Genomic DNA, 112,928 nt, shown 5'->3' with positions numbered 1-112,928 from the left:
GTACGCCTGGACCCAGACGCTGCGCGCCTGCGGGGCGCACCACGCGTTCGTGCGCACCTACCGCGGGGCCGCGACCGACGCCCAGGCGGCCGAGTTCCTGCTGCTGGACGGGTTGTTCCCGCGCTCGGTGCTGGTCTCGCTGAAGGCGGCCGAAGATGCGCTGATGGCGCTGGAGCTGGAGACCGGACCGCGCCGCAACGGCGTGACCGGAGACACCCTGAAGACCCTGGGACGGGCCCGGGCCGAGCTCGAGTTCGGATCGCTGGAGGAGACGATGGCCAACCTGCCCGAACGGATGAGCCGGCTGCAGCGCACCTGCAGCGCGGTCAACGACGCCGTGTCCGACCACTACTTCGACGGCGCCGGGCAGGCCGTCTGGCGGGCGGGGGTGCGCTGATGCTGCTGAGGATCGTCCACCGGACCGGCTACGAGTACGCCGGCATGGCGTCGCACTCCTTCAACGAGGCGCGGATGTCACCGCGTTCCACGTTGCACCAGGCGGTGCTGCACACCAAGGTCGACATCGCCCCGACCGCCTGGACCAACACCTACACCGACTACTGGGGCACCACCGTGACCCAGTTCGAGGTGCACGAGCCGCACCCCCGGATGGCGGTGACCGCGTCCGCCACCGTCGACGTCCAGCGGCCGGAGGTCCCCGGCGAGAAGCTCTCCTGGTCCGAGGTGCGCTCCGCCGAGGTCTTCGACGACCTCAGCGAGTACCTGCTGCAGTCGCCGATGGTCGAGCCCCCCGAGGAGCTCAAGGCCCGGGTGCAGGAGATCGCGGGCAGGAGCAGGAACCCGGACACGTGCGCCCGCGAGATCGTGGACCTGATCCACGAGGAGATGGAGTACGTCTCCGGCTCGACCGGCGTGCATACCCGGGCGTCCCAGGCCTGGTCCCGACGTTCAGGCGTGTGCCAGGACATGTCCAACCTGACGATCGGCTGCCTGCGTGCGGTCGGCATCCCGGCCTGCTACGTCAGCGGCTACCTGCTGCCCGCCCGGGAGCCGGAGGTCGGGACCCCCTACACCGGTGAGTCGCACGCCTGGGTGCGCTGGTGGGACGGCGAGTGGGTGGGCATGGACCCGACCAACGCCATCCAGCCCGGCGGCCGGCACGTGGAGGTGGCGCAGGGACGCGAGTACGGCGACGTGCCGCCGCTGCGGGGCATCTACACCGGCACCAAGAGCAGCTCGATGTTCGTCGAGGTGGAGCTCACCGCGCTGCGTCCTTGAGCGGGACGGACCGGGTATGCCGTGCGCGCCCTGTCAGCCGATGACGACCGTTCCCCGGTGGTCGTCGGTCGGCAGGGCGCCGTCGGTGGTGGCGACCACGTCCAGCGTGCCGAAGGTGAGGCCGCCGGAGTGCACGGTGAGGAAGGACGTCTCGCTGGCGTCCGCACCGGCGCCGATCCGCACCAACGACGGGCGCGGGGCGAGCCAGGTCGGGTCCAGCACGACCCACCGGTCGTCGATGGCCGCCTCGACCACCGCGTGGAAGTCCATCGGGCTGAGCCCCGGGGCGTAGCAGGCGACCATCCGCGCCGGCACCCCGCGGGCCCGCAGCAGCGCCAGGGTGAGATGGGCGAAGTCACGGCACACGCCCTTCCGGGCGAGGTAGGTGTCGCTGGCGCCGTCGGTGACCGAGGAGGAGCCGATCACGTAGCGGATGTGCTCGTGCACCCAGGTAGCCACGTCCAGGGCGCCCTGCTCACCGCTGACGTCCCCGACCTCGGCCCGGGCCACCGCCTCCAGCCGGTCCAGGTCGACGTAGCGGCTGGGGCGGACGTAGTGGATGCGGTCCAGCGGGGTCACGGGCGTGCCCGCACCGCCGTCGGTGACGGTGGCCCGGTAGCTGATGGCCAGCTTCCCCGGCGGCAGGTCGCGCAGCACGTGCCACCGCGTCCCGGAGGCCTCGTCGAGCACGTGGGCGACCTCGACCTGGTCGCCGTCCAGGGTGACCGTGAGCTCCTCGGATTCCCGGGCCACCTGTTCGGCCACGGAGACGCCGAAGGTGGCCTCGACGGTGCTGGTGACGGTGGCGGTGAGGTCCGCGGAGACATGACGACGCATGCGCCCATCGTCTCAGGGATCGAGGGCCGGGGGCGCATCCTGGTGCCGCAGCGCCCAGTGGTACATCACGATCGCCGCCGCCGCTCCCGCGTTGATCGAGCGGGTGGAGCCGTACTGGGTGATCGCCAGGACCTGGCTGCAGGCGGCGAGGGCTTCCGCACTCAGCCCGGGACCCTCCTGGCCGAGCACCAGGACGCAGTCGCGGGGGAGCTCGACGGGCTCCAGCGGCACCGCCCCCGGGACGTTGTCCACCCCCAGGAGCGGGAGCCCGCGCTCGCGGGCCCAGGCGGCCAGGTGCGCGACGTCCGGATGGTGGTGCTCGTGCTGGTAGCGGTCGGTGACCATGGCGCCGCGCCGGTTCCACCGCCGCCTACCCACGATGTGGAAGGCGGCCGCGTTGAAGGCGTTGGCGGTGCGGATGACCGACCCGATGTTGAAGTCGTGCCCCCAGTTCTCCACCGCGACGTGGAAGCCGTGCCTGCGGGTGTCCAGGTCGGCCACGATGGCCTCGTGCGTCCAGTACCGGTAGCGGTCCAGGACGTTGCGGGTGTCCCCCTCGCTCAGCAGAGCGGGGTCCAGGTGCCCGGGCAGACGCCCGTCGTCCTCCGGCCACGGCCCTGGCCAGGGCCCGACCCCGACCTGCTGCTCAGCCACACCGGCTCCGCAGCCGCCGGACCCGCGACACCACGAACCAGGCCAGCGCCAGGAGGACCGCCGCGATCACGATCACCTGGAAGGTGCCGGCATACCGCTCGACGAGGTGCCAGTTCTCGCCCAGGTGGTACCCGGCCAGCACGAAGATCATGTTCCAGACCAGGCTGCCGGCGAGGGTGAGACCGAGGAAGACGGCTACCGGCATCCGTTCCACCCCGGCCGGGACGGAGATCAGGCTGCGGAAGATCGGCACCATCCTGCCGAACAGCACGGCCTTCGTCCCGTGCCGCGAGAACCACGCCTCGGTGCGGTCGAGGTCGTGCAGGTCGACCAGCGGCAGACGCGCCCACACGGCCCGCAGCCGATCACGACCGAAGACCGCGCCGAGGACGTAGAGCACCAGGGCCCCGACCACCGACCCGCTGGTGGTCCAGACGATCGCCTCCAGCACCGTGAAAGACCCTTGGCTGGCGGTGAACCCGGCCAGCGGCAGGATGACCTCGCTCGGCAGCGGGGGAAAGAGGTTCTCTGCGGCGATCAGCAGCCCGGCGCCGGGAGGCCCGAGCCGCTCCATGACGTCGACGGCCCAGGCGGCGACGCCGGTCAGCTCGGTCTGGGTGCTCACTCTTCTCCTGCTGGGTGGAGGACGGTCCGGGAATCGGCTACCACCGCCTCGGAGCGGCGCTCAACCGTGCCGACGGGTGGGATTCGCACTACGGTGGGACGGCCGGGCACGAGCCCTGGCTGAACACGACGTGGCCGAGGGCTGGCCCCGGATGGAGGAACCACGATGGACGACACGACCAAGTGGATCATGGTCGCACTCCTGCTGCTGCTCATCGGCGTGGCGGTCTTCCTGCTGCTGCGCCGGCCCGGCGCGGACGACGAGACCTCGTCGATCGCCCAGGACGACGGGGCGCTGCCCCAGGCCACCTCGGCAGGGTCGCAGGGCGCCATGACCGAGCCGACGTCCGCCACCGATCCCTACGACCAGGACCGCGACGCCGGCCCGGGACACCCCGCACCGGCCGCCGGCAGCACGGAGGAGGCTCGGTACGAGGAGCAGGAGCGCCCGGTCGAGGACGGGCCGGTCGCGCACGACCCGGTCGCGCACGACCCGAACGCTCACGACCCGGTCGTGGAGCCCGTCTCCGAGGAACGCTCCTACGACCCCGTCGTCGAAGAGCCCGCCTTCCAGGAGCCGGTCACCGAAGAGCGGTCCTACGACCCGGTCGTCGAGGAGCCCGTCACTCAAGAGCCGGCCTACGACCCGGTCGTGGACGAGCCCGCTTTCCAGGAGCCGGTGACCGAGGAGCGGTCCTACGACCCGGTCGTCGAAGAGCCCGCCGTCCAGGAGCCCGTCTCCGAGGAGCGGTCCTACGACCCGGTCGTGGACGAGCCCGTCACCCAGCAGCCCGGGTACGACGAGCCGCTGACGGCGGACGAGATCGGGGAGGCCGACGAGGCTGCGCGCCGCGAGGAGGAGTACCCGGTCGGGGACGCCGGCGTGTATCGCGCCGGCGAGGGCTCCGAGCCCGAGCCTCTCCTCACCCCCACCCCCGGGGACGCCCCGACCGAGGAGAGCTTCGCAGCCGACGCCCCCGCACCCGAGCCCGACCCGGAGCCCGAGCCTTTCGCCCCCGCGCAGGAGCCGACCTTCGCGGAGTCCGTCTACGGGGCGGGCTCGGCCGAGCCCCTCGATGACGGCACCGGCCCCTCAGGCTGGGAGGTCAAGGGCAACTCGGGCTCGATGCTCTTCCACACTCCCGAGTCCCCGAGCTGGGACGGGGTCCGGGCCGAGGTGTGGTTCGAGAGCGAGGACGCCGCGCGCGCCGCAGGTTTCGCGCACTGGGACCGACGCCGCCGTTGACCGGCATTGAGTAAGGAATTCGTCAAGGAATAGTCAAGAATTCGTCAAGAATGGGTCCGACGCCGAGTGGCATCGGGCCCATTCTTGACGTCCGGGAAGGCGGGAGCGGGACGTCAGACACTCACGAGCAACGCGCGTCACATCGTTCACGCAATAACAGTGACAGCCGGTAATGGTGTGAAAATCGGGAAAAGTGCAGGTCAGCGAACTACACCGATGTGATATTCCGCCTGACCTGCAATGATCTGCGGGCGTTGTGACGAACATCACTAATTACATGCTTGTGGTACCCGCGGAAATCACACTCCCGCAGGTCAACGGGGGTTGCGCACACGCGAAGCGCTCTGTTTGATAGCACCTGGCTCGGCGTCCCGGGCTGGCATGAAGAGGTTGTCCCACCTCGCCCCACATTCCTTTGTCCGCCCACGCCACACGATGGATCACCGATGACCCTGAGCACGCGCCGCTTCTCCCGCACCTTGATCGCCGTCACCGCGGCCGCCGCACCCGTAGTCGCCCTCGTCCCCTCCGCCCAGGCCGCTCCGTCGACGCCGATGATGCCCCGCGCGCCGCTGCCGGCCACCCCGCAGGGGCTGCAGCCCAGCACGCCGATGCCGGCCACCCCCCGGGTCCTGCCGACCCCGGCCGTCCAGTCGACGGTCACCATGGTCGTCGAGGCCTCGGGCGGGGTGAACGTGCGCTCCGGCGCCTCCACCTCCTACCCGGTCGTCGGCGGCCACCGCGCGGGCACCGAGCTCACCGGGACCCTGACCTCCAACAACTGGCTGAAGATGCCCGGTGGCAAGTTCGTCGCCGCCTGGAACCTCGCCCCCCAGAGCCCGGGTGGCGGCGGTGGGGGTGGCGGCAGCTCGCAGACCGTGACCCGCTACATGGACGCCGCCGTGGGCAACATCCGCTCCGGCCCCGGCCTGAACCACAGCATCGTTACCACCATGGTGAAGGGCACCAAGGTCACCGGCACCTGGACCTCCAACAACTGGCTCGACCTGGGCAACGGCAAGTTCGTCTCCGGCGGCATCCTCACCTCCACCCCGCCCAGCGGCGGCGGCGGTGGTGGCGTCCAGGAGACCACCCGCTACATCAGCGCCAACGTCGGCAACATCCGCTCCGGCCCCGGCCTGAACCACAGCATCGTCACCACCATGGTCAAGGGCACCAAGGTCACCGGCACCTGGACCTCCAACAACTGGCTCGACCTGGGCAACGGCAAGTTCGTCTCCGGCGGCATCCTCACCTCCACCCCGCCCAGCGGCGGCGGAGGCGGCGGTGGCGGCCCCCAGGAGACGGTGCGGTACATCAGCGCCAACGTCGGCAACATCCGCTCCGGCCCCGGCCTGAACCACAGCATCGTCACCACCATGGTCAAGGGCACCCAGGTGAGTGGCACCTGGACCTCCAACAACTGGCTCGACCTGGGCAACGGCAAGTTCGTCTCCGGCGGCATCCTCACCTCCACCCCGCCCAGCGGCGGCGTGGCCCCGGTCCCCGCGCCCACGCCGGTACGGCAGGGCATCATCGACACCGCGGCCGACTACGTGGGCTCCCCGTACGTCCTCTACGGAACCCCTCCGGACGCCTTCGACTGCTCGTCCTACACCTGGTGGGCCTACAAGCAGAACGGGATCGACATCCCGCGCACGGTGCGCGACCAGCGCACCTTCGTCACCCCGGTGACCAACCCGAAGCCGGGCGACCTCGTGTTCTACAAGAACTGGTACCACGTCGGGATCTACGCGGGCCCGGGCATGAGCTACGAGGCGCAGAACCCGCAGGCCGGCGTCGTCTACGGCCCCATCTGGGACAGCCAGGTCTGGTACGGCCGGGTCCCGGGTATGCCCTGACCCACCTGCGCGCGAAGGGCTCAGGCCCACGGACACGACGACGTCCCTGCACCGGGGGAAGGTGCAGGGGCGTCGTCGTGCCTCAGAGACCCAGGTCGGACAGCGAGAAGGCGGAGCGGTACTCGATGCCCTGCTCCTCGATGCGCTCCCGCGCTCCGCTGTCCCGGTCCACGATCACGGCCACCGCCACCACCTGGGCCCCCGCGTCCCGGACGGCCTCCACGGCCGTCAGCGGCGAGCCACCGGTGGTGGAGGTGTCCTCCACCACGACCACCCGTCGGTCCGTGACCGCGGGCCCCTCGATCCGCTGCTGCAGCCCGTGCGCCTTCTCGCTCTTGCGGACCACGAAGGAGTCGAGCTGTCCGCGCCCGCTCCGGGCGGCGGCGTGCATCATGGCGGTGGCGACCGGGTCCGCGCCCATGGTCAGCCCACCCACCGCGTCGACCTCGAGGTCGGCGACCAGGTCGAGCATGACCTCCCCCACCAGCGGCCCGGCCTCACCGTGCAGGGTGATCCGGCGCAGGTCGACGTAGTAGTCGGCCTCCGTACCGGAGGAGAGGGTGACACGGCCGTGCACGACGGCCAGGTCGGTGATGAGCTCGAGCAGACGGTCACGGGTGGTGGTCATGAGCGCCCAGCCTAGGCCAGGTCGGTCAGGGCCGGAGGGTGAGGACGACCAGGGCGGCGGTCCAGGCCAGCGGCGCGACGGCGGCGGGCTGCCCGTCGTGCAGCACCTTCTCCGGCAGGGCCCCGGTCACGGTCCGGTGGTCCGCCAGCCAGTCCAGCCACCGCTCCGCCTCCTCGGAATGCCCGCCGTGCGCGGCCGCGAGCGCCTGCAGCGCGGTCTCCGGGGTCCAGGAGATGCCGTCGTTGTGCCACCCGGCGCCGGGTGCGAGTCCTCCGGCCGGACGCAGCTGCGCGCCCTGGCTCCGCAGCCGGGCCCGGTCGGCACCGGCCACCGGGACCTCCACGAAGGGCGGCAGCAGGAAGGTCACGGCGGCGTCCGGCCGTCCCCCCGCGTGCCGGGGGAAGCCCGGGCCGAACTCCTCGACGATCCGGGACCGCAGCCGCGCGGCCCGCTCCGACAGCCCCTCGGGGTCCACCCCCGCACCCACCCAGGCCGACGCCGGGACCGAGGAGTCGGCATACAACGCGGCGGCGGCCTCCAGACCCATGAGCGAGGTGGCGGCGATGCCGAGGGTGAGCTTCTCCTCCGGCCGCTCCCAGTAGTCGGGTGAGGGCAGCGGCAACCCCGTCCCCGGGTCGATCCGGTCCAGCAGCCGGGCGGTGGAACGGGTGATCAGCGGGGTCAGCGTGGTCGCCTCCGCACCGTCCGCGCCGTGTTCGACGACCTCTCGCGCGGCCCACAACGCCCACCCCGGGCCGTCCTCCTGCGGCAGCCGGTCGTCCGGCACACCCCCCTCCTGCGCCGGCAGGTAACGCGCCTGCATGGACCCGTCGGGAGCCTGCAGGTCCTGCAGCAGCACCAGCGTGGCCAGCGCCTCCTGCTGGTGACCGCTGCGGGCGTAGGCGGCGGCCGCGAAGGAGGCGTCCCGCGGCCAGACGAACTGCCAGGCCGGTGACGCCCCGGCCAGCACCGCCCCCGGGGGGCTGCCGGCGGGCGCGGTGAGGGTGTGCAGGTCGCGCAACGCGTCACGGGCCAGCCCCGCGTGCGGGTGGCCCTCCTCGGGGAGCCAGCCGGAGGTCAGCCACACCTGGTCCGCGGCCGCGCGGGCACCCAGCAGCGACACCTCGAGCGGCACCGTCCCCGGGTCCGCCGACAGCGGGAGCCAGCCGTCCGCGGTGCGTCCCGGGGCGACCGGGGTCAGGACCCCGTAGGCGTCCCGGACCACCGCCTCCTGGTAGAGCGGCACCTGCCGGTGCGCACCCTGCCAGACCAGTGCCCCACCGCTCGTCAGGACCAGCACCGTCCCGGCGGCGAGCCGCCGCCGGCGGCTCATGCGGTGCGGTCGGGGGCGCGCCGCCGGCTCGCGAGCGAGGCGGAGACGCTGCGGACCAGGCGACGGGGGGTGACCCTGAGCACCTGGACGAGGCCGGTGTAGGTGAGCGAGGGGATGGACACGACCCTTCCCCGGGCGAGGTCGTCCAGAGCCGTCCGTACGACGGCGGGTGCATCCAGCCAGAGGGCGTCCGGGAGCGCGGACATGTCCATCTCCGCCCGCCCGTGGAACTCGGTGTGCACGAAGCCAGGGCAGAGCGCCATCACCCGGACCCCGTGCGGGGCCAGCTCGGTGGCCAGCGCCTCGGAGAGTACCGTCACATAGGCCTTGATCGCCGAGTAGTGCCCCATCGCGGCGAACGAGGCGACCGAGGACACGTTCAGCACGGCCCCGTGCCCGCGTTCCCGCATCGCGCCCGCGGCGGCGTGCGAGAGCACCATCACCGCCTTGGCCATCACGTCGAGCGCGGCTTCCTCGACGTCCAGGTCGTTGCCGGCGAAGCTGGCGCCGGCGCCGAAGCCGGCGTTGTTGACGACCAGGTCGACAGGGCTGCCGCGATCCCGGACGCGCTCCGCCACCTGCTCGAGCTGGCCGCGGTCGGACAGGTCCGCCGGGAGCACCTGCACGTCCACCCCGGCGTCGCGGCGCACCTCGTCCGCCAGCTGCTCCAGCCGCCCCCCGTCCCGGGCCACCAGGACCAGGTGGTGCCCGCGTGCGGCGAGCTGCACCGCGAACTCCCGCCCGAGCCCGGCGGAGGCCCCGGTCACCAGTGCTCGTCCCATCAGGTCAGGGTATGCCGCCGGCTCACAGCCGGGAGCGCAGCCACCCCAGGTCGGCGAGGTGCTCGTTCGTGCCGCCGGGCGTCTCCAGGACCACGGGGGCCCCTGCTGCCCGGACCACGTCCACCAGCTCCTGCGCCGGGACGGTCCCGTCCCCGAGGTTGGCGTGCCGGTCGGCCCCGGAGCCGGCGGTGTCCCGGGAGTCGTTGAGGTGGACGAGGTCGATGCGCCCGGTGATCGCCAGCACGCGTTCCACGACGGAGCCGAGCTCGAGGCCTCCCGCCCAGGCGTGGCAGGTGTCGAGGCAGAAGCCGACCTGGTCGGCGCCCTCCGCCGAGCGGATCGCGTCCCACACCCCCGCGATCCGCTCCAGGTGGCGGGTCATCGCGTGGTCACCGCCCGCGGTGTTCTCGATGAGCAGCGGGGTGGTGATGGTGGTCGCCTCGACGGCCTTGCGCCAGTTGTCGAAGCCGGTGCCCGGGTCGTCCTTGGCGTTGACGTGGCCGCCGTGCACGATCAGGCCCTTGGCGCCGATCTCGGTGGCGGCGTCCATGTGCTGCTGCAGCAGCTTGCGGGAGGGGATCCGGATCCGGTTGTTCAGGGTCGCGACGTTGATGATGTACGGCGCGTGCACATAGAGGTCGACACCGGCCCGCTCCGCCGCCTCCCGCAGGGCCGCCGCCCCGCCCGGGTAGCGGACCTCCGGACCCTGGTACCCCTGCGGGTCGCCGAGGAAGAACTGCACCACCGGCACCTTCCGGGCGGCTGCCGCGCCGATCGGGTCGGACTGGTCGACATGGGCTCCCAGGGCTGGTGCGTTCATGAGGTCATCGTAGGCAGCAGCGGCGACAGGCCTAGTCTGGAGGCGTGGCCTCCTTCTGGTTCGACGTCCTGGTCCCCGGACCGCCCGAGCAGGTGTGGGCCCGGCTGTGGGACCTGGACCGGCATACCGCGGCGATTCCGCTCACCACGACCACCGGTGAGCCGCTCGGCCCGGGTGCCCGGTTCACCGCCCGGACCGGGGTGGGACCGCTCGGCTTCGACGACGACATGGTCGTCCGGTCCTGGGGGCCGCCGCACCGGGCCGTCGTCGAGAAGGTCGGGTCGCCGTTGACCGGCAGCCTGGTGGCGACCCTGCGGCCGGCCGGGGCGGACACCCGGATCCGGTGGGAGCAGACGTATGCCGTGACCGGGGTGCCCGACGCCGTCGCGGCGCTGGCTGCCCCGGCCGTGCGGGCGGCATACCTGAGAGCGGTGCGGGGGATCACCCGCCCCTGATCAGTGGTCGTGACCCTCGTGGTCCTCGTCGCTGTGCTCCTCGTCACCATGGTCGTGACCTTCGTGGTCCTCGTCACCGTGGTCCTCGTCGCCGTGCTCGTCCTCGGAGTGGGAGCCCGCGGCCTCGTCCCGGCCGCTGACCCCGGAGATCTCGTTGGGCACCTGCGGCAGCTCCGCGCTGTCGATGATCTCCATGGCGTCGAGGTCGACGACGTGCAGCTCCTGGGTGGCGGGCTCGGTGACGTAGCCGAACTGGCCCATGACGAAGAGCGTCGGGCGCGGCTGCTGCCACTCCGTCGGCTCGGTCCACTCCTCGACGACGGGGAGCTCCTGGGTCACCTCGCCGGAGGCAGGGTCGATGACGTGCAGCTCCCCGTCGGTGCCGAGCACCAGCGCCTCCCCCTGCGGGCCGCGCGCGAGCGAGCGGAAGGAGTAGGAGGTGCCGAGGTCGACCAGCTGCAGCTCACCGGTCGCGGTGTCGGTCAGGCTGACCTGCTCGGGACGCTCGAGCTCGGCGTCAGGGTCGGACTTGTAGTCGCCCAGCACGACCGGGGACAGCTCGGAGCCGGCCTGGTTGCCGATGCGGCCGTAGTCGTCCGGGGACGAGATCTTGGTGAACGCCCCGTCCGCTAAGACCACCAGACCGTCCTCGCAGCCTAGGACCACGGCGCCGCCCTCTGCGGTGGCCTCCCCGTGCACGCCCGGGCACTCGTCCGTGCTCGCCAGCTCGTCCCCGTTCGCGTCGAGGACCCTGGCCCCGGTGCGCTCGTCCTCGGTGCCCACGGTCTCGAGCATGGCGCCGTCCTCGAGCATCACCGCGACGCCGTGGTGGGCCTCGTCCACGTCGATGGACGTCTCGATGTCCAGGGTGGCCGGGTCCAGGAGGTCGATGCGGCCCGCGCCGTCGAAGTAGAGCGCCGTGCGGCCGCCGTGCGCGACGGCGTGGCCGGGGTGGCTTCCCTCGACCCGCTGGTCGGTCAGCGTCGGCGCGGTGGTGTAGCTGTGGTCGTGATTGCCGTGCGGCTCGCTCCAGGTGCCGGCATCCAGCAGCCGGAAGCTCTCGCCCTCGGTCAGCAGCATGTGGCGACCGTCACCGGCGGGGTTCAGCCGGGTGAAGCCCTCCGCCGGGAAGTCACCCTCCACCTCGAGGTCGAGGGCGTCCAGCACCATGACCCCGCCGTCGTAGGTCAGCGCCAACCGGGGGGACGGGCCGGCCGACTCGTGGGTCTCCGCGGCCTCGTCGGCGCTCCCGGTCCCGGCGGCGCCGTCGGAGGTGCCGGCCGGGTCGGTCTCGCTCGCGGCGTCGCCGGCGTCGGCGGTCTGGGTGGTGCCGCCGTCGCTGCTGCCACCCGCGGGGGCGTTGCCGTCACCGGCGTCGTCGGAGGAGGTGGGACCGCACGCCGCCAGCAGGGTGGCCGAGGTCAGGGCAAGGATGAGAGGGGTCGTCTTCGTTCGCATAGTGGGAATCATTATCGTTCTATGCTCCAAAATCAAACCGGCCTGCCAACACCGGGCGGCCGCGGCTGACGGCCCGGGGTCAGCGGCTGCCCCACACGGAGGAGGAGCCGGTATGCCCTGCCAGGGTCACGGTGACGATCGCCGCCACCGCGGCCAGCACCGCGAGCACGGAGACGACGACCCGCACCCAGGACGGCCAGCGGCCGGTCAGCCGCTCCCGGCCCCACTCGGAGGTCAGCGCCCAGTACAGGACCGTGACCACCCCCAGGACGATGCCGGCCCAGCCTGCGCGCACCCCCCACATACCGTGCTCGGACAGCAGGTCGGTGGCCGGCACGGTGCCGGTCGTCAGCAGGTCGTCGCCGGCGCTCTGGGTGAGCCGCACCAGCACCGCGCTCACTACCCCCAGCACCGGCAGGCCCCAGCCGAACCAGCGGCGGAAACGCGCGAGAAGTACCGCCAGGATCTGGGCGCCTGCGGCCAGCAGCAGCAGCACGATCGCGAAGTGCACGAGCAACGGGTGTGCCGGCAGTCCCATGACCATGACGGCCACCTCACTCTCGGTTCGGGCTCCGAGACTTCCAGCGCGACCTGTGCGGTGGCTGTGTCTCCTGTCGGTGGGTGTTCGGCGCGGCCGGGTCCTGCGGATGTCCAGGGCGGCGCTTAGGGTGACCCGGTGCGTATCGCGACCTGGAACTGCAACAGCATCCGCTCCCGCCTGGACCGGGTGGTGGGCTTCCTGGAGCGGCACGACGTCGACGTCCTGGCGTTGCAGGAGACCAAGTGCCGCGACGACCAGTTCCCGCTGCTACCGCTGGAGTCGGCCGGCTACCAGGTGGCGCACACCGGGCTGAACCAGTGGAACGGGGTGGCCCTTATCAGCCGCGTGGGCCTGGAGGACGTCCAGGTGGGCTTCCCCGGGCAGCCGGGGTGGGGCGACCCGAGCGTGGTGGAGGCCCGGGCGATCGGTGCCACCTGCGCGGGGGTGCAGGTGTGGAGCCTGTACGTGCCCAACGGACGGGCGCTCGACGACCCGCACCTGGACTACAAGCTCCGCTGGCTGGAGGAGCTGCGGACGGCGGCCGGTGGCTGGCTCACTGCGGACTCGGACGCGCAGGTGGCGCTGACCGGCGACTGGAACATCGCCCCCACCGACGACGACGTCTGGTCGGTGTCCTACTTCGAGGGCCGGACGCATACCAGTGAGCCGGAGCGGGCGGCCTTCCGGGCGGTGCTGGACGCGGGGTACGCCGACGTGGTGCGGCCCCACACCTCTGAGCCCGGGACCTTCACCTACTGGGACTACACCCAGCTGTCGTTCCCGAAGCGCCGCGGCATGCGGATCGACTTCTGCCTCGGCTCGCCCGCCCTGGCGGCCCGGGTGGAGGGCGCGTTCATCGACCGTGAGGAGCGCAAGGGGAAGGGCGCGAGCGACCACGCCCCGGTCGTCGTCGACCTGGCCGACCGCCCCTAGCGCCTGCGGACCAGCGCCAGAGGCACGGTGAGCAGACAGAGTCCGGCGGTGACCGCCATCCCGACCCCGAAGCCCGCGCCGACGGCCACCGTTCCGACGAGCAGGGCCCCGCAGGCCGTGCCGGCGTCGAAACCGGCGTTCCAGACGGCGCTGGCGGCGCCGATCCGTCGAGGCCCCGCTGCGGCGAAGGCCTGCAGCATGGTGAGGTTCTGGAGCCCGCCGTAGCACAGGCCCAGGAGCGCGCAGGTGAGGATCCAGACGGTTGCCTGCCCGGAGGTGACGGGTTCGCGCACCACCCAGGCGAAGGCGGCCAGGACGAGCACCGTCAGGACCACGAACGGCGCGACCAGGCGATCCACGCCGATCCGGTCGGTCAACCCCCCGATCCGCCATCGGGCGATCGCCGAGACCAGGCCCATCGCCATGAGCCCTGCCGCAGAGAGCCACGGCAGCGCGACCAGCTGAGGGGTGAAGGTGATGACGGCGCCACCGGCCAGGGTGACGGCCAGCAGGATCAGGGTCGGTCGCAGCATCGCCGCCGCGGTGCCGGCCCCCATGGCGGTCTCGTCGGACGGGCCACCGGGCTGGCGGGTCGAGCGGTCCGGGAGGTGACGGGCGACCACGATGCAGGCCGGGATGCCGAGCAGCGGTATCGCCCCGGCCGCGAAGGCGGGGACGAAGCCCCACGCCTGGGCCACCCAGGCCCCCAGGGGCATGAAGACGACGTTGGGCACCGACAGCGCGGCCGAGTAGGCGCCCACGGCAGCACCTCGTCGCTCCGGGGTCACCAGCAGGACGGCCGCCGCGTTGGCGGCGACGGTGAGGATTCCGAAGCCCACTCCCCGGGCCGCCGAGAGGAGGAGGGTGACCAGCAGGGTGTCGCTGAGCAGGTGCAGCAGCGAGGGGACGCCCAGGAGGACCATCCCCAGCGACAGCACCCGGGCCCATCCCACCCGGCCGATCGACCACGGGACGGCGAACTGGGTGGCGACGGTCGTCCCGAGCAGCACGAAGTTGACCAGTCCGGCACCGGCGCTGTCGGCGCCACCCTCGACCGCCCACAGCGGCGCGACCGGCAGCAGGGCGGCGTAGCCGGAGAATCCGGTGAGGGCGACCACGGCGATGGCCAGCATCCCCGGGACGGTCCAGACGGACCCCTGGACGGGAGGCTCGAGACGTCCGTCGGGGTGGGGGACCGCGGCGGTCACGCCCTGGCGGCCTTCGCGGCCGCCTTCTTCTCCTTCTTGTAGGCCCTGACCTGCTGCAACGACTCGGCGCTGGTGACGTCGGCGATCGACATGTGCACGCCGTCCTGCCCGTAGTCACCGGCGGCCTGGCGCCACCCCTCAGCCTGCAGCCCCCGCTGCTTGCCGAGCAGGGCGAGGAAGATCCTGGCCTTCTGGTCCCCGTAGCCGGGCAGCGCCTTGAGCCGCTTCAGGATCTCGGCGCCGTCCGGGCCGCCCTCGGTCCAGATCGCCTCCGTGTCCCCGTCGTAGTCCTGGACCACGGCGGCGGCGAGGTCGTGCACCCGCTGGCCCATGGACTTCGGGAACCGGTGCACCGAGGGCGGCGTGGCGCACAGCGCGATGAACTCCTCCGGGTCGGTGGCGGCGATCGTCACCGGGTCCAGCGACCCGAGGCGCTCGAGGATCTTGCGGGGGCCGTCGAAGGCGACCTCCATCGGGATCTGCTGGTCCAGCAGCATGCCGGTCAGCAGCGCGAAGGGGTGCTCGGAGAGGATGCGGTCGGCCTCGGCCTCGCCGACGAGGTGGAGCGTGCTCATGCACCCAGGGTATGCCGATCCCACCGAGCGCGCCGGAGTGCCCATCCGGACGTCTCGTCGTGCCCGACCGGACGTCTCGTCGTGCCGGACCGAGCGTCTCGTGCTGCCCGACCGAGCGTCTCGTCGTGCCCGACCGGACGTCTCGTGCTGCCGTCCACCACTACCGTGACGGTATGCCGCCCGCCGACCCCGACCTGCACCATGCGGAGGCGGGTGCCCAGCTGCGGGCGTTCGTCGACCAGCACCGGGCCCTGCTCGCCGCCAGCCTGGACGGGCTGGACGAGGAGGAGGCCCGGGCCAGGCTGGTGCCCTCACGGACGACCCTCCTGGGACTCGTCAAGCACGCGACCTTCGTGGAAAAGGTGTGGTTCGTGCAGGCCGTGACCGGGGCGTCGCGGGCCGCGATCGGCATACCGGAGCACCCGGACGAGTCCTTCGTCCTCACACAGGACGACACGATCGCCTCGGTCCTGGCGGACTACGCCGACGCGGTGCGGGCCTCCCGGCGGGCGATCGAGAGCCTCGACCTCGACCACACCCTGCCCGGCAACCGTCGCGGCCCGCTGCCGTTGCGCTGGGTCCTCATGCACGTGCTGCGGGAGCTGGCCCAGCACTGCGGGCACGCCGACATCCTGCGGGAGCAGATCCTCGCGCGCAGGCCCTAGACCTGGGCGCCGCCTGCGGAACGGACCTCGCGGGCGTCCCGGCCCACCGCCCGGAAGCCCAGCGCCAGGGCGAGGACCGCGGCGAGGGCGGCGGCATACCCCGCCCCGGTCAGCACCGTCTGCACCTGGACCACGGCCGCGTCGAGCAGGGCGTCGCTGTCGGTCGGGTCCGCGAGCCGGCCGACCTCGGTGTGGAAGCTGCGCAGACCGATCGCGGTGAGCAGTGCCAGCCCGACGACCATGCCGACCATCCGCGCGACCACGACCAGCGAGCTCACCGTGCCGTGCGCGTCCTCCCGGGCGTCGGCGAGGGCCGCGTCGTTGACCGGCGCGATCGCCAGGCCGACGCCGAGCCCGGCCCCGGCGAGGGCGAGCGTGGTCACGGTCAGGTCGTCCAGCGAGGCCCGGTCCCAGCGCGCCATCGCCAGGATCGAGACCGCTGCCACGGCGAGCCCGGGCGCGGCGACCAGCGCCGGCCCGACGCGGCGCAGCAGCCAGCCACCGAGCAGCGCACCGACCGGCACCGCGACCAGGAACCGGACCAGCACCAGCGCCGCGTCGGTCTCGTCGGTGCCCTGGGTGAGGCGGGAGAGCAGCGGCACGTCGACGACGACGGCCACGATCGCGGCGCCGACCAGCACGCTGACCCCGAGCGCGGGCCAGACACGGGCGCGGACCACGCCGCTCGGGATGAGCGGGTGCGCGGCGAGACGCTGACGCAGCAGGAAGGCGACCGTGGCGAGCACGCCGAGCGGCAGCAGCCACACCCCCCACGGCCCGAGCACCTCGGTCTCCGGGTTCGCGGTGGAGAACGTCAGCACCAGCGAGCCGAGCGCCACCGCGAGCAGCACCGCACCGAGGAGGTCGGCGCGCAGCAGCAGCGGCAGCCACCGCGGCAGTGTGACGACGCCCAGCAGCAGGGTCGTCACTGCGGCCGCGACGCCGACCGGGGTCGCCACCCGCGAGCCGGAGGCGGGGTCCAGCGGCACGAACGGCGCCCCGAGCTCGATCGAGGTGGTCAGCACCTCGGGCGCCCACAGCGCCAGCGTCCAGAGCGCGGCCGCCAGCACCGCCAGCAGGTATGCCGTCGCGGTCAGCACGCGGGAACGCCGGTCGTGGTGGGTGGCCGGGTCGGCCGTGGGTGGGGTGCGGACGGTCTTGTCCGTGGACGCGACGGGGCGGATGATCGCCACCCCGACCAGCGCCAGCAGGCCCAGCACGACGTTGAGCCAGAAGATCTCCCGCCAGCCGGTGACGGCCAGCACCAGGGCCCCCAGCAGCGGCCCCAGCACCGACCCCATCTCCTGGACCGCGCCCACCACGCCCAGCGGCATACCTCGCCGGCCGGGTGGCCAGAGGTCCGCAACCAGGGCGAGGGTCGCCGGCACGAGGCCGCCGCCGCCGAGGCCCTGCAGGAACCGGCCACCGACCATGACCGGCAGCTCCACGGCCACCGCGGTCACTGCGGACCCGATGACGAAGATGACCAGGCACCAGAGCAGGATCCGCCGTCGGTCGACGAGGTCGCTGACCCGGCCGATGAGCGGCAGGACGGCGATGTAGCCGAGCAGGAAGCCGGAGATGATCGGGGTGCCCCGCTGCAGCGACTCGATACCGACCCCGACGCCGGCCATCATGTCGGTGAGCGCCAGCACCACCACGTACGTGTCGGCCGCGGCCAGCGCCACCGCCAGCGCCGCGACCGTCAGCAGGGCGCGCGCGCCCCGGGCCGGGCTCCCCTCCCCCTGGCCCATCCTCAGGGCTGGGTGACGGTGACCGGCTCGCCGTAGGCGTCGAGCGTCAGCGTGTAGGTCGAGGTCGTCGGCGGGTAGAACGGGCCGGTGAGCTCCACCGAACGGACCTCCCAGGTGTCCTCGACCAGGCCGTAGGTGACGTCGAAGTCGGCCTCGGCGTCCCCGGCGTAGAGGAGGTCCGTCACCGCCTGCCCGGGCAGCGTCCCGGTCACCTGCTGCACCACCTCGGCCCCGGCGCGGGAGCGCTCGCCGAGCTCCGGGTCGTCGGTCATCGGCAGCAGCCCGACCAGGCCCGCCTCGGGGTCGAAGAGGGTGGCCGGGTCGGGCACGCCCAGGTCATCGGGGTCGGTGTTGACGTGCGAGGGGACGTACGGCAGCTTCACCCAGAGGTCGCCGTCGAGCGCGACCGTGGGAATGTCCGCCTGGACCCCGGCGACGGTGGCGGTGATGGTGCCGTCGAAGGCCGGCGGCTCCATCGTCCCGCTTCCCTCCGCGCTGATGATGAACGAGTCCTCGTCCTCGGGTAGGTCCGTGCCGGTCATCGTCAGGTGCACGGTCCCCGCGTCGACGAGCACGTCGTGCGCCTGCGCCAGCCGGTCGGCGGCCGTGGGCGCAGGCGCTTCCGAGGTCTGCGCGGCGTCATCGTCGTCCCCGCTGCACCCCGCCAGCACCAGCGCGAGGACGGCAGCGCCCGTCACGACCCGGGGGCGGACGGTCGGGCGCGCAGTGCGGTGCGTCATGGGAGCCAGTATGCCGGTCGCCGGCATGTCGGGACGCCCGGTCGGAGCACAACGCGCGCCCGGTCGGAGCACGACGCTCGCCCGGTCGGTCAGCCGAAGCGGCCGGAGATGTAGTCCTCGGTCGCCTGCTGACCCGGGTTGTTGAAGATGTTCTGGGTGCTGTCGTACTCCACCAGCTCCCCGGGCATCCCGGTCGCCTCCAGGTTGAAGAAGCCGGTCTTGTCCGAGACCCTCGCCGCCTGCTGCATGTTGTGGGTCACGATGACGACGGTGTACTCGACCTTCAGCTCGTTGATCAGGTCCTCGATGGCCAGCGTCGAGATCGGGTCGAGCGCGGAGCACGGCTCGTCCATCAGGATCACCTCGGGCTGCACCGCGATGGCCCGCGCGATGCACAGCCGCTGCTGCTGTCCACCAGACAGGCCCGAGCCAGGCTTGTCGAGCCGGTCCTTGACCTCGGTCCACAGGTTCGCCCCGCGCAGCGCCTTCTCGGTGAGCGCGTCGGCAGCCTTGCCGGAGAGCCGCTTGCTGTTCAGCCGGACCCCAGCCAGCACGTTCTCCTTGATGGACATGGTCGGGAACGGGTTGGGCCGCTGGAAGACCATGCCGACCTGGCGGCGCACGTCGACCGGGTCGACGCCCTTGTCGTAGAGGCTGTGGCCGTCGATCGCGACGTCCCCGGAGACACGGGCGCCGGGGATCACCTCGTGCATCCGGTTCAGGGTGCGCAGGAAGGTGGACTTGCCGCAGCCGGAGGGGCCGATGAAGGCGGTCACGGCGCGGGGCTCGATGACCATCGAGACGTTCTTCACGGCGTGGAAGTCGCCGTAGTAGATGTCGAGGTTGTTGACGTCGATGCGCTTGGACATGAGATGGGTCTCCTGGTGGGTCAGCGGCCGGTCTTCGGCGCGAACATCTTGGCGATGAGCCGGGCGAGCAGGTTGAGGGCGACGACGATGAGCACGAGCAGCAGCGCGGCGGCCCACGCCCGCTCCAGGCTCGGCTCCCGGACGGCCGGGCTCAGCGGCTTGGTGAACATGAAGTAGGCGTACACCGCGAGGGTGTTCATCGGTCCCTCGAACGCGTTCCAGTTGAGCCCTCGGGCATACCCGATGGCCACCAGCAACGGTGCCGTCTCGCCGATGACGCGCGCGATGGCCAGGGTGACGCCGGAGGCCAGCCCGGAGGCAGCCGTCGGGAGCACCACCTTGGCGATCACCCGCCACTTGGGAACGCCCAGGGCCAGGGCCGCCTCGCGGAGCTCGTTCGGGACGATCCGCAGCATCTCCTCGGAGTTGCGGACCACCGTGGGGATCATCAGCACGGACAGCGCGACGGCGCCCGCGAGGCCCATCTTGGCGTCCCGGATCCCGAAGATCTGGGTGAACAGCGCGAACGCGAAGAGGCCGGCCACGATCGAGGGGATGCCGGTCATCACGTCGACCAGGAAGCGGATCCCGCGGGCCAGCCGGTTCCGGGCTCCGTACTCCACCAGGTAGATCGCGGTGAACATCCCGATCGGCACCGAGATGAGGGTGGCCAGTCCGGTGATGATCAGGGTGCCCATGATCGCGTGGTAGGCGCCACCGACGAACTCGGCGGACCCGTCGGCGTACTGCTGGTCGTTGAGACCGGTGACGCCGTTCATCGTCTGGTTGAGGAACGCCGGGTCGAAGGCCCGTCCGGCGCCCTCGGCGATGACGGTCCACAGCAGGGACACCAGCGGGATGATCGCGCAGACGAAGGCGAAGTAGACCAGCGCGCGCACCAAGTGGTCGACCGCGACGCGGCTCCCGCCTAGGTGGCGGTAGACGGCATACACGACGACCAGGTAGACGACGAAGCTCAGCACCAGGGCCGCGGCGACGTGCAGGCCGACAACGAGCCAGAGCACCAGCGCCAGGGCGGCCGCGGCCACCGCGAGCAGCTGGCCGGGCCGACGGCTGGCCGGCCGCACCTGGGAGGGGACGATCCCGTCCACGTCGTCGAGGCGGGTGTGGTGCAGGTCCCCCTCGGACTGGGGTGAGGTCTGGGTGGGGGTGCTCATCAGTTCGCTCCCGAGAACTCGGCGCGGCGGTCCACGATCCACCGGGCGAAGAGGTTGACGGCCAGGGTGATGACGAAGAGGACCAGGCCGGCGGCGATCAGCTCGGACAGCCGGAGCCCGGCGGCCTCGGGGAAGTTCAGCGCGATCTCGGCAGGGATCGTGGAGTTGCCGTTGCCGATGAGGTTGAGGCCGAAGACCCCAGGGGCCAGGATGATGGCGACCGCCATCGTCTCCCCGAGGGCGCGGCCCAGGCCGAGCATGGTGCCGCCGATGACGCCCGGCATACCGAAGGGCAGCACCGCCGTGCGGATCATCTCCCACTGGGTGGCGCCGAGGGCCAGCGCGGCCTCCTCGTGCAGCCGTGGGGTCTGCAGGAAGACCTCCCGGGAGACGGCCGTGATGATCGGCAGGATCATCACCGCCAGCACGATCGAGGCGGTCATCAGGGTACGGCCGGTGGTGGACGCGTCCGAGAAGAACGGGATGAACCCGGCGTACTCCTCGAGCCACTCGTAGAGCGGCACCATCCGCGGGGCGAAGACCGCCATCCCCCACATGCCGAAGACCACCGAGGGCACGGCGGCCAGCAGGTCGATGACGAAGCCGATGCTCCTGCCCAGCCGGCGTGGCGCGTAGTGCGACACGAAGAGGGCGATCCCGACCGCCACGGGCGTGGCCAGGATCATCGCGATCAGGGAGGCGACGACCGTGCCGAAGACCAGCGGCCAGACGTAGCCGGAGAAGCCCTCACCCCCGGTGATCTCCTCCGCGGGCGCTCGCAGCGCCGGGAGGGCCTCGACGACGAGGAAGAGCGCGACCCCGGCGAGGATCAGCAGGATGAGGATCGCGGCGCCGAGGGAGGCTCCGGAGAAGAACAGGTCACCGGGCCGGCGGACGGCCTGGGTGGACCCGCGGGCACGCCGGGTCGGCGTCACAGGGGCGTTCATGGGCATCCTTCACGGGGACGTGGGGCGGGCACCACGGGACCGGCGGGCGACGTGGAGGTCGACCGCCGGTCCGTGGCGAGAGGCGTGGTGCTCAGGTGTCAGCCACCCTGGATGGTGTCGATGAGGCTGAGGGCGCTCTCGCGGGTGGTCTCGGAGATGGGCGCGGAGCCGGCCGCCTCGGACGCGGTGGACTGCCCCTCCTCGGAGACGACGTAGCTGAGGAAGTCCTTGACCAGGTTGGCCCGCTCCGCGTCGTCGTAGGAGGTGCAGGCGACGTGGTAGGAGACCAGGACGATCGGGTAGGCGCCGGACTCGGTGGTGTCGCGGGCCAGCTCGAGGGCCATGTCACCGTCGAGGCCGGTGTCAGCCGGCTCGGAGGCGTCCACCACGCGGGCCGCGGCCTCCGGGGAGAACTCGACGAACTCGTCGCCCACGCCCACGGCGGCGGCCTGGCCGGTCACCACGGAGGCGTCGGCATACCCGATGGTGCCCTCGTTCTGGTTGATGACCTCGATGACGCCGGTGTTCTGGGCGGCAGCCTCGGCCGAGACCGGCCAGGCTGCGTCCGCCTCGTGCGGCCAGGAGTCGGGCGCTGCGGCGGACAGGTACTCCATGAAGTTCTCGGTGGTACCGGAGTCGTCCGAACGGTGCACCACGGTGATCTCCGTGTCGGGGAGCTCGGCGTCCGGGTTGTCCTCGGCGATGGCCGGGTCGTCCCAGGCGGTGATGTCCTGGTTCATGATCTGGGCCAGGGTGTCCGGCTTCAGCTGCAGGCCGTCGACGCCGGGCAGGTTGTAGGGCACGGCGACCGGGGAGATGTAGACCGGGACGTGCAGGGCACCGCCGTCCCCGCAGCTGTCGACGACCGCCGCGCGCTCGTCGTCGTCGAGGTAGGCGTCGGAGCCGATGAAGTCGGAGGCACCGGCGATCAGGTTCTCGCGGCCGGCGCCGGAGCCGACCGAGTTGTACTGGACGGTCACCTCGGGCTGGACACCCTGGTAGCCGGCGATCCAGGCCGTCATCGCGGCCTCCTGCGACGAGGCGCCGGAGGCGACCAGGTCACCGGTCAGGGCCTCCCCACCGGCGTCGGCGGACTCGGAGCCGCCGTCGGACTCGTCGCTGCTGCCCTCGGACCCCTCGTTGGCGGAGGTGGTGGGCGCGTCGTCGCCGCACGCGGCGAGCGTGAGCGAGGCCGCCATCGCGATGGCGACGGTCGGACCGATGCGGTGAAGCTTCACGGGTGGAACCTCTCTGGAACGTCTGACGGATGTCGTGCCGCGCTGATGAATCTCACGAGGCGCGGTGGCGCCGTTGCCAACCGAGACGAACGTAGGCAGCCCACATGACACCCGCTGGCGCGACGGGTGAATGCCGCGTGAACGACCAGCGAAGAGCAGACGTGCACCCGGGCCGTCGCCCGGGCGCACCTGCCCAGCTCAGGACAGCGCCAGCTCCCCGTCCTCGGTGACGTCGACCACCACACGCGCCCCGTCCCGGACCTCTCCGGAGAGCAGCGCCCGGGCCAGCCTGTCGCCGATCTCGGTCTGCACCAGACGGCGCAGCGGGCGGGCACCGTAGGCCGGGTCGTAGCCGCGCTCGGCCAGCCAGCGGGAGGCCGCGTCGGTGACCTCCAGGGTGATCCGCCGGTCGCCGAGCCGTCGCGCCAGCAGGTCCACCTGCAGCCCGACGATGGTGGCCAGCTCCTCGCGGGAGAGCGGGTCGAAGACGACCACCTCGTCGAGCCGGTTCAGCAGCTCCGGCTTGAAGGTGGAGCGCACCACGGCCATCACCTGCTCGCGCTTGGTCTGCGCGTCGGTCACCGGGTCGATGAGGAACTGGCTGCCCAGGTTGGAGGTCATCACCAGGATGACGTTCCGGAAGTCGACGGTGCGGCCCTGCCCGTCGGTGAGCCGCCCGTCGTCCAGGACCTGCAGCAGGATGTCGAATGTCTCTGGGTGCGCCTTCTCGACCTCGTCCAGCAGCACCACCGAGTAGGGCCGCCGTCGGACCGCCTCGGTCAGTTGACCACCCTCGTCGTACCCGACGTAGCCGGGCGGGGCACCGATGAGGCGCGCCACCGCGTGCCGTTCGGAGTACTCCGACATGTCGATCCGCACCATCGCGCGCTCGTCGTCGAAGAGGAAGTCGGCCAGCGCCTTGGCGAGCTCGGTCTTGCCGACCCCGGTGGGCCCGAGGAAGAGGAAGGAGCCGGTGGGCCGGTCCGGGTCGGAGATGCCGGCCCGGGACCGCCGCACCGCGTCACTGACGGTGCGGGTGGCCCGCTGCTGACCGATGAGCCGTCGGCCGAGGACCTCCTCCATCCGGAGCAGCTTCTCGCTCTCCCCTTCGAGGAGCCGCCCGGCGGGGATGCCGGTCCAGGCGGCGATCACATCGGCGATGTCGTCCGCGCCCACCTCGTCCTTGACCATCGGCGGGTTCGCCGGGTCGTGGACCTGGCTGGACTCCTCCTCCTGGGCCGTCGCGAGCTCCGTCTCGGCTGCCGGGAGCTCTCCGTAGAGCACCCGGGAGGCGCCCTCGTAGTCGCCCTGGCGCTGCAGCCGCTCGGCCTGGGTGCGCAGATCGTCCAGTCGGGCCTTGAGCTCCCCGACCCGGTTCAGCCCGGTCTTCTCCGCCTCCCACCGCCCGGTGAGCGCGGCCAGCTCCTCGCGCCGGTCCGCCAGGTCCGCCCGCAGCCGCTCCAGCCGACTCGTCGAGGACGGGTCGCCGGTCGCCTCGACGGCCGTCCGCAGGTGCATCTCCTCCATCGAGAGCCGGTCGACCTGGCGCTGCAGCTGGTCGATCTCGACCGGTGACGAGTCGATCTCCATCCGCAGCCGGCTGGCGGCCTCGTCGACCAAGTCGATCGCCTTGTCCGGCAGCTGTCGTCCACTGATGTAGCGGTCGGAGAGGTCGGCCGCCGCCACCAGCGCGGAGTCGGAGATGGCCACCTTGTGGTGCGCCTCGTAGCGTTCCTTGAGCCCGCGCAGGATGGCGATGGCGTCCTCCACCGAGGGCTCGCCGACGAAGATCTGCTGGAACCGCCGTTCCAGCGCCGGATCCTTCTCGATGTTCTCCCGGTACTCGTCCAGGGTGGTCGCGCCGACCATCCGCAGCTCGCCGCGGGCCAGCAGCGGCTTGAGCATGTTGCCGGCGTCCATCGAGGAGTCGCCGCTGGCTCCGGCCCCGACCACGGTGTGCAGCTCGTCGATGAAGGTGATCACCTGCCCGTCGCTGCCGGTGATCTCGCCGAGGACCGCCTTGAGCCGCTCCTCGAACTCGCCGCGGTACTTGGCACCGGCCACCATCGCCGCGAGGTCGAGGGAGATGAGCGTCTTGCCCCGCAGCGACTCGGGCACGTCACCGGCCACGATCCGCTGGGCCAGGCCCTCCACCACGGCCGTCTTGCCGACCCCGGGTTCACCGATGAGGACGGGGTTGTTCTTGGTCCGGCGGGAGAGCACCTGCACCACCCGGCGGATCTCGTCGTCCCGGCCGATGACCGGGTCGAGCTTGCCGTCCCTGGCCATCGCGGTCAGGTCGGTGCCGTACTTGCCGAGCGCGTCGAAGGTGGTCTCGGGGTCGGTGGAGTCCACCGTCCGACCGCCACGCAGGGCCGGTATGCGCTCCTCGATCGCGGTCGCGTCCAGCCCGGGGAAGGCCTGGGTCCGGGCCAGGGCGAGCAGCAGGTGGTCGGTGGAGACGTACTGGTCACCCATCGCGGCCATCGAGTCCTGGGCGTCCTTGACGACCCCGTGCATGGCCCGGGAGAGCGCCGGGTTGCCCATGCTGGAGCCGCTGGCGGTGGGGAGCCGGCGCAGGGCCCCCACGGCTGCCGCGCGGGCGTCGGCGGCCGAGCTGCCGGTCGCCTCGAGCAACGGACCGGTGGTGGTCCCGTCCTGCTGGCTGAGCGCGGCCAGCAGGTGGCCGGGTTCGACCTGGGCGTGGCCGCCCGCGGCCGCGTCGCGCACGGCGCTCTGCAGCGCCTCCTGCGCCTTGGTGGTGAGCTTGAGGTCCATCTGGTCAGCTGCTCCTTCCGACCGCCGTCGGACGGTCCGCCGAGGTCACGATCTGTTGATCAGGAAACCTCGCCAAAGTTGAGTCTATTCCACTCAACCCTCAGCCGAAGGGTGCCGCCAGCAGCCACAGCGACAGCACCATCACCACCGCCCCGAGCAGGAACCCGACCAACGACTCCCGGGTGCGACGCTGGTAGCGCCGCGCTGCCGGCAGCAGCTCCGAGAAGCTCACCGCGATCATCATCCCGGCCACCAGGGCGAGCGAGAGGTCCAGCCACTCCGGCGCCAGCACCGCCCGCAGCGCGAGGTACCCCAGCACCGCCCCGACCGGCTCGGCCAGCCCCGAGAGGGTGGCCCAGAGCAGGGCCCGGGCACGGCTGCCGGTCGCGGCGTAGATGGGCGCCGCGACCGCGAGCCCCTCGGGCACGTTGTGCAGGGCGATCGCGACGGCCAGCACCACGCCGCCGGAGGGGCTCTGCAGAGTAGACACGAAGGTGGCCAGACCCTCCGGCAGGTTGTGCAGGCCGACCACCACCGCGAGCAGCATCCCGCTGCCCAGCAGCCGCGCGTCCACCTCGCCCCGCCGGGTCCGCTCCAGCTCCCGGCCGCCGGTGGTCTGCCCGGGGTTCAGCCGGTGCGGGATGAGCGCGGAGATGACGACCACGGTCAGCGTCCCCAGCACCGCGACGCCGAGCACCCAGGCCAGGGCCGGTCCAGGACCCACCAGCTCCCCCAGGCCGGCGAGCGCACCCGGGATGATCTCGACCACCGAGATGGTCAGCATCAGACCCGCGGCGAAGGCCAGCGACGCGGCCAGCACGTGCGGGGCCAGCAGGGCTGGGCGGGTGCCCAGCCACCCGCCCAGGCAGGTGGCCAGGCCGGCGAGGGTGGTGACCAGCAGGGCGAGCGCCACGGCATACCTCCCTGGACGGTGCGCGGACGTGCCGCAGTATGCCCGACCGGGCGTCGGTCAGCGCCCGGCCCGTACCGGCTGCCCCGGGAAGGCACCTTCCTGCAGCTCGGCGTCACGGACCACCAGCTCGCCCTGCACCAGCAGGTGCCGCACGCCCGTCGAGGGCCGCGTCGGATCCGCATAGCTGGCCCGGTCGGAGACGTGGTCGGGGTCCAGCACCACGATGTCGGCGTCCGCCCCGACCGAGAGGTGGCCCTTGCGGGCCGCGGCCGGGCTGACCTCGGCGAGCACCTGCGCCGGAAGCCAGCTGCAGCGCCGGAACGCCTCCACCCACGACCAGGCGCCGAGCTCGCGCACCATCAGCCGGAGGGCCTTGGCGAAGGTGCCGCTGGTCCGCGGGTGCGTGCTGCCCCCCGGCGGCAACGGCCAGCGTCGCGACTCCCGGGCGCCGTCCGGCCAGAGCACCGGCATCGCGTCGCTGGCCACGATGGCGTCCGGGAAGGCCAGCGCCCGCTGCAGGAAGGCCAGGTCCGCGGGCTCACGCTCGTCCAGGAACTCCACGATGCAGGCATGCCCGGGGTCCTGCCGGCGGACCTGACGCAGGTGCGCCTCGTCCCGGATCCGGGTGCCCTCCGGCAGCAGCACCAGGTGGGTGGGGTCCAGGCCCCACACGCCGAGCCGTTCCGGCGCGAGGAAGGCCGCGCCGATCCCGGTGCTCCCCGCACCGTACGGGTAGGCCTCGACGGTCACCGTCGAGCCCTCCGACCGGGCCGCGGCCAGGGTGTCCAGCACCTGGTCCAGGTGCCTGCGGGAGGTGCTGTTCACATGGCAGTGGTGCATCCGGGCACCGGTCTCGGCGGCGGCGACGACGATCTCTGAGCTGCCGTCGACCGGGGTGCTCGGGTCGGCCGCGGCCAGCTCCCGGACGTGGGTGAAGGTCGGCACGCCCGTCTCGGCGGCCAGCCGCGCCACCGCGGTGAACTCCGCCGGGTCGGTGCGCGGGGCATACCCCTGCAGGATGCCGATGCCGAGAGCACCGTCGGCCACCTCCGCCCGGAGCAGCTCCATCCACCGTCCCAGCTCGGACGGCGAGGACGAGCGCTGCCAGTCGGGCTCGCCGAGCATGCCGAGCGAGGAGGTCAGGTCCAGGGTCGGCTGCCAGCCGAGCAGCACCACCGCCCGGGCCTGACCCCAGGAGGCCGAGAAGCCGAAGTTCAGCGGCCTCCCCTCGTCGGCGGTCTGCCGGTAGGCGAGGTCCACGGGCATCAGCCCGCCCTCCAGCTCCAACGCCGTGGTGACGCCGTCCATCGCCTGCAGCCGCTGGCCGGCGACGGAGTTGACGTGGCTGTGCAGGTCGACGAAACCGGGCCCGACGACGCAGCCGTCCACGTCGAGCACCTGCGCGCCGTCGGGCACCGGCAGCCGGTGGCCGACCGCGTGCACCCTGCCCCCCGCCAGGTGCACGTCGACGACCCGCTCGTCACCGCGCGCCGGGTCGGCGACCCGACCCCCGCGCAACACGATCTGCGCGGGGGTGGTGGAGGCCGTCACCCGACCGGGAGCCGCCGGGCCAGCCGGCCGCCCATGTGCACGCCGGACACGGTGCCGTCGGCCTCCCGGACGAAGGTCCCCTTCATCCCGCTGGCCGAGCCGCTGGTGGCGACGAACTCGTCGTCGTCCACCATGCCCAACGTGACCGGCGGCTCGACGAAGTCTTCCCGGCTGGCCCCGAGCGAGTCCAGGAAGGACTGCTTGGGCTCCATCATCACCGAGAGGGCACGGTCCGCGAGCGAGACCTCGATCGTCAGCGCCACCGTGTCGTAGCTGCCGACGTAGGCCTGCAGCTGCTCCGGGTCACGGTCGACCGGTACCGGCGTACGCGGCGTCAGACCGAGGAACTCCTCGCGCACCCGGCGCACCACCGCGTTGTTGAAGACGGTGCCCGGCCCGGACGCGTTGGTGGTGCTGGTGATGCCGAAGCCCCGCTCGGGGATCATCGTGAAGGCGGACTCCTGGCCGATGGTGCTGCCACCGTGGGCGACCACCCGGGCCCCGTCCAGGTCCTCGAGCATCCAGGAGATCCCGATGTGGTCGCCCAGCGCCGACCCCTTGACGGTCACCGTGGGCTCCTGCATCCGGCGCAGCGACGCGGCCTCCAGCACCCGGGTGCCGTCGGCGGCCGTGCCGTCGCCCAGGTGGAAGTGGATCCAGCGGACCAGGTCGCCGGCGTCGGCGGTGATCCCGCCGGCCGGTGCGCTCCCGCGCGGCATGTTCCAGGGCCGGGCGATCGCCATCGTGTCCCCGGCCGGGACGTGACCCACGGCGAACCGGTGCGTCATCACGTCCTCGGGCAGGAACAGGCTGTGCTCCATCCCCAGCGGACCGAAGATCAGCTCGCGCATGGCCTGCTCGTACGCGCTGCCGGTCACCACCTCGATGATCCGGCCCGCCACCGACAGCGAGGCGTTGTTGTAGGACATCCCGGCACCGACCGGGAACTCCTGGTGGGCATCCGCGAGTCCGGCGACGAACCGGGCGAGCGCGTCGTCACCGCGGTCCCGGACGTCGCCCATCCGGTCCCCGGACCAGCCGGCCGTGTGGTTCAGCAGGTTCAGCACGGTGACCTGCGCGGAGGCCTCCTCGTCGGCCACCGCGAAGTCGGGCAGGTAGCGGCGCACCGGAGCGTCCAGGTCCACGTCACCACGGTCGACCAGCCGCATGACGGCGGTCGCGGTGAACGTCTTGCCGGTCGAGCCGAACTGGAACAGGGTGCCCGCGTCGACGGGCAGCGGGTGCTCCACGCTGGTCACGCCGTGGTAGGCGAAGTGGTCCTCGCCGTCGAGCACCATCCCCACGGCGACCCCGGGCACGCCCGCCTTCTCGGCCTCCTCGGTGACGATCTCCTGCAGTCGGTCCTGGGTGCTCATGATGCGTCCTCTCCTGCGTCCTGCTGGGTGGCGGGGTCGGTCATCGGGTTGGCCCGGACCCCGTAGTGCACGTACCTGGTGCCGTTGTCGAGCTGGTAGAAGGTGATCGGGAGGTGGGTGTCCGTCCCCGGCGGCGTCGCGGCGTAGAGGCCCTCCGACACCGGGACCAGCGGCCACCGCTGCACCGCGCTGTCCGGCTCGAGCTCGGCCATCGCCCCCCGCATCGTCTGGGTGATCATCGGCGTGCCGTCCTCGACCGAGATCTGCGTGGTCAGCGAGGCCCGCTCGTAGGTCCCCAGCCAGGGGGTCAGGTCCAGCTCCGGTCCGTCCTCCGGGGGAGCGAAGGCGGGCGGCATCCGGACCCCGCGCAGCTCGGTGAACAGCTCGGTGAACAGCTGCTGGTAGAGCTCCCGGGTGCGTCCCCCGTTGGTCAGCAGCGCCACCGCGAAGGCGTCGTCGGCCTCGCCGTCGGTGCCGGGCAGGATCCGCAGGAAGGCGTTCTGACCCAGGGTGGTGCCGTCGTGCCCGATCAGCCGGTGCCCGCCCCAGTCGAAGCGGATCCAGCCCAGTCCCCACGAGTCGCCGCCGAGGGTGTGCGGGTCCGGCACGGTGGCCTGGTGCTCGGTCATCCGGCGCGCGGACTCCTCGCTCAGCAGCCGTTCCCCGTCCGGGGCGACGCCGCCGGCCAGGTGCGCCCGGGCGAAGCAGAGCAGGTCGTGGACGCGGCTGGAGATCAGCCCGGCCGGTCCCATGGAGCGCGGCAGCAGCAGCTGCGGGGTCGGGTGCGGGGGCTGCCCCGGGGTGCCGATGTGCCCGATCGCCGCGGCGTGCAGCATCGTCTCCTCGGGCAGCGTCGTGGTGTGGCTCAGCCCGAGCCGCTCGATGATGCGGCTGCGCAGGGCCTGGTCCCAGGTCTGCCCGGTGACCCGCTCGATGATGGCGCCGAGCACGACGTAGCCGGAGTTGCAGTAGGACCAGGTCGCGGCGACCGGGTGGTTCTGCCCGATCGTGGCGGTCCCCTCCAGGTAGCGGGCGATGCAGTCGTCGCCGCGGCCGGTGTCGGTGAAGACGTCGCCGTCCATCCCGCTGGTGTGGTTGAGCAGCTGGCGGACGGTGATCTCGGCGGCGGCGGCCTCGTCCACCAGGGTGAACTCGGGCAGCACGTCGGCCACCCGCTGGTCCAGCTCCAGGCTTCCCTCGTCGACCAGCTGCAGCACCAGGGTGGCGGTCCACACCTTGGAGATGGAGCCGATCTGCCACAGCGAGTCGGGGGTCGCCGCCGCACCGGTCTCGGTGGACAGCACTCCGGCGGTGACCTCGGTGATGGCACCGCCGCGCAGGATCCCCAGGGACGCACCCGGCACCTGGTAGGTGGCGATCAGCTCGGTCAGCCGGTGCCGCCAGTAGGCGCTGTCCGCCGGGGTGGTGGACGTGGGCTTCCCGGTGGCCTGCCCGGTGGCGGGCTGGGTGGTCTCGGTACTCATGAGGGCTCCTTCTCAGCGGGTCGGGGGTCGACGTGTCGGGTCAGCCACTCGACGACCCGGAGGGAGTAGTCCCGCCGGTGCGAGGGTCGCCCGTTCAGGATGAACAGGTGCGAGGCTCCCGGGTAGAGCACCAGCTCGGGGCGCTGACCGCGGGCGCGCAGCGCGGCGAACCACAGCTCCGCCTGCCCGGCCGGGCAGCGCTCGTCCTCGGCACCGTGCAGGATCAGCGTGGGTGTGCGGACCTGGTCCACGGCGCTCATCGGGGACTGCTCCCACAGCCGGTCGTGGTCGAGGGAGCCGAGCTCCAGCCCGATGGTCGGGTGGCCGACGTCGGAGGCGAGCATGCTCACGGTGTCCGCGACGACACCTCCGGCGACCGCCGCCGCGAACAGGTCGGCATGCCCGGTCAGCCAGCAGGTGGTGTAGCCGCCGTAGCTGTAGCCGGTCAGCGCCAGGCGCGCCGGGTCGGCCACCCCCTCGTCGACGAGCCGGGCGAGCGGCTGGAGGAAGTCGGCCTGGTCCCCGGTGCCCCAGTGGCCCACGTTGGCCAGGAAGAAGTCCTCGCCGTAGCCGTCGCTGGCCCGGGGGTTCAGCAGCAGCACGGACCAGCCCTGCGCCACCAGCATCTGGTGGTAGACGTGCGCGGCGTCGGGGGTGGGGCTCCACGCGTTGTGCGGCCCCCCGTGCACGTCCAGCAGCAACGGGGTGGGCCCGCTGACCCCGTCCGGCCGGAGCAGGAAACCGTGCACCGTCCGTCCGTCGGAGACAGCGAAGGAACGCTCCTCCGGACGGCAGGGCGCCAGGCCCGGCATCGAGTCGGCGGTGTGCGAGGTGAGCGTGGTGCGGCTGCCGTCATCGAGGTCGAGGAGCTGGATCTCGCCGTAGCTGCTCGCGTCGGCCACCACCAGCGCCGCGACCGGTGCCCGCGCCGCCAGGGACAGCCCGGAGACCTCGGTATGCCCGTCGGTCGGCGCCCCCACCGGCACCCCGACCGGCTCCGCCCGGCCGGTGGACCCGGGTGCCCCCGCCGGGATCCGGTAGAGCCCGGTCGACCCGTGGTCCCGGGCGCAGAGGAAGAGGTCTCCCGTGACGCTCACCTGTGGCAGGCCTCCCGGGTAGCCGGGGCCGCCGGGCATCACGTTGCGGTCGAGCCCGACGGTGAGCGAGGTGAGGGTGCCTCCGACGGCCTCCAGCACGTGCAGGTGCCCGAGGCCAGGGTCGGCCCGTCCGACGGTCAGCAGCCGGGAGCCGTCGGGGTGCCAGTCGGCGAGCACGACCATCGCATCCTCGGGGGTCAGCCGGTGCAGCTCCTCCTGCGGCCGGGGTCCGTCCACGGTGGTGACCGGGACCTCGTAGGCGGCGCTGGACAGCTTCAGGTCGGCGTCCTCGCCCAGCGCGGCGCAGGCGACCAGCCGGTCGCCGTCCGGGTGCCAGCGGGGCGGGCCGAGGTCGGCATACCCGGTGGTGAGCTGGCGGCACCGTCCCGTCTCGGGGGCGACCCGGTGGGCATCGTCGCCGGCGTCGGCGGGCACGCCGGTGCCGAGCTCGACGACGTGCAGCTGGGCACGGGCGGACCGGGCCCACCCGGACCCGTCGTTCTTGTAGCCCAGCCGGTCGATCACGACCGGTCGGTGCGTCGACGCGCCCCGCTCCTCCGTCGCCCCCGACCCCTCGTCGACCGGAGCGGTGAAGGCGATCGAGGACCCGTCCGGGCTCCAGACGGCGGCGCCTGCCCCCGAGGCGAGACCGGTCAGCACGCTGACCTCCCCGGGCTCGTCCAGCGGCAGCAGGTGCAGCTGGGGCACCCCGTCGACCGGGCGGAGGAAGGCGAGCCTGCTGCCGTCGGGGCTGACCCGGGGTGCGCCGTCGTGCCGGCCGTGGGTCAGTGCTCGGGCCGTGGTCCCCGGCGCCGCGATCCACAACCGGCTGACGTCCTCGTCCGCCTCCGTGTCCACGGTGGTGACCACGTAGACGACCGCGCGGCCGTCCGGCAGCACCGACGGGTCGCTGGGCCGTTGCAGCCGCTCGACGGCGGCCAGGTCGGGCAGGGGGGTCATGGTGCCTCCGCGGGCTGGGGGTCACGAGGACGGGGGGACGGCAGGTCGACCGGGCCTCCGGGGAACCAGCAGGCCGCCTGGTGGGGGCGGTCCTGCGCCCCGACCGTGGGGTCCTGCTGGGCGCAGATCTCCCGCCCGGCGACGACCGCGGGGCCCTGCGGGCAGCGGGGGTGGAAGCGGCATCCGGTCGGCGGCGCGTGCGGGTCCGCGGGCTCGGTGTCCTGCACCTGCGGCGGCAGCGAGCTGTCCGCCAGCGAGGCGCCCACCCGGGGCGCCGTGGACAGGAGCAGGCGCGTGTAGGGGTGCTGCGGGTCGGCCACCAGCTCGGCGGTCGGCCCTACCTCGACGATCTTGCCGAGGTACATCACCGCGACGACGTCGCAGACGTAGCAGACCACCGCGAGGTTGTGCGAGATGAACAGCATCGACAGGTCCATCTCGGCCCGCAGGTCACGGATCAGGTTCAGCATCGCCCCCTGCACCGAGACGTCCAGCGCCGAGGTGATCTCGTCGGCGATGATGACCTCGGGTCGTGCCGCGAGGGCCCGGGCCACCGAGACCCGCTGGCGCTGCCCGCCCGAGAGCGCGGCCGGCAGGCGTCCGGCGAGGCCGGGGTCGAGATGCACCAGCTCCAGCAGCCGCGCCACCTCCGCCTCCCGCTCGCGGCGGGGCACCGCACCCGCCACCCCCAGCGCCTCGGTCAGGCTGGCCCGGACGCTCATCCTGGGGTCGAGCGCCGCCACCGGGTCCTGGAAGACCATCTGCACCGGGCGTCGCCCCCGTCGGGGAAGCGGTCGACCGCTCGCGGTGATGCTGCCGCCGGTCACCGGGGCCAGCCCGATCGCGGCCCTGGCCAGGGTGGACTTGCCGGACCCGGACTCCCCCACCAGCCCGACGACCGACCCGGCGGGCACCTGCAGGCTCACCCCGTCGACGGCCCGCAGCGCGTGCGCCCCGGTGCCGTAGGTCACGGTCACGTCGCGGAAGTCCAGGGCCGCGGTCATGAGGTCTCCTCGACGGGGTGGTGGCAGGCGACGGCGCCGGCGGCGTGCCGGACCAGGGGCGGTTCGATCGTGCAGGTCGTGTCGGCCCGCGGGCAGCGGGGCGCGAAGGGGCACCCGGTCGGCAGCGCCGCCGGGTCCGGGGGCCGGCCGGGGATGCTGCTCAGCCTCTCGTCGCGGGGCGTCTGCATGGTCGGCACGGCCTCGACCAGGGCACGGGTGTACGGGTGGCGGGCCCGCTCGAGATCGGCGACCGGGAGGTCCTCGACCACCCGGCCGGCATACATCACCAGGACCCGGTCGCAGACGCTGCTGACCACCGAGATGTCGTGCGAGATGAGCAGCAGCGCCGCCCCGGTCCGCTCCCGGGTCGACTGGATGACCTCCAGCACCTGCTGCTGGACCGTCACGTCCAGCGCGGTGGTCGGCTCGTCGGCGATGATCAGCCGCGGGTCGCCCATCAGGCCCATGGCGATCATCACCCGCTGCCGCATCCCGCCGGACAGCTCGTGCGGCAGCTGCCGGGACCGACGCTCGGCCGCCGACATGCGGACGGCGCGGAGGCGCTCGACGGCCCGTGCGCGGGCGTCCCGCCAGCTGCTGCCCTGGTGCTCGGTGGCGACCTCGGCGAGCTGGTCGCCGGCGCGCATCGTCGGGTTCAGGGAGCTCATCGGGTCCTGGAAGACCATGCTCAGCGAGGTGCCCAGCCGGGTCCGTCCGGTGGCCCCGAGCCGGCCCCGCAGGTCCAGCCCGTCGAAACGCAGCCGCTGCGCGTCGACCCGCACCGGGTCGTGCGTGAGCCGTGAGATCGCCAGCGCGGTCAGGCTCTTGCCCGACCCGGACTCGCCCAGCACGCCGACCGCCTCGCCGGGCGCCAGGTCCAGGTCCACCCCGCGGACCGGTCGGATCAGACCGTCGGCGGTCGGGATCCGCACCTGCAGGTCCCGCACCGAGAGGACCGCGTCGGCGGTGGCGGTCGCGTCGGTGGCGTCTGTCGCTCTCTGGTCCGCGTCGGCGGTGGCGGTCGCGACGGCGGCGTCGGGGTCGCGCTCCGGGTCGGCGGCGACGACGGCGTCCCCCTCCCCCGCGTCGGAGGCAGGTCGACCGCCGGCGGCGGCCACCGCCGCCGGGCCGGCGAGCGCGGGCACCGCGCGGTGCACCCGGGACCGGCCGCCCACCACCTGGGCCGCGAACTCGCCCCCGAAGTTGAAGGCCAGACCGCTGATCACGATGGCCAGGGCCGGGCCGAGCGCGGCCGAGGGGTTGGTGTAGATCGAGTTCAGACCCTCGGACAGCATCCGACCCCAGTCGTAGGCCGGGGACTGGACGCCCAGGCCGAGGTAGGAGAGCCCGGCGAAGGCCAGCAGTGCCGACCCCGCGGCGACGGTGCCGTTCACGATCAGCGGTTCGGCCAGGTTCGGCAGCACGTGCCGGGTCAGGATCCGTACCCGGGAGACCCCGAGCGTCCTGGCCGCCGAGACGTAGTCCTGACTGGTGACCGAGGCCGCCAGGGTCTGGGTGAGGCGCGCGAACCCCGGCGCCATCGCGAAGCCCAGCGCCAGCACCGCTCCCCGAGGGCCGACCCCGAAGATGACCGCGAAGAAGAGAGCCAGCAGGAGACCGGGGAAGGCGACCGCGATGCCGATCATCATCGCCAGGAACCGGCTGAGCCGCCGTCCGGCCATGCTCGCCACCGACCCGAGCAGCACCCCGAGGACCATGCCGATGGCGGTGGCGGCCACGGCCAGCCCGATCGAGAGCCGCGCCGCCACCAGCACCCGGGCCAGGATGTCGCGGCCCAGCTTGTCGGTGCCGAAGAGGTGCTCCGCGCTGGCCGGCTGGTCCAGGCTGGTGAAGTCGTTGGTCTCGGCCGCCTCGCCCCAGATGACCGGCCCGAGGACGGCGGTGCCGAGGACCAGCAGCCCGGTCAGCAGGGCCGCGACGGCCAGCGGGTTGCGAAGGGTGTCGGCCAGGCGTGTCGTCAGCGGGCGGCCGGTCGCCATCTCAGGCCTCCCGGATCGTGGAGCGCGGGTCCAGTACCGACAGCACCATGTCCACCACGAGGTTGATGCTGAGCACCATCGCGCCGTAGATCAGCACGATGGCCTGCATCAGCGGGTAGTCCTTGGTGATGATCGAGCTGACCATCGTCGGCCCCAGGCCGGGCCAGGCGAAGATGCTCTCGACGATGACGGTGGAGGCGATGAGACCGGAGAGCAGCAGGCCCCCGAGGGTGATCGTGGCGGTCAGCGCGTTGGGCAGCGCGTGCCGCAGGTACACCCTGCTCGGGCGCAGCCGCTTGGCCCGGGCGGTGCGGACGAAGTCCCGCCCCAGCACGCTCAGCAGCTCGACCCGGACGATCCGGGACAGGGCCAGCGCCGAGCCGAGGGAGAGTGCGGCCACCGGCAGGATGATCGAGCTGGGGCCGGCGTTGCCGGCGATGGGCAGCACCTCCATCCGCACGGCGAAGACGTAGACCAGCAGCACCCCGAGCAGGAACTCCGGGATCGCCGAGACGACCATCGCGACGCCGGTGTACCCCAGCTCCAGCAGGCGGTGCCGCCCCTGCTGGGTGAGCACCGCCATCCCGGTGCCGATCGGCAGTGCGATCAGCAGGGTCACCACGAAGGTCAGCCCGGCCAGCAGCAGGGTGTTCGGCAGCCGCTCGGCGATCACCTGCGTCACCGGCAGGCGCGACTGCAGAGACACCCCCCACTCCCCGCTGACCAGCCCGCCCAGGTAGTGGACGTACTGGCTGAGGATCGGGTCGTCGAGGCGCAGCTCGGCACGGCGGGCCGCGACCAGCTCCGGGCTGGCGTTGAGCCCCAGCGCGGCGCGGACCGGGTCGCCGGGGATCAGGTGGATCATCGCGAACGCGAAGGTCACCAGCAGCCAGAGGGAGAGGGCGAAGACCCCGAGGCGGCGGACGACATACCTGGCCCACGTCCTCGTCCCGGGGGAGCCACCGACCGCCGCCGGGGCGACAGGCGCGTCGACGGCGGCCGTCACTGGCCTAGCCGCAGCGAGCTGCCGTCCAGCTCGCCACCGGGGTACTGGAGGGTGCCGCCGCTGAGGTAGACACCGGCGACGGCGTCGAACATCGGCACCACGTCGCCCTCGGAGATCAGGGCCGACTCCGCCTCGTTCCAGAGTGCGCAGGCCTCCTCGGTGTCACCGGTGGAGAGGGCCTCGACCGAGTTCTCGTTGTAGACGGTGTTGTCCAGGTGGCCGAAGTTGGTGCCGTCCGGCGCCGCCGGCCCGGAGAAGAACGGGACCAGCTGGCTCGGCAGGCTGACGGTGAGCGGCACCCAGCCGGCGTCCCAGTCGCCGGTGGCGAAGAGGACCTCGTTGATCTGGGTCGAGGTGACGCTCTGCAGGGTGACGTCCGCGCCCACCTCGCGCCACATCTGCTCGGCCAGCTCCGCCGCGGCGGCGACCGAGTCACCGGTGCCCGCGGGGTAGACGAAGGTCATCGCCAGCGGCTCGCCGTCCTTGGTGCGGACCCCGTCCGGACCGGCCGTCCACCCGGCCGCGTCCAGCGCCGACGCCGCGGCCTCGACGTCGTAGGTGGGCAGGTTGCCCGAGACGGTGTCGCCCTGGCAGGGCTGGGGCTCGGTGGTGACCAGGCCCACCGACTGGGAGTCCTCCCGCCCGGTGGCGACGGTGGCCAGGGCCTCGATGTTCAGGGCCTGGAGCAGCGCCTGCCGGACCTCCGGGTCGGAGCCGGGCTGGCCCTCGGCCTGGTTGAAGACGAACTCGCCCTGGGGCGAGCGCAGCTCGATCTTGTCGACGCCCTCGGCGTCCAGCCGGTCCGCGTCCGCGCCGATCACGGTCGCGGCGTTGACCTCACCGGACAGCACCAGGTTGGTCAGCGTCGTCGGGTTGGCGATGACCCGCACGACGACCTCCTCGGGCACCCCGTCACCCTCCAGGGTGGTGCTGTCCGGGCCCCAGGCGTAGTCGGCGCGACGGGTATAGGTGTAGTGGTCGTCCGCCACCGCCTCGGAGAGCACCCACGGGCCGGTCCCGTGCGTCTCCTGCGCGAGCGCGTCGTGGTCGTCGAGCCCGCTCCGGCAGAGGATGAAGACGTTGGTGAAGCCGTGCAGCAGGAAGGCGTTCGGCTCCGGCGCGGTCACCGTGACGGTGCCCGCCTCGTCGTCCGCCTCGGTGGTCAGCCCGGCCGGGACGAAGACCCCCAGCAACGGGCTCTGGTTCTCCGGGTCGCTGACGTAGTCGATGTTGTCCTTGACGTCGGTGGCCGTCAGCGGGCTGCCGTCGGAACAGGTGACGTCCGGGTCCAGGGTGAAGGCGATCTCCTGCGGGCCGACCTCCCAGTCGGTGGCCAGCTGGGACACGAAGGTCCCGTCCTGGCGCTGGTGGACCAGCGTGTCGTAGCTGAGCCGGCTCACGGTGCGGGTGACCGACAGCACGGTCATCGACGGGTCCAGGTTGCCGGGGTCGTTGGCCACCCCGAGCACGAAGGACCCGTCGCTCACCGGCGCGGCGCTGGGCTGACCGGCGTCGTCGCCGGTGCCGGCTCCGTCGTCCCCACCGCCTCCGCTGCAGGCGGCAAGCAGGGTGGCGGCGGCAGCAGCAGTCACGACGGCCATGGTCTTGGGGGAACGGTGCACGAAGGTCTCCTCGTCTGGGACGTGGACTCATGATGGCAACCCACCCCGGCCGCGGCATCGTCGGATCGGCCGAAGATTCGGCTTGCTCTTGGTGCAGATGTCCATTGAACGACGGGACCTCGGGTCCTAGCGTGGCGCAGTGTGAACACCGCACCCGCGAGCACCCCTGGACCATTGCTGGCTGCCGCCGGGAAGCGGGTGCCGGACCTGCTCTCGGACCTGCGCCGCCTCGTCGAGGTGGAGTCCCCCTCCTCCGACCTGGCCGCCGTCGCCGAGGGCGCGCGCACGGTGGCCGACGTCGTCGAGGAACGCCTCGGTCGGCGGCCGGAGACGATCGTCGAGGAGGGCGTGACGCACCTGCTGCTCCACCTGGGGGGTCCGACGCGGGTCCTCCTGCTGTGCCACCAGGACACCGTCTGGCCGCTCGGGACCCTGGAGCGGATCCCCTGGTCGCACCAGGACGGGGTCCTGCGCGGCCCGGGGACCTTCGACATGCTGACCGGCCTGGTGATGGCGGTGCACGCCTGCGCGCTGCTGCAGGAGCGCTCCGGACCGGACGCCCTGGACGGTGTCACCCTCCTCGTCACCGGCGACGAGGAGGTCGGCTCCACGCACTCCCGCGAGCTGATCCTGCAGACCGCGGCAGGTGCCGCCGGGGTGCTCGTCCTGGAGGCCTCCGCCGACGGCGGGGCCGTCAAGGTCGCCCGCAAGGGCGCCGGCCGCTACCGGGTCGAGCTGCAGGGGGTCGCCGCGCACGCCGGCCTGGAACCGGAGCGGGGGGTCAGCGCGCTGCTCGAGCTCGCTGCCCAGCTGCCCCGGATCCTCGAGCTGGCGGACCCCGAGGCAGGCACCACCGTCACCCCGACCACCTTCGCCGGCGGGAGCACCACCAACACGGTGCCGGCCGCGGCCACCCTGGACATCGACGTCCGCGCCCGGTCGGCGGCCGAGCTGGAGCGTGTCGACGCCGGGCTGCACGCCCTCCGCGCGACCCAGACGGGAGCGCAGGTCCGCACCGCCGGAGGGATCAACCGCTACCCGATGGAGCGTCACCACGCCGCCGGCCTCTGGCGGCGGTATGCCGACGCCTGCACCGCGCTGGGGGTGCCGGTCCCCGAAGCGGTCGCGGTGGGCGGCGCCTCGGACGGCAACTTCACCGCGGCGGCGGGGGTCCCGACCCTGGACGGCCTGGGCGCCGTCGGCGGTGGGGCGCACGCCGAGCACGAGCACGCCCTCGTCGACGAGATCGGCCCCCGCACCGCCGTCCTCGCCCACCTGATCGAGCAGCTGCGCGACGCCGGCCCCGAGCCCGCCCCGGGGAGCACGGCACCCGGACGGGAGGAGCACTGAGATGGTCGCTCCCCAGCCCGTCCGCCGCCCCCCGTCGGACACCCGGCGGATGGTGCCGGGGCAGCTGACACTCACCCTGGTCACCCGACCGGCCGAGTGCCTGGAGGTCGCCGAGCTGTTCGACCGGATCTGGGCGGTCCAGGACGGCACCATCCTGGACCGGCACCTGATGGTCGCCCTCACCCACAGCCGCAACTACGTCCTGCTGGCCCGCCTCGACGGCCGTCCGGTCGGGGCGGCCGTGGGCTTCTGCGGCCCCCCGGGCGAGCCCTTCCACTCCCACATCGTCGGCGTCCGGGCGGAGGCGAGCGGCCACGGTGTCGGCCGCGCCATCAAGGAGCACCAGCGCCGCTGGTGCCTGGACCGGGGGATCGGCACCATGGTGTGGACCTTCGACCCCCTGGTCGCGCGGAACGCCCACTTCAACATCCGGGTGCTCGGGGCATACCCGCGGCGCTACCACGAGAACTTCTACGGCCAGATGCGGGACACCGTGAACGCGGGGCAGGCCTCCGACCGGATGGTGGTGCGCTGGGAGCTGGGCGACCCCGCCGGCGGCAGCACGACCGCGCCGCCGGGACAGCCCGCAGGCGGCACCCACCTGGCCCTGTCCAACCACGACGACCACCCGGGCGAGCCCCTGCTGGACGTGCCCGCGAACACGGACCGGGTGCTCGTCGGGGTCCCCCGCGACATCGAGGCGCTGCGCCGCGAGGCCCCGGAGCTGGCGCTGCGCTGGCGTGAGCGGACCCGGCTGGCCCTGGGCGGACTGCTCGCCGAGGGCTGGCAGGTGCACGACTTCGACGACGACCGCCACTACATCCTGCGGAAGGAACCATGAGACTGACCAGCCTGCGCCTGCACCTGATCGAGATGCCGCTGCGCTCCCCGTTCACCACCTCGTTCGCCACCACCACGGTGCGCAGCTGCTACCTGGTGGAGGCCCGGACCCGGACGACGGACGGCCGCGAGGTGACCGGGTGGGGCGAGTGCGTGGCGATGGAGGCGCCGCTCTACTCGCCGGAGCACCTGTCCGGGGCGGTCGAGGTCACCCGCCGGTGGCTGGCGCCGGCCCTGCTCGCGGTCGAGGACCTCACCGCGGAGACCGTCGCCTGGCACCTGCGGCACGTGGTCGGGCACCCGATGGCCAAGGCCGCCCTGGAGATGGCGGTCCTGGACGCCCAGCTGCGGGCCCGCGACGTCTCCTTCGCCGACTACCTGGGCGCGGTGCGGACCAGCGTCCCCAGCGGGGTCTCCGTCGGGATCCAGCCCTCCGGCGAGGAGACCGTCCGGGTGGTCGGCGAGTTCCTCGACCAGGGGTATGCCCGGATCAAGCTCAAGATCCAGCCGGGCAGCGACCTGGGCCCGGTCCGGGCCGTCCGGGAGGCCTTCGGGGACGACCTGCCGTTCCAGGTGGACGCGAACGCGGCCTACACCCTGGCCGACGTCGGTCTGCTGCGCCGTCTCGACGAGTTCGACCTGCTCCTCATCGAGCAGCCGCTCGGGGAGGCCGACCTGCGTCAGCACGCCGAGCTGGCACGGCAGGTGCGCACGCCCATCTGCCTGGACGAGTCGATCGTCTCGGCCGAGGTCGCGGCGGACGCGATCGCGCTCGGCGCGACCTCCGTCATCAACGTCAAGCCGGGCCGGGTCGGCGGCTACCTGGAGGCCCGGCGCATCCACGACCTGGCCCGGGCCAACGGCATACCCGTCTGGTGCGGCGGGATGCTGGAGACCGGTGTGGGCCGGGCCGCCAACGCGGCGCTGGCCGCGCTGCCGGGCTTCGTCCTGCCCGGGGACATCTCCGGGTCGGACCGCTTCTACACCGAGGACGTGACCGAGCCGATCGTGATGCGGGACGGGGCGGTGGACGTGCCGACCGGTCCCGGCTTCGGCGTCGAGGTGCTGCCGGAGCGGCTGGAGCGGTTCAGCACGGGCACGGTGGACCTGCCGGCCTGAGCACCGTTCTTCCTCGTCCTCAGGACGAGGGCAGCAGCCGTAGGTGCAGCTGCACGGCGAAGCGCACCTCGGGGTCGGTAAGGTCCATCCGGCCGATGCTCTCGATCCGCCGCAACCGGTAGCGCAGCGTGTTGGCGTGGATGTGCAGCGAGCCCGCGGCGGAAGCCACGTCGCCGTGCGCGTCGAGCCAGGCCCGCAACGTCTCGACGAAGCTGGTCCGTTGAGCGAGGTCGTGGTCGACCAGGCGGGAGACGGGACCGCTCGGCTGCTCGTCGTCGGACAGCAGCCGGTCCCGCAGGTCCAGCAGGAACGACTGGATCTGCACGTCCGGGTAGGCGGCCACCGCGCCGACCGTGGCACCGACCGGGCCGGCCCCGCCCTCGACCAGCACCCGGAGGGCGCGGTCGGCGCCCCGCCGGGCGGCCACCAGTCCGTCGACGTCGGTGGCCAGCGGACCGATCCCGACGCGCGGGGCATACCCCGGGCCGGTGCGGGCAACGAAGTCGCGGGCGGTCCGCTGCGCCGCCGCCAGCCCGTCGGCGACCGGGATCAGCCCGTAGGTGACCTCCCCCAGCAGCGCGGTCGCGGCCTTCGGGTGGACCGAGGTCAGGTGCAGGGCCAGCGCGTCGCTGCGCCGTTCCCTCTCGACGGCGTCGTGTCCCAGCGCGGTGAGGTCGCCCCGCCCGCCCGAGGTCCCACCGGACACCTCGGCCACCTGCATGGCGAGCACCGCCACGGTGGCCCCGGCCAGCCCGAGGCGGGTCACCGCGTGCCGCGCCCGGACACCGCCCTCGAGGGCCGTTCCGAGCAGGTCGGCCCGGATCCGGCGGGAGGCGTCCGCGCCCGCCCGGATCCGCAGCAGGTGCAGCGCCACCAGCTTGGCGGCGTCCTGCAGCGCGGCCGCGCGCTCCTGGTTCAGCTCCTCGTCGACCGCGGCCCAGATCGAGCCCAGCACCTCGGTGCCGGCGCGGACCGCCATCGCCACCCGCAGCTTGCTGACGGCCTCCTGCCCCTGCAGCTGGATGCTCATCGGGTGGTCGGCGGCGTACAGGTCGGAGAAGAAGCCCTGGTCGTCCAGCAGCCGGGCGTAGCGCTCCGGCACCTGCCGCTCCAGGATGGTCTCGATCCGGGACGGGTCGGCCTCGTCCTGCCGCCCGGAGAAGGCCAGCACCCGGGAGCTGCGGTCCTCGATCGTCACCGGGGCGTCGACCAGGCTGCTGATCGCGTTGGCCAGACCGAAGAGGTCACCGGAGGGCAGCCCGCCCATCGTCTCGTCGTCACCACCGCCGACGTCGCCCTCGGAGAGCAGCGAGCGCAGCATGGCGGTGAGCTGCGCCCACGAGGCACCCCGCGTCAGGCCGGCCACGGTCATCCCGTGCCGGTGGCAGGTGGCGGCCAGGGCGGCGTCGTCCGTCTCGACCGGCTCACGCAGGATCAGCAGGGCGGCGCCCTGGGCCCCGACCCGCTCGGCGAGGTCGCCGACCTGGCCGGCCCCGCTGACCCCCACCCCCAGGACCACCGGCGAGGCGGGCCAGTGCTGGTCGTCGACGGGGTCGTGGATCACCACCCCCTCCACCGCCCTGGTCGGAAGGCCGAGGACCATCGGCTGAAGGAAGGTGTTGCCGAGGTCCTCGAGCACCCGGGCGACCGTGACCGAGGGGCGAGGGCTGCTCGGCCGGGGTGTGCTCCTGACGTTCACCCGCCCAGTCTCTCAACCGCCCCCGTCGCCGCCACCGGCGACGGCACCAGCGACCGCGACGGCGTTCCGGAGGGCTCGACGGGCCACCACGCGTGAGAATGGGCGCATGCGGATCAGCTGCGAGCTCTCGGACATCACCACCGTCGCGGTGGACGCCGTCGTCAACGCTGCCAACTCCACCCTGCTCGGCGGGGGCGGGGTGGACGGCGCGATGCACCGTGCCGCCGGGCCCGAGCTGCTGGCGGAGTGCCGCCGGGTGCGGGCGGCCCGCTGGCACGACGGGCTGCCGGTCGGCGAGGCCGTCGCGACCGGGGCCGGGGCGATGCCCGCCCGGTGGGTGATCCACACCGTCGGGCCGAACCGGCACCGGGGGCAGGACGACCCGGAGCTGCTCGCCTCCTGCTTCCGACGCAGCCTGGAGGTTGCCCAGGAGATCGGCGCCACCTCGGTGGCCTTCCCGGCGATCAGCGCCGGGGTCTACGGCTGGGACCCGGCCCAGGTGGCCGACATCGCGGTCGACACCGTCCGTGGCTGCGCCGCGCAGGTCCCCGACGTGCAGGAGGTGCGTTTCGTCCTCTTCGGCGAGGACGTGCTGGCCGAGTTCGAACGGGCGGTCGGATGAGCGACCCGGACCTCACCCGCACCCCCACCCTCACCGGGGAGCTCGTCGAGCTGGTGCCTGCCGGGTCCGAGCACGTCGAGCGGCTGCACGCGCTGATGGGCGACCTCGAGGTGGCCCGGCTGACCGGGTCGATCCACGACGACAGCGAGACCGGTCGGATGACCCTGGGCGTGCCCGAGCTCCAGCGGGTGTACGCCCGGTGGGCCACCGACGACGACCGCCTGGTGTGGGCCATCGTGGACCGCACCACCGGCCGGACGGTCGGCGAGAGCCTGCTCACCGACCACGACCCGGGGAACCGCTCCTGCGGTTTCCGGATCTGGATCGGTGAGGCCAGGGACGGGGGCCTGGGCACCGAGGCGACCCGGTTGAGCGTCGGGCACGCCTTCGGCGAGCTCGGCCTGCACCGGGTCGAGCTCGAGGTCTACGCCTTCAACCCGCGCGCCCGCCGGGTCTACGAGAAGGTCGGCTTCGTGCTGGAGGGGACCCGGCGCGAGGCGTTGCGGTATGCCAACGGCTGGGTGGACTGCCACCTCATGTCGATGCTCGCGAGCGAGTGGTCGCCGCAGGGCTGAGGGTCTCGGGGGCACGCAGCCAGACCAGCCCGCCCAGCACCGCCACCACCCCGGTCACCGCCAGCGCGGCACCGAAGCCGGCCAGGTCGACGACCAGCCCGATCAGCACCGGGCCGGCGATGACCCCGACGTCGGTGGCCATCTGGTAGGTCGACAGGACCGTCCCGCCCTTGCGCTCGTTGCCGACGATATCGGCCACCGCGGCCTGCTGCGCCGGGTTGACCAGCCCGGCCCCGATCCCCGAGACCAGGCTGAGGCTCAGCAGCAGGGTCAGAGCGGTCGCTCCCTCGATCCCAGGAGCGACGGCCAGCCCGAGCAGCCCGAGCGAGATGCCGGAGGTGACCATCCCGGCGATGATCAGCGGCCGGCGGCCCAGCCGGTCGGCGAGCCGGCCGGTGATCTGCAGGGTGACGGCGGTGCCCGCGGCGGCCGTCGTCAGCGTCGCCCCGGCCACCCAGGGCTCGTCGAGCACCGCCGCCGCCAGCAGCGGGACGACCGCCATCCGCACCCCGAGGTTGGCCCAGCCGTTGGCCACCCCGCACGCCAGCGCCGCCCGGTAGGCCTTGTCCCGCAGGGCCTCCCGGACACTGAGGGTCGGCCGGTCGGCGTCCTCGGGGGCGGCTCGCAGGCGGGCGCCACCGAGACCGACGGCGACGACCAGGGAGGCGATGACCAGGGCGACGGCATACACGACGAAGGGGACGCGGGTGCCCCACCCGGCGATCAGCCCGCCCAGGACCGGGCCCAGCATGCTGCCGAGGATGAACGAGCTTCCCCACAGCGAGGACACCCGCCCGCGGATGGTCGGCGGCGCCAGCCGGACCAGCAGCGCGATCGCCGAGATGGTGAAGAGGGTCGACCCGATCCCGCCGAGGCTGCGGAACACCAGCAGCTGCCAGTAGGTCTGCGCGAACGCGGTCGCGAAGGAGGACGCGGCGACGATCAGCAGGCCGGTGAGGTAGACGGGCCGCTCCCCCAGCCGTTGCACCAGCGCCCCGCCCGCCGGGGCGAAGACCAACCGGAAGAACGCGAAGGCCGAGACGACGACGGTGGCGGCGGTCGCCCCGACGTCGAAGGACTGGGCGAAGCCGGGCAGCACCGGGGAGATGAGCCCGAAGCCGACCGCGATGACGAAGGAGGCACCGACCAGGATCCAGATCTCGCGCGGGACCGGGACCCGCGCCGGGGACGGCCCGCTCACTCCCCGACCCGCCGCAGGTGCTCGCGCAGGTAGGGCAGCGCCACGTCGACCAGCCCGTGGCCGACCGGTGCGATGAGCTCGCGGGCGATGAGCCGGGTGCGGACCACGTTGGCGTGCTGCCTGCTCACCCCGAGCCGTTCGGCGACCAGACCGGTGGCGGAGGGCCCGTCGTCCTGGGCCATCGCATGCAGGTAGTCCAGCTGCCCGGGCGGGACGTCGAGCAGCGCGGGGGTGTGCACCAGCCGGCTCATCCGGTCGACGACCACCTCCCGGGTCCGCTCGACGTCCCGCTCGGTGATGACCTCGTCGGTGCCGGCCGCGCGCCAGGCGTGGTAGCCGACCAGCTGGAGCAGGTAGGGGTAGCCGTGCGCGATCCGGACCAGCAGCCGGACCGCCTCCGGGCTGATCACCCGGCCCGCCGCACGGACCGTGCGCACCGCGGCGTCGGCGACCTCGGCCTCGTCCAGCGGCCCAAGCTGCAGCCGCTCGGCGCGGCGCAGGAAGGTGGTGCCGCGCTGCTTGAGCAGGGTGGCGATCCCCACCGGCAGGCCGGCCCCGACGAAGGCGATCTCGTGGTCGTCGCGCAGCAGGTGCTGGTATGCCGACGCCAGCCGGGAGACCTCGGCCACCTCCACCGACTGCACCTCGTCCAGGGTCAGCAGCACCCCGGTGCCGCGCTCGGCCGCCAACGTCGCGAGCCGCGCCAGCATCGCCGTCAGGCTCTGGGTGTGCGGGTAGGCGTGGTCGATCTCGGTGCTGATCGAGCCGACGGCGTGGATGCCGCCGCCGGTGACCCGGCGCTGCTCGGCGGCCGGGTCGACCCGGGCGAGCAGCCCGGGCAGCAGGCTCTGCTCGGTCTCCTCGACCATGCCGGGGCCCTCGGGCAACCGGACGACGTGCCACCCCCGGGTGCGGGCCCGGTCCTCCAGCTCGTTCAGCACGACCGTCTTGCCCATCCCGCGGGGGCCGCTGATGAGGATGGAGCGCATCGGTGAGCCGGGGCCCTCGTCCAGGGCGACGTCGAACTCGTCGAGCAGCCCGGCGCGGCCGGCCAGCACGCGTGGGCTGGTGCCGAAGCTGGGCCGGAACGGGTTTCCGGGCACGTCACCCTCCCCTCAAGAACGGTTATACCTGTTATACAACGTGAACGTTGTTATATCTGTCTTATGTGCGCGAGGTGTGCTGCTGCGTGCCGCTCTCACCGTCGCCGGCCAGGAGCCGGGCGAACCAGGCCGGGTCGATGTTGCCCCCGGTGAGGACCACCCCCACCCGGTCCCCCGGACCCACCGGCACCGCGCCGGAGAGGACCGCCGCGAGCCCGAGGACTCCGGTCGGCTCCACCACCTGCTTGAGCATCCCAGCCACCAGCCGCATGGCGCTGACCAGCTGCTCGTCGGTGGCAGTGACGACGGCGTCGACGTGCTCGCGCAGGATCGGGAAGGTCAGCTCCCCCAGGTGCTGGGTCTGGGCGCCGTCGGCGATGGTGCGGGGCGTCTCGATGTGCACGATCCTGCCCTCCGCCAGCGAGCGCCTCCCGTCGTCCCCGGCCGCCGGCTCCACCCCGTAGACCCGGGCTCCGGGAGCCAGCACCCGCGCGGCCAGGGCCGACCCGGACAGCAGGCCTCCCCCGCCCAGCGGGGTGACGAGGACGTCGAGCGGACCGACCTCCTCGACCAGCTCCTTGACCGCGGTGCCCTGCCCGGCGATGACGTGCGGGTGGTCGTAGGGCGGGACCAGCGTCGCCCCGCTCTCGGCGGCGATCGCGCGCCCGATCTCCTCCCGGTCCTCGGTGTACCGGTCGTAGCGCACCACGTGCGCGCCGTAGCCCCGTGTCGCCGCGACCTTGAGCTCCGGGGCGTCCAGCGGCATCACGATGGTGGCGGGCATCCCCAGCTCGCGGGCGGCGAGCGCGACGGCCTGGGCGTGGTTGCCGGAGGAGAACGCGACCACGCCGGCGGCACGCCGACCGCCGCCCAGCGCGGAGAGCGCCGTGTAGGCGCCGCGGAACTTGAACGCCCCCACCCGCTGCAGGTGCTCCGCCTTGAGCAGCAACCGGCACCCGGCCAGCTCGTCCAGCCGCCGGGAGGTCAGCACCGGGGTCCGGTGGGCCACGCCCTCGAGCACCGCCGCGGCGTCCTCGACGTCGGCGTAGCTCGGCAGCGGTGGGGTGGGCATACCCGCAGCCTGACGTGAGCCTCTGACAGTCGCAAGCCCGCCGCCCCCGGCCCCTTCTCCCGCCCCCTTCCCTTCCCCCGGAGTGGGGTCAACCTCGCCGGAAATCCACCACGCTATAGGGCGATGAAGGTCCGGCTAAGGTGACCGCGGTCCCGGGTGGGCCGCCCCCTGTGGACGATTTCTGCGGGCGGGACCTGTGTCCCGGGAAGGTGCAGGTATGCCGCGTCTCCCGTCTCCCCCACCGCACGACCCCGAGGAGCAGCAGCTCCACCGCAGCCGGCTCGAGGTGCTGCAACGGGCGTTGGACACCGGGCACGGCACCGTCCTCAGCCGGGAGCTCACCGCCCTCGGCATCAGCCCGGAGACGGTCCGCACGCTGGTCTCCCGGAAGATCCTGGTGCGGGCGGGACGGGCATCCTTCGTGGACGGGGCACGCTACGGCTCGGCAGGCCCCGAGCAGCGACACGTCCTGCGGGCCACCGCCATCGCCCGCACCTGGCCGAAGGACGTCCTGTGAGCCACACCAGCGCCGCGCTCCTGCACGGTCTTCCCTTGATCCGGTCCCTCTCCGACCGGGTGCACGGGTGCCGATGCGCCACCGGGCAGCACCGGAGGACCGCGATCCACACCATCCACACGGGGTATGCCGATGCGCGCTCCACCCTGCTGAACGGGGTGGCCGTGCTCGAGCCCCGCTTCGTGGTGATGGGGGTCGCCGAGCTGCACGGGCGGGACGCGGGGGTGGTGGCGGCGGACGCGGCGCTGCATCGCGGCATGGTCAGCACGGCCGACCTGGTCGGCACCCTCGACGGTCGCGAGCACCATCCGGCGCACGCCCTGATGGAGCGGGTGACCGAGCTGGTCGACGCCCGGACCGAGTCGCCCGGGGAGAGCCTCACCCGGCTGGTCCTCGCGGCACTCGGCTACGTCCCGCAGCCCCAGGTCGTGATCCGCGACGTCATCGGCACGTTCCTCGGTCGGGTGGACTTCCTGATCGAGGGGACCCGGGTGATCGCCGAGTTCGACGGCATGTCGAAGTACGCCTCCCCCGAGGACCTCGTGGCCGAGAAGCGTCGTGAGCTGCGCCTCCGCCGGGCCGGCTATACCGTCGTCCGGCTGGTGTGGGCCGACCTGGACCACCCCGGGCGTATCCGGGCCATGGTCGAGGCAGCCCTGGCTTCCGAACGGCGTGGCGCCTGAGCCGCGTCCTCCTCGGCGTGCGGTCACGCTAGAGGGACCTTCATCGCCCTAAAGCGTGATGAAGGTCCGGCTAGGGTGACCGCACTCGGGTGGCAGGCAAGGGGCAAGGGGCGAGGTATGCCTCAGCGCTCGGCGTCGTGGACCACCAGGGCGACCTGCACCCGGTTGGTCAGGTCGAGCTTGGCCAGGATGCTCGAGACGTGCGCCTTGACGGTGGGGATGCCCAGGTAGAGCTCGCGGCTGATCTCGGCGTTGGAGCCGCCCCGGGCCACCGCCCGGGCCACCTCGACCTCACGCTCGGTCAGCAGATCCAGCGAGGCCCGTGCCCTGGCTCCCCGGTCGTCCGAGGCAGCCCGCGCGCCACCGGCCACCTCGCGCACCAGCAGCGAGGCCACCGACGGGGAGAGGGCGTGGTCACCGGAGGCCACCTCGTGGACCGCGGCGACGAGCCGCTGCGGCGGGGTGTCCTTGAGCACGAAGCCCCGGGCCCCCGCGCGGAGCGCCTCCAGCACCAGCTCGTCGGCGTCGAAGGTCGTGAGCACCAGGATCTTGGTCTCCGGCCAGCGCCGCAGCACCTCCCGGGTCGCCGTCAACCCGTCGACCCGGCTCATCCGCACGTCCATCAGCACGACGTCCGGCCGGTGCCGGGCCACGAGCTCGACCACCCGATCACCGTCGTCCCCCTCGCCGACCACCTCCACCCCGTCCGGTCCACCGAGCAGCATCCGCAGGCCCGCCCGGACCAGCGGGTCGTCGTCGACCAGCACCACCCGGGGGACTGCCGCCCCGTTCACGTCGTCCGCCACGGCAGCCACACTCGCACGGCGAAGTCGCCGCCGACCACCCCGGCCTCGAAGGTCCCCCCGGCCAGCGTCACCCGCTCGGCCATCCCGGGGAGGCCCAAGCCCTGCCCGGTCGCGGGCACGGTCGAGACGACCGGGTTCCGGACCAGCACGCGCAGGCCCGCCTGCGGCCCCCCGGCCAGCTCCACCTGCACCCGAGTCCCGGGTGCGTGCCGGCGGGCGTTGGTCAGCGCCTCCTGCACCACCCGGTAGGCGTGCCGTCCCACCGGTCCCGGGAGCTCCACCGACCGGGCCCACAGGTCGGGCGCTGCTTCCAGCTGCACCTGCTGCCCGCTGCTGGTCACCTCCGCCACCAGCGACGGGATGTCGGTGAACGCGGGCTGCGGGGCCTCGACGGCCCGCCCCGCCGCACCGTCCGTGGTCCCGCCGGCCGTCCCGCTCGCTGCGGCCCCGCCGCTCCCCTCGTCCTCGGCGCGCAGCACCCCGAGCACCACCCGCAGCTCCTCCAACGCCTGATGGGCGCCGTCCCTGACGATCTCGGCGCTCTGCGTCCGTTCCGCTTCGGTCAGGTCGGGGCGGTGCGCCAACGCCCCCGCGTGCATCGCGACCAGGGAGAGCCGGTGCCCCATCACGTCGTGCATCTCCCGGGCGATCCGGGCCCGCTCGGCCAGCCGGGCCTGCGCCACCCTGGCGGACTGCTCACGGTCGGCGGTCTCGGCCTGGGCGCGCCAGCTGCTGACCAGCTCGCGCCGACCCCCGATGTTCCAGCCGATCAGCGCGACGATCGCGAAGACCAGCAGCCCGATCACCGAGGTCAGCCCGAGCGAGAGCAGGGAGCCGCGACCCGAGGCATACGACGGGTCGTCGGGGAAGAGGATGGGCGCGATCCAGCGGTCGTGGACCGCCCCGAGCGCCACGTTCAGGATCAGCACGACCACCAGCGGCGGCATGCGTCGCCGGGTGGCCAGGGAGAGTATGGCCAGCATCACGGCCGGGACCGACCAGGTGGACAGGATCGAGAGCAGGGACACCGCCACAGCCACCCCGACCGGCCAGCGCCGTCGGAAGGCGACCAGCACCACGACCAGCTGACCGATGGCGATGTCCAGCAGGAGCAGCACGTCCACGACGCCCCGGTCGGTCGGCTCCCCCTGACCGACCGGGGTGATCGCGAAGACCGCCAGCCAGAACAGGCCGCCCAGCAGCCATACCGTCGCCAGCCGCCAGGTCTGCTGCCAGCGGGTCAGGGGTGGCGGTGGATGCTGCATCCCACCGAGCCTACGGCGACCGGACACGGTCGTCCCCGGCCGTCGGTCTGCCGTCCGCCCCTACTTTGGTCGGGGCCGACACCTCACGCCGCCGACCTTGGTCAGCCGCCCGCAGACCGGCGACCGATGTGCGGGACGGCCCCCGCGACGGAGGGTGGTGACATGATCCAGATCGAGCACCTGACCAAGCGCTACGGCGCCTTCACCGCCGTCGACGACATCTCCTTCACCGCCTCCCCCGGTCGTGTCACCGGCTTCCTCGGCCCGAACGGCGCCGGCAAGTCGACCGCGATGCGGATGATGTGCGGGCTCACGCCGGCCACCTCCGGCAGCGCCCGGATCCTGGGCCGCCCCTACGGCGCGCTCCCCAACCCCACCCGTCACGTCGGTGTCATGCTCGACGCCTCGGCGCAGCACGCCGGTCGCACCGGGCGGGAGACGCTGCTGCTCAGCGCCATCGTCACCGGTGTCGGCGGCAAGGCGGTGGACGCCGCGCTGGAGCGGGTCGGCCTGTCCTCGCGGGAGGCGCAGCGGCGGGTCAAGGACTACTCGCTCGGTATGCGCCAACGGCTGGGCCTGGCGAACGCGCTGATCGCCGACCCGCACGTCCTCATCCTCGACGAGCCGGCCAACGGCCTCGACCCGGCGGGCATCCGGTGGATGCGCGGGTTGCTGCGCGACTTCGCCGACGACGGAGGGACGGTGCTGCTCAGCTCGCACCTGCTCAGCGAGGTCGAGCAGGTCGCCGACGACCTGGTCCTCATCGGCCGCGGTCGGATCGTGTCCCAGGGCACCAAGGAGGAGCTGCTCTCCCGTGGCGGGGTCGTCTTGGACGGCACCGACCGTGCGGCCCTGGAGTCCGCGCTGCAGCGGGCCGGCCTGTCACCGGTGGCCCTGCCCCGGGGCGGCTTCGGCGCGCAGACCGACCCGGCCACCATCGGCCGGCTCGCCCTGGACGAGGGCCTGGTCATCACCAGCCTCGGTGCCTCCGGCGGTGGCCTCGAAGAGATGTTCCTGACCCTGACCGCGGACGACGCACGAGAGGTGGCGGCATGAGCTCCACGACCAGCACCCCCGTCGGCACGGCCGACGACCAGGCCTCCCTGAGGTCCGACGCGACCGGCGCACGCGAGGAGCCGCCCGGCTCCCTGGGTAGCGGGCTGGGCTTCGGCCAGCTGCTGCACGCCGAGCTGCGCAAGACCGTGGACACCCGGGCCGGACGGTGGCTGCTGATCGTCATCGTCGCGGTCACCGCGCTGGCGATGGGCCTCGTCATGTGGTTCAGCCGGGAGGACGGGGCCGGGTTCCTGGCGCTGCTCACCACCGCGGTGCTGCCGCAGGCGGTGCTGCTGCCGGTGCTCGGCATCCTGACGGCGGCCTCGGAATGGAGCCAGCGCACGGCCCTGATCACCTTCACCCAGGAGCCCCGCCGGCTCCGGGTCATGGTCGCCAAGTCGCTGGCGGCGGTGCTCCTGGGACTCGTCGTGCTCGCGGTGACCTTCGTGCTCGCCGCACTGGCGCACGTGCTGTCGGTCTCGGTGGCCGGTGGCGACATCGACCTGGCGGTGACCGGGGCACTGGTGCTCAACTACACCGTGATCCAGGTGATCTACATCCTGATGGGTGTCGCCTTCGGGGCGCTGCTGCTCAACGTGCCGTTGGCGATCGCCGCGTTCTTCGTGCTGCCGGTGGTCATCTCGATCGTCACCGCGACGGTCGGCTGGCTCCGGGACCGGGCCGCCTGGATCGACCCGACGATGGCCGGCATACCGTTCGCCGAGTCGAGCAACGCCAGCGCCCAGGAATGGCAGCAGCTCGGGGTCACCACGCTCATCTGGATCGTGGTGCCGCTGGCCCTCGGCCTGTGGCGGGTGTCCCGGCGCGAGATCAAGTAGGCCTTCGCCAGCCACCGCGGTGGGTATGTGCTGTCCTGGCAGCACGTACCCACCGCGGTGCGCCCAAGGGGCAGGGGGTAAGGGGGCGAGCGGCAATCGCCTTGGGGCACAGGCTCAGGAGCTCAGCCGCGCGGCCAGCCCTGCGGGCGCCAGAGGGCGAGGGCGGTGCTGGTCGAGCGGCCCCGGGGTCGGCGACCGGCCCGCAGGGCGACGACCTCACCGGTGAGGTCCGCCGCGAAGACCCGCGACTGGCCGGTCTCGCGGAGCTGCTCGTTCTCGGCGAGCAGCTGCGCGAGACGGTCGCGCAGGCCCTCGACCTGGAGCTCCAGGTCCATGATCCGCTGGATGCCGGCCAGGCTGACGCCCTCGGCGGAGAGGTTCTGCACCTCCCGCAGCCGGTCGATGTCGCGGGAGGAGTAGCGCCGCCCTCCGCCGCGGGTGCGGGAGGGTGTGACGAGGCCGAGCCGGTCGTACTGGCGCAGGGTCTGCGCGTGCATACCGGCCAGCTCGGCCGCGACCGAGATCACGTAGACGGGTGTCTCACGGTCGACCACGGGTCATCACGCCCTGGCCCGCTGGAGCAGCTCGGCCCGCGGGTCCGTGCCGGCCTCCTCGGCGCGCAGCGCCTCGACCGCCTCCTGGGCGGTGTCGGAGAGCCGCTGCGGGACGACCACCTGCACCTTGGCGAGCAGGTCGCCGGTGCTCTGCTTGGTGGCGATGCCCCGGCCCTTGACCCGCAGCACCCGCCCGGAGGGGGTGCCAGGGGCGACCTTGACCTTGACGACCGACCCGTCCAGGGTCGGCACCTGCACGGTGGCGCCGAGGGCGGCCTCGGAGAAGGTCACCGGCAGGTCCACCGTGAGGTGGTTGCCCTCACGCCCGAACACGGGGTGCGGGGTGACCGTGACCGTGAGGTACATGTCGCCGGGCTCGGCGCCCTGCATCGGCGCGGGCATCCCCTTGCCGCGCAGCCGGATCTTCTGGCCGTCCTTGACGCCGGCCGGGATGCGGGTGGTGATCCGCCCGCCGTCCGGCTTGGACAGGGTGACGGTGTCGCCGGAAGCCGCGGCCCGGAAGTCGATGGTGGTGCCGGCCTGCACGTCCTGGCCGCGCGGCATACCTCCACCGCGGCCGGTGAAGCCGCCACCGCCGGGGAAGCCGCCCGGGAAGCCCTGCGGTCCGCCCTGGCTGCGCTGCTGGAAACCGCCGGCGCCACCGAAGGCGCCCAGCAGGTCCTCGAGATCGACCCCGCCGACACCGCCCACCCCGCCGGGTCCGCCGGTGGAGAAGCGCTGCCCCTGCCCACCGCCGGCACCGCCGAACATCTGGGCGAAGACGTCCTCGAAGCCGCCGCCGCCGGCGCCCGGGCCGCCGGCACCCGCGGTGAAGCGGGCACCTCCGCCCATCTGCCGCACCGCGTCGTACTGCTTGCGCTGCTCGGGGTCGGAGAGCACCGCGTAGGCCTCACCGACGTCCTTGAACCTCTGCTCGGACGCCGCGTCCCCGGGGTTGCTGTCGGGGTGGTGCTGCCGCGCCAGCTTGCGGTAGGTCTTCTTCAGCTCCTTGGCGTCGACGTCCTTGCTGACGCCGAGGATCGCGTAGAAGTCCTTGTCGAACCAGTCCTGGTTCACCATCGGTGCTCACCTCCTCCTTCGTGTCGTCCCGTGTCGCCCGCGTCCTCGACCGGGCGAGCGTTGTGCTCCGACCGGGCGAGCGTCCTGTCGCTGCAGAACGCCCGCCCGGTCAGGGTATGCCGCACGGCGGGTCTCAGCCCGGGTCCGCCACCGCGACGCGCGCGGCACGCACGACCTGGTCGCCGACCTTGAAACCGGGCTGCATCACCTGCACCACCGTCATCTCCGTGGTGCCCTCCGGCAGCTGGGCCTGCTCGGCGGGCAGGTGCATCAGCGCCTCGTGCACGTTCGGGTCGAAGACGTCGCCGACGGCACCGACCCGCTCCACACCGAAGCGGCCCAGGGCCTGCTCGAGCTTGTCGGCGATCGCCGCGAACGGGCTGCCCTCGGTGAGGTCGCCGTGCTCGCGGGCCGAGTGGATGTCGTCCAGCACCGGCAGCAGCGACTCGACGACGGCCCCGGTCGCGCGGCCCTTGTCCAGCTCACGCTCCCGCTGGGTGCGGTTGCGGAAGTTGACGAACTCCGCCTGCATCCGGCGCATCTCCTCCAGCCGCTCCGCGGCCAGCAGGGAGTCAGGGTGCAGGTCGTCCGCGACACCGGTCAGGTCGTCCGCAGCCGTGTCGCCAGCCATCTCGCCGCCGGCCGTGACGTCGCCGCTCCCGCCGTCGGCCACCGCACCGTCGGCGACACCGTCGGTGTCGTCGGCGGGTGCGGCCTCGGGCTCCGGCTGGCGCCGTTCACCCGTCTCCGGGTCGATCCGTCGCTTGTCCCGGATGACGGGCCCGACCTTCTCGCCGTCGCGGCCCTCGCCCTGACGGCCCTCGTCCGGGCCGCCCTCGGAAGGGGTTCCGTGGGTGTCCGTCACTTCTTCTCCTCGTCGTCGTCGACGACCTCGGCGTCCACCACGTCCTCGTCGGAGCCGGCGTCGGCGGTGCCGTTCCCGGCCTCGCCGTCGGCACCCTGCTGGGCGCCGGCGTCACCCGCACCGGACTCCTGCTGCGCGGCATACATCGCCGAGCCCATCTTCTGGCTCTCGGTGGACAGCGTCTCCATCTTGGCGCTGATGTCCTCGAGCGAGGCGCCGCTCTCGGGCTTGAGCGCGTCCTTGAGGTCGGTCAGCGCGGTGTCGACCGGGCCACGGGCCTCGGCCGGGACCTGGTCGCCGGAGTCGGAGAGGAACTTCTCGGTGGAGTAGACGAGCTGCTCCGCGGAGTTGCGGGTCTCGGTCTCCTCGCGCCGTTGCTTGTCCTCCTCGGCGTGCGCCTCGGCGTCCTTGATCATCCGCTCGATCTCGTCCTTCGGAAGCGCGGAGCCACCGGAGATCGTCATCGACTGCTCCTTGCCGGTGCCACGGTCCTTGGCGGAGACGTGCACGATGCCGTTGGCGTCGATGTCGAAGGTGACCTCGATCTGCGGCACCCCACGCGGAGCCGGGGCGATGCCGGTGAGCTCGAAGTTGCCGAGCAACTTGTTGTGCGCGGCGATCTCCCGCTCACCCTGGTAGACCTGGATCCCCACCGAGGGCTGGTTGTCGCTGGCGGTGGTGAAGGTCTCGCTGCGCTTGGTCGGGATCGCGGTGTTGCGCTCGATCAGCCGGGTCATGATCCCGCCCTGGGTCTCGATGCCCAGGCTCAGCGGGGTGACGTCGATGAGCAGCACGTCCTTGCGGTCGCCCTTGAGGACACCGGCCTGCAGCGCGGCGCCGACGGCGACGACCTCGTCCGGGTTGACGCCCTTGTTGGGGTCCTTGCCGCCGGTCATCTTCTTGACGGTCTCGACGACGGCGGGCATCCGGGTGGAGCCACCGACCAGGACCACGTGGTCGATCTGGTCGAGCTTGATGCCGGCGTCCTTGATGACCTGCTCGAAGGGAGCCTTGGTGCGCTCCAGCAGGTCCGAGGTCATCTGCTCGAACTGGGCACGGGTGAGGGTCTCGTCCAGGTGGATCGGGCCGTTCTCGCCCATCGACAGGTACTGCAGGTTGATCGAGGTGCTCGATCCGGAGCTGAGCTCCTTCTTGGCCTGCTCCGCGGCGTCCTTGAGACGCTGCAGGGCGATCTTGTCGCTGCTCAGGTCGACACCGGTCTGGTTCTTGACCGTGGTGACCAGGTGGTCGATGACGCGCTGGTCCCAGTCGTCACCACCGAGCTTGTTGTCACCGTGGGTGGCCTTGACCTGAATGGTCGCGAAGCCGTCGTCGGCGTCCTTGCCCACCTCGAGCAGGGACACGTCAAAGGTACCGCCACCGAGGTCGAAGACGAGGATGAGCTCGTCCTCCTTGCCCTTGTCCAGGCCGTAGGCGAGCGCCGCGGCGGTCGGCTCGTTGACGATGCGCAGCACGTTCAGGCCGGCGATCTCACCGGCGTCCTTGGTGGCCTGGCGCTCGGCGTCGTCGAAGTACGCCGGGACGGTGATGACCGCGTCGGTCACGTCCTCACCGAGGTAGGACTCGGCGTCCCGCTTGAGCTTCATCAGCGTACGGGCGCTGATCTCCTGCGGGGTGTAGTCCTTGTCGTCGATCTTGGTGCTCCAGTCGGTGCCCATGTGGCGCTTGACGGAGCGGATGGTGCGGTCGACGTTGGTGACGGCCTGCCGCTTGGCGACCTCACCGACCAGGACCTCACCGTTCTTGGCGAAGCTGACGACCGAGGGGGTGGTGCGGCCACCCTCGGCGTTCGCGATGATCTCCGGCTCGCCTCCGGTGAGGACGGCGACCGCCGAGTTGGTGGTGCCGAGGTCGATTCCGACTGCACGTCCCATGAACTGCTCTCCTTGGTATGTCGATGCGCACGTCGTGCGCCGAGGTTGACACGTCTGCACTCAACTCTGCTGATTGGGCGGCGTCTTGTCAAACCCGCGCTCAGTGAAGTTGAGTTCACTTCGCTCAACTACACGAGCGGGGGGTTTGTTCCTTGCGTCGGCGCCCCCCGCGGAGATCGGGTGGGTCTCGGCCGGAGCTCAGGCGGTGGTGCCCGGCTCCAGCCGCGCGCCGGCGGCGATCCGGGCGTCCCGGGAGATGTGGCTGTCCCGCCCGACCAGGGTGATGGCCTCGTCGCTGAGCCGGGTGCCGGCGGGCGTCTCCCCGACCCTGGCGCCGCGCCCGACCACGACCCCCTCGTCCAGCACCGCGGTGCGCACCACCGCACCGGCCTCGACGACGACGTCGGAGAGCAGCACGCTGTCCTCGACGACGGCCCCGGCCTGCACCTCCACCCGAGGGCCGAGGACGCTGCGGCGCACGGTCCCCCGGACCCGGCTGCCCGGTGCCAGCATCGACCCGGCGACCTGAGCCTCGTCGCCGCACCAGGCGGGCGGGTCGGGGACGCCCGGGCCCAGCACGGGCCGGCCCGGGTGGTCGAAGACGTCGACCCGCCCGGTCAGCAGGTCCCGGTGCGCCTGCAGGTAGGCCTGGGGTCGCCCGACGTCCTTCCAGTAGCCGGGGAGGGGGTCGGCATACACCTGGCCGCGCTGCACGAGTGCCGGCACCAGGTGCTCGCCGAAGTCGCCCAGACCGGTGTCCTCGCCGTCCCCGTCGTCCCGGTGCAGGTCGGCGCGCAGCCGCTCGAGCTCGGCGACGAGCACCGCGGGGTCGTAGAGGAAGATCTCCACGGCGACGGTGCCGGTGCCGGTCGAGCCCGGCTTGTAGTCCACCCGCGACACCCTGCCGTCGGCGCGGGTGTGCACGACCATGTTGTGCGCGGCCTCCTGCACGCCGATCTCGGCGGTCAGCATCGTGCACTCGGCCCCCCGCTCCAGGTGCCGGCTGACCATCGGTCGCAGGTCGGCGGAGAACACGTGGTCGGCGGAGAGCACCAGCAGCACGTCCGGGTCGAAGGCCAGGATCTCCTCGCGCAGCCGGAACAGCCCGTCGGCGTTGCCGTGGCTGAAGCCGTCCTCCTCGGCCGGGCCGGACCCCTGCTCCGGGGTGAGCCGGCGGAAACCGCCGTGGGTGCGGTCCAGGTCCCACGGTCTTCCCCCGGCGAGGTAGGTGTCGAGGGTGCTGGACTGGTACTGCACCGCCACCCACACGTCCGCGACACCGCTGGCGGCCAGCGTGGACAGCGGGAAGTCGACCAGCGCGTGCGTGCCGGCGAACGGCAGCGCCGGCTTGGCCCGCTCACGGGTGAGCACGTCCATCCGGCTCCCGGCCCCGCCCGCCTGGACGATCGCCAGCGTCCGTAGCCCCACGGGCAGTGTCGACACGCGGTGAGTGTATGCCGGGACCCGCCCCCGCGTCCGTCCGGACGTCAGCCGGGCCGTCGGTCTGCGCGCGAGCCTAGTGCATACCCGACGAGGGCGGCGAGGGCGCTGCCCGACACCAGCCCGACCATCAGCATCATCGACCCGACGAGGAACAGCCCGGTCGGATCCTGCGACGCGGCGTCCACGGTCCAGACGAGCCAGAAGCCCGCGGTGGTCCCGAGCGCCACCGCGACCGGGCGCCAGCGGGAGGCGAGCGCGGCCGTCACCAGGAGGAAGGTGAGGCCGCAGCCGACGACCTGGGCCGGGCGGTACGGGCCCTGCATCGTGCCGGAGCCGGGGTCGAGGTAGTACTGCCGGTCCCACCCGAGCCAGGCACCCCAGATGGCGGCGCCGAGCAGGAGGGCGAGGAAGAAGGTCGCTGCCCGCCCGGGTCGGGCACGTCTCTGCTCCGCTGTCATGACACGTCCTCCTGCCGGAATGGGTCCACCGCAGTATCGACCATGTCGCCCCGGAATGTGGGTATCAGGAATCTTTCTGGGAAACGGTAGAATGAGGCAGTGTCATTTTCTCGCCATCACCTGGGCATTCCTGCCGTGCTGACCCTCGCACTGTCGGGGTGTGCGACACCTCTCGGGGACGCGGAGGGCGCCGGGGCCGGCTCCTCCGGCGGGGACTGCGTGCAACCAGCCGGGAGCGAGCTGGCGCCGGCGTCCGGGGTGCTCGCCGGGGTGAACCTCGACTGGGGGGACGAGACGTTGGCGGAGTACGCCGACCAGCTCGGCCGTCGTCCTGCGGTGGCGGTGAGCTTCGCACCCTTTCCGCTGTCGGCCACCGACGTTGAGAACATCACCGCGGCCAAGGACCAGGTGCGTGCCAACGGGGGCGTCCTGCTGCTGACGCTGGAACCGCACGAAGGGCTCGACGCCGTCACCGAGGAGCTGGCCGACGAGCTGGCGACGCTCCTGGACGGGTTCAACGGCGACGGGGTGCCGGTCATCGTGCGTTTCGCCCATGAGATGAACGGGTCCTGGTACCCCTGGGGTCAGCAGCCGGAGGCCTACCGGACCGCGTTCCGCCGGGTCGCGGACGCGATCCACCGCTCGGCCCCGGGCAGCGCCACCATGTGGGCACCGAACTACGGGGGTGGCTACCCGTTCAACGGGGGCGCCCACGAGGCCGTCCCCGGCTCGGCCGACCACCGGGAGCTCGACACGAACGGCGACGGCGAGGTCGACGGACGGGACGACAGCTACGCCCCCTACTACCCGGGGGACGACGCGGTGGACTGGGTCGGGATGACGCTCTACCACTGGGGCAACAGCTACCCGTGGGGCGCGAACGTCCTGCCCGAGCAGGGGAAGCTCCTGGAGCAGCTCACCGGCACCTACGACGGCGCCGGGGGCGACGACACCGCGGTGCCCGACTTCTACGCCGAGTACGGGGTGAGCCGTGACAAGCCGGTCGCCATTCCCGAGACCGCGGCGCTCTACGTCCCCGAGGGTGGCGGCGACGGCGAGCTCGAGATCAAACAGGCCTGGTGGCGACAGCTCACCGATCCGGTGATTCATCGCGACTTTCCGCAGATCAAGATGATCAACTGGTTCGAGTGGCGCAAGCACGAGGCCGAGATCGACGGGATCATCGACTGGCGTTCCGCCGGGAACCCCGACATCAGCAGCGCGTATGTCGACGACCTCCCCGCCTGGTTCCACTACTCGGCGGAGCCGGGGGACTGCCCCGCCTTCGCCGGGTAGAGCCGCCTCAGGCCACGCAGAACTCGTTCCCCTCGGGGTCGTGCATCACGACGTGACCCAGCACGCCGTCGTACTGCTCCTCACGGATGCGGATGGCTCCGAGGTCGACCAGCGCGTCCACCTTGGCCCGGATCAGCCGCTCCCTCTCGGCCATGTCCCACGGCGGTTCACCCGCCACCCGGATGTCGACGTGCAGCCGGTTCTTCGCCGCCTTCGTCTCCGGCACCCTCAGCCACCCGATCGCCGGCCCCGCACCGTCGGGGTCGACGATGGAGGCGCCGTCCGGCTCGTCATAGCCGGGCTCCGGCACATACCCCAGCGCCGCGGCCCAGAACGCGGCGAGCAGGTGCGGGTCGTTCGCGTCGCCCCCGAGGGTCCAGTGCGTGGCCATGCACCGACGGTAGCGAGCGGCGAGGACAGTCGCCGTCCGCGGCAGCTCGACGGGACGGTCAGACTGAGCCGATGGACGCGAGCGATGGGCCGGCAGCACCGGACATGCCCACCCTGGCACGGAGCTTCCAGGGGATCGGCGCCGACTACGAGCAGCACCGTCCTGGGTTCCCGGCCGCAGTGCTGGACCTGCTCGTCCCGCAGCCCTTCGAGTCCGTCCTCGACCTGGGGGCCGGGACCGGCAAGCTCACAGAGCTCCTGGTCACCCGCACCCGGAGAGTCACCGCGGTGGAACCGTCCGCGGCCATGCTCGCCGTGCTCACCGCGAAGCTGCCGGAGGTCCGGGCATACCTCGCGTCAGCGGAGGCCCTGCCGGTGGAGGCTGACAGCCAGGACCTGGTGACCGTCGCGCAGGCCTTCCACTGGTTCGACCGCGAGGCGGCCTGCGCCGAGATCGTCCGTGTCCTGCGCCCGGGCGGCCGGCTGGGACTGCTGTGGAACACCCCCGACCCGGCGTGCGCCTGGGACGTGGCCGCCCACCAGGTCGCACATCCCGGTATGCCCCTGGTCGAGCGGTCGGATCCGCCGCGGCAGGAGGAGCTGCCCGGACTGCAGGCCGTCGACGCCACGGCCGTCCGTTGGGAGGAGCACCTCACCCGGCACGAGTACCTGCAGCGCTGGTCCACCGTCAGCACCTTTCTGTCCGCACCTCGCCCGCTGCGGGCTCAGATGATGGCCCAGGTCGAGGACATCCTGGACCGGGACCCCGACACGGCAGGCCGCGAGGACCTGCTGCTCCCGCACCGCACGGAGGTCTTCCTCCACCGCAGACCCCGCTGAGCCCGGCCGTCGGTCACGGCCTCCGCGCCACCAGGGTGAAGCTGGCCGGGAGCCGGTGCGGCCGGTCCGCGAGCCGGTGCTCACCGAGGTCGTCCTCCACCATCAGCCCGGGCAGGGCGTCCCACGGCACCGAGTCGTGCTCCTGGAGCAGCTCGAGCGTGAGCCCCGCCCCCAGCACCGCCATGACGATCTCGCTGAGCGCGTGGTTCCACTCCCGCGACACCGGCGAGGCGACCGGGCCCTCGCCGGAGTAGGAGACCTCGTCGGACCAGGTCAGCCCGGCCTGCTCTTCCCAGTACGGCAGCTCCAGCGCCGGGGTGGCGGCACCCGGGCCGCTGATCCACTCCTGCTGGTCCCGGTCGGGGTGGTGGTCCCGCACCACGAGCCCGACCACGGAGTTGAGGACGGGATGGATGTCGCGGACGAAGAGGCGGCCACCGGGGCGCAGCAGCCGCCCCACCGTGTCCGCCCAGCGGCGGATGTCGGGCAGCCAGCAGAGGGCGCCGATGCCGGTGTAGACGAGGTCGAAGGTGCGGCCGTCGAGGACGTCGGGCGCGGCGTACACGTCGGCCTCCACGTAGTCGATCCTGGCCCCGGCGCGCTGCGCGAGGTCGCGTGCATGGGCCAGCGACCGGCTGGACAGGTCGACTCCCGTCATCCTCGCCCCGAGACGGGACAGGCTGATGGTGTCGGTGCCCAGGTGGCACTGCAGGTGCACCGCGTCCAAGCCGTGCAGGTCGCCGAGCCGGGGCAGGTCGAAGCGGACGACGGACGACAGCCACTCCGGGTCGTCCAGGAGCTCGACGCGGTAGCCGCCGGGACCCATGTGGGTGTCGGCCCGGGCGTCCCAGTTGGCGGCGTTCAGAGCGAGGTAGTCATCCATGGGTCCACCAGGGCCAGGTCGCCTGGATCACCAGCATGACCAGGAACGCCCAGCCTCCGGTGAGACGGGATTCCGGAGGGCCCTGCCCGGGTCGGCGCACCCCGAGGACGAGGTAGACCACGGTGGCGAGGAAGCCGGTGCCGACGAACAGCCAGAACCAGGCCCACCGGGTGGCCAGTCTCGGCTCCTGTCCGGTGATCAGCATCACGAGCGTCGCCAGCCCGCCCGCCATGCCCATCATCGCCAGCCAGACGGGGACCTTCCAGTCGTAAAGGCTGCCGTGGGACTCGCGCACCTGGCCCCCGTCGGTGACCGACAGTCGACCGTCCGGGGTCTGCGCGGTCAGGCTCTCCACCACGTCCCCGCGGACGACGGGGAGATCGTCATCATTGGCATACCCGACCGACCCGTCGGGCTCCGTCCCGGACGACTCCTGCCACACCTCGGTGTACCTGGGCAGCAGCCCGTCGTGCCAGCGGATCTCGACCAAGGAGCGTCCCTGGGCTTCCGGGGAGAGGGCCCCGACGAGCTCGACCTGGGAAAGGCTCCCGGAGCTGAGCCGGGAGTCCAGCTCCTGCAGGCTCGCGGGTCTCGTCCCGGTCAGCAGCATCGCCACGAACAGCCCCACCATCCCGACCAGCAGCACCAACCGGCACCACCACCACCTCCGGGCGGCGGCCTCCTGCTGGTCGTCGAGCGGCACCTGCGTCTGGATCCCCTCCATCACACCCACCCTAGGACAGGGTCGTCCTCCCAGGCCTGACCCGCGGCTCCGCCCTCATCCCTCGCGCTCGACGATCTGCTTCAGCCGGGCAAGGTCGGCCTGGACCATCCCGACGTCCCGCTCGAGCTCCTCGTCGGTCAGCTCGATCTGCCGGACGGTGAAGACCACCTCGCAGCCCTCCGGGTGGGCCAGCACCCGGACCGGGTTCGTCACGGTGGTCCCGGACGGCAGGGTCACGTCGTGGTCCAGGACGCCGAGGTCGTTGCGCGGGACGAAGCGCACCGTGACCCGTCCCATCGGTGACTCGACCAGCAGGGTGTCGCCGGAGCGCTCGACCTCGGCCCCGGTGAGCCCGGCCGCCCACCGCGGCAGGTTGTCCGGCTCGGCGGCGAAGGCATACACGACGGCGGGCGGCACCGCGATGACCTGGCTGACGTGACGGCTGCGCATACCGACACCCTGCCATCATCGCCCTCGGCGACCCTGACCGATGAGCCAGGCGCGGGGCGTGGTCGAACCACCATGGGCACCCTCATCCTGGACATGGTCATCAGCATCGACGCGATCACCGCCGCCGCGGACGGCGACCTGGGCTTCCACGACGCAGGAGGGGGTCTGGGTGCCACCATGGCGGACCAGCTGCGACGGCTTCGGACCTGCGACGCCATCCTGCTCGGCGCACAGACCTACCGCCTCTTCTCCGAGTTCTGGCCGACCACCACGGCGCAGGACCAGCAGATCGCCCCGTTCATCAACGCCACCCCCAAGCACGTCGTCTCCTCGACCCTGGACGCCGCCCCCTGGGGGCAGCACGAGCCGGCGACCGTGGAACGCGGCGACGGCGTCGAGGTCGCCCGTCGGTTGACCAGGAAGTATGCCGGTGACGTCGTCGTCTGGGGGTCGATCACCCTCGGCGAGAGCCTGCTCGCCGCCGGTGCGGTCGACGCCCTGTGGCTCCGGGTCGTCCCGGTCCTGATGGGCGCCGGACGGCCCCTGGCGACCGGACCCCTGCTGCAGGCGCCGTGGCACCTGCAGAGCTCGGTCGCCTACCCCGGCGGCGTCCTCGGTCTGGTCTACCAGCGGCATGTGTGAGAGTGGACGCCCACCCTGTCGCACCCTGAGGAGCAGCTTGTGCCGTCCCCGATCGAGGACTACGCGTGGATCGGTGACCAACGCACCGGAGCCTTGATCTCCCGCGAGGGCAGCATCGACTGGATGTGCGTGCCCAGGTTCGACTCGCCCGCCGTCTTCTGCGCGCTGCTCGGGGACGAGACCAACGGGCACTGGAAGGTCGCGATCCGCGACGGTCGGGTCGTGGAGCGCCACTACGAGGGCGACACCATGGTGCTGCGCACCCACTGGGAGGGCCCCGGCGGCAGCGCGACGGTGACCGACTTCATGCCGGTCCTGGAACACGGGTCGCAGGTCGTGCGCACCGTCACCTGCACCGCTGGGCGGGTGACCGTCGAGCAGGAGCTGGCGCTGCGCTTCAGCTACGGCAGCGTCGTCCCGTGGGTGCGCCGGGTCGAGCACCAGGGCGCCACCCTGCTGGCCGCGGTGGCCGGTGCCAGCCAGGTGCACCTCAGCGGGCCGCTGCCCACGCCGGAGGACCACCGGCATACCGGCAGCGTCGAGCTGGGCACCGACGAGTCGGTGTGCTGGGTGCTCACCTCGAGCCACTCGTGGCAGGAGCCGACCGCCGCGGTGGTGCCCGACCAGGCGCTGAAGGAGACCATCGCCCGCTGGCGTGCCTGGTCCGCCCAGGTCAGCACCGACGGCCCCTACGCCCCCTATGTCCGACGTTCGCTGCTGGTTCTCAACTCGCTGACCCATCGGGAGACCGGCGGCATCGTCGCGGCGCCCACGACGTCACTGCCCGAGGACTTCGGCGGGGAACGCAACTGGGACTACCGCTTCTGCTGGCTGCGGGACGCGGCGCTCACCCTGGAGGCCCTGCTCGTGCACGGGCTGGACGGCGGTGCCACCGCCTGGCGGGATTGGCTGCTGCGGGCGGTCGCCGGGGACTTCGAGGACCTGCAGATCATGTACGGCGTGGACGGTGACCGACAACTGCCCGAGCGAGAGCTCGACCACCTGCCCGGGTATGCCGGTTCCCGCCCGGTCCGGGTCGGCAACGGTGCGGTGACCCAGTACCAGGCCGACGTCATCGGCGAGGTGATGCTGGCACTGGCCCAGCTGCGCGACCTGAGCGGGCCGGGTGACTCGTTCTCCTGGTCGCTGCAGCGCACGCTGCTCCGCTACCTGGACATCAACTTCGACACCATGGACCACGGCATCTGGGAGATGCGCGGCGACCCGCACTACTTCACCCACGGCCGGGTGATGATGTGGGCCGCCTTCGACCAGGGGCTGCGCGCTGTCGCCGAGCACGGGCTGCCCGGCGACGTGGAGCTGTGGGAGCGGCGACGCGCCCAGCTGGAGGCCGAGATCTGGGAGCGCGGGTACGACGAGAAGACCAGCTCCTTCACCCAGACCTACGGCGGCAGCACGGTCGACGCCTCGCTGCTGCAGCTGCCGCACACCGGGTTCGTGGCGCACGACCACCCCGCCATGGTCGGCACGGTGCGCCGGATCGAGGCCGAGCTCGTCGACGACCACGGCTTCGTCCGCCGCTACCTCACCGACGGTGCCGACGGCCTGGCCGGTGAGGAGGCACCCTTCCTCATCTGCACGTTCTGGCTCGTCGAGCACTACGCGCACGTGGGGCGGGTCGCGGAGGCCACCGCGCTGATGGACAACCTGGTCTCGATCACCTCCGAGGTCGGCCTGCTCGCCGAGGAGTACGACCCGGTGAAGAAGCGGCACGCCGGCAACTACCCGCAGGCCTTCAGCCACCTGGCACTGGTCCGGGCGGCGGACGCCCTGGCGCAGGTGACCGGCTAGCTCGCGGACGGGTTCTCCGCGGCGACGTCGCGGTCGGGCGACGACCGCCGCGCCGCATACCGCAGAGCCACCGCGCCACCTCGGAAACGTCGCTGGTCCAGCAGCTCCAGGTCCAGGCGCACGTCGGCGGGGAAGACCGGCAGCCCGGCGCCGACCACGACCGGGAGGAGCACCTGACGCACCTCGTCCACGATCCCGGCCCGGAGCGCGTGCGCGGCGAGGGTGGGGCCGTCGATGGTGACCTCGCCGTCGGCGTCGTCGACGAGCGCACGCACCGTCACCGGGTCGAAAGACCGCTCCAACGTGGTGCGCCGGGTCGACGTCTCCTGGAGGGTGGTGGAGAAGACGACCTTGTCGGAGCGCTGCCAGAGGGTGGCGAACTCGGTCGCCTCCGGTGAGGAGGCGATGAGCCCGGGGTCGTTCTCCCACGGGGTCATCAGCTCGTACATGCGGCGGCCGTAGAGCTGCAGCGTCACCGGCTCCATCTGGGCGTTGGCGTCGCGGTGCACCTCCTCGTCCGGCATCGCGAAGTCGAAACGACCCTCGGTGTCGGCGGTGAATCCGTCCAGCGAGCAGATCACCGAGTAGATCAGCCGGCCCATGTCTCAGGACCCAGGTGCGGGGTTGTCAGCAGCGTTCATGGATGGTCCGACCACCGGGACCGCCACGACTCATCGCCGCGTGCACGCACGTACCGTGGAGCTGGACGATCCCGACCCCTGGAGGACGACGTGAGCGACACCGCGGCGACCGACACCGCACTCGTCTTCGAGGGCGGAGGGATGCGGGCGTCATACACCTCCGGGATGGTCGTCGCCCTGGTCGAGGCCGGGCTGCACCTGCCGTGGGTGGGCGGCATCTCGGCGGGCGCCAGCAACACGTGCAACTACGTCTCCCACGACCCGTGGCGGGCGCGGCACTCGTTCACCGACTTCGCGGCCGACCCGCGGTTCGGCGACTGGCGCACCTTCGCACGGGGCCAGGGCCTGTTCAACGCCCGGTACATCTACGAGGAGACCTCGCTGCCGGGGCAGGCGCTGCCCTTCGACTGGGGCACCTTCGCCGCCGACCCTGCGCAGGTGCGGATCGGGGCGTTCGACGCGCTCAGCGGCGAGCAGGTGTACTGGGGCCGCGAGAACCTACCCGACCTGCACTCCTTGATGGTCAGGGTGCGCGCCTCCTCGACGATGCCGGTGGTGATGCCGCCGGTCCAGGTGGACGGGCGGACGTATGTCGACGGGGCGCTGGGCAGCTCCGCCGGCATCCCGCTGGACGCGGCCAGGGCGGACGGCTACCGCCGGTTTCTGGTCGTGCTCACCCAGGAACGGGCATACCGCAAGGCCGCGCAGCGTGGGGACTGGTACCTGCGCCGCCACTTCAGGCGCTTCCCCGCGGTCCCGGAGGCGTTGGCGGCGAGGCCGGCCCGGTACAACGCGGTGCGGGAGGAGCTGTGGGAGCTGGAGACGCAGGGTTCGGCATACCTCTTCGTGCCGGAGCGGATGCCGGTCGGCAACGGCGAGCGCGACGTGGGCAGGTTGCGGGCCGCGCACGAACTCGGTCTGGAGCAGGCGCGGCGGGAGATGCCCGCGATCCGGGAGTTCCTCGGGGTCGGCTGAGGCGACACAACGCTCGCCCGGTCGGAACACAACGCTCGCCCGGTCGGAACACAACGCTCGCCGGGTCGGAACAGAACGCTCGCCCGGTCGGGGGTGGGCGGAGGGGAGGGAAGAGTGGGGGTGGGGTCAGTCGAGGAAGGTGCGCAGGAGGTCGACGAGCGCCGCCGGGGCGTCCACGTTCAGCGCGTGCCCGGCCCCCTCGACGATCTGCAGCCGCGCCGAGGGTATGCCCTGGGCCAGCGCGCGGGCGCCCGGCTGGTTGGCCTTGTCCTTGGCGCCGACGAGCACCAGGGTCGGCACCTGCACCCTGGCCAGGACGTCGCTGAGGTCGATGGCCCGCGCCTGCTCCAGCGCCAGCAGCAGCCGTTCCTTGGACACCCCGGAGTCCGCCAGCCGCGAGGCCGGGACGATCTTCAGCGCCGCGGACTGCGCCCGCAGGGCCAGCTTGGGGGGCCGCACCTGCCCGGCGATGAGCACCAGCCGGCGCACCCGCTCCGGGAAGTCGGCGGCCAGCCGGGTCGCGACCATGGCCCCGTAGGACAGTCCGCAGACGTCCACCTGCTGCATCCCCTCGAGCATCAGCTGCTGGTCCAGCGCCGCGGCGCCCTGCTCCAGCGGCAGCAGCTGCGTCTCGGTCGGCTTCAGTCCCGGCACCCAGGGGGTGAGCAGCGGCCGGCTGCCGTAGAGGGAGACCACGACGTCCTCCCAGGCCATCGGCGCCTGACCGACACCGTGCAGCAGGACCAGGGGGGTGCTGTCGTCGCTCACCCCACCAGGGTAGGCCGCCGCCGCGTTCGACCTGCGCACCCACCATGGCGGTCGTAACCTTTGACAGAAGTTGTACGACGACGCACCTGCCCTGGGGCTGAGGTGCTCCCTCACCCCCTGGAGATCCCGATGAGCCTGAGCAGACGTCACTTCCTCACCGCGATGGGCGCGGTCGCCGCCCCGGTCGCCCTCAGCGGCTGCGGAGGCTTCTCCACCCAGGGCGGGTCCGGCGGCGGCGGGGCGGCCGCCGAGGGCACCCTGGACTTCACCACCTGGGGCACCGATGCCGAGCTGGCCGGTTTCCGGGCCGCGATCACCGCCTTCGAGGCAGCCAACGAGGGCGTCACCGTCAACCTCAACGCCGTCCCCTACGACCAGATGTTCACCAACATCGACGCCCAGCTGCAGGCCAACACCCCGCCGGACATCTTCCGGGTGCCCTACTACACCTTCGGCAGCTACGCCGGGCGCGGTCAGCTCCTCGACCTGGGCAGCCACCTGCCCGACGGCTTCGGCGACCGGTTCACCCCGCAGGCCTGGGCCGCGGTGCAGAGCGAGGGGTCCCCGTTCGGGGTTCCGCACCACACGGACACCACGGCGATCCTCTACGACGTGGCGGCGATGGCCGACGCCGGCATCGAGGTCCCGCAGAGCATCGACGAGGCCTGGACCTGGGAGGAGTTCGCCGACGTGGCCGCCCGGCTGCGGGAGTCGCTGCCGCAGGACCAGTACCCGTTCGCCTACAACTGGCAGGGCAACGGCGTGACCCGGTGGCTGACCTGGCTCTTCGAGGCCGACGGCCGCTTCCTCACCGAGGACCTGAGCGCCTCGGCCATCGACTCGGACGCCGCCCGGAAGGCGGTGGAGTTCACCACCAGCTTCTTCCGCGAGGGCTGGGTGCCGCCCACCAACTCGATCCGCTCCTCCACCTACGCCGCGGACAGCTGGTTCGCCCAGACCGTGCCGATGGTCTTCGCCGGCGCCTTCCTCATCCCGGACGCCGAGAGCACCTTCGAGGGCGAGTGGGCCGCCACCTACCCGCCGCGGGACGTCCGCTCCGCCAGCGACTTCGGCGGCAACGCCCTGGTCGCCACCTCGCAGACCGAGCAGCCCGAGCTGGCCGCGGCATTCCTCGACTTCGTCACCAACGCCGACCCGATGCGCGAGTTCTGCGCCGGCGCGTCGTTGCTGCCCACCCGCGCCGACCTGGTCGAGGAGGGCATCGAGTTCGCGGTCCGTCCCGAGCTGTCCACGGTCTTCATCGAGCAGGCCGGCAGCGTGCTCCCCGAGGACTCCGGCCAGGTCGCCTCCCCGGACATGTCCGCGATCATCGCGGTGCTCCAGGAGGAGCTCGAGGCCTCCTTCGTCGGTGAGCGCGACGCCGACGAGACCGTGCGGGCGATGGACGAGGGCATCGCCTCGGCGGTCGGGTGAGCCGCACCGCGACGGCCGACGACCGGCCGACCCGGCGGCGGGGGCCCCGCGGGGAGACGGTCGCGGCATACCTCTTCGCCGGGCCCACCCTGGCGCTGCTCGGGCTCTTCGTCTTCCTCCCGCTGGGAGGAGCCTTCTGGATCAGCCTGCAGGAGACCGACGGCTTCGGCGACGGGGTCCTGGTCGGTCTGGACAACTACCTGAGGCTGTTCGGTGACGGCACCTTCTGGCGCGCCACCCTCAACACCCTGCTCTTCACCGCCGTCGTCACCCCGCTGTCCATGCTGGGCGGGCTCGGGCTGGCGGTGCTGCTCAACTCGGCGCTGCCGGCCCGCGGGGTGTTCCGCTCCGTGCTCATCCTGCCGATGGCGATCTCCGGCGTGGCCACCGCGCTGATGGGGGTGCTGATCTTCGACCAGAACAGCGGCATCCTGGACAAGAGCATCACCGCCCTCGGGCTCCCCGGCATCGACTGGCAGACCAGCGGACCGGCGGCCTTCGGCTCGATCGTGCTGATGACCCTGTGGTGGCGGGTCGGGTTCAACATGCTGATCTACCTGGCGGGGCTGCAGGGCGTCGCCCCCGAGCTCTACGAGGCCGCCCGCCTGGACGGTGCGAACGGCTTCCAGCGGCTGCGGCACGTGACGATCCCGGCGCTGCGGCCGCAGTCCTTCTTCCTGCTGGTGCTCAACGTCATCTACTCCTTCCAGGTCTTCGACATCGTCTTCGTGATGACCGGGGGTGGACCGCAGAACGCCACTACGGTGCTGGTGACCTATGCCTACGACACCGGCTTCGTCATCCGCGACCAGGGGTATGCCGCCGCCATCGGCGTCGTGCTGCTGCTGGCCACGCTCGCGTTCACCGCTCTGCAGTGGCGACGCAACCGGCTCCGGGAGGCCACCGAGTGAGCACCCTCGCCCCGACCCCCTCCCCCGCCCTGCGCGCGGCCCGCCGTCGCCGACGCCTCGGTGCGTCGCTCCGGCTGGTCGGCGCGCTGCTGGCCGCGCTCGTCATCCTGTTCCCGCTGTACTGGATGGTCGCCGTCGCCCTCTCCACCCGCTCCGAGCTGCTCGGCGGCCAGATGCGGCTGTGGCCGCGGGAGGTGACGACCGAGAACTTCGAGCGGGTTCTGGACTCCTTCCCGGTGCTCACCTGGTTCGGCAACTCGGTGGCGATCGCCCTGGTGACCTCGCTGATCATCGTGAGCATCAACCTGCTCGCCGGGTATGCCTTCGCCCACCTGCGCTTCCGCGGGTCCGGGGTGCTGCTGCTGCTGGCGCTGTCCACCCTGATGCTGCCGGTGCAGGTCATCATGGTGGCGCTGTTCCGGCTGGTCACCGACCTCGGGCTGTACGGCAGCTACTGGGCGGTGATCCTGCCCACCGCGGCCTCCGCCTTCGGGGTCTTCCTGGCGCGCCAGTTCATGCTCGGCATCCCCCGCGAGCTGATCGAGGCGGCCCGCATCGACGGGGCCGGGCACCGGCAGATCTTCCTGCGGATCGTGCTGCCGCTGTCCCGGCCGCTGATCGCGGTGCTCTTCTTCATGAGCCTGCTGCAGACCTGGAACGACTTCGCCTGGCCGTTGATCGCGCTGCGCGAGAACGAGCTCTACACGCTGCCGATCGGGCTGCTCTACCTGCAGGGCCAGTTCGGCGCCGACTACGGGGGAACGATGGCGTTCGCGCTGATCACGGTGGCGCCGATGGTGGTCGTCTTCCTGGTCGCCCAGCGCTGGTTCGTCCAGGGGTTCGCGAGCAGCGGGCTGCGCTGAACGCTCTCAGTCGTTCTCGCCGTGCGGGTCGCTGACGCAGAACTCGTTGCCCGCGGGGTCCTGCAGGACCGTCCAGGCGAAACCCTCGACGTCGTGGTTGCGGACCACCTCCGCGCCGAGCTCGACCAGCCGGGCGACCTCCTCCGTGCGCACGCCGCCGCTCAGGTCCATGTGCAGGCGGTTCTTGCCCGGGGTCGGGTCCTCGACCTGCTGCAGGGCCAACGCCGGGCTGCCCCCGAGCACCAGGTAGCCCTCCAGGTCCGCGACCACCTCGGTCTGCAGGGCCTGGGTCCAGAACTCGGCGAGCGCCTTCGGGTCCTCGCAGTCGATCGTCACCATCGTCACCGCCAGCATGTGCGTCCTCCGTGCTCGGGCCGTCGGCCGGCGGGACACCGACCGTCGCCATCGTGGCAGAACGGGCGCCGGAATGCTGCCGTGGCGCCCCTCGTTGTCACCGGGGACCGTACTTCCTCTCGAAAGGACCTCACGTGCCCACTCGCACCGCACGCACCGCCTGGACCGGCACCCTGCAGGACGGCTCCGGCAAGGTCGAGCTCGCCAGCTCCAAGGTCGGCACCTACGACGTGTCCTTCCCGAAGCGCTCCGCCGAGGACGCCGACGGCACGACCTCCCCCGAGGAGCTCATCGCCGCCGCGCACTCCTCCTGCTACGCCATGCAGCTGTCCGCGCTCATCGCGGCCGCCGGCGGCACCCCGCAGGCCCTCGACGTGAGCGCCGACGTCTCCCTCGGCGAGGACCCGGCCGGCGGCTTCCGCCTCACCGGGATCACTTTGACCGTGCGCGGCGAGGTCGACGGCCTGGACGAGGCCGCCTTCGTCAAGGCTGCCGAGGAGGCCAAGGCCGGCTGCCCGGTCAGCAAGGCCCTGACCGGCGTCGAGATCCGCCTGGACGCGGCGCTCGAGAGCTGAGCCACCCGCTCCCGGACATGAGCGAGGCGCCCACCGGATCCGGTGGGCGCCTCGCTCATGTCCGGGAGTCCGGGGGAGGATGTGGGGAGGACGTGCGCGGAGGGAGCTGCGGCATACCTCTGCGATGCTCGGGGTATGCCCTCCCCCTCACCCCTGCCCCGCAGCACCGAGCACGTCCTGGTCCGCCGCGCCGGCGACACCGACGGGGTGGTCGAGGTGGTGCTGCAGCGGCCGGAGAAGCTCAACGCGATGACGCTGCCGATGCTGGACGACCTGGTCCGGACCGCGCATACCCTGCGCCGCGACAGCACGGTGCGGGCGGTGCTGCTCAGCGGGGCGGGCGACGCCTTCTGCGCCGGCCTGGACCTGCGTGCCGCGCTGCGCGAACCCGCCGCCATCGCCGGCCGGTTCCTGCCGCGGCCCTGGTGGGGAACCAACGTCTTCCAGGAGGCCTGCTGGGCCTGGCGCCGGGTGCCGGTGCCGGTGGTCGCCGTCGTGCACGGGCACTGCCTCGGGGCGGGGATCCAGCTGGCGCTGGGGGCGGACTTCCGGACCACCACGGCGGACGCCGCCTGGTCGGTCCGCGAGGTCCGCTGGGGGCTGGTCCCGGACATGGCCGGGGTGCGGGCCCTGGTCGAGCTGGTCGGCGCCGACGTCGCCAAGGAGCTGACGATGAGCGCCCGCACCGTCACCGGTGCGCAGGCCCACGAGCTCGGACTGGCCACCCGGGTCGCGGACGACCCGCGGGCAGCAGCCCTGGAGCTGGTCGCCGGGATGGTGCAGCACGACCGGGAGGCGGTGGGCAGGGCCAAGGCCCTCTTCACCCGGACCTGGACCTCCTCGCCCCGGCGCACCTTCGCCGCCGAGCGCCGGGCGCAGCTGCGGCTGCTGACCCGGATGGACCGAGGCGCGCTGCCCGGTCGCGCGACGGACCGGTCCGCCGACCCGCAGGCACGCACCGGTGGTCCGGCGTGAGCGGGGCCTCCTCCTCGGGCGAGAGCGTCGACGACGTCGGGGTGCTGCCGCAGGTGCGGCGCACCACCCGGTGGACCCGCCTCTGGCGGCCGTTCTGGGTGCTGCCGATGACCTTCGTGCTGGTCGCCACCGTCGTCGGGGTGCTGCTGCCGGAGTGGGAGCAGACCGTCGACGAGCACCTGCCGTTCGTCTTCCAGGGCGGCGCGGACGGCGCGCGCGGGATGCTCAGCACGATCGCCGGCGCGATGATCTCGGTGACCGGGCTCGTCTTCTCGATCACGATGGTCGTGATCCAGCTCGCGAGCAGCCAGTTCAGCCCGCGGGTGCTCACCGACTTCCTCTCGAGCCGGATCACCCAGGCCACCCTGGGCATCTTCGCGGCGACCTTCACCTACGCCCTGACGGTGCTGCGCTCGGTGCAGGGCGCCTCCGGCGAGGAGTCCTTCGTCCCGCAGATCTCGGTCACCGTGGGCTTCCTGCTGGTGCTGGCCAGCGTCGGCACCTTCCTCGCCTTCATCCAGCACATCACCACCTCGATCCAGGTGTCCTCGATCGTGTCCCACCTGGGCGACTCCACGGTGGACGTGGTCGACCGCTACTTCCCGGCCGCCGACGAACCGGCCGCGCTGCGCCCTCAGCCGGCCTGGGACCCCGCGCCCGCGGAGCCGCAGCTGGTGCTGGAGGCGCAGGAGCACGGCTACGTGGTCGAGGTGGCCCACCGGCGCCTGGTCGACTGGGCGGTCGAGCACGACGCCGTGGTCGAGGTGCTGCTGCCGGTCGGCCGGTTCGTCACCGAGGGCACGCCCGCGCTGCGGATCTTCGGGCTGCCGCTGCCGCAGCGGGTGCTCGTGCTGGGCGCCGACGCGGCCGACCCGACCGGTGACGGGACGCACGCCGAGCTGGCCCGTCGTCACGACCTCGACGCGGTGCGCAGGTGCGTCGTGGTGGAGCAGGACCGGGTCTTCAACCAGGACCCGGCCCTGGGCGTGCGCAAGCTGGTGGACATCGGCGAACGAGCCCTCAGCCCCGGCATCAACGACCCGACGACCGCCAGCCAGGTCACCGACGAGATCCACCGCATCCTCCGGCTGCTCATCACCCGCCGGGACCTGCCCAGCGTCCTCGAGCACGAGGGGCAGGTCCGGCTGGTGCACCGTCCGCAGCGGGTGAGCGAGCTCGTCGACCTGTCGCTCGAGGAGCTGCTGCACTACGCCGAGGAGTCGCTGCAGGTGCCCCGCCAGGTGGGCGACGTCATCGATGCCCTGCGCCCGGTGGCGTTGCCGGGGTATGCCCCCGTGCTGGACCACTGGGGGCAGGTCGCCGGACGCCTGGCCCGGGAGGCCGCCGCCGAGGTGGAGCGGATGCCCGGCGGGGGCGGGGCATGAGCGCCGCAGCCGCCTGGCCGGCGGCCTCACCCGGTGACGCCCTGGTGCTGCCGGACGTGACCTGGACCGGTCTCGGGCTGGCCTGCGTGGTGCTGCTGGGCGCGGTGATCCTCGGGCAGCTGACCCGGCTGGCCGTGAGCGGGATCCTGGGGTGGCGCGGACGCAGCGCCGAGTCGGCCAGGGTGTTCGGCCGGCTGGCCGGGATGCTGGTCGTCGCGCTGGGCGTCGGTGCCGCCCTGACGGTCCTCTTCCCCAGCGTGCGGCCGGTGAACATCCTCGGCGGGGTCGGCATCATCTCGATCGCCGCGGGCATCGCCTTCCAGACGGTGCTGGGCAACATGTTCGCCGGGATCGTCATCCTCGGCCGGGGCAGGTTCGGCGTCGGCGACCAGATCGCCGTCCTGGACCACGCGGGGACGGTCGTGCAGATGGGGCTCAGCTCGACGTCGATCCGCACCTTCGACGGGCGCCTCGTCCTGATCCCCAACGGGACCCTGCACTCGAACCCGGTCGTCGTGCAGACCGGGTTCGAGCAGGTCCGCAGCGCGATCACCGTGGAGATCGCCGACGACAACGACCTGGACGAGGTCCGCTCGGTGGCCGTGCTGGCGATGCGCGAGCTGACGGCCGTGCTGGAGGACCCGCCGCCGCAGGCCCTGTTCACCGCGGTGGGCACCCGGGCGGTGGAGCTGGAGCTGCGCTTCTGGTCCGGCGCCCGCCAGCTGGAGACCAAGGAGGCCCGGGACGACGTGATCCGGGCCGTGCTCACCGCCTTCCGGCGGGCCGGCATCGAGACCTCCTCCGACGTCACCACCCTCGGGCTCACCCCGCGGCTGATCGAGCTGTGGGGGCGGGGGCCCGCCGCGCGGGACGAAGGACCGGACGACGGGTCCGACGAGGCACCCGGCAGCGGACCGGGGCGTGACGGTCGCGGGTGACGCGGCATACCGTGACCGGCATGAACGGTCTGATCGAGGTCCGCGGGGCACGCCTGCACAACCTGCGCGACGTCGACGTGGACCTGCCGCGGGACGCGCTGGTCGCGGTGACCGGGGTGTCCGGCTCGGGCAAGTCCAGCCTGGCCTTCGGCACCATCCACGGCGAGAGCCAGCGCCGCTACCTCGACTCCGTCGCCCCCTACGCGCGGCGGCTGCTGCACACCGCCGTCGACCCGCAGGTGCGGGACGTGCGGGGGCTTCCACCGACCGTCGCGCTGGAGCAGGGGCGCGGCGGTGCGGGGGCCCGCTCCACCGTGGGCACCGTGACCACCACCGGATCCACGCTGCGGATGCTGTGGTCACGCTGCGGTGACTACCCGGCGGGTGCACCGCGGCTGGACTCCGACCACTTCTCCGCGAACACCGCGGTCGGTGCCTGCCCGGGCTGCGGCGGTGTCGCGGTGGTGCACGAGCCGACCGAGGACTCGATGGTGCCCGACCCGTCGCTCTCGATCGCCGAGGGCGCGATCGCCGCCTGGCCCGGGGCCTGGCTGGGCAAGAACTACCGCGACATCGTCGCCACCCTCGGGCACGACATCGACGCCCCCTGGCGGGAGCTGTCCGCCGAGACCCGCCGGTGGATCCTCTTCACCGACGAGCAGCCGGTGGTCACGGTGGTGCCGACCCGGGACGCGGACCGGATCAACCGGCCGTACCAGGGCACGTTCAGCTCGGCTGCGCGCTACGTGCGGCGCACCCTGGCCGAGAGCCGCAGCGCGACCGCCCGGCGCCGGATGCTGCGCTTCGTACAGACGTCCTCGTGCCCCACCTGCGAGGGTCGCCGGCTGCGGCCCGACGCGCTGGCCGTGCGCTGGGGCGGTCTGGCGATCGACGAGGCGGCGGCGCTGCCGGTCGAGGAGCTGCTGCGCCGGCTCCAGGAACGGCGACGGCGGGTCGACGACGAGCACGGGACCGGGACCGCCTCCACGGGACAGGCCGCCGCCCAGGCGGAGCGGGTGCTGCTCGAGGACCTGGTCGGCCGGCTGGAGCTGCTGGAGGACCTCGGCCTGGGGCACCTCTCGCTGGGTCGGCCGGCGACCGGGGTCTCGGCCGGCGAGCTGCAACGGCTGCGGCTGGCCACCGCGCTGCGCTCCGGCCTGTTCGGGGTCGTCTACGTCCTGGACGAGCCCTCGGCCGGGCTGCACCCCCGCGATGTCGACCAGCTGGTGGCGCTGCTGCGCGCCCTGGTCGAGGCGGGCAACACGGTCGTCGTGGTCGAGCACGACATGGCCGTGGTCCGCCGCTGCGACTGGGTGGTGGACGTGGGTCCCGGCGCCGGCCGCGAGGGCGGTGAGCTGCTGTGCAGCGGCCCGGTCAGCGAGCTGGCCGCGACCCCGGCCTCCCCCACCGCCGCCTTCCTGGACGAGCCGGTGCACCCCGCCCTGGTGCTCGGGGAGCGGACCGGGCCGCGTCCCCCGACGGGCACCCTGGCCCTGCGCGGGCTGCACCGGCACACCGTGCGCGGGCTCGACCTGGACCTGCCGCTCGGGGTGGTGACCGTGGTGAACGGCATCTCCGGGTCGGGCAAGACCAGCCTGCTGGACGCCGTGCACGACGTGGTCGGGGCCCGGCTGGCGACGGTGGAGGACCTGCCCGACGCCGCGGACGAGGAGAACGAGGACGAGGGCGAGGACGCGGACGTGACTGCCCTCGGCCAGGTCGGCACCAGCGGCACCGGGGCGCCGCGCCGGGTGGTCCGGATCACCCAGCGCCCGATCGGGCGCACCCCCCGCTCGACCCTGGCGACCTACACCGGCCTGTGGGACGCGGTCCGCAAGGCGTTCGCGGCGACCCCGGAGGCCAAGGCCATCCGGTTCGGCCCGGGACGGTTCAGCTTCAACACCACCGCCGGGCAGTGCCCAGAGTGCACCGGGGAGGGCGCGGTCGCGATCGAGCTGCTCTTCCTGCCCGGGGCGTACGCCCCCTGCCCCCGCTGCCGCGGCGCCCGGTTCGCGGAGGAGAGCCTGGCCGTGACCTGGCACGGGCATACCGTCGCCGACCTGCTGGCGATGACGGTGCGCGAGGCCCGGGAGGCCCTGGACGGGATCCCCCCGGCGGCCCGGGCGCTGGCGGCGCTGGACGCCCTCGGCCTGGGCTACCTCACCCTGGGGCAGCCGGCCACCGAGCTCTCCGGCGGCGAGGCCCAGCGGATCAAGCTGGCCACCGAGCTGCAGAAGCAGCGGCGCAGCGCGACGCTCTACCTCTTCGACGAGCCGACCACCGGGCTGCACCCGGCCGACGTGCACCGGCTGCTGGCGCAGCTGCACGCCCTCGCCGACGGCGGGCATACCGTGCTGCTGGCCGAGCACGACCCGGTCGCGGTCGCCACCGCCGACCACCTGGTCGAGCTGGGACCGGGCGCGGGCGACGCGGGCGGGCGGGTGGTGTCCTCCGCCCCCAGGTGATCGCCGACGGTGCGGCCTGGTGCGCCCCCGTCCACACTGGGGGTATGCGCATCGTCATCCTGGCCGGCGGGAGCCGCGGCGACTACCAGCCGATCATCCCGGTCGCCCGGGAGCTGGAGCGCCGCGGCCACCAGGTGGCGGTGAGCGCGTCCACCGACTTCGTCCCGTGGCTGACCGGTCAGGGCGTCACCGTCGAGGAGGTCGAGGTCGACGCGATGGCGATCTACCGGGCCGGGGACGTCTCGGCCGCGATGGCCGGCACCGGGGTGCCCGGTCAGCTGACCGCCCTGCAGCGGCAGGCCGAGGCGATGGCACCGGAGCTGGCCCGGGCCATCGTCGGGCTGTGGCCGCGCTACGACGCCGTCGTCGCGACCGCGCTCACCCTGGGCATGGTGCTGCAGATGGACGCCGCCGACCCGCGCCCGCACGTCCTCATGCTCTTCGTGCCGGCCCTGCCCTCGCGCTGGGGCGACGCCAGCATGTTCGCCGTCCGGCCGGGACGGTCCTGGCGCAACCTCGTGGCCGGACTGCGCAGCCTGCGCCCGGCCGCGGCGGTCACCGCACCGGTGGTCTCCGCGCTGGTGGGAATGGGTGTCCCGCGCCCGGGGCCGGTCCGCGCCCTGCGCAGCGCGGTGGCGCTGCCCACCTTCGTGGCGCACACCGCGGAGGTCATCACCGAGCGCCGGGTGAGCGGACGTCGGGTCCGCACCACCGGCTACCCCTTCCTGGAGTCACCGCCCGGCACCGAGCTGGACCGTGGGCTGGAGGACTTCCTGGCCGCGGGTCCGCCCCCGGTGTATGCCGGCTTCGGCAGCCAGAGCCTGGACGTCACCCGGGCCGCGCTGCGGCATACCGTGCACGGGGCGCTGGCCGCGGGACACCGGGTGGTGGCCCTGCGCGGCACCGGGCTGGCCGAGGAGGACGACGAGCGGGTGCACTTCCTGGACCAGGCACCGCACGACGTGCTGTTCCCCCGGATGGCGGCGGTGGCGCACCACGGGGGCGCCGGGACCACCGCGCAGGCGCTACGCGCAGGGGTGCCCCAGGTGGTGGTGCCCTTCGCGCTGGACCAGCCGTTCTTCGCGCGGCGGGTGCACGAGATCGGGGTGGCGGCCGCACCGGTGCCGGTGGCGGTCGCGTCGGTCGACCGGCTGCGCGCGGCCTTCGAGGAGGCTGCCGACCCCGCGGTGGTGCAGCGCGCGGCGACCGTGGGCGAGCGGGTGCGGGCGGAGCGGGGTCCGCAGCGGGCCGCCGACCGGATCGAGGCCGCCCTCACCCCTGGGGGGTGACCTTCAGGACCTGGTCGGTGCCGCCGTTCGAGGTGGTCACCCACAGGGCCCCGTCGGCGTCCAGGGTGAGCGAACGCAGCCGACCGTGGCTGCCGTCCAGCTCCGCCATCCGCTGCTCGTCGGTGACCTGCTCCCCGTCGACCGTGAAGACCGTGACCCCGGTGCCGCGGAGCTCGGCGACCGCGAGCCCGCCGTCCCAGGCGCCCCACTGCTCGCCCTCGAGGAACACCGCGCCGCTGGTGGCGTGGGTCGGCTCACCGCTGCTCCAGGCCGCCTCGACCGCGTCCGGGAAGGCCTCCAGGTCGGTCATCGGGACGGACTCGTCGTAGCCCGGACCCGGGTCCCACCCGTAGTTGGCCCCGGGCTCCAGCACGTTCACCTCGTCGTCACGGTCCGAGCCGTGCTCGACCGACCAGACGGTGGCGTCCCCGCTACCGGGCTGCACGGCCAGGCCCTGCACGTTGCGGTGACCGTAGGTGAGGATCCGCGGGTCCCCGTCGACGAAGGGCGCCTCGGCGACCGGGCCGCCGTCGGGGTCGAGGGCGAGCACCTTGCCCCCGAGGGAGTCCAGGGACTGCGGGTTCTCCTCGTCGGCGGCGTCCCCGGTGCCGACGTAGAGGACGTCCTCGTGCAGCAGCAGGCGGCAGCCCCCGTGCCGGCCGGAGGTGATCGGCAGGTCGGCCACCACCACCCCGTCCATCTCGGCGGTGCTCACCTCCTCGTCCAGCACCCAGCGGGTGACCCGGAGGTCCGCCGGGGCGCCGCCCTCGGCGGTGGCGTGGCACAGGTAGATCGTGCCGTCCTGGGCCACGTCCGGGGAGAGCGCCATCCCCATCAGCCCGGACTCCGAGCCGACGAAGAGGTCCGGGATGTCGAGGGCCACCTCGCGGGTCTGCCCGTCCTCGTGCGCCAGCAGCCGTCCGCCGCGCTCGGTGACCAGCACCATGCCCTCCGGCAGCGGCTGGACGTCCCAAGGGATGTCGAGGCCCTCCATCACCACCTCCACGTCCAGGGCCGGGATCGTGGCCGCTGCCGACGGCGTGTCGCCCGTGTCCTGCGTCGTGGCGTCCTCGGCGTCGTCGGTGGGGGCCTGCGGCGTCGTGGCCGGCTCCTCGTCGTCAGCGCCCTCGTCGGCCGCAGCCGGTGCTGACGCGGACGAGCCGGCGGGGTCCTGCGCGGGGTCGGGGTCCGACCCACCCGTGCAGGCGGCGAGGGCCAGGGCGGCGCCGGTGGCCAGCAGGACTCGGGAGCGTCGCATCCCTCGACGGTACCCGGGCAGGGTGCTCAGCTCAGGTCGAGCACCTGCTGCAACCGCTCGACCTGGCGCCGCACCTGGCGCTCGTAGATCTGGCCGCGGCCCTGCGCCTCGGTCACGACCCGCCGGGTCGGGTACGCGCTGATCGACCGGGCGTGCGAGAGCACGAGCTGCTCGGCGGGGGTGAACCCGCCGGGCAGGTCTGCCCAGACCGCCAGCACGTCCCGCACCGTCCGCTCCGGCTCGACCGAGTACAGGTGCAGCTTGACGACGTCGCTCATCACCGGCGCCGGCCCGGAGTGCTCCCAGTCCACGAGGGTGTGCCGGTCCCCCACCCGCAGCATGTTGGACATGACCAGGTCCCCGTGGCACCAGGACCGGGCGAGCGTCCTGGTGGGGTCCTGCAGCAGGTCCGCGACCCGGGCGTGCGCGGACTCCGGCACGATGCCGGTGGCCCCGGTGTCCGTCCACCGCTCCGCGAACGTCTCCCCCCAGTGCTCACCCAGGGCGACCTCGGTGATGCCGAAGCTCCGGTGCACGGCGCCGAGCCGCTCGAGCAGCTCGGGCGCGGCCAGGTGCACGGTGCGGGTCCCGGGCAGCGGGACCCCCTGGGTCCAGTCCTCCACCAGGTATGCCGCCCCACCCGGCAGCCGCCCATGGTCCCGCAGGGCGGGCATCAGGGTGGGGTCGACGGCGGCCACCACCTCGTGGGCACGCACGGCGTTGTCGATCCGACGCGCCGCGGCCCGGGGCTGGACGGCCAGGCTGAGGCCCCGGCGTGCGTAGGCGGCGCGCAGCTTGATGCCCTGCGCCGGGCTGATCTTCGCCAGCAGGACGGCGTCGGCGGCGACCCTGGCCCGGTGCGATCGCACCGGGAGTCCGACCCAGGACCCCCGCAGGGCGGACGTGTAGAGCGACGCCGCGGCAGGCGGCATACCCGGGCGCCGGGCGGCATTCCCGGTGGAGACGAACCACGTGTCACGACGGGCGACCGGCAGGGCGGGCGAGGCCTGCTCCGCCTCCTGGACGAGCGTGAGCGCGCGCACGGTCCGGTCCTGCGGCTCCGGTGCCGACATGGTGACCTCCTCGTCCTCGCACTGCAGTCGACCACCTCCGGAGGAGAGAACCATGAGACACGCCGGGCAGGCCCCACCGGGTGGGTCGTCGGGGGCGCGGCGGGCGGTTGGACCTGCGCGGCATACTGGTGCGGATGAGCACCCACATCGCGGCCGAGCCCGGTCAGATCGCCCCCCGTGTCCTGCTGCCCGGCGACCCGCTGCGGGCCCGCTGGATCGCCGAGAACTTCCTGGAGGACGCGCAGTGCTACTCCGAGGTCCGCGGGATGCTCGGCTTCACCGGCACCTACCGCGGTGAGCGGGTCTCCGTGCAGGGCACCGGGATGGGCCAGCCGTCCGCCTCGATCTACGTCAACGAGCTGATCGCGTCGTACGACGTGCAGCAGCTCGTCCGGGTCGGCTCCTGCGGGGCGCTCACCGAGCGGCTGAAGGTGCGCGACGTGGTCATCGCGCAGGCCGCCGCCACCGACTCCTCGATGAACAGCCTCCGGTTCCAGGGCTACCACTACCCGGCGACCGCCGACTTCGGGCTGCTGCGGGCGGCCGTCACCGCGGCCGAGTCCGCCGGTGCACCGCACCTGGTGGGGACCGTCTTCTCCTCGGACAGCTTCTACCACTCCCGGCCCGAGCTGACCGCCAAGGTCGTCGAGTACGGCGTCGTCGCCGTCGAGATGGAAGCCGCGGAGATCTACACCCTGGCCGCCCAGCACGGCCGGCAGGCGCTGGCCGTGTGCACCGTCTCCGACCACATCGTCACCGGCGAGGAGACGACCGCGACCGAGCGCGAGCAGACCTTCGCGGACATGATCACCATCGCCCTCGACGCCGCCCTGGCGACCCCGCTCCCCCAGGCCTGACCCTCACCCCGACCGGGCGTCTCCACTTGCCCGACCGAGCGTCTCGTCGTGCCGGTCAGAGCGTCTCGTCGTGCCGGGGTGAGCCGTCCTCCAGGACGACCGTGCCACCCGGCTCGCGGTGCTGGAGCGACCTGACCATCCGGGCGACGTAGGGCGCGACGTGCGCGTCCACGTCGTCGGCGGCGACCCAGTGCAGCCCGCGCAGCTCGGTCGGCTGCAGCTGGGCGCGGTCGGCGAGGTCCGGGTGCCGGCCGACGTCGAAGACGAGCAGCATCGCGTCCTCCCACTGCCGGTAGACCGGCAGCCAGTTGACGGCCAGTAGGTCACCCACCTCCAGGTCCACGCCCAGCTCCTCCCGCAGCTCGCGCGCCAGGGTCTGGGCCGGGGACTCCTCGGGGTCGACCACCCCGCCGGGCAGGTCCCAGTGGTCCTTGTAGGTCAGCTCGCAGAGCAGCAACCGACCCTCGTCGTCGGTGATGACACCCTGGGCGATCACCCGCTTGCGTGGCAGCGTGGCGTTGAGCATCCCGAGGAAGGCACCCGGGTCGCCGGGTGCCGGGTCGGTCGCCAGCCGGGCCAGGCGCAGCACGTCGACGGGTATGCCGCCGCTCCCCAGCCGCCGGCCGCGCGCCGTCCCCTCCGGCCGCAGCCCGGCCCGCTGCAGGGCCCGGCGGGTGGCCGCGTCGTCCACCCGGATCTCCGCCTCGACCCGGTGCTGGCCCTCGCCGAAGGCCCGCTCGAGCAGGCTGCTCACCACCGCCGCGGCAGCGTCCAGGTCCGGCGGCAACGTGTCCAGGCCGGTCAACGAGACGACCCCGTCCCGCTCCGAGCGGAGCCGGGGCCGCCCGGGTTCGACGTCCGGGGAATCGGGGAATGCCGGTGGGGAGGGCATACCCGAGCTCAGACGTGCCGGCGGCTGGTGATGACGCGGAACCGGTTCGCCACGAAGGCCGCGTCGGAGTAGGCAGCGTTGGCGGCCGGGTTGGCGCCGGTGCCGTGCAGGTCGGAGAAGGCCGCCGTCTGGTTCACGAAGATCGTCCCGGTGAGGTTCTCCGAGAGCGCCACCCCGGCCTCGGCCGCGGCGTCCCGGGCGTCCTCGAGCACCTGCTCGTCGGTCGAGTAGACGGCGGCGGTCATCCCACCGTGCTCGGCGACGGTCCGCGCGAACCGCTCCAGCGACTGGGCCGTGTCCGTGGTGTGCACCACGAACGCGACCGGGCCGAAGCACTCTTGGGTGTATGCCGCCTCCGCGGCGGCGTCGACCCCGATCAGGGCGGGGGTGCGGACCACGGCGTCGGGATAGCTGGGGTGCGCGACCGGGCGGGAGTCGAGGACGACCCGGCCACCGAGCCGCTGGGCGAGGGCGGGGACGTCGGTGGCGCGGCTGCGCACGTCGTCGTTGACGGTGGCGCCGAGGATCTCGACCGCCTTCGCGTCGTCGGCGGTGAACCGGCTGATCGCCTGCCCGAGGCGGTCCGCGAAGTCCTCTGCGCTGAGATCCCCCTCGTCGGTCACGACGGTCGCCGGGACGTAGACGTTCTGCGGGGCGGTGCACATCTGGCCGGAGTAGAGCGAGAACGAGAACGCGAGGTTGCCGAGCATCCCGCGCAGGTCGTCGGTCGAGTCGACGACGACGGTGTTGAGTCCGGCCTTCTCGGTGTAGACGAGCTTGCCGGCGCCCGCCGCCTCGGTCTCCAGCCAGTGGCCGAAGCCGGGGCCGCCGGTGTAGTCGATGATCTTCACGGCCGGGTGCAGGGCGAGGTCCTTGGCCAGTGTCCCGCCGTCGTCCTCGGCTGCCACCTGGACCAGGGCCGGGTCGAAGCCGGCCTCGGCCAGGGTCTCGCGGGCGACCTGCGCGGTGATCGCCAGCGGCAGCACGGCCCGCGGGTGCGGCTTGATGACGACCGCGTTGCCGGTGGCGAGCGAGGCGAAGATGCCCGGGTAGGCGTTCCAGGTGGGGAAGGTGTTGCAGCCGATCACCAGCGCCACCCCGCGCGGCACCAGCCGGTAGTCCTTCTGCATGCGGATCGGGTCACCCTTGGCCGGCTTCTCCCAGGTCACCGAGGCCGGGACCCGGCGCTGCTCCTCGAGCGCGACGACGATCGCCTCCAACGCGCGGTCCTGCGCGTGCGGCCCGCCGGCCTGGAAGGACATGACGAAGGGCTGCCCGCTGGTGTGCATCACCGCGTGCGCCATCTCGTGCGAGCGCGCGTTGATGCGCTCGACGATCTCGGCACTGACGGCCGCCCGGACCTCGGCGCCCGCGTCGCGCCAGGCGGGGATCGCCGCACGGGCGGTGGTCATCGCGGCATCGACGTCCAGCTCGGGGTAGCGGACCCCGAGGGTGGGGCCGTACGGGCTCTTCTCCGAGCCGACGCTGCGGCCGGTGCCCGGCTGGTCGGCCAGCCCGGCGAAGTCGGAGTTGAGCGCGGACTCGTGGGCCAGCTGCCCGTCCTGCGGTGCGTTCTCGCCGTAGACGCGCGGGCTCGGCGACTCGGGGTAGCGGCTGTAGTAGCTGCGCTCGCGCAGGGCCCGGGTGGCCTCCTCCAGCAGCTCGCGGTGGGTCTCCAGGAGTGGGTGTGCCTCGTGCGTCGTCGCCGTCTCAGCCATGCCGCTCAGACTAACCACGCCTGCCGTGCACACCGAACCCCGCGCCGGACCCAGCGCCGGACCCAGCGCCGGACCCGGACGTGCTCGGCTGTACCCAGGTCGCACCGTGGCCCCACATAGCCGGGCTCCTGGCACCATGGCGGGGTGATCGACACCGACCCCGACCAGCACCCGCGCGCCGCCGACCTGCCGTCCGGCAGCCTGCTGGCCGACGACCCGACCCGGACCCCGGTGACCGTGATCGGGGCAGGCGCGATGGGCAGCGGCATCGCCCAGGTCGCCGCTCGGGCAGGCCACCCGGTGACGCTCGTCGATGCGCAGCCGGGGGCGGCGGAGGCCGCCCACCAACGCCTGGGGAGCACCCTGGAGAAGCTGGTGGCCAAGGGGCGCCTCAGCGCACAGGACGCAGAGGCGACGCTGGCGCGGATCAGCCCGCTGACCACGTCCGACCTCGCCGGCCTCCCACCCGTGCCGCTGGTCGTCGAGGCCGTCGTCGAGCACCTGGACGTGAAGCGGGCCATCTTCCGTCAGCTGGAGAGCGGGCAGCGGCCCGACACGGTCCTCGCCACGAACACCTCCTCGCTCTCGATCGACGACATCGCCGGGGCCGCGACGACCGGGCACGACGCCGCGCTGCACGGCGGCCGCTCCCCCGTCCTCGCCCACCCGGGGCGTCTCATCGGGCTGCACTTCTTCAACCCGCCCCCGGTGATGAAGCTCGTCGAGGTGGTCGGCGGGCAGCAGTCCGAGACCGCCGTCCTGGAGGCCGCCGCCGACCTGGTGCGGCGCTGGGGCAAGGCACCCGTGCGGTGCTCCTCCACGCCGGGGTTCATCGTCAACCGGGTGGCGCGCCCCTTCTACGGTGAGGCCCAGCGGATGGTCGCCGAAGGGCTGGCCGACCCGGCCACCGTGGACGCGGCGCTGCGCGGTGCGGGCTTCCGGATGGGTCCCTTCGAGCTGACCGACCTGATCGGTCAGGACGTCAACCTTGCCGTCGGCGAGTCGGTCTGGCGGCAGACCGACCAGGACCCCCGGTACGCACCCACGCCCTGGCAGCAGGACCTGGTCACCGCCGGGCGGCTGGGCCGCAAGTCAGGTCGCGGCGTCTTCCGGTATGCCGACGGCATCGCACTCGACGCGACGCCGGACGAGGCGCGGGTCCGGGAGCTCGTCGGCGGGCCGCTGCGGACCGACCCGGTGGCACGCACCATCGCGATGCTCGTCAACGAGGGCGTCGACCTGGTCCACCGGGGCGAGGCGAGCGCCGAGGACGTCGACACCGCCATGCGGCTGGGCACCAACTACCCGAAGGGGCCCTTCGAGTGGCTCGCCGAGCTGGGCGCGGACACCGTGCGGGGCCGGCTGGAGGAGCTCGCGCACCTCTACCCCGGGGGCCGGTACCGCCCCAGCGCCGCGCTGTGAGCGCCGACACGGGTGCCGACGCAGGCGCCGACCTGAGCCACGTCCGCCGGATGTGGGACCAGGACCGCGCCTCCGCCGCGCTCGGCATCGAGCTGCTCGACGTCGACGTCGAGGACACCGACGGCCAGCCGCTCGGGCACGCCAGCACGCGGATGACGATCGCCGCCACCATGGTCAACGGCCACGACATCGCCCATGGCGGCTTCCTCTTCACCCTGGCCGACTCCACCTTCGCGCTGGCCTGCAACGCCGCCGGGCGGCTCACGGTCGCGGCCAGCTGTGACATCACCTTCCTCCTCCCCTGCAACCTCGGCGACGTCATCGTCGCCACCGCCCGCGAGCGCGTGACCTACGGCCGCAGCGGCATCACGGACGTGACGCTATGCCGCACCACCGACAACGCGGTGGTGGCCGAGTTCCGTGGGCGCAGCCGCGCGCTGCGCCCCTGAGCGGGGCCGTGCCCGGCACCAGTGCCCGGGTGAGCGGCTGACAGCCCCCGGCAGGCGGCATACCCTCTCGGCATGGCGCCGCTGCCCGAGATCACCCCGCGACCGGACCTGTTCGACGACGCCGAGAGGTGGTCGGTCGACGAGCTGCGAGCGACCCAGCTCAGCCGCCTGCGCGACTGCGTGCGCCGTGCCTACGACGGGGTCGGGCACTACCGCCGCCGGCTGGACGGGCTGGGGGTGCACCCGGAGGACGTGCGCAGCCTGGACGACATCCGGCTGCTGCCGCTGACGACCAAGGCAGACCTGCGGGCGAACTACCCGTTCGGGATGTTCGCGGTCCCACGAGAGCAGTGCGTCAGGGTGCACGCCAGCTCCGGCACGACCGGTCGCCCGACCGTGGTCGGGTACACCGCCGGTGACATCGACACCTGGGCGAACCTGGTGGCCCGCTCCCTGCGCGGCGCCGGGGTCCGGCCCGGGGACCTGGTGCACGTGGCGTACGGCTACGGCCTGTTCACCGGCGGGCTCGGCGCGCACTACGGCGCGGAACGGCTCGGCTGCACCGTCGTCCCGATGAGCGGCGGGCAGACCGAGAAGCAGATCCAGCTCATCCAGGACTTCGGGCCGCGTGCCATCATGGTGACGCCCTCCTACTTCCTGTCCCTGGTCGACCACCTCGTCGAGCGGGGCATCGACCCGGCCGACACGTCGTTGGAGATCGGGGTCTTCGGCGCCGAGCCGTGGACCGAGGCGATGCGCGCCGAGATCGAGTCGACCACGGGGATCCATGCGACCGACATCTTCGGGCTCTCCGAGATGATGGGGCCAGGTGTGGCCCAGGAGTGCGTGGAGACCAAGGACGGTCTGACGCTCTGGGAGGACCACTTCTACCCGGAGATCATCGACCCGATCACCGAGGAGGCGGTCCCGGACGGTCAGGAGGGCGAGCTCGTCCTCACCGCGCTCACCCGGGAGGCGATGCCGGTGCTGCGCTACCGCACCCGCGACCTCACCCGACTCCTGCCCGGCACGGCACGACCGGGTATGCGCCGGCTCGCCAAGATCACCGGGCGCAGCGACGACCTGATGATCGTGCGGGGGGTCAACGTCTTCCCCACCCAGATCGAGGAGCTGGTGCTGGCGCTGCCCGGGCTGGCCCCGCACTTCCAGTGCGTCCTCACCCGACCGGGGCGGATGGACCAGCTGACGATCAACGTCGAGGGGACGCCGGGGCTGGCCGGCGACGACCGGGAACGGCTCGCCGCCGAGCTGGCGCACCGGGTGAAGGCCACCATCGGCACCACCGCGCAGGTCGTGGTGCTGGCCGAGGGCGGGGTGGAGCGGTCGGTGGGCAAGGCCCGTCGGATCGTGGACCAGCGGGAGGGCTGACACGACGCTCGCCCGGTCGGAACACGACGCTCGCCCGGTCGGAACACGACGCTCGCCCGGTCGGGACACGACGCTCGCCCGGTCGTGTGCCTAGGGTGCTCGGTATGACGTCGTGGCCGGGGCTCGTGCTGGCGCGCGCCCGGGCCTCGTGGGGGCTGCTGGTGACGCTGCTGTCCCTGGTGCTCGTCACCACCGCGATCATCGCGGGCACCCTCGGGTACTCGCAGGCCGCCGCCAGCACCGCGGCGCAGGACGCGCTCACCCAGGGGGAGCCGACCGAGAGCGGGGTGCAGGTGCAGACCCGGCTCGCCCCGGACCCGCAGCGACAGGACGAGCTCGCCCGGGAGGTCATCACCGACGCCTTCGCGCCGGCCCCGGTCAGCATCGGGCGGCTCGTGGCCAGCGAGCCCCGACCGGTCCAGGACGGTCGGTCCCCGCTCGAGGGCGACGTGGTGCTCACCGGTGGCCCGGACCTGGCCCCGGGCGCCACCGCGCCCACCGGCCTGGTCTCCGTCGTCGAGGGCACCTGGCCCACCGCCTCGACCACCACCGCCGACACCGCTACCGCCGCCACGTCCGGCAACCCTCCCCCGGGAGCGCTGCACGTGGGCGCCGCCCAGGCCTGGGGCGTCGAGGTCGGCGACGTCCTGACGCTGGACACCGGCGCCGACGCCGCCGTCGCGATCGAGGTCACCGCCACCTGGCAGCCGGTCGACGCGCAGGACGCCTTCTGGTTCGGCGACGAGCTGGTCCGCACCGGTGTGCTCGAGGACGGCGACCTCGGCCCGCTGGTCGTCGACGAGACCCTGGTCAGCCAGGTGGGGGACCCCTTCGTCCGGTGGCCCGTCCGCCCGGACGCGTCCCGGGTCACCCCGGACGACCTGGGAGTGCTGGCCGCCGCCGCGCAGACCCTGCGCTCCGAGCTGCGGGACGTCGAGGGCCTGACCGTCCGCGGCGTCCAGGTCGAGGGGGACCTGGCCCCCACCGCCGGGCAGGCCGCGACGAACCTGGCCACCACCCGGGCCCTGGGCGTGGTGCCCCTCTCGGTGCTGGTGCTGGTCACCGGGCTGGCCGTGACCCAGCTCGCGCGGCTGCTGTCCACCACCCGGGAGGCGCAGGCCGAGCTGCTGGTGGCCCGGGGAGCCACCCGCGCCCAGGTGCTGCTCAGCGGGCTCGGCGAGTCGGTCGCGGTCGCCCTCGTCGGCGCGACCCTGGGCACCCTGGGCGCCTGGTCCCTGCTGCAGGCGGTCCCCGGCAGCGAGGGCGTCGGCGCGCGCGTCCTGTCCGCCGGGGCCCTCACCCTGCTCGGGATCGTGCTCGCCCTGGCGGCCGTCTCCGCGCTCCAGGTACGCCGCCTCTCCGCCCGCACCGCCGTGGCCCTGGCTTCCGGCCGGGCCCGGGCCGCGACCGCCCTGGCGACCGTGGCGCTGGTGCTGGCCGCCGCCGCGCTGAGCTGGTGGCAGCTGCGCCGGGCCGGTTCCCCGTTGACCCGGCAACCGGACGGCACCCTTGGCACCGACCTGGTCGCCGGTGCCGCCCCCGCGCTGCTGCTCGCGGCCGCGGCGGTCGTCGCGGCCGCCCTCCTCGGGCCGCTGGCCCGGGTGGCCGAGGTCGGCACCCGACCCTCCCGCCGGGTCGGTGCGCACCTCGCCGCGGCGCAGGTCAGCCGCCGCATCCAGGTGTATGCCGTCCCCGTCGTCCTCACCGTCCTCGCCGTGGGCTCGACCACCCTGGCCGGGCTCTACGCCGGCACCTCGGCCCAGCTGCGGGACGACCTGGCCGACGTCAGCGAGGGCGCACCGCTGCGGGCGGACCTGGTCCGGCCCCCGGCCACCACCACGCCGGGGGCGGTGCCCGCACCGCCCCCGGACCTGTCCGAGCTGCCCGGGACCGGACGGTCCGCCCTGGTCTGGGCCGAACCCGACGCCCGGGTCGGTGACGTCGCCGTGCCGCTGACCCTGGCAGACACCGACGACCTCACCGCGGTGGCCACGGTCCCCGCCGGGCAGCCGCAGGGCCTGGTCCCGGCCGGCCTCGGCCAGGTGATGACCGCCGACGGGGAGCCGGTGGCGCAGGAGGCGGTCGGCATACCGGCCGGGACGCAGCAGCTCACCGTGGACCTGGGCGTCGAGCGCAGCGTGGACCGGTGGGAGGTCGCCCGGCTGGAGGGCCTCGCCGAGACCGAGCGGGAGCGCGAGGAAGCGCTCGTCGCCGCCTACGCCGAGCTGGACGAGGAGCCCCCCGAAGGGCTGCTGCCCGCAGGGTCGCTGGAGGAGCGGGTACGCCAGCAGCTGGACGCGGAGGTCGAGGCCGCCACCGCCCCGGCCGAGGTGACGGTGACCCTCACCCTGCAGGAGACCACCACCGGGATGACCACCGCCGTGACCGGGGAGCCGGTGAGCGTCGACGGGCCGACGCTCGACCACGACCGCGACACGCTGTCCGAGGTCACCGTGACGCCGGTCTCGACGGAGGGCACGGTGACCTTCGAGCTGCCCGAGCGGGGGGAGTTCGCCCTGCTCGCGGTGACCGTGGACCCGCCGCCGGCGCCGACCGAGACCCCGTCCGACGGTGCCTTCCTGCCGCCCACCGCGACCCTGACCGTGGACCTGGCTCTGCGGGCGGACGGTGCTGACCTGCTGGACCGGGCCACCGGCTGGGGCAGCCCGGAGGCGGCGACCCCGGAGGCGGCGGCGCCCCTGGAGGCCGAGGCCGCGGCGGTCCAGGACCCGGTGCTGCGGGCCGTCGTCGAGACGGACCCCTCCTTCGTCGGCGACCGGGGCCCCAACCTGGCGTTCGACCTGGAGACGAACGCGGTCGCGGTGCCGCCCTCCCTGGACACCGACGGCGCCACCTGGCGGGTGGTGCTCCCGAACGCCTTCGGGGTCGAGGAGGTCCTCATCGGTCCCGGCCTCGGCTACCAGGGCCTCACCCCAGGCCTGGCCCCCGACACCGCCCCCGACACGGACCCCGAGACCGACGGCTCGACCGGGACCGACCCGGCGGGCGCGGTCCCGGTCGCGCTCTCCACGCAGGCCGCGACGGCCGCGGCACTGGAGGTCGGCGACCCGATGACGGTGAGCGTGGTCGGCACCACGGTGCCCGCCCGGGTCGCCGCCGTCGTCCCCGGGCTGCCCGGCCAGCAGGGGCCGACGGCCGCGCTGGCCGACGCCGGTGCCGTGTCACAGGTGCTGGCCCAGCAGCAGCGCAGCCTGACCTGGCCGACCCAGGTCTGGGCCCGGCCGGCGCCCTCCGCGACCATCGCCGGCGCCCTCGAGGCTCTGCAGGGGCGCGAGGACCTGCGGGCGGTCGTCGGGCCCGGGACCGTCTCCGTCACCGACGCCACGAGCGCCGCCCGGCTCGTCTTCTGGGTGGCCTCGGCCGGTGCCGTGCTGCTCGCCCTGACCGGCGTCGCCGCCGTCGCCGCGACCCTGCTGTCCGCACGGCGGGCCGAGGTCGCGGTGCTCCGCGCCCTGGGTATGCCGCCCGCCGGGCAGGCGCGCTCGCGGGCCCTGGAGCTGGCCGGGGTGGTCGCCGCGGCCGTGCTCTTCGGCCTGGCCGCCGGGTGGGCCGTCGGCCAGGGCGTGGTGCCCGAGCTGGCGGCGTCCACCACCCAGCCCGGCCGGCTGCAGCTGCCCGCCGCGTTGCGCCTGGAGGTCGGGACGTGGGCGGTGCTGCTGGTCGCGGTGGCCCTCGGGCTGGCAGCGACGGCGCTGGCCGTCGGGGGCCGGGTCCGGGGGCAGGCGCTGGACCGGGACTACCGCGAGGAGATCCGGTGAGCCCGCGACACCGCGCCCCCCGCCCCCGGCATACCTCCGGGGCGGCCGGTCTGGCGGTCCGCCAGTTCACCGCGGACCCGTGGGTCTCCCTCGGCCTGGCGCTGCTCGTCGGCGTGGTGGCGCTGCTGCTCACCGCGGTGCCCCGCGGCTTGGTCGACATCCAGTCTCGCCAGCTCACCCAGGAGCTGGGCTCGCTGTCGGCGGCGCAGCGCGACCTGCGCGGCGACTGGCAGCGCAGCGTCACCTACGGCTCCACCGAGCAGCTGGCGGCCGTCACCGGGGCCGGCGACGACCAGGGGGTCCCGGACGTGTGGCAGGTGCTGCGCGAGGGGGCCGAGGAGGTCCGGCAGGAGCAGCCGGAGCCGCTGCGCAGCACCCTGGGGCCGGCGCAGTTCCTGCTGCGGCTGAGCACCGACCTGGTCTACGAGCCGCCGGTGGAGTCCGGCTACTACCAGGCGACGGTGAGCCTGGCGGTGGACCCGGACCTGACCGAGCACGTGGAGCTGGTCGAGGGTGACTGGCCCGAGCTGGTGGTCGCCGAGCCGGTCGCGGGCCCTCGTCAGGAGGACCGGCCGGCGGACGACCCGGTGCCGGTGGTGCTGCTGGCGGAGTCCGCGGACGAGCTGATGCTGGAGGTGGGCGAGGAGTTCGGCGCCGACCTGGTGCTGGCCGGGACGTACGCGCCGCGGGACCCGGAGGACCCCCGCTGGCAGCACGTGGACAACGGCGCGACCTTCGGCACCCTCTTCGATCCCAACCAGGGCGAGAGCGGCCTGGCCACCGCCTTCCTGTCCCCGCAGAACCGGGGCAGCACCGGGCAGCCGGCCGCGGTCCTGATGCGCCTCTGGTACCCGGTGGATGCCGCCGCGATCACCGGCAGCACCGGGCAGGTGGAGGCGTTGGCCGCCCAGGTCAACGGCTTCCTGGCCCAGCAGCACACGCTGGCCGGGCCCGAGCAGATGGTGGACTCCCCGGCCCCGCAGGTGCCGCTGTTCACCACCGGGATCACCGAGGCGCTGGACCGTGTCGTCAGCCAGCAGCGGGCCAGCACGTCGTTGCTGGCCGTGGTCGCCGCCGGTCCGCTCGGGGTGGCCCTGGCGGTGGCCGCGCTCGGTGCCCGGCTGGTCGTGCACCGGCGTCGCTCGACGCTGGCGCTGACGCTGGCCCGGGGGGCGGCCCCCGGCCAGCTCCGCCGGCTGATCGCCCTGGAGGGTCTGCTGGTCGGGGTGCCGGCGGCCCTGGCGGGGCACCTGGTCGCCACCCTGCTGGTGCCCGGCCCGACCCCTTGGTGGCAGTGGCTGGTGACGGGCGCGGTGGCCCTGGTCCCGGCCGGGGCACTGGCCGCGTCGGTCGAGGACGCCTCCCTGCTGCAGCAGCGCAGCGACCTGTCCGGGCGCAGCGGCAGCCGGTGGCGGTGGGTGGTCGAGGTGGCCGTGGTGGCGCTGGCGGCGGTGGCCACCTGGCGGCTGCTGGACCGTGGGGCCGGCGGTGACGGCGGTGGCGGTGCGGACGCAGGTGACGGCGGGGCGAGCGGGGTGGACCTGCTGGCGGCCGGCACCCCGGTGCTGCTGGCGCTGGCCGCGTGCGTGCTGGCGCTGCGGCTCTACCCGGTGCCGTTGGCGGGGTTGACCGGCCTGCTCCGGCGCCGACCGACGCTGACCCCGTTCCTGGGTGCCGCGCGCGCGTTGCGGGACCCGGCCGGGGGGCTGGTGCCCGCCCTCGCGGTCGTGCTCGGCACCACGATCGCGCTGGTCAGCGCGGTGCTGCTGGCCACGGTGACGCGGGGGGCATCCATCGCGGCGTGGGAGGAGAACGGTGCTGCGGTGCGTCTCAACGGGCCGGTCCTCACCCAGGAGCTGCGGGACGAGCTGTCCGCGGTCGACGGGGTGCAGGCGGTCGGCGGCGTCGTGGACCACGGCTTCACCGAGGACCTGGTGGTCGACGGCGAGCGCACCCCGGTGCGGATCTGGATCACCGAGCCCGGCATCGAGCAGGTGTATGCCGGGTCCCCCCTGGTGCAGGGACCGCCGCCGGAGTTCTACGGGAGCGGGGGCATACCGGGCGTGATGACGCTGCGCGGTGCGGACGTGCCCGCCGGCGCGGAGCAGGTCTCGGTCTCCCGGATCGGCGACGTCCGGGTGCTGGGGCACCTGGACGAGCTGCCCGGCATCCAGCTGCCGGGGGCCGCGGTGCTCATCGACGGCGAGGCCTGGGAGGCCACCGGCGGGACGGTGCCGCGGCCGACCACCACCCTGCTCGGGGTGGCCGAAGACGCGGACGCGCAGGCCGTCGCGGGCCGGGTCCGGCAGGTCGTCGGTGAGGGCGGTGTGGTCACCACCGCCCAGACCCGGCTCGACGCCTTCGAGGGGTCCCCGGTGACGACCGGGCTGCGTCAGCTCTTCGTCGGCGCCACCGTCGTCTCCGGGCTGCTCACCGTGCTGGCCGTGATGATGGTGCAGCTGATGGGCTCGGGGGCCCGGACCCGGCTGCTGGCGACGCTGCGCACGCTGGGGCTGGCGCCCCGGCAGACCCGCGCGCTGACCGCCTGGGAGCTGGCGCCGCTGCTGGTGACCTCCGTCGTCGTCGGCACCGCGCTCGGCCTGGGTGTGCCCTGGCTGCTGCTGCGGGGGCTGGACCTGACCGGTCTCACCGGCGGGACCCGGCAACCCGACCTGTACCTGGATCTGCCGTTGCTGGGCCTGGTGCTCGGCGGGGTGACCCTGACCGTCCTGATCGCCGTCACCGTCAGCGCCTGGCTCGCCGGGCGCACCAACCTCGCGCAGGCGCTGCGCGTCGGGGAGGACCGATGAACACCACCCATGAGCTGCAGACCCGGCGCGAGCACCAGGGGCCGGACATCTGGTGCGAGGACCTGGTCCGCATCTACTCCACCGAGGGGGTGGAGGTGCAGGCGCTGCAGGGCCTCAACCTGGTCGTCGACCCCGGGGACGTGGTCGCCCTGGTGGGCGCCTCCGGGTCGGGCAAGTCGACGCTGCTCGGGATCCTGTCCGGGCTGGACCGGCCGACCGGCGGCAAGGCCCGGGTTGCCGGGGTCGACCTCCTGACGATGAACCGTGGGCAGCGGGTCGACTACCAGCGGCACGCCGTCGGCTTCGTCTGGCAGCAGACCTCCCGCAACCTGCTGCCCTTCCTCAGCGCCGCCGAGAACGTGGCGCTGCCGATGGTCATCTCGGGCCGCCGGGAGCGGGCCGGGCGGGTGAGCGAGCTGCTGGAGCTGCTGGGCATACCGGACTGTGCCGGGCGGCGACCGGCGGAGCTGTCCGGCGGGCAGCAGCAGCGGGTCGCGATCGCCACCGCGCTGGCCAACTCCCCGTCGGTGCTGCTCGCCGACGAACCGACCGGGGAGCTCGACGACGCCGCCTCCGAGCAGGTGCTGGAGGCGATGCGGGGGGTGGCCGGGGAGCTGGGCACCACGGTGCTGGTCGTCACCCACGACCCGACGGTCTCCGAGCACGTCCGGCGGACCGTGGCGATCCGGGACGGGCGCACCTCCACCGAGGTGCTGCGCTCCCTGACCACCGACGCCGACGGGGTGCAGCGGCAGGTGTCGCGGGAGTACACGGTGATCGACCGGGCGGGCCGGATCCAGCTGCCGAAGGCGCACGTGGACGGGCTCGGTCTGCGGGACCGGGTGCGGATCGAGAAGGAGGCCTCGCACGTGCAGGTGTGGCCGGACGACGAGACGCACGGCGTCGCGGGTGGGACGCACGGCGACCAAGGCGAGGAGCGGTCATGAGCGGGATCGTGGTGCTGACCGGGCGGGACCTGCACCGGACGTTCGGGCGCGGGGCCACCCAGGTGCAGGCCGTCGCCGGGGTGGACCTGGAGGTGCCTGCGGGGCGGCTGACCGTGGTGCGCGGACCCTCCGGGTCGGGCAAGACGACGCTGCTCAACCTGCTCGGCGGGCTGGACCGACCGACCTCCGGGCAGGTGCTGCTGGACGATGGGCGGGTGCTCTCCGAGCTACCGGAGAAGGACGTGCTGGCGGTGCGCCGGGAACGGATCGGCTACGTCTTCCAGAGCTTCGGGCTGGTGCCGGTGCTGTCCGCGGCGGAGAACGTGGAGGTGCCGTTGCGGCTGCAGGGGGTCGCCGGGGCGGAGCGGACCCGGCGGGTGGCGGAGGCCCTGGAGATGGTCGGGCTGGCACGGCACGCCCGGCAGCGGCCGTACGAGCTGTCCGGCGGGCAGCAGCAGCGGGTGGGGATCGCGCGGGCCCTGGTCGGCGAGCCGGACATCCTCATCGCCGACGAGCCGACCGGGCAGCTGGACTCCGACACCGGGGCGATGGTGATGGACCTGCTGGTATCGCTGACCCACTCGCGCGGGATCGCGAGCGTGGTCTCCACGCACGACCCGGTGCTGATGGGCCGGGCCGACCAGGTGGTGGACCTGCACGACGGCCACCGCACCTGACCTCTCCCCACCGGGCGTCCCGGATTGCCCGACCGGGCGTCCCGAGTTGCCTGACCGGGCGTCCCGGATTGCCGTCAGGCGCCCCGGACCCGCCGTTCGTGCAGGCGACGCACCCGCTGCGCCAGCTCCGGGTCCGGCCCGTCGACGACCGCGCCGGGGACGACCGCGGTGATCGGCAGCGGCGCCACCGCACCCGGCGCGACGCCGAGCTCCGCGGACCAGACGCGCAGCTGGTCGGTCGAGGCGGCATACACGATCCGTCCCAGACCGACCCACCCGTGCGCCGCCGCACACATCGGGCAGTGCTCGCCGGAGGTGTAGACGGTGCTGGCCCGGCGCTGCTCCGGGTCGAGGTGCTGCGCGGCCCAGCGCGCGATCGCGAACTCGGGGTGCTGGGTGTGGTCGCCACCGCCGACGTGGTTGTGGTCCTCGAGGAGCACGGTCCCGTCGGCCGCGACCAGCACCGACCCGAACGGCTCGTCCCCCGCCGCCAGTGCGTCCTCGGCGCGGTCCACCGCGCGGGTCAGCCAGACACGGTCCTGCGCGGTGATGCCCATCGTCGGAGCCTACCGAGCGAGGGGTCGGGTCTGAGAACATCAGGGGTATGCGCGTTCTCGTCACCGGCGGCGCCGGGTACATCGGGTCACATACCGTCCTCGCCCTGGCCGACGCCGGGCACCAGGTGGTGGTGGTCGACGACTTCTCCAACAGCAAGCCCTCGGTCACGCCGCGGCTGGAGGAGCTCGCCGGCCAGCCGGTCACGGTGCACGCCTTCGACCTCGCCGACGGCGACAAGCTGCACAGCCTGATGGGGCAGGAGTCCTTCGACGCGGTGATTCACTTCGCCGCATTCAAGGCCGTCGGGGAGTCGGTGGACAAGCCGATCGACTACTACCGCAACAACCTCGGCGGGACGCTGCGCCTGCTGGAGGCGATGGTCGCCCACGACGTGCCGAACCTGGTGTTCTCCTCGAGCGCCACGGTCTACGGGGAGGACGCGCCGGTGCCGATGACCGAGGGGCTGCCGACCTCGGCGACCAACCCCTACGGCTGGACCAAGGTGATGAACGAGCAGATCCTGCGGGACGTCACGACGGCATACCCGAGCATGCGGGTGGCGCTGCTGCGCTACTTCAACCCGGTCGGCGCGCACCCCTCCGGGCGGATCGGCGAGGACCCGTCGGACATCCCGAACAACCTCATGCCGTTCATCGCGCAGGTCGCCGTCGGCCGCCGGGAGAAGCTGTCGGTCTTCGGCGACGACTACGACACCGTCGACGGCACCGGGGTCCGCGACTACATCCACGTCGAGGACCTCGCCGCCGGGCACGTCGCCGCGCTGGAGTGGATCAGCAGCCACGATCGCCCGCTGTCGGTGTGGAACCTCGGCACCGGTCGCGGCACCTCCGTGCTGGAGCTGGTCGCCGCGTTCGAGCGCGCCAGCGGCCGCCCGATCCCGTACGAGATCGTAGGTCGTCGACCCGGGGACATCGCCTCCTCGTATGCCGACCCCGGCCTCGCGCGGACCGAGCTCGGCTGGAGCGCGGCCCGGTCGGTCGACGACATGTGCGCCGACACCTGGCGCTGGCAGCAGGCGAACCCGCAGGGGTACCCGGACTGAGGGCATACCCCCGTGGTCGCTGTCGGCCAGGCTCTGCCGTCCGGGTTGGTCCGGAGTGCGGTCGGTCTAGGTGGACCTTCATCGCCCTAGAGGGTGATGAAGGTCCACGGAGGGTGACCGCACTCAGCCGTCCGGCACGACGAGACGCCTGGTCGGGCCGGGCGGGCCGAAGCCACCTCGAGGGTGCGTAAACTGGAGGTTATGCCGCTGCGCAGCACCACTCTGGGAGACCTGGAGCGCGCCGTCATGGACGTCCTCTGGACGCAGGGGGCCGACCAGTCGGTGCGTGACGTGATGGACCACCTGGGCGGCGGGGCCCAGAAGGATCTGGCCTACACGACGATCATGACCGTGCTGGACCGGCTGGCCAAGAAGGGCGTGACCGAGCGCCGCCGGGACGGCCGGGCCTGGCGCTACACGGCCGCCGCCAGCCGCGAGGAGCTCGCCGCCGGAGCCCTGCGCTCGGCCCTCGACGCCGTCCAGGCGGACCGCACCGCGGCGATGCTGCACTTCCTCGACGACGCCAGCCCGGGTGAGCTCGACGACCTGCGGGCCGCCCTCGCCGAGGTCGAGCGCCGCCGCACCTGAGCCGCTGGCACCATGCCGGTCGGCCCGCCGCTGCTCTCCGCGACCGTCGTGGTGGCCGCACTCACCCTGACCCTGCTGGCCCCTCGGTTGCTGCCGCGTTGGACGTCGCTGCGCCAGATGCCTGGCGCGGGCCTCCTGCTCTGGCAGTCGGTCAGCATCACCGGGGTCCTGTGCGCGCTGCTCGCGGCGCCGGTCACCGCCCTCAGCACCGGCCTGGACCAACCCCTGCTGCTCGGTGTCGCGGTCGCCCTCTCCGCGCTGATGCTGGCCCGGCTGCTGGTGTCCGGGCATACCGTCGGCACCGACCTGCGTCGCCGCCGGGCCCGCCACCGCGAGCTGATCGACCTGGTCGGCGAGCGTCTGCAGGACACACCCGCATCCTCGGGCACCACCCCGCCCGGGTATGCCCACCCGCCCGTCGCGGTCGTCGCCCAGGGCAACCCCACGGCCTACTGCCTGCCCGGCGCGGGGGACCGGATCGTCCTCACCCAGGCGGCACTGGACCGGCTCGGTCCGCCCGAGCTGACCGCCGTGCTGGAGCACGAGCAAGCCCACCTGGACCAGCGGCACGACCTGCTGCTGGAGCTGTTCACGGTGCTGCACGAGGCGGTCCCCCGGGGGCTGCGGGTGCCCGCCGCGCTCGCGGAGGTGCACCTGCTCGCCGAAGCCCTCGCTGACCGGGTGGCCGAGCAGCGGACCGCCCCGACCGACCTGGCCCGGGCCCTCGTCGCGATGGCCACCGGAGCCCCGGCCCAGGTGACCACCCGGGTCCGGCTGCTGGCCACCCCGCCGGCGCCCCGGCATACCCGTGCGCTGGTGACCCTGCTGGCCGTGCTGCTGCTCGCCTTGCCGGCGGCCCTCGCGGTGGGCGTCCTGGTGCTGGACCGGGGCTGACGCAGCACAACGCTCGCCCGGTCGGAACACAACGCTCGCCCGGTCGGAACAGAGCGCTCGCCCGGTCGGGATTGGGAACGACAAGAGGTAGTAGTAACGTGTACGACGAGACGTAGTACACACCTCACCTTCGGGGGTCCTTCCGTGGAAGCACTCGACCTGGCCCGGTGGCAGTTCGGCATCACCACCGTCTACCACTACTTCTTCGTGCCGATCACGATCGGGCTCAGCCTGCTGGTCGCGATCATGCAGACCGCCTGGATCCGGACCCGCAACCCGCAGTGGCTCCGGCTGACCAAGTTCTACGGCAAGCTCTTCACGATCAACTTCGCGCTCGGGCTGGTGACCGGCATCGTGCAGGAGTTCCAGTTCGGGATGAACTGGTCGGACTACTCCCGCTTCGTGGGCGACATCTTCGGTGCCCCGCTCGCGATCGAGGCGCTGCTCGCGTTCTTCCTGGAGTCGACGTTCCTGGGGCTGTGGATCTTCGGCTGGGGCCGGATCCCGGAGAAGCTGCACGCCGCCGCGATCTGGCTGGTGCACATCGGCACCGTGCTGTCCTCCTACTTCATCCTGGCCGCGAACTCCTTCATGCAGAACCCGGTCGGCTACACGATCAACCCCGAGAGCGGGCGCGCCGAGCTCACCGACTTCCTGGCCGTGCTCACCAACAAGGTGCAGCTGGTCACCTTCCCGCACGTCATGGCCGCGGCCTACATGACCGGCGGCGCGTTCGTCATGGCCTTCGCCATCTGGCACCTGTGGCGCACCCGCACCCCGCGCAGCGACAAGGGGATGTACCGCAAGGCCGCCAAGCTGGGGGCGCTCACCGTCCTCGTCGCCTCGCTCGGGGTCACCATCTCCGGCGACCTGCAGGGCAAGGTGATGACCGAGGTGCAGCCGATGAAGATGGCCGCCGCCGAGGGCCTCTACGAGGACTCCCCCGAGGGCGAGGGCGCCCCCTTCTCGATCATCACCGTCGGCACCCTCGACGGCCGCGAGGAGGTCTGGGCGGTCACCGTCCCCAAGCTCCTGTCCTACCTGGCGACCGGCAGCTTCGAGGGCGAGGTCGAGGGCATCACGCATATCCAGGAACGCTACGAGCTGACGTATGCCGGGTCCGAGCTCACCGAGGTCGACGACTACCGGCCGGTGGTCCCGGTGACCTACTGGAGCTTCCGGTTGATGATCGGCCTGGGCATGCTGGCCAGTGCCGTCGCGGTCGCGGTCCTCTGGGTGCTGCGCGGGAAGGACACCTCGGAGTCCGCCGGCGACCCGATGGCGCACCGCGCCTGGTCCTGGGTCGCGGCCACCGTGCTCTTCATGCCGCTGCTGGCGAACTCCTTCGGCTGGATCTTCACCGAGATGGGCCGCCAGCCGTGGCTGGTGATGGGCCTGATGACCACCCGCACCGGCGTCTCGCCCGGCACCACGGCCGCCGAGGTCATCACCTCGATGAGCGTCTTCACCCTGCTCTACGGGGCGCTGGCGGTGGTCGAGGTCAAGCTGCTGCTGCGCTACGGCCGGGCCGGGGCCGAGCACGTGCCCGAGGACGCCTCCTACGACCCGAGCGCCCGCGACGACGACGACGCCTTCGTCTTCACCTACTGAGGGAGAGGCCACCCCATGGAGCTCACCACCGTCTGGTTCATCCTCATCGCCGTGCTCTTCGTCGGCTACTTCTGCCTGGAGGGCTTCGACTACGGCGTCGGCATGCTGCTCCCGGTCCTCGGCCGGGACGAGCAGCCGGCCGGCCCCGCCGGCGTCGGCACCGGCACCGGCACCGGCGTCGGCACCGGCGCGGGCGACGGGCATACCGGCGAGACCCGCAAGCGGCAGATGCTCTCCGCGATCGGCCCGTTCTGGGACGGCAACGAGGTCTGGCTGCTGACCGCCGGCGGTGCGATCTTCGCGGCGTTCCCGCACTGGTACGCCACCCTCTTCTCCGGGTTCTACCTGCCGCTGCTCCTCATCCTGGTCGGGCTGATCGTCCGCGGCGTGGGGCTGGAGTACCGCGGCAAGGTCGACTCCCCCGTCTGGCGCACCCGGATGGACACGATGATCGTCGCCGGGTCCGCCCTCCCCGCGCTGCTGTGGGGGGTCGCCTTCACCAACATCGTCCTCGGCGTGCCGATCGACGCGGACATGGAGTACGTCGGCGGCTTCTGGAACCTGCTCGGACCGACCGCCCTGCTCGGCGGGCTGACCACGCTCACCCTGTTCCTCACGCACGGGGCGCTGTTCGTCGCGCTCAAGACCGACGGGCAGCTGCGCCACGACGCCCGCGCCCTGGCGCTGCGCCTCGGGGCGGTCGCGGCGGTGCTGGCGGTGGCCTGGCTAGGGATCGTGATGTCGCGGACCGGCAGCACGCCCTCCTGGCTGGTGGCCGGCGCCGCCGCGGTATGCCTGGTCGCCGGGCTGCGGGCCGCGGCCGGGGGGCGCGAGGGTCGGGCGTTCACCGGGACGTTCCTGGCGATCGGGCTGGCGACGGCCTCGCTCTTCCTGGCGCTCTTCCCGGACGTGATGCCCTCCTCGCTCGACCCGGCCTGGTCGCTGACCGCGGAGAACGCCAGCTCGACGGCCAAGACGCTGGGCATCATGACGGTGGTGGCGGCGATCTTCACACCGATCATGCTGCTCTACACGGCGTGGAGCTACTGGACCTTCCGGAAGCGGATCTCGGGCCACCACATCCCCACCGAGGTCCACCACGCCGCCGCCGAGCCCACCGGGTCCTCGGTCGAGCCGGCCGAGCCCGCCGAGTCGGCCGACACCGCGGGGCGCTGACCCGGTGCGCCCCTTCGACCCCGCCCTCCTCCGGGCGCTGCCCGCGACCCGGGGGCCGGTCGCCGCGCTGTCCCTGGTCGGGGTGGCCTCCGGGGTGCTGGCCATCGGGCAGGCGCTCACCCTGGCGCTGGTCGTCGGGGCGGTGGTCCGGGGAGAGCCGCTGCAGGCATACCTGACCTGGCTGGTGGCGCTGCTGCTGGCCAGAGGGGTGCTGGCCGGGGTCGGCGAGGTCAGCGCGCGGCGGGCCGGGCTGCGGGTGGTGGCGGTGGTGCGCTCAGCGCTGCTGCGCCGCTGGCTGGCGCTGCCCGAGGGACGACGCCCGGGCACCGAGGTGGCCCTCACCCGCGCAGGCGACGGGGTCTCGACGCTGGAGCCCTACGTCTCCCGCTACCTGCCGGCGCTCGTCAGCGCCGCGGTGGTGCCCGCGCTGACGGTGCTCACGCTGCTCGTGGTGGACCCGTGGAGCGCGCTGATCGTGGTGCTCACACTGCCGCTGCTGCCGCTCTTCGCATCGCTGATCGGGATGCACACCCGGGACGAGACGCGGCGCCGGTGGGACGCGATGACCCTGCTGGCGGGGCACTTCCTGGACGTCATGCGGGGGCTGCCGACCCTGGTCGGCTACGGCCGCGCGCACGCCCAGGTCGGGGTGGTGCGGGAGGTCGGGGACCGGCACCGGCGGGCGACGGTGACCACCCTGCGGACGGCGTTCCTGTCGACCGCGGCGCTGGAGCTGCTGGCCACGATCTCGGTGGCGATGGTGGCGGTGGCCGTCGGGCTGCGGCTGGCCTACGGACAGATGGACCTGGTCGTCGGGCTGACCGCGATCCTGCTGGCACCTGAGGCCTACTGGCCGATCCGCCGGGTGGGGGCCGAGGTCCACAACGCCGCGGACGGGGCGGCGGTGCTGGAGGACCTGGCCGCAGACGGGGTCCTGGGTCCCGAGGTCGACCGGCCAGGGTCGGCCGAGCCGGTCGGGTCGGCTGCGGGGGACGGCACCCTCGGTCTGCACGACGTCCGGTATGCCCACCCCGGCCGGGTCGTCACCCTCGTGGGGGTGAGCCTGACCACGCCGGCCCGGCCCGGGCTGACCGCGCTCACCGGGCCCAGCGGCAGCGGCAAGACCACCGTGCTGGAGCTGCTGGCGGGGCTGCGCACCCCTGCCTCGGGGACGGTGAGCGGGGCGGCGCACACGCACCTGGCCACCCAGCGGCCACTGGTGCTCCCCGGAACGGTCCGCGACAACCTGGCCCTGGCCCGGGCGACCGACGACGCGGAGATGACCGAGGCCCTGCAGCGGGTCGGGCTGTGGGCCCAGCTGACGCGCCGTGACGGGCTGGACACGGTGCTCGGGGACGACGGGCTCGGGCTGTCGGCCGGGCAACGGGCCCGCCTGGCGCTGGCCCGGGCCAGCCTCAGCGACGCCGCGCTCCTGCTGCTGGACGAGCCGACCGCCAACGTCGCGGCCCACGACGTCCGTCTGCTGCACGAGGTGATCCTGGAGCTGGCGGAGCGCCGGCGGGTCGTCGTCGTCACCCATGACCCGGTGCTGGCGGCGGTGGCCGGCGACCGGTGGCAGCTGACGAACCCTGGTGCGGAAACGGTGTGTCACATCCGTCGCCCGGACGACGGAGGTGACACACCGTTCCTGCACAGGGATGCCCCCGGCCAGGTGGCCCCGGTCCGCACCCCCGGCGGACGGCGCGGGCTGGTCCTGGCCTGCCTGCTCGGCGGCGCCTCGCTGGGCTGCGGGGTGGCGCTGACGGCGACCTCAGGGTGGCTGATCGTGCAGGCCTCGACGATGCCGGTGGTGATGACGCTGCTGGTGGCGATCGTCGGGGTGCGCGCGTTCGGCCTGTTCCGCCCGGTGCTGCGGTATGCCGAGCGCGTGGTCAGCCACGACGTCGCCCTGGAGGACCTCGCCCGGCGCCGGGCCGACCTCTTCGCCGGGCTCATCCCGTTGACCCCTGCGCGGCTCGGTCGACGCAGCCGCGGCGAGCTGCTGGCCGCGATGGCGCACGACCTGGACGACGTCGTCGACGACCAGGTCCGGGTCGTGGTGCCGGCCTGGTCGGCGGTCATCGCCTCGCTCGTCGGGGCCGGGCTGGCCGCCTGGCACCTGCCATGGGCGGGGGCCGCGGTCGCGACGGGTGCGCTGCTCGTGCTCGGGGTAGCGGCCCTCGGGACGGTCGCCGAGGGGGCCGCCCAGCAGGACGCGGTCGCGCACCGGGGGCGCCTGCACCACCACGCCACGATGCTCACCGCGAACCTGCTGCCGATCCAGGCGGTGACCGGGCTGCTCGCCGACCGCACCGCCCTGCTGGCCCCGTTGGAGGCCGCCGGCCGGGACCAGCGGCGCAGCGAGTCCCGGCTGATCAGGGCACGGGCCCTGACCCTGGTGCTGACCTGGACGGTGGTGGCCGCGACCACGGCGGTGGTGGCCGCGCTGGTGTGGCAGGCGCACGCCGACGGCGTCCTCTCCGGGCCGTACGCGGCGCTGGTCACCCTCGTCCCGTTGGCCCTGGCGGACGTCTGGGTGGGCATTGCCGACATCGCCGGGGCACGGGCCCGGTCCCGGGCGGCCACCGCCCGCCTGCAGGCGGTGCTGGACCAGCGGCCCGCGGTGGCCGGCACCGACACCCGCCCGGTGGCCCCCACCGCGGCGCGGTCCGACGAACGCGGGGGCCGCGCACCTGCAGGCCTCGGACCTGCGGGTCTCGACCTGCGCCTGGACCGGGTGAGCGCCCGGTGGGCGGCCGACGACGCCGCCCTGGGGAAGGGCATACCCCCGGATCTCCCGGAGCTCGACCTGCACCTGGCGCCGGGTGACCGGGTGCGGCTCACCGGGCCCAACGGCGCCGGCAAGTCGACCGCGCTGGCGGTGCTGGCCCGGCACCTGGACCCCGAGTCGGGCACCTTCCTGCTGGACGAGGCGGACGTGCTCGACCTGGACCTGGAGCAGACCCGGTCCCGGCTGGCCGTGGTGGACGACGAGCCGCACGCGTTCGCGGGGTCGGTCCGGGCGAACCTGGCCCTGGCCGCCCCGGATCCCGAGGACGCCCCCGACGACGTCCTGCTGAGCGCGCTGCGTGCCGTGGACCTGGAGCACTGGTTCGCCACCCTGCCGGAGGGGCTGGACACCCCCCTGTCCGGACTGTCCGGTGGCGAGCGGGCGCGGCTGTCACTGGCCCGGGCCCTGGTGTCCCAGCGTCCGGTGCTGCTGCTGGACGAGCCGGCCGCGCACCTGGACGACGCCACCGCGCAGCGGGCCCTGACCGGGGCGCTGACCGCGGTGGACCCGGCCACCCGCATCGTCCTCGTCTCGCACACCGCCCCGGCCTCCGGAGACTGGCACGAGGTGTCCGTCGACGCCACCCTAGGACGGCGTCACACTGCATCACCCCCTCGCCTCGGCTAGGTTGCGACGATGGACAACACCAACACCACCACCGTCGTCGTGGTCGTGATCGTCGCGGTGCTCGTCGTCGCCGCGCTCGTCGCCTGGGCGCTGGTCGCCCGCAAGAAGCGCCTGGACGCCGCCCGTGAGCACGCGACCGGGCTGCGGGAGAAGGCCAAGGCGGGCGAGTCCTACGTATCCAATGCCGAGGACCGCGCCCGCGAGCTGCAGGCGAAGGCCCGTGAGGCCCAGCAGGCGGCTGACCACGCCCACCAGCAGGCGGAGGAGGCGACCCGGATCGCCCGCGAGCACCGGGACCGGGTCACCGACGGCTACCTCGAGGCCGACGGGGTCGACCCGGACGCCGGGCGCCGCCAGCGCTGAGCCCCACCGTTGCAGGTCGGCGCGTGGGCGCGTCAGTCGGCTCAGGCGGCGCCGTCCTCGACAGGTATGCCCGTGTCCCGCACCAGGTAGAGCCACGGGAACGAGCGGGCACCGACCTGCCACCCGTCGGTGAGGTAGCTCGACGTGGCGCGGGTCCACACCACCCTGCGGTGCTCCCAGCGGGTGTCCGTGCGGACCATCCGGTGCCGGAACATCCCGGCCTCGACGGTGTGCCAGCCCAGCTGCCCGGCCAGCTCCAGCTCGCCGATCTCGTCGAAGGCGGTCACCGGCCCCAGCCATCGTTGGCCGGCCTCCCCTGGGCCGCTCGCGGTGCTGGGGTCGGTGTCGTCGTCGTCCTTGGCCTGACGACCGGCGCCGCCGAAACGCTGCTGCGCGCCCTGCCTGCTCAGCCCCAGCTCCTGGCCGAGGGTCGCCCAGCTCTGCCCGCCGGAGCGGGCGGCGGTCACCGCCTGCTGCAGCAGCTCACCGCTGACCTCGTGGGCCAGCGCGGCGCGGCGCACCAGACGCAGGTGGTCGTCGCCGTCCAACGTCTGCCCGCCGGGTTCCGGGCCGTCGTCGAGGATGATGTGCCCGATCTGGGCGGCGAGATCACCCTCCGGGTGCGCCTGGCTCACCGCGGGTCCCGGGTCTCGGGGCTGGTCGGGTCGACGGCGCCGTCGCGGCTGGGCAACCAGTGCTGGTCGTCCTCGACCTGGCCGCGGCTGCGCCGGTGCCACATGGAGGCCCCGATCAGGTAGGCGCCGGCGACCATCAACGCCAGGGTGGCGCCCTGGAAGAAGCCGTGCACGAAGCCGGAGTCGATGACGCGGCTCAGCCACAGGGTGACGAAGCCGATGGCGACCGCGGTCATGCCGGCCGTGAGGCGGACCTTGGACATCGCGTCGTTGGGTGAGATGCTCATGCGTCAACACTATGTTGACGCCTGCTCGTTGTCAACGTCTTGTTGACAATGACCCGTCCGTCGGTCACGGACATCGTTTCGGACTCCCCCACGCGTCCTGCCAAGATGGGCGTATGCCGCTGCCTCCCGCCCGCACGCCGCTCGCCGAGCTCTCCCCCACCATCGCCCTGGGCTCCCTGGACGGGCGCTACCGCGGCGCCGTCGCCCCCCTGGTCGACCACCTCTCCGAGGCGGCGCTGAACCGGGCGCGGCTGCACGTGGAGGTGGAGTGGCTGCTGCACCTGGTCCAGCACGAGGTGGTTCCGGGAGCACCCGGCCTGTCCGAGGACGAGCGGGCGTCCCTGCGGGCGCTGGTGGTCGACTTCGACGCCCACTCGATCGCCGAGCTGAAGGCCATCGAGGCCGAGACGGTGCACGACGTGAAGGCGATCGAGTACTTCCTGCGGGGACGGCTGACGACCTTGCTCGCCGGGTCCGACGCCGCCGGTGGCGCCGACGACAACGGCTCCGACGAGAGCGGCGCCGCGCGCGCCGAGGCCCTCGGCCAGCTCATCCACTTCGCCTGCACCAGCGAGGACATCAACAACACCTCCTACGCGCTGATGGTGCAGGGGTCGGTGCAGGAGGTCTGGCTGCCGCGGGCGCAGGCCCTGGTCGAGCAGCTCGCCACGATGGCGCGCGACCTCGCGGACGTGCCGCTGCTGGCGCACACGCACGGCCAGCCGGCGACCCCGACGACGATGGGCAAGGAGCTGGCGGTGCTGGCCCACCGCCTGACGCGACAGCTGCACCGGGTCGAGGGGGCGGCATACCTGGGCAAGCTCAACGGGGCGACCGGCACCTACGGCGCGCACGTCGAGGCCGTCCCGGGCGCGGACTGGCAGCAGCTCAGCCAGGGTTTCGTGGAGCACCTGGGCCTGACCTGGAACCCGCTGACCACGCAGATCGAGAGCCACGACTGGCAGGCCGAGCTGTATGCCGACGTGGCCCGGTTCAACCGGATCCTGCACAACCTGGCCACCGACATGTGGACCTACATCTCGATGGGTTACTTCGCGCAGGTCCGCGGGCAGGGCACCGTCGGTTCGTCCACGATGCCGCACAAGGTCAACCCGATCCGCTTCGAGAACGCCGAGGCGAACCTCGAGGTGAGCAACGCGCTGCTGGACGTGCTGGCCTCGACGCTGGTGACCAGCAGGCTGCAGCGCGACCTCACCGACTCCTCGATGCAGCGCAACGTGGGGACCGCCCTCGGGCACAGCCTCCTGGCGCTGGACAACGTCGGGCGCGGGCTGGCCGGACTGGACGCGGTCCCGGCGGCGATGGCCGCCGACCTCGACGCCAACTGGGAGGTGCTCGCCGAGCCGATCCAGTCGGTGATGCGGGCGCTCGCGGCGCGGGGTGTGGAGGGGATGAGCAACCCGTACGAGCGGCTGAAGGAGCTCACCCGGGGGCGCCGGATCGGGCAGGCCGAGCTGGTCGAGTTCGTGCGCGGCCTGGGGCTGCCCGCCGAGGAGGAGGAGCGGCTGGTGGCGCTCACCCCGGCGACGTACACCGGGCTGGCAGCCGAGCTGGTCGAGCACCTGGACCGTCCGTGATCATCCTGCCCGCCGAGCGGCTGGGCGACGCGGAGGCGCACTTCGCCCAGGCGGGGTATGCCCTGACCACGGTCACCACCCCGGCCGCAGGTGGGCTGCGGGAGACCCAGGCCCAGCTGGCGCACGCGCTCCGGCTGCCGGACCCGGCGGCGACCAACCTGGACGCGATGGCGGACTCGCTGCGGGACCTGCGGGACCTCTGGGGTGGACAGGAGGTCGCGCTGCTCTGGCAGGAGGCGGGGCAGCTCGCGGAGAACGACGGTCGCGCCTGGTGGATCCTGTCCGAGATCCTCGACGATGCCGAGGCGTTGGCCGTGGTGGCGCTCGGGTCGACTAGGTCCTCTGAGCAGTCATGACCCGGTCGCGGGCGGTGGGCGTCGTCGTGCTGGCGCTGCTCGCGGCGCTGGTGGTGTGGCTCGTCGTCGGTCAGCGCGGTGGGGGGACCGACGCGCCGGAAGGCGGGTCGACCGTGCAGTCGGAGACGGCGGAGGGCGCGCGGGGGACGGACACCCGCGACTGGGACGACATCGGTGCGTGCGCCGACCAGGTGCTGCCGGAGGAGCTGGAGCCGGTGATCGACGACATCGAAGGGGGCGGACCCTACGAGTACCCGGACAGGGACGGCTCGACCTTCGGCAATCGGGAAGGATTCCTCCCGGACGAAGACCAGGGGTACTACCAGGAGTTCACCGTGGAGACCCCTGGGCTGTCGCACCGTGGCGCCAAGCGAGTCGTCACCGGCGGCGGCGAGATGGATCCCGCGGACGGCGACGTGCTGGTCGACCCCGAGGACGACGACGTGCTAGTGGACCCCGAGGTCTGGTACTACACCGACGACCACTACGAGAGCTTCTGCGAGTTCGCCCCCTGACCGACCGGGCGAGCACTGTGCACCCCACCGGGCGAGCGTTGTGCACCCGACCGGGCGAGCGTTGTGCACCCGACCGGGCGAAGGTTGCGCACCAAGCTAGGCGGTCGATATCACTCTCATGCCGAACACTGGGTGGCACGGATACCGCTGGGATCTCTCGCGGGCCGGGGGCTGCCGCTGCCTTAAGACATATAGCCTGGTCACTACTCCGCGACCGAGCCGTTGTGCCGTGGCGTTGGCCCGGTCGTTGCTGACGAGCACAGCGGGCCGACGCTTGCTGGCCTCGCTACCGCACAGGGTCCAGGTCGACGAGGGGGATCTCACCGCGCAAGATCGGTGAGCCCGTCCGAGGACGCAGCGGCCCACGCGTCCTCATCTCCCGCGGTGGCCCACTCCTGCCAGGCGGCGGCGTAGTCCGCCTCCAGTTGAGGGTCCTGCAAGCGCCGGATGGCCTGCTGGACGGCGGCCGACCTCGACTCGAGACCGGCTTGCTCGACGTACCGGTCGAGGGCCGCGAGGTCCTCCTCGCTCAGACTCACACTCACCTTCATTCACCCATCCTGCCCGGGAAAAACGAGTAATTGCTACCTCAGTAGCATCGCTCGGATACTGCGTGAAGGACGGCTACGCTCGTCCGGAACGGCCGCTGTGAGGCGCCTGGGGCTGATGCGTCAGCACGCCCACATCATGAGGCCGTCCTGCTCGCGCCCGATGACTTACCTGAACCCTTCGGAGGCATACAGGCGCTTCGCGTAGTTCCCCGCTTCCACCGAGAGGCTGAGGCCTGGGAGGCCTCTCGTGGCAGTCTCCTGCTGCAGCCGGCGCAACAGCAGCCTTCCCACTCCTCGCCCGCGGAAGTCTTCCCGCACCCAGAGACTGATCTCTGGGGTGGACTCATCCAGGAACCCATATCCCGGGTCATCCGCAGGGAAAAACATGGCAGATGCCACTGCGAGAGATCCACCGGCGTCCCCTGCCACCAGGCCAAAGTCACCTCTCCCCAACACGAGCTGGGTGTAGTGGCGAAACTCCGGCCGCTCCTGCACATCCTTCATCGTGAAATGACGCCCTGCCCAGTTCAGGTTCTCCAAGGTGGCGGCGGCTAGCAAGGGTTCGTCCGTGGTCACCAGCGGGCGAACGACGAGATCCCTCATCAATGAAGGCTACCGCTGGGGTGACCCGTCACGGTTCCCCGACAGTCTGCCCGTGCAGCGACGGGAAATTTCAGATTTCATCTTTTCGCGCGTCGCGGATTGCGTGGCGGACGGCTAATCTCACAACGACGTAGAGGATGACGGCCGGGACGATCACCCACACGAGTAGAAGGAGCGTTTCGGGTCCGGCGATGTTCATGTTCGTTGACGCTACGTGCCGGGCATCTGCATAAGCCGGGTCGGGTGTCCGCGTGCGTGAGGGCGCTCGTCGGACCTCATGTGTGAGGTGTTGCGTGTTGGCGCACAGCCTCGCCCTGACTTCCCAGTCACCACGGTGAGTTCACCTGTCGAGGTATCTGCGATCAGGTCGGTGGCGGAAGGTGATGTGCATCAGGCGACTGTCAGCCCAGTCCTTGAGCCGAGTCGGCCGGATGGTGCCGGGGTCGTGGGACTGGTGAGGTCCGCGACGATCTGCACCAGGACGGCCTGACGCTCCGTCGGGTCGGTGAAGGGGGTGGCCCGCGATGGCAGATCTGCGCGTATCCCGTTCTTGAGGTGGAAAGTGAGATTGGCATTGGCGAGGAGGTTCGTATGCCAATCGGTCGCGGCCCGCCAGCCCCTGCACAGGTAGGTGGTGCCCGCAGCCTGCCACGAGGACTCATCACCGGCGGAATCGTTCCATCCCGTCACGTCTGGACGGCTCATGCGGTCTCGGTCTGGAGGGCAGGCCCAAGGAGGAGTCCACCGTCGATGACGTGCTCGGAGCCCGTGATGAACGACGCGTCTGATGACGTGAGGAACAGGAGGAGCCCTGTGACGTCGGTCGGTTCTCCAAGTCGGGGGATGGCGAACGGCTCGGGTGAGTAGAAGTCCGCGATTGCCGCGGTGGCGCCGGCTGCTGGTTCGTGGATGAAGGGGGTCGCGATCACGCCTGGATGGATGGCGTTGACGCGGATGCGGTCTCGGCCGAGTTCGATTGCTGCCGTTCGGGTGAGGCCGCGTAGGGCCCACTTGCTGGCGACGTACGGCGCGTAGTGCGCCGTGCCACCCAGAGCCATCGTGGAGGCGATGTTGACGATGACTCCTCCGTTCGCGCGGCGCAGAGCGGGGGCGGCGACCTTGATGCCGAGAAAAGTCCCTGTGAGATTGATGTCGAGGATGCGCGACCACGTGGCCTCGTCCGTGCTCTCTATCGGTGCTGGAGGGTTCTGCACGCCCGCGTTGTTGACGAGCACGTTCAAGGCTCCGAAGGTCCTCTCCGCCGCAGACACAGCGGCGGACCAGGAACTCTCGTCGGTGACGTCCAGGCGGGCGAAGTGAGCGCGGGACCCGAGCTTGTCGGCGAGGGCGGTGCCGCGTTCGGCATTGGTGCCGCCGATCACCACATTCGCCCCTTCCGCATGGAAGGCCCG

106 protein-coding genes (2 of these 106 running past the window's edge) are annotated in these 112,928 nt (G+C 72.8%); 48 read left to right on the top strand and 58 right to left on the bottom strand.

Annotation, left to right across the window (positions count from 1 at the left end; translation table 11 throughout):
• Both ACI3EY_RS02875 and ACI3EY_RS02870 read left to right on the top strand, forming a co-directional pair.
• Positions 1-397, top strand: the end of a protein-coding gene (locus tag ACI3EY_RS02875) for an alpha-E domain-containing protein (RefSeq protein ID WP_405038790.1). The gene continues 536 nt to the left of window position 1, outside the view; only the last 397 of its 933 coding nucleotides appear in the window; its start codon lies off the left edge, out of view; it ends in the stop codon at positions 395-397.
• Complete coding sequence (locus tag ACI3EY_RS02870; protein WP_405038789.1) at positions 397-1,239, top strand: transglutaminase family protein; 843 nt, start codon at positions 397-399, stop codon at positions 1,237-1,239. Before ACI3EY_RS02875 ends, ACI3EY_RS02870 begins: the two co-directional genes overlap by 1 nt.
• Before the next feature lie 33 nt (positions 1,240-1,272).
• On the opposite strand, the gene ACI3EY_RS02865 is transcribed toward ACI3EY_RS02870, so the two are convergent.
• Genes ACI3EY_RS02865 through ACI3EY_RS02855 form a run of 3 tightly spaced genes read right to left on the bottom strand, consistent with a single transcriptional unit; the run spans position 1,273 to position 3,304 of the window.
• A complete protein-coding gene (locus ACI3EY_RS02865; protein WP_405039356.1) occupies positions 1,273-2,076 on the bottom strand; it encodes a transglutaminase-like domain-containing protein in 804 nt (267 codons plus the stop codon).
• A gap of 12 nt (positions 2,077-2,088) precedes the next feature.
• Positions 2,089-2,730 (bottom strand): TrmH family RNA methyltransferase, encoded by a 642-nt coding sequence (locus ACI3EY_RS02860; protein WP_405038787.1) that lies wholly within the window; start codon positions 2,728-2,730, stop codon positions 2,089-2,091.
• A complete protein-coding gene (locus tag ACI3EY_RS02855) occupies positions 2,723-3,304 on the bottom strand; it encodes a DedA family protein (RefSeq protein ID WP_405039546.1) in 582 nt (193 codons plus the stop codon). Before ACI3EY_RS02855 ends, ACI3EY_RS02860 begins: the two co-directional genes overlap by 8 nt.
• 216 nt (positions 3,305-3,520) lie before the next feature.
• On the opposite strand from ACI3EY_RS02855, the gene ACI3EY_RS02850 reads away from it, so the two are divergent.
• Positions 3,521-4,600, top strand: a complete 1,080-nt coding sequence (locus ACI3EY_RS02850) for a sunset domain-containing protein (RefSeq protein WP_405039355.1) — start codon at positions 3,521-3,523, stop codon at positions 4,598-4,600.
• A gap of 446 nt (positions 4,601-5,046) precedes the next feature.
• Complete coding sequence (locus tag ACI3EY_RS02845) at positions 5,047-6,462, top strand: C40 family peptidase (protein WP_405039354.1); 1,416 nt, start codon at positions 5,047-5,049, stop codon at positions 6,460-6,462.
• A gap of 82 nt (positions 6,463-6,544) precedes the next feature.
• Here ACI3EY_RS02845 and pyrE read toward each other — a convergent pair whose 3' ends face one another.
• The 4 genes from pyrE to ACI3EY_RS02825 are packed head-to-tail and all read right to left on the bottom strand — an operon-like array spanning position 6,545 to position 10,025.
• Positions 6,545-7,090, bottom strand: coding sequence for an orotate phosphoribosyltransferase (gene pyrE, locus ACI3EY_RS02840; protein ID WP_405038784.1), 546 nt, complete (start codon positions 7,088-7,090; stop codon positions 6,545-6,547).
• Between the two features lie 25 nt (positions 7,091-7,115).
• The gene (locus tag ACI3EY_RS02835) at positions 7,116-8,423 is read right to left on the bottom strand and encodes a glucosidase family protein (RefSeq protein ID WP_405039353.1); all 1,308 of its coding nucleotides are present in this window, start codon (positions 8,421-8,423) and stop codon (positions 7,116-7,118) included.
• Positions 8,420-9,205, bottom strand: coding sequence for an SDR family NAD(P)-dependent oxidoreductase (locus ACI3EY_RS02830; RefSeq protein WP_405039352.1), 786 nt, complete (start codon positions 9,203-9,205; stop codon positions 8,420-8,422). Before ACI3EY_RS02830 ends, ACI3EY_RS02835 begins: the two co-directional genes overlap by 4 nt.
• Positions 9,206-9,227: 22 nt before the next feature.
• Positions 9,228-10,025, bottom strand: coding sequence for a deoxyribonuclease IV (locus ACI3EY_RS02825; protein WP_405039351.1), 798 nt, complete (start codon positions 10,023-10,025; stop codon positions 9,228-9,230).
• Positions 10,026-10,069: 44 nt separating this feature from the next.
• Between ACI3EY_RS02825 and ACI3EY_RS02820 the strand changes: the two genes are divergently transcribed.
• Complete coding sequence (locus ACI3EY_RS02820) at positions 10,070-10,480, top strand: hypothetical protein (protein ID WP_405039350.1); 411 nt, start codon at positions 10,070-10,072, stop codon at positions 10,478-10,480.
• Here ACI3EY_RS02820 and aztD read toward each other — a convergent pair whose 3' ends face one another.
• Positions 10,481-11,938 carry a zinc metallochaperone AztD gene (gene aztD / locus ACI3EY_RS02815; protein WP_405039349.1) on the bottom strand — a complete coding sequence of 486 codons (1,458 nt, stop codon included), beginning with the start codon at positions 11,936-11,938 and terminating at the stop codon, positions 10,481-10,483.
• A gap of 79 nt (positions 11,939-12,017) precedes the next feature.
• Positions 12,018-12,482 carry a DUF2231 domain-containing protein gene (locus ACI3EY_RS02810; RefSeq protein WP_405039348.1) on the bottom strand — a complete coding sequence of 155 codons (465 nt, stop codon included), beginning with the start codon at positions 12,480-12,482 and terminating at the stop codon, positions 12,018-12,020.
• A gap of 132 nt (positions 12,483-12,614) precedes the next feature.
• On the opposite strand from ACI3EY_RS02810, the gene ACI3EY_RS02805 reads away from it, so the two are divergent.
• Positions 12,615-13,412, top strand: a complete 798-nt coding sequence (locus ACI3EY_RS02805; RefSeq protein WP_405039347.1) for an exodeoxyribonuclease III — start codon at positions 12,615-12,617, stop codon at positions 13,410-13,412.
• Here the strand turns inward: ACI3EY_RS02805 and ACI3EY_RS02800 are convergent.
• Both ACI3EY_RS02800 and ACI3EY_RS02795 read right to left on the bottom strand, forming a co-directional pair.
• Positions 13,409-14,545, bottom strand: a complete 1,137-nt coding sequence (locus tag ACI3EY_RS02800) for an MFS transporter (protein WP_405039346.1) — start codon at positions 14,543-14,545, stop codon at positions 13,409-13,411. The genes ACI3EY_RS02805 and ACI3EY_RS02800 overlap by 4 nt on opposite strands.
• 71 nt (positions 14,546-14,616) lie before the next feature.
• Complete coding sequence (locus ACI3EY_RS02795) at positions 14,617-15,195, bottom strand: HhH-GPD-type base excision DNA repair protein (protein WP_405039345.1); 579 nt, start codon at positions 15,193-15,195, stop codon at positions 14,617-14,619.
• A 173-nt stretch (positions 15,196-15,368) separates the two neighbouring features.
• Between ACI3EY_RS02795 and ACI3EY_RS02790 the strand changes: the two genes are divergently transcribed.
• Positions 15,369-15,860, top strand: coding sequence for a DinB family protein (locus tag ACI3EY_RS02790; RefSeq protein ID WP_405039344.1), 492 nt, complete (start codon positions 15,369-15,371; stop codon positions 15,858-15,860).
• On the opposite strand, the gene ACI3EY_RS02785 is transcribed toward ACI3EY_RS02790, so the two are convergent.
• The 16 genes from ACI3EY_RS02785 to ACI3EY_RS02710 form a co-directional block, all read right to left on the bottom strand.
• A complete protein-coding gene (locus ACI3EY_RS02785) occupies positions 15,857-17,614 on the bottom strand; it encodes an MFS transporter (RefSeq protein WP_405039343.1) in 1,758 nt (585 codons plus the stop codon). The two genes, ACI3EY_RS02790 and ACI3EY_RS02785, sit on opposite strands and share 4 nt — an antisense overlap.
• Before the next feature lie 2 nt (positions 17,615-17,616).
• On the bottom strand, positions 17,617-18,354 hold the full coding sequence (locus ACI3EY_RS02780) for an LppX_LprAFG lipoprotein (RefSeq protein ID WP_405039342.1): 738 nt from the start codon (positions 18,352-18,354) through the stop codon (positions 17,617-17,619).
• Positions 18,355-18,443: 89 nt separating this feature from the next.
• Entirely contained in the window at positions 18,444-19,223 is a 780-nt protein-coding gene (gene pstB / locus ACI3EY_RS02775; protein ID WP_405038771.1) for a phosphate ABC transporter ATP-binding protein PstB, read from the bottom strand.
• Between the two features lie 20 nt (positions 19,224-19,243).
• Positions 19,244-20,401 carry a phosphate ABC transporter permease PstA gene (gene pstA, locus ACI3EY_RS02770; RefSeq protein WP_405039341.1) on the bottom strand — a complete coding sequence of 386 codons (1,158 nt, stop codon included), beginning with the start codon at positions 20,399-20,401 and terminating at the stop codon, positions 19,244-19,246.
• The gene (gene pstC, locus ACI3EY_RS02765) at positions 20,401-21,348 is read right to left on the bottom strand and encodes a phosphate ABC transporter permease subunit PstC (protein ID WP_405039340.1); all 948 of its coding nucleotides are present in this window, start codon (positions 21,346-21,348) and stop codon (positions 20,401-20,403) included. Before pstC ends, pstA begins: the two co-directional genes overlap by 1 nt.
• 98 nt (positions 21,349-21,446) lie before the next feature.
• Positions 21,447-22,586 (bottom strand): phosphate ABC transporter substrate-binding protein PstS, encoded by a 1,140-nt coding sequence (gene pstS / locus ACI3EY_RS02760; RefSeq protein WP_405039339.1) that lies wholly within the window; start codon positions 22,584-22,586, stop codon positions 21,447-21,449.
• 198 nt (positions 22,587-22,784) lie between these two features.
• A complete protein-coding gene (clpB, locus tag ACI3EY_RS02755; protein WP_405039338.1) occupies positions 22,785-25,364 on the bottom strand; it encodes an ATP-dependent chaperone ClpB in 2,580 nt (859 codons plus the stop codon).
• 100 nt (positions 25,365-25,464) lie between these two features.
• Positions 25,465-26,277 carry a ZIP family metal transporter gene (locus ACI3EY_RS02750; protein WP_405039337.1) on the bottom strand — a complete coding sequence of 271 codons (813 nt, stop codon included), beginning with the start codon at positions 26,275-26,277 and terminating at the stop codon, positions 25,465-25,467.
• Positions 26,278-26,334: 57 nt separating this feature from the next.
• Positions 26,335-27,828 carry an amidohydrolase family protein gene (locus ACI3EY_RS02745; protein ID WP_405039336.1) on the bottom strand — a complete coding sequence of 498 codons (1,494 nt, stop codon included), beginning with the start codon at positions 27,826-27,828 and terminating at the stop codon, positions 26,335-26,337.
• Positions 27,825-29,204, bottom strand: coding sequence for a serine hydrolase domain-containing protein (locus ACI3EY_RS02740; protein ID WP_405039335.1), 1,380 nt, complete (start codon positions 29,202-29,204; stop codon positions 27,825-27,827). The genes ACI3EY_RS02745 and ACI3EY_RS02740 overlap by 4 nt, the downstream gene beginning before the upstream one ends.
• Positions 29,201-30,688, bottom strand: a complete 1,488-nt coding sequence (locus ACI3EY_RS02735; RefSeq protein ID WP_405039334.1) for a serine hydrolase domain-containing protein — start codon at positions 30,686-30,688, stop codon at positions 29,201-29,203. Before ACI3EY_RS02735 ends, ACI3EY_RS02740 begins: the two co-directional genes overlap by 4 nt.
• On the bottom strand, positions 30,685-32,745 hold the full coding sequence (locus tag ACI3EY_RS02730) for a S9 family peptidase (RefSeq protein WP_405039333.1): 2,061 nt from the start codon (positions 32,743-32,745) through the stop codon (positions 30,685-30,687). The genes ACI3EY_RS02735 and ACI3EY_RS02730 overlap by 4 nt, the downstream gene beginning before the upstream one ends.
• Positions 32,742-33,749: an ABC transporter ATP-binding protein gene (locus ACI3EY_RS02725; RefSeq protein WP_405038761.1), complete on the bottom strand. Its 1,008-nt coding sequence runs from the start codon at positions 33,747-33,749 to the stop codon at positions 32,742-32,744. Before ACI3EY_RS02725 ends, ACI3EY_RS02730 begins: the two co-directional genes overlap by 4 nt.
• The gene (locus ACI3EY_RS02720; protein ID WP_405039332.1) at positions 33,746-35,749 is read right to left on the bottom strand and encodes a dipeptide/oligopeptide/nickel ABC transporter permease/ATP-binding protein; all 2,004 of its coding nucleotides are present in this window, start codon (positions 35,747-35,749) and stop codon (positions 33,746-33,748) included. Before ACI3EY_RS02720 ends, ACI3EY_RS02725 begins: the two co-directional genes overlap by 4 nt.
• Position 35,750: 1 nt before the next feature.
• On the bottom strand, positions 35,751-36,755 hold the full coding sequence (locus ACI3EY_RS02715) for an ABC transporter permease (protein WP_405038759.1): 1,005 nt from the start codon (positions 36,753-36,755) through the stop codon (positions 35,751-35,753).
• The gene (locus tag ACI3EY_RS02710) at positions 36,752-38,377 is read right to left on the bottom strand and encodes an ABC transporter substrate-binding protein (RefSeq protein WP_405038758.1); all 1,626 of its coding nucleotides are present in this window, start codon (positions 38,375-38,377) and stop codon (positions 36,752-36,754) included. The genes ACI3EY_RS02715 and ACI3EY_RS02710 overlap by 4 nt, the downstream gene beginning before the upstream one ends.
• Positions 38,378-38,518: 141 nt before the next feature.
• Here ACI3EY_RS02710 and ACI3EY_RS02705 point away from each other — a divergent pair, with 141 nt between their 5' ends.
• Genes ACI3EY_RS02705 through menC form a run of 3 tightly spaced genes read left to right on the top strand, consistent with a single transcriptional unit; the run spans position 38,519 to position 41,686 of the window.
• Positions 38,519-39,727, top strand: a complete 1,209-nt coding sequence (locus tag ACI3EY_RS02705; protein WP_405038757.1) for a M20 family metallopeptidase — start codon at positions 38,519-38,521, stop codon at positions 39,725-39,727.
• A 1-nt stretch (position 39,728) separates the two neighbouring features.
• Entirely contained in the window at positions 39,729-40,568 is an 840-nt protein-coding gene (locus ACI3EY_RS02700; protein WP_405039331.1) for a GNAT family N-acetyltransferase, read from the top strand.
• Positions 40,565-41,686, top strand: coding sequence for an o-succinylbenzoate synthase (menC, locus tag ACI3EY_RS02695; RefSeq protein WP_405038755.1), 1,122 nt, complete (start codon positions 40,565-40,567; stop codon positions 41,684-41,686). The genes ACI3EY_RS02700 and menC overlap by 4 nt, the downstream gene beginning before the upstream one ends.
• 19 nt (positions 41,687-41,705) lie before the next feature.
• Here menC and ACI3EY_RS02690 read toward each other — a convergent pair whose 3' ends face one another.
• Positions 41,706-43,385 carry a PucR family transcriptional regulator gene (locus ACI3EY_RS02690; protein ID WP_405038754.1) on the bottom strand — a complete coding sequence of 560 codons (1,680 nt, stop codon included), beginning with the start codon at positions 43,383-43,385 and terminating at the stop codon, positions 41,706-41,708.
• 106 nt (positions 43,386-43,491) lie between these two features.
• Between ACI3EY_RS02690 and ACI3EY_RS02685 the strand changes: the two genes are divergently transcribed.
• On the top strand, positions 43,492-44,007 hold the full coding sequence (locus tag ACI3EY_RS02685; RefSeq protein WP_405039330.1) for an O-acetyl-ADP-ribose deacetylase: 516 nt from the start codon (positions 43,492-43,494) through the stop codon (positions 44,005-44,007).
• The gene (locus ACI3EY_RS02680) at positions 44,004-44,582 is read left to right on the top strand and encodes a GNAT family N-acetyltransferase (protein ID WP_405039329.1); all 579 of its coding nucleotides are present in this window, start codon (positions 44,004-44,006) and stop codon (positions 44,580-44,582) included. The genes ACI3EY_RS02685 and ACI3EY_RS02680 overlap by 4 nt, the downstream gene beginning before the upstream one ends.
• Here the strand turns inward: ACI3EY_RS02680 and ACI3EY_RS02675 are convergent.
• The 3 genes from ACI3EY_RS02675 to ACI3EY_RS02665 form a co-directional block, all read right to left on the bottom strand.
• Positions 44,542-45,783, bottom strand: a complete 1,242-nt coding sequence (locus ACI3EY_RS02675) for an MFS transporter (RefSeq protein ID WP_405039328.1) — start codon at positions 45,781-45,783, stop codon at positions 44,542-44,544. The genes ACI3EY_RS02680 and ACI3EY_RS02675 overlap by 41 nt on opposite strands.
• The gene (locus ACI3EY_RS02670; protein ID WP_405039327.1) at positions 45,780-46,886 is read right to left on the bottom strand and encodes an ATP-binding protein; all 1,107 of its coding nucleotides are present in this window, start codon (positions 46,884-46,886) and stop codon (positions 45,780-45,782) included. The genes ACI3EY_RS02675 and ACI3EY_RS02670 overlap by 4 nt, the downstream gene beginning before the upstream one ends.
• Before the next feature lie 61 nt (positions 46,887-46,947).
• On the bottom strand, positions 46,948-47,958 hold the full coding sequence (locus ACI3EY_RS02665) for a threo-3-hydroxy-L-aspartate ammonia-lyase (protein ID WP_405039326.1): 1,011 nt from the start codon (positions 47,956-47,958) through the stop codon (positions 46,948-46,950).
• Between the two features lie 217 nt (positions 47,959-48,175).
• Here ACI3EY_RS02665 and ACI3EY_RS02660 point away from each other — a divergent pair, with 217 nt between their 5' ends.
• Positions 48,176-48,475: a type IV toxin-antitoxin system AbiEi family antitoxin domain-containing protein gene (locus ACI3EY_RS02660; RefSeq protein ID WP_405039325.1), complete on the top strand. Its 300-nt coding sequence runs from the start codon at positions 48,176-48,178 to the stop codon at positions 48,473-48,475.
• A complete protein-coding gene (locus ACI3EY_RS02655; protein ID WP_405039324.1) occupies positions 48,472-49,158 on the top strand; it encodes a hypothetical protein in 687 nt (228 codons plus the stop codon). The genes ACI3EY_RS02660 and ACI3EY_RS02655 overlap by 4 nt, the downstream gene beginning before the upstream one ends.
• 122 nt (positions 49,159-49,280) lie before the next feature.
• Here the strand turns inward: ACI3EY_RS02655 and ACI3EY_RS02650 are convergent, their stop codons facing one another.
• Both ACI3EY_RS02650 and ACI3EY_RS02645 read right to left on the bottom strand, forming a co-directional pair.
• Positions 49,281-49,964: a response regulator transcription factor gene (locus tag ACI3EY_RS02650; protein ID WP_405038747.1), complete on the bottom strand. Its 684-nt coding sequence runs from the start codon at positions 49,962-49,964 to the stop codon at positions 49,281-49,283.
• Positions 49,949-51,229, bottom strand: coding sequence for a sensor histidine kinase (locus ACI3EY_RS02645; protein ID WP_405039323.1), 1,281 nt, complete (start codon positions 51,227-51,229; stop codon positions 49,949-49,951). Before ACI3EY_RS02645 ends, ACI3EY_RS02650 begins: the two co-directional genes overlap by 16 nt.
• Before the next feature lie 162 nt (positions 51,230-51,391).
• On the opposite strand from ACI3EY_RS02645, the gene ACI3EY_RS02640 reads away from it, so the two are divergent.
• Positions 51,392-52,285 (top strand): ABC transporter ATP-binding protein, encoded by an 894-nt coding sequence (locus ACI3EY_RS02640; RefSeq protein ID WP_405039322.1) that lies wholly within the window; start codon positions 51,392-51,394, stop codon positions 52,283-52,285.
• Positions 52,282-53,124 carry an ABC transporter permease gene (locus ACI3EY_RS02635; protein ID WP_405039321.1) on the top strand — a complete coding sequence of 281 codons (843 nt, stop codon included), beginning with the start codon at positions 52,282-52,284 and terminating at the stop codon, positions 53,122-53,124. The genes ACI3EY_RS02640 and ACI3EY_RS02635 overlap by 4 nt, the downstream gene beginning before the upstream one ends.
• A gap of 122 nt (positions 53,125-53,246) precedes the next feature.
• Here ACI3EY_RS02635 and ACI3EY_RS02630 read toward each other — a convergent pair whose 3' ends face one another.
• The 6 genes from ACI3EY_RS02630 to ACI3EY_RS02605 form a co-directional block, all read right to left on the bottom strand.
• Positions 53,247-53,678 carry a heat shock protein transcriptional repressor HspR gene (locus tag ACI3EY_RS02630; protein ID WP_405038743.1) on the bottom strand — a complete coding sequence of 144 codons (432 nt, stop codon included), beginning with the start codon at positions 53,676-53,678 and terminating at the stop codon, positions 53,247-53,249.
• A 6-nt stretch (positions 53,679-53,684) separates the two neighbouring features.
• Positions 53,685-54,758 (bottom strand): DnaJ C-terminal domain-containing protein, encoded by a 1,074-nt coding sequence (locus ACI3EY_RS02625; RefSeq protein ID WP_405039320.1) that lies wholly within the window; start codon positions 54,756-54,758, stop codon positions 53,685-53,687.
• A 133-nt stretch (positions 54,759-54,891) separates the two neighbouring features.
• Positions 54,892-55,623, bottom strand: coding sequence for a nucleotide exchange factor GrpE (locus tag ACI3EY_RS02620; RefSeq protein WP_405039319.1), 732 nt, complete (start codon positions 55,621-55,623; stop codon positions 54,892-54,894).
• Positions 55,620-57,518, bottom strand: a complete 1,899-nt coding sequence (dnaK, locus tag ACI3EY_RS02615) for a molecular chaperone DnaK (protein ID WP_405039318.1) — start codon at positions 57,516-57,518, stop codon at positions 55,620-55,622. The genes ACI3EY_RS02620 and dnaK overlap by 4 nt, the downstream gene beginning before the upstream one ends.
• A gap of 198 nt (positions 57,519-57,716) precedes the next feature.
• The gene (locus tag ACI3EY_RS02610; RefSeq protein ID WP_405039317.1) at positions 57,717-58,961 is read right to left on the bottom strand and encodes a glucose-1-phosphate adenylyltransferase family protein; all 1,245 of its coding nucleotides are present in this window, start codon (positions 58,959-58,961) and stop codon (positions 57,717-57,719) included.
• Between the two features lie 44 nt (positions 58,962-59,005).
• A complete protein-coding gene (locus tag ACI3EY_RS02605; protein WP_405039316.1) occupies positions 59,006-59,419 on the bottom strand; it encodes a hypothetical protein in 414 nt (137 codons plus the stop codon).
• Positions 59,420-59,518: 99 nt separating this feature from the next.
• Between ACI3EY_RS02605 and ACI3EY_RS02600 the strand changes: the two genes are divergently transcribed.
• Positions 59,519-60,715 (top strand): glycoside hydrolase family 26 protein, encoded by a 1,197-nt coding sequence (locus ACI3EY_RS02600; RefSeq protein ID WP_405039315.1) that lies wholly within the window; start codon positions 59,519-59,521, stop codon positions 60,713-60,715.
• Between the two features lie 7 nt (positions 60,716-60,722).
• On the opposite strand, the gene ACI3EY_RS02595 is transcribed toward ACI3EY_RS02600, so the two are convergent.
• Positions 60,723-61,106, bottom strand: a complete 384-nt coding sequence (locus tag ACI3EY_RS02595; RefSeq protein ID WP_405039314.1) for a VOC family protein — start codon at positions 61,104-61,106, stop codon at positions 60,723-60,725.
• A gap of 71 nt (positions 61,107-61,177) precedes the next feature.
• Between ACI3EY_RS02595 and ACI3EY_RS02590 the strand changes: the two genes are divergently transcribed.
• Entirely contained in the window at positions 61,178-61,945 is a 768-nt protein-coding gene (locus ACI3EY_RS02590) for a class I SAM-dependent methyltransferase (protein WP_405039313.1), read from the top strand.
• Positions 61,946-61,958: 13 nt separating this feature from the next.
• Here ACI3EY_RS02590 and ACI3EY_RS02585 read toward each other — a convergent pair whose 3' ends face one another.
• Genes ACI3EY_RS02585 through ACI3EY_RS02575 form a run of 3 tightly spaced genes read right to left on the bottom strand, consistent with a single transcriptional unit; the run spans position 61,959 to position 64,002 of the window.
• Positions 61,959-62,828, bottom strand: coding sequence for a class I SAM-dependent methyltransferase (locus ACI3EY_RS02585; protein ID WP_405039312.1), 870 nt, complete (start codon positions 62,826-62,828; stop codon positions 61,959-61,961).
• Positions 62,821-63,552 (bottom strand): hypothetical protein, encoded by a 732-nt coding sequence (locus ACI3EY_RS02580; protein WP_405039311.1) that lies wholly within the window; start codon positions 63,550-63,552, stop codon positions 62,821-62,823. The genes ACI3EY_RS02585 and ACI3EY_RS02580 overlap by 8 nt, the downstream gene beginning before the upstream one ends.
• A 54-nt stretch (positions 63,553-63,606) precedes the next feature.
• A complete protein-coding gene (locus ACI3EY_RS02575) occupies positions 63,607-64,002 on the bottom strand; it encodes an SRPBCC family protein (RefSeq protein WP_405038732.1) in 396 nt (131 codons plus the stop codon).
• Positions 64,003-64,074: 72 nt separating this feature from the next.
• On the opposite strand from ACI3EY_RS02575, the gene ACI3EY_RS02570 reads away from it, so the two are divergent.
• Together ACI3EY_RS02570 and ACI3EY_RS02565 are read left to right on the top strand one after the other, a co-directional pair.
• On the top strand, positions 64,075-64,644 hold the full coding sequence (locus tag ACI3EY_RS02570; RefSeq protein ID WP_405039310.1) for a dihydrofolate reductase family protein: 570 nt from the start codon (positions 64,075-64,077) through the stop codon (positions 64,642-64,644).
• 39 nt (positions 64,645-64,683) lie between these two features.
• The gene (locus ACI3EY_RS02565; RefSeq protein ID WP_405039309.1) at positions 64,684-66,456 is read left to right on the top strand and encodes a glycoside hydrolase family 15 protein; all 1,773 of its coding nucleotides are present in this window, start codon (positions 64,684-64,686) and stop codon (positions 66,454-66,456) included.
• On the opposite strand, the gene ACI3EY_RS02560 is transcribed toward ACI3EY_RS02565, so the two are convergent.
• A complete protein-coding gene (locus ACI3EY_RS02560; protein WP_405039308.1) occupies positions 66,453-67,058 on the bottom strand; it encodes a dihydrofolate reductase family protein in 606 nt (201 codons plus the stop codon). The genes ACI3EY_RS02565 and ACI3EY_RS02560 overlap by 4 nt on opposite strands.
• A gap of 129 nt (positions 67,059-67,187) precedes the next feature.
• Between ACI3EY_RS02560 and ACI3EY_RS02555 the strand changes: the two genes are divergently transcribed.
• Positions 67,188-68,072, top strand: a complete 885-nt coding sequence (locus ACI3EY_RS02555; RefSeq protein ID WP_405039307.1) for a patatin-like phospholipase family protein — start codon at positions 67,188-67,190, stop codon at positions 68,070-68,072.
• 126 nt (positions 68,073-68,198) lie between these two features.
• On the opposite strand, the gene ACI3EY_RS02550 is transcribed toward ACI3EY_RS02555, so the two are convergent.
• Positions 68,199-68,840, bottom strand: a complete 642-nt coding sequence (locus ACI3EY_RS02550; RefSeq protein ID WP_405038727.1) for an alpha/beta fold hydrolase — start codon at positions 68,838-68,840, stop codon at positions 68,199-68,201.
• Positions 68,841-68,969: 129 nt separating this feature from the next.
• On the opposite strand from ACI3EY_RS02550, the gene ACI3EY_RS02545 reads away from it, so the two are divergent.
• From ACI3EY_RS02545 to ACI3EY_RS02535, 3 genes are read left to right on the top strand one after another with little or no spacing between them, the layout of a single operon-like run.
• Positions 68,970-70,274 (top strand): ABC transporter substrate-binding protein, encoded by a 1,305-nt coding sequence (locus tag ACI3EY_RS02545; protein ID WP_405038726.1) that lies wholly within the window; start codon positions 68,970-68,972, stop codon positions 70,272-70,274.
• A complete protein-coding gene (locus tag ACI3EY_RS02540; RefSeq protein ID WP_405039306.1) occupies positions 70,271-71,185 on the top strand; it encodes a carbohydrate ABC transporter permease in 915 nt (304 codons plus the stop codon). Before ACI3EY_RS02545 ends, ACI3EY_RS02540 begins: the two co-directional genes overlap by 4 nt.
• The gene (locus tag ACI3EY_RS02535) at positions 71,182-72,048 is read left to right on the top strand and encodes a carbohydrate ABC transporter permease (RefSeq protein ID WP_405039305.1); all 867 of its coding nucleotides are present in this window, start codon (positions 71,182-71,184) and stop codon (positions 72,046-72,048) included. The genes ACI3EY_RS02540 and ACI3EY_RS02535 overlap by 4 nt, the downstream gene beginning before the upstream one ends.
• 6 nt (positions 72,049-72,054) lie before the next feature.
• Here ACI3EY_RS02535 and ACI3EY_RS02530 read toward each other — a convergent pair whose 3' ends face one another.
• Positions 72,055-72,402, bottom strand: a complete 348-nt coding sequence (locus ACI3EY_RS02530; RefSeq protein ID WP_405039304.1) for a VOC family protein — start codon at positions 72,400-72,402, stop codon at positions 72,055-72,057.
• Between the two features lie 134 nt (positions 72,403-72,536).
• Here ACI3EY_RS02530 and ACI3EY_RS02525 point away from each other — a divergent pair, with 134 nt between their 5' ends.
• From ACI3EY_RS02525 to ACI3EY_RS02500, 6 genes are all read left to right on the top strand, one after another.
• The gene (locus tag ACI3EY_RS02525; RefSeq protein WP_405038722.1) at positions 72,537-72,977 is read left to right on the top strand and encodes an OsmC family peroxiredoxin; all 441 of its coding nucleotides are present in this window, start codon (positions 72,537-72,539) and stop codon (positions 72,975-72,977) included.
• A gap of 135 nt (positions 72,978-73,112) precedes the next feature.
• Positions 73,113-73,952: a crotonase/enoyl-CoA hydratase family protein gene (locus tag ACI3EY_RS02520; RefSeq protein WP_405039303.1), complete on the top strand. Its 840-nt coding sequence runs from the start codon at positions 73,113-73,115 to the stop codon at positions 73,950-73,952.
• Entirely contained in the window at positions 73,949-75,337 is a 1,389-nt protein-coding gene (locus ACI3EY_RS02515; protein WP_405039302.1) for a DUF2254 domain-containing protein, read from the top strand. Before ACI3EY_RS02520 ends, ACI3EY_RS02515 begins: the two co-directional genes overlap by 4 nt.
• The gene (locus ACI3EY_RS02510) at positions 75,334-76,275 is read left to right on the top strand and encodes a mechanosensitive ion channel family protein (RefSeq protein ID WP_405039301.1); all 942 of its coding nucleotides are present in this window, start codon (positions 75,334-75,336) and stop codon (positions 76,273-76,275) included. Before ACI3EY_RS02515 ends, ACI3EY_RS02510 begins: the two co-directional genes overlap by 4 nt.
• 20 nt (positions 76,276-76,295) lie before the next feature.
• Entirely contained in the window at positions 76,296-78,740 is a 2,445-nt protein-coding gene (locus ACI3EY_RS02505; protein WP_405039300.1) for an excinuclease ABC subunit UvrA, read from the top strand.
• 44 nt (positions 78,741-78,784) lie between these two features.
• Positions 78,785-80,029, top strand: a complete 1,245-nt coding sequence (locus tag ACI3EY_RS02500) for a glycosyltransferase (protein ID WP_405039299.1) — start codon at positions 78,785-78,787, stop codon at positions 80,027-80,029.
• Here the strand turns inward: ACI3EY_RS02500 and ACI3EY_RS02495 are convergent.
• Positions 80,013-81,287, bottom strand: a complete 1,275-nt coding sequence (locus tag ACI3EY_RS02495; protein ID WP_405039298.1) for a PQQ-dependent sugar dehydrogenase — start codon at positions 81,285-81,287, stop codon at positions 80,013-80,015. The genes ACI3EY_RS02500 and ACI3EY_RS02495 overlap by 17 nt on opposite strands.
• A 26-nt stretch (positions 81,288-81,313) precedes the next feature.
• On the bottom strand, positions 81,314-82,360 hold the full coding sequence (locus tag ACI3EY_RS02490) for a phosphotransferase (RefSeq protein WP_405039297.1): 1,047 nt from the start codon (positions 82,358-82,360) through the stop codon (positions 81,314-81,316).
• A gap of 134 nt (positions 82,361-82,494) precedes the next feature.
• Between ACI3EY_RS02490 and deoD the strand changes: the two genes are divergently transcribed.
• Positions 82,495-83,217: a purine-nucleoside phosphorylase gene (gene deoD / locus ACI3EY_RS02485; protein ID WP_405039296.1), complete on the top strand. Its 723-nt coding sequence runs from the start codon at positions 82,495-82,497 to the stop codon at positions 83,215-83,217.
• A gap of 55 nt (positions 83,218-83,272) precedes the next feature.
• On the opposite strand, the gene ACI3EY_RS02480 is transcribed toward deoD, so the two are convergent.
• Together ACI3EY_RS02480 and paaN are read right to left on the bottom strand one after the other, a co-directional pair.
• Complete coding sequence (locus ACI3EY_RS02480; protein ID WP_405039295.1) at positions 83,273-84,109, bottom strand: NUDIX hydrolase; 837 nt, start codon at positions 84,107-84,109, stop codon at positions 83,273-83,275.
• A gap of 8 nt (positions 84,110-84,117) precedes the next feature.
• On the bottom strand, positions 84,118-85,827 hold the full coding sequence (paaN, locus tag ACI3EY_RS02475) for a phenylacetic acid degradation protein PaaN (RefSeq protein ID WP_405039294.1): 1,710 nt from the start codon (positions 85,825-85,827) through the stop codon (positions 84,118-84,120).
• Between the two features lie 144 nt (positions 85,828-85,971).
• Between paaN and ACI3EY_RS02470 the strand changes: the two genes are divergently transcribed.
• The 7 genes from ACI3EY_RS02470 to ACI3EY_RS02440 all read left to right on the top strand — a co-directional run bounded on the left by ACI3EY_RS02470 (position 85,972) and on the right by ACI3EY_RS02440 (position 97,300).
• Positions 85,972-87,249, top strand: a complete 1,278-nt coding sequence (locus ACI3EY_RS02470) for an FAD-dependent oxidoreductase (RefSeq protein WP_405039293.1) — start codon at positions 85,972-85,974, stop codon at positions 87,247-87,249.
• Positions 87,246-87,698, top strand: coding sequence for a hydroxyphenylacetyl-CoA thioesterase PaaI (gene paaI, locus ACI3EY_RS02465; RefSeq protein WP_405038710.1), 453 nt, complete (start codon positions 87,246-87,248; stop codon positions 87,696-87,698). The genes ACI3EY_RS02470 and paaI overlap by 4 nt, the downstream gene beginning before the upstream one ends.
• Positions 87,699-87,770: 72 nt before the next feature.
• On the top strand, positions 87,771-89,087 hold the full coding sequence (gene paaK, locus ACI3EY_RS02460; RefSeq protein WP_405039292.1) for a phenylacetate--CoA ligase PaaK: 1,317 nt from the start codon (positions 87,771-87,773) through the stop codon (positions 89,085-89,087).
• 104 nt (positions 89,088-89,191) lie between these two features.
• Complete coding sequence (locus ACI3EY_RS02455; protein ID WP_405039291.1) at positions 89,192-92,866, top strand: FtsX-like permease family protein; 3,675 nt, start codon at positions 89,192-89,194, stop codon at positions 92,864-92,866.
• Positions 92,863-95,676 carry an FtsX-like permease family protein gene (locus ACI3EY_RS02450; protein WP_405039290.1) on the top strand — a complete coding sequence of 938 codons (2,814 nt, stop codon included), beginning with the start codon at positions 92,863-92,865 and terminating at the stop codon, positions 95,674-95,676. Before ACI3EY_RS02455 ends, ACI3EY_RS02450 begins: the two co-directional genes overlap by 4 nt.
• Entirely contained in the window at positions 95,673-96,623 is a 951-nt protein-coding gene (locus tag ACI3EY_RS02445) for an ABC transporter ATP-binding protein (protein WP_405039289.1), read from the top strand. The genes ACI3EY_RS02450 and ACI3EY_RS02445 overlap by 4 nt, the downstream gene beginning before the upstream one ends.
• Positions 96,620-97,300: an ABC transporter ATP-binding protein gene (locus ACI3EY_RS02440; protein WP_405039288.1), complete on the top strand. Its 681-nt coding sequence runs from the start codon at positions 96,620-96,622 to the stop codon at positions 97,298-97,300. The genes ACI3EY_RS02445 and ACI3EY_RS02440 overlap by 4 nt, the downstream gene beginning before the upstream one ends.
• A 74-nt stretch (positions 97,301-97,374) precedes the next feature.
• Here ACI3EY_RS02440 and ACI3EY_RS02435 read toward each other — a convergent pair whose 3' ends face one another.
• The gene (locus ACI3EY_RS02435) at positions 97,375-97,857 is read right to left on the bottom strand and encodes a nucleoside deaminase (protein WP_405038704.1); all 483 of its coding nucleotides are present in this window, start codon (positions 97,855-97,857) and stop codon (positions 97,375-97,377) included.
• Between the two features lie 47 nt (positions 97,858-97,904).
• On the opposite strand from ACI3EY_RS02435, the gene galE reads away from it, so the two are divergent.
• From galE to ACI3EY_RS02400, 7 genes are all read left to right on the top strand, one after another.
• Positions 97,905-98,921, top strand: coding sequence for a UDP-glucose 4-epimerase GalE (gene galE / locus ACI3EY_RS02430; protein ID WP_405039287.1), 1,017 nt, complete (start codon positions 97,905-97,907; stop codon positions 98,919-98,921).
• 201 nt (positions 98,922-99,122) lie between these two features.
• On the top strand, positions 99,123-99,509 hold the full coding sequence (locus ACI3EY_RS02425; protein ID WP_405038702.1) for a BlaI/MecI/CopY family transcriptional regulator: 387 nt from the start codon (positions 99,123-99,125) through the stop codon (positions 99,507-99,509).
• A 12-nt stretch (positions 99,510-99,521) separates the two neighbouring features.
• A complete protein-coding gene (locus ACI3EY_RS02420; protein WP_405039286.1) occupies positions 99,522-100,403 on the top strand; it encodes a M56 family metallopeptidase in 882 nt (293 codons plus the stop codon).
• 144 nt (positions 100,404-100,547) lie between these two features.
• Entirely contained in the window at positions 100,548-102,014 is a 1,467-nt protein-coding gene (locus tag ACI3EY_RS02415) for a cytochrome ubiquinol oxidase subunit I (RefSeq protein WP_405038700.1), read from the top strand.
• A 15-nt stretch (positions 102,015-102,029) separates the two neighbouring features.
• Positions 102,030-103,190 carry a cytochrome d ubiquinol oxidase subunit II gene (cydB, locus tag ACI3EY_RS02410; RefSeq protein WP_405039285.1) on the top strand — a complete coding sequence of 387 codons (1,161 nt, stop codon included), beginning with the start codon at positions 102,030-102,032 and terminating at the stop codon, positions 103,188-103,190.
• 4 nt (positions 103,191-103,194) lie between these two features.
• The gene (cydC, locus tag ACI3EY_RS02405) at positions 103,195-106,608 is read left to right on the top strand and encodes a thiol reductant ABC exporter subunit CydC (protein WP_405039284.1); all 3,414 of its coding nucleotides are present in this window, start codon (positions 103,195-103,197) and stop codon (positions 106,606-106,608) included.
• A gap of 9 nt (positions 106,609-106,617) precedes the next feature.
• A complete protein-coding gene (locus ACI3EY_RS02400) occupies positions 106,618-106,971 on the top strand; it encodes an alanine-zipper protein (RefSeq protein WP_405038696.1) in 354 nt (117 codons plus the stop codon).
• A 41-nt stretch (positions 106,972-107,012) separates the two neighbouring features.
• Here ACI3EY_RS02400 and ACI3EY_RS02395 read toward each other — a convergent pair whose 3' ends face one another.
• Together ACI3EY_RS02395 and ACI3EY_RS02390 are read right to left on the bottom strand one after the other, a co-directional pair.
• The gene (locus ACI3EY_RS02395; protein ID WP_405038695.1) at positions 107,013-107,606 is read right to left on the bottom strand and encodes a hypothetical protein; all 594 of its coding nucleotides are present in this window, start codon (positions 107,604-107,606) and stop codon (positions 107,013-107,015) included.
• Positions 107,603-107,893 carry a hypothetical protein gene (locus ACI3EY_RS02390; protein ID WP_405038694.1) on the bottom strand — a complete coding sequence of 97 codons (291 nt, stop codon included), beginning with the start codon at positions 107,891-107,893 and terminating at the stop codon, positions 107,603-107,605. The genes ACI3EY_RS02395 and ACI3EY_RS02390 overlap by 4 nt, the downstream gene beginning before the upstream one ends.
• Positions 107,894-108,006: 113 nt before the next feature.
• Here ACI3EY_RS02390 and purB point away from each other — a divergent pair, with 113 nt between their 5' ends.
• Genes purB through ACI3EY_RS02375 form a run of 3 tightly spaced genes read left to right on the top strand, consistent with a single transcriptional unit; the run spans position 108,007 to position 110,362 of the window.
• Positions 108,007-109,491 (top strand): adenylosuccinate lyase, encoded by a 1,485-nt coding sequence (gene purB, locus ACI3EY_RS02385; protein ID WP_405039283.1) that lies wholly within the window; start codon positions 108,007-108,009, stop codon positions 109,489-109,491.
• Positions 109,488-109,847 carry a barstar family protein gene (locus ACI3EY_RS02380; RefSeq protein ID WP_405039282.1) on the top strand — a complete coding sequence of 120 codons (360 nt, stop codon included), beginning with the start codon at positions 109,488-109,490 and terminating at the stop codon, positions 109,845-109,847. Before purB ends, ACI3EY_RS02380 begins: the two co-directional genes overlap by 4 nt.
• Positions 109,844-110,362 (top strand): guanyl-specific ribonuclease, encoded by a 519-nt coding sequence (locus ACI3EY_RS02375; protein ID WP_405039281.1) that lies wholly within the window; start codon positions 109,844-109,846, stop codon positions 110,360-110,362. Before ACI3EY_RS02380 ends, ACI3EY_RS02375 begins: the two co-directional genes overlap by 4 nt.
• Positions 110,363-110,682: 320 nt before the next feature.
• Here the strand turns inward: ACI3EY_RS02375 and ACI3EY_RS02370 are convergent, their stop codons facing one another.
• The 5 genes from ACI3EY_RS02370 to ACI3EY_RS02350 form a co-directional block, all read right to left on the bottom strand.
• Positions 110,683-110,901: a CopG family ribbon-helix-helix protein gene (locus ACI3EY_RS02370; RefSeq protein ID WP_405039280.1), complete on the bottom strand. Its 219-nt coding sequence runs from the start codon at positions 110,899-110,901 to the stop codon at positions 110,683-110,685.
• Between the two features lie 177 nt (positions 110,902-111,078).
• Positions 111,079-111,516, bottom strand: a complete 438-nt coding sequence (locus tag ACI3EY_RS02365; protein WP_405039279.1) for a GNAT family N-acetyltransferase — start codon at positions 111,514-111,516, stop codon at positions 111,079-111,081.
• A gap of 70 nt (positions 111,517-111,586) precedes the next feature.
• On the bottom strand, positions 111,587-111,715 hold the full coding sequence (locus tag ACI3EY_RS02360; RefSeq protein WP_405039278.1) for a hypothetical protein: 129 nt from the start codon (positions 111,713-111,715) through the stop codon (positions 111,587-111,589).
• A gap of 191 nt (positions 111,716-111,906) precedes the next feature.
• Positions 111,907-112,221, bottom strand: coding sequence for a hypothetical protein (locus ACI3EY_RS02355; protein WP_405039277.1), 315 nt, complete (start codon positions 112,219-112,221; stop codon positions 111,907-111,909).
• Positions 112,218-112,928: the 3' portion of a glucose 1-dehydrogenase gene (locus ACI3EY_RS02350; RefSeq protein WP_405039276.1), read on the bottom strand. Its footprint extends 69 nt past the window's final position; the window shows 711 of its 780 coding nt (coding positions 70-780); its start codon lies off the right edge, out of view; it ends in the stop codon at positions 112,218-112,220. The genes ACI3EY_RS02355 and ACI3EY_RS02350 overlap by 4 nt, the downstream gene beginning before the upstream one ends.

This window comes from Serinicoccus shuyuelongi, from assembly GCF_045032955.1.
In the GTDB taxonomy this organism is placed as follows: domain Bacteria; phylum Actinomycetota; class Actinomycetes; order Actinomycetales; family Dermatophilaceae; genus Ornithinicoccus.
This window is presented reverse-complemented; position numbering and strand designations above follow the sequence as displayed.

Coding starts and splice junctions, on each gene's coding strand:
- ACI3EY_RS02870 (WP_405038789.1), top strand. CDS start 397: ATGCTGCTGAGGATCGTCCACCGGACCGGCTACGAGTACGCCGGCATG.
- ACI3EY_RS02865 (WP_405039356.1), bottom strand. CDS start 2,076: ATGCGTCGTCATGTCTCCGCGGACCTCACCGCCACCGTCACCAGCACC.
- ACI3EY_RS02855 (WP_405039546.1), bottom strand. CDS start 3,304: ATGGAGCGGCTCGGGCCTCCCGGCGCCGGGCTGCTGATCGCCGCAGAG.
- ACI3EY_RS02850 (WP_405039355.1), top strand. CDS start 3,521: ATGGACGACACGACCAAGTGGATCATGGTCGCACTCCTGCTGCTGCTC.
- ACI3EY_RS02845 (WP_405039354.1), top strand. CDS start 5,047: ATGACCCTGAGCACGCGCCGCTTCTCCCGCACCTTGATCGCCGTCACC.
- pyrE (WP_405038784.1), bottom strand. CDS start 7,090: ATGACCACCACCCGTGACCGTCTGCTCGAGCTCATCACCGACCTGGCC.
- ACI3EY_RS02835 (WP_405039353.1), bottom strand. CDS start 8,423: ATGAGCCGCCGGCGGCGGCTCGCCGCCGGGACGGTGCTGGTCCTGACG.
- ACI3EY_RS02830 (WP_405039352.1), bottom strand. CDS start 9,205: ATGGGACGAGCACTGGTGACCGGGGCCTCCGCCGGGCTCGGGCGGGAG.
- ACI3EY_RS02825 (WP_405039351.1), bottom strand. CDS start 10,025: ATGAACGCACCAGCCCTGGGAGCCCATGTCGACCAGTCCGACCCGATC.
- aztD (WP_405039349.1), bottom strand. CDS start 11,938: ATGCGAACGAAGACGACCCCTCTCATCCTTGCCCTGACCTCGGCCACC.
- ACI3EY_RS02810 (WP_405039348.1), bottom strand. CDS start 12,482: ATGGTCATGGGACTGCCGGCACACCCGTTGCTCGTGCACTTCGCGATC.
- ACI3EY_RS02800 (WP_405039346.1), bottom strand. CDS start 14,545: ATGCTGGCCATCGCCGTGGTCGCCCTCACCGGATTCTCCGGCTACGCC.
- ACI3EY_RS02795 (WP_405039345.1), bottom strand. CDS start 15,195: ATGAGCACGCTCCACCTCGTCGGCGAGGCCGAGGCCGACCGCATCCTC.
- ACI3EY_RS02790 (WP_405039344.1), top strand. CDS start 15,369: ATGCCGCCCGCCGACCCCGACCTGCACCATGCGGAGGCGGGTGCCCAG.
- ACI3EY_RS02785 (WP_405039343.1), bottom strand. CDS start 17,614: ATGGGCCAGGGGGAGGGGAGCCCGGCCCGGGGCGCGCGCGCCCTGCTG.
- ACI3EY_RS02780 (WP_405039342.1), bottom strand. CDS start 18,354: ATGACGCACCGCACTGCGCGCCCGACCGTCCGCCCCCGGGTCGTGACG.
- pstB (WP_405038771.1), bottom strand. CDS start 19,223: ATGTCCAAGCGCATCGACGTCAACAACCTCGACATCTACTACGGCGAC.
- pstA (WP_405039341.1), bottom strand. CDS start 20,401: ATGAGCACCCCCACCCAGACCTCACCCCAGTCCGAGGGGGACCTGCAC.
- pstC (WP_405039340.1), bottom strand. CDS start 21,348: ATGAACGCCCCTGTGACGCCGACCCGGCGTGCCCGCGGGTCCACCCAG.
- clpB (WP_405039338.1), bottom strand. CDS start 25,364: ATGGACCTCAAGCTCACCACCAAGGCGCAGGAGGCGCTGCAGAGCGCC.
- ACI3EY_RS02740 (WP_405039335.1), bottom strand. CDS start 29,204: ATGAGCACCCAGGACCGACTGCAGGAGATCGTCACCGAGGAGGCCGAG.
- ACI3EY_RS02735 (WP_405039334.1), bottom strand. CDS start 30,688: ATGAGTACCGAGACCACCCAGCCCGCCACCGGGCAGGCCACCGGGAAG.
- ACI3EY_RS02730 (WP_405039333.1), bottom strand. CDS start 32,745: ATGACCCCCCTGCCCGACCTGGCCGCCGTCGAGCGGCTGCAACGGCCC.
- ACI3EY_RS02725 (WP_405038761.1), bottom strand. CDS start 33,749: ATGACCGCGGCCCTGGACTTCCGCGACGTGACCGTGACCTACGGCACC.
- ACI3EY_RS02720 (WP_405039332.1), bottom strand. CDS start 35,749: ATGGCGACCGGCCGCCCGCTGACGACACGCCTGGCCGACACCCTTCGC.
- ACI3EY_RS02700 (WP_405039331.1), top strand. CDS start 39,729: ATGGTCGCTCCCCAGCCCGTCCGCCGCCCCCCGTCGGACACCCGGCGG.
- menC (WP_405038755.1), top strand. CDS start 40,565: ATGAGACTGACCAGCCTGCGCCTGCACCTGATCGAGATGCCGCTGCGC.
- ACI3EY_RS02685 (WP_405039330.1), top strand. CDS start 43,492: ATGCGGATCAGCTGCGAGCTCTCGGACATCACCACCGTCGCGGTGGAC.
- ACI3EY_RS02680 (WP_405039329.1), top strand. CDS start 44,004: ATGAGCGACCCGGACCTCACCCGCACCCCCACCCTCACCGGGGAGCTC.
- ACI3EY_RS02665 (WP_405039326.1), bottom strand. CDS start 47,958: ATGCCCACCCCACCGCTGCCGAGCTACGCCGACGTCGAGGACGCCGCG.
- ACI3EY_RS02660 (WP_405039325.1), top strand. CDS start 48,176: ATGCCGCGTCTCCCGTCTCCCCCACCGCACGACCCCGAGGAGCAGCAG.
- ACI3EY_RS02645 (WP_405039323.1), bottom strand. CDS start 51,229: ATGCAGCATCCACCGCCACCCCTGACCCGCTGGCAGCAGACCTGGCGG.
- ACI3EY_RS02640 (WP_405039322.1), top strand. CDS start 51,392: ATGATCCAGATCGAGCACCTGACCAAGCGCTACGGCGCCTTCACCGCC.
- ACI3EY_RS02635 (WP_405039321.1), top strand. CDS start 52,282: ATGAGCTCCACGACCAGCACCCCCGTCGGCACGGCCGACGACCAGGCC.
- ACI3EY_RS02625 (WP_405039320.1), bottom strand. CDS start 54,758: ATGGTGAACCAGGACTGGTTCGACAAGGACTTCTACGCGATCCTCGGC.
- dnaK (WP_405039318.1), bottom strand. CDS start 57,518: ATGGGACGTGCAGTCGGAATCGACCTCGGCACCACCAACTCGGCGGTC.
- ACI3EY_RS02605 (WP_405039316.1), bottom strand. CDS start 59,419: ATGACAGCGGAGCAGAGACGTGCCCGACCCGGGCGGGCAGCGACCTTC.
- ACI3EY_RS02595 (WP_405039314.1), bottom strand. CDS start 61,106: ATGGCCACGCACTGGACCCTCGGGGGCGACGCGAACGACCCGCACCTG.
- ACI3EY_RS02590 (WP_405039313.1), top strand. CDS start 61,178: ATGGACGCGAGCGATGGGCCGGCAGCACCGGACATGCCCACCCTGGCA.
- ACI3EY_RS02585 (WP_405039312.1), bottom strand. CDS start 62,828: ATGGATGACTACCTCGCTCTGAACGCCGCCAACTGGGACGCCCGGGCC.
- ACI3EY_RS02580 (WP_405039311.1), bottom strand. CDS start 63,552: ATGGAGGGGATCCAGACGCAGGTGCCGCTCGACGACCAGCAGGAGGCC.
- ACI3EY_RS02575 (WP_405038732.1), bottom strand. CDS start 64,002: ATGCGCAGCCGTCACGTCAGCCAGGTCATCGCGGTGCCGCCCGCCGTC.
- ACI3EY_RS02570 (WP_405039310.1), top strand. CDS start 64,075: ATGGGCACCCTCATCCTGGACATGGTCATCAGCATCGACGCGATCACC.
- ACI3EY_RS02560 (WP_405039308.1), bottom strand. CDS start 67,058: ATGGGCCGGCTGATCTACTCGGTGATCTGCTCGCTGGACGGATTCACC.
- ACI3EY_RS02545 (WP_405038726.1), top strand. CDS start 68,970: ATGAGCCTGAGCAGACGTCACTTCCTCACCGCGATGGGCGCGGTCGCC.
- ACI3EY_RS02530 (WP_405039304.1), bottom strand. CDS start 72,402: ATGCTGGCGGTGACGATGGTGACGATCGACTGCGAGGACCCGAAGGCG.
- ACI3EY_RS02520 (WP_405039303.1), top strand. CDS start 73,113: ATGCCCTCCCCCTCACCCCTGCCCCGCAGCACCGAGCACGTCCTGGTC.
- ACI3EY_RS02510 (WP_405039301.1), top strand. CDS start 75,334: ATGAGCGCCGCAGCCGCCTGGCCGGCGGCCTCACCCGGTGACGCCCTG.
- ACI3EY_RS02505 (WP_405039300.1), top strand. CDS start 76,296: ATGAACGGTCTGATCGAGGTCCGCGGGGCACGCCTGCACAACCTGCGC.
- ACI3EY_RS02500 (WP_405039299.1), top strand. CDS start 78,785: ATGCGCATCGTCATCCTGGCCGGCGGGAGCCGCGGCGACTACCAGCCG.
- ACI3EY_RS02495 (WP_405039298.1), bottom strand. CDS start 81,287: ATGCGACGCTCCCGAGTCCTGCTGGCCACCGGCGCCGCCCTGGCCCTC.
- ACI3EY_RS02490 (WP_405039297.1), bottom strand. CDS start 82,360: ATGTCGGCACCGGAGCCGCAGGACCGGACCGTGCGCGCGCTCACGCTC.
- deoD (WP_405039296.1), top strand. CDS start 82,495: ATGAGCACCCACATCGCGGCCGAGCCCGGTCAGATCGCCCCCCGTGTC.
- ACI3EY_RS02480 (WP_405039295.1), bottom strand. CDS start 84,109: ATGCCCTCCCCACCGGCATTCCCCGATTCCCCGGACGTCGAACCCGGG.
- paaN (WP_405039294.1), bottom strand. CDS start 85,827: ATGGCTGAGACGGCGACGACGCACGAGGCACACCCACTCCTGGAGACC.
- paaK (WP_405039292.1), top strand. CDS start 87,771: ATGGCGCCGCTGCCCGAGATCACCCCGCGACCGGACCTGTTCGACGAC.
- ACI3EY_RS02455 (WP_405039291.1), top strand. CDS start 89,192: ATGACGTCGTGGCCGGGGCTCGTGCTGGCGCGCGCCCGGGCCTCGTGG.
- ACI3EY_RS02445 (WP_405039289.1), top strand. CDS start 95,673: ATGAACACCACCCATGAGCTGCAGACCCGGCGCGAGCACCAGGGGCCG.
- ACI3EY_RS02440 (WP_405039288.1), top strand. CDS start 96,620: ATGAGCGGGATCGTGGTGCTGACCGGGCGGGACCTGCACCGGACGTTC.
- ACI3EY_RS02435 (WP_405038704.1), bottom strand. CDS start 97,857: ATGGGCATCACCGCGCAGGACCGTGTCTGGCTGACCCGCGCGGTGGAC.
- galE (WP_405039287.1), top strand. CDS start 97,905: ATGCGCGTTCTCGTCACCGGCGGCGCCGGGTACATCGGGTCACATACC.
- ACI3EY_RS02425 (WP_405038702.1), top strand. CDS start 99,123: ATGCCGCTGCGCAGCACCACTCTGGGAGACCTGGAGCGCGCCGTCATG.
- ACI3EY_RS02420 (WP_405039286.1), top strand. CDS start 99,522: ATGCCGGTCGGCCCGCCGCTGCTCTCCGCGACCGTCGTGGTGGCCGCA.
- cydB (WP_405039285.1), top strand. CDS start 102,030: ATGGAGCTCACCACCGTCTGGTTCATCCTCATCGCCGTGCTCTTCGTC.
- ACI3EY_RS02400 (WP_405038696.1), top strand. CDS start 106,618: ATGGACAACACCAACACCACCACCGTCGTCGTGGTCGTGATCGTCGCG.
- ACI3EY_RS02390 (WP_405038694.1), bottom strand. CDS start 107,893: ATGAGCATCTCACCCAACGACGCGATGTCCAAGGTCCGCCTCACGGCC.
- purB (WP_405039283.1), top strand. CDS start 108,007: ATGCCGCTGCCTCCCGCCCGCACGCCGCTCGCCGAGCTCTCCCCCACC.
- ACI3EY_RS02375 (WP_405039281.1), top strand. CDS start 109,844: ATGACCCGGTCGCGGGCGGTGGGCGTCGTCGTGCTGGCGCTGCTCGCG.
- ACI3EY_RS02365 (WP_405039279.1), bottom strand. CDS start 111,516: ATGAGGGATCTCGTCGTTCGCCCGCTGGTGACCACGGACGAACCCTTG.
- ACI3EY_RS02360 (WP_405039278.1), bottom strand. CDS start 111,715: ATGAACATCGCCGGACCCGAAACGCTCCTTCTACTCGTGTGGGTGATC.
- ACI3EY_RS02355 (WP_405039277.1), bottom strand. CDS start 112,221: ATGAGCCGTCCAGACGTGACGGGATGGAACGATTCCGCCGGTGATGAG.